Annotated in this window: 104 protein-coding genes, 1 tRNA gene and 8 pseudogenes; 52 read left to right on the top strand and 61 right to left on the bottom strand. The window is 70.5% G+C overall.

Going from position 1 to position 112,850, the window contains the following annotated elements; genetic code table 11:
* Positions 1-227: 227 nt before the first annotated feature.
* Entirely contained in the window at positions 228-2,264 is a 2,037-nt protein-coding gene (locus OG702_RS35215) for an ATP-binding protein (protein ID WP_327293033.1), read from the bottom strand.
* A 65-nt stretch (positions 2,265-2,329) separates the two neighbouring features.
* On the opposite strand from OG702_RS35215, the gene OG702_RS35210 reads away from it, so the two are divergent.
* Positions 2,330-2,833 (top strand): hypothetical protein, encoded by a 504-nt coding sequence (locus tag OG702_RS35210; protein WP_327286755.1) that lies wholly within the window; start codon positions 2,330-2,332, stop codon positions 2,831-2,833.
* Here the strand turns inward: OG702_RS35210 and OG702_RS35205 are convergent.
* Complete coding sequence (locus OG702_RS35205; RefSeq protein ID WP_327286756.1) at positions 2,790-3,581, bottom strand: IS5 family transposase; 792 nt, start codon at positions 3,579-3,581, stop codon at positions 2,790-2,792. The genes OG702_RS35210 and OG702_RS35205 overlap by 44 nt on opposite strands.
* A gap of 545 nt (positions 3,582-4,126) precedes the next feature.
* On the opposite strand from OG702_RS35205, the gene OG702_RS35200 reads away from it, so the two are divergent.
* Positions 4,127-5,014: a DUF3800 domain-containing protein gene (locus OG702_RS35200; protein ID WP_327286757.1), complete on the top strand. Its 888-nt coding sequence runs from the start codon at positions 4,127-4,129 to the stop codon at positions 5,012-5,014.
* Between the two features lie 173 nt (positions 5,015-5,187).
* On the opposite strand, the gene OG702_RS35195 is transcribed toward OG702_RS35200, so the two are convergent.
* Positions 5,188-5,352, bottom strand: coding sequence for a hypothetical protein (locus tag OG702_RS35195; RefSeq protein ID WP_327286758.1), 165 nt, complete (start codon positions 5,350-5,352; stop codon positions 5,188-5,190).
* Positions 5,353-6,384: 1,032 nt separating this feature from the next.
* Here OG702_RS35195 and OG702_RS35190 point away from each other — a divergent pair.
* From OG702_RS35190 to OG702_RS35175, 4 genes are all read left to right on the top strand, one after another.
* Positions 6,385-6,771, top strand: a complete 387-nt coding sequence (locus OG702_RS35190; protein ID WP_327286759.1) for a hypothetical protein — start codon at positions 6,385-6,387, stop codon at positions 6,769-6,771.
* A 158-nt stretch (positions 6,772-6,929) separates the two neighbouring features.
* A complete protein-coding gene (locus tag OG702_RS35185) occupies positions 6,930-7,238 on the top strand; it encodes a transposase (RefSeq protein WP_327286743.1) in 309 nt (102 codons plus the stop codon).
* Positions 7,239-7,243: 5 nt separating this feature from the next.
* Entirely contained in the window at positions 7,244-8,146 is a 903-nt protein-coding gene (locus tag OG702_RS35180) for an IS3 family transposase (RefSeq protein WP_327286760.1), read from the top strand.
* 42 nt (positions 8,147-8,188) lie between these two features.
* Positions 8,189-8,497 (top strand): hypothetical protein, encoded by a 309-nt coding sequence (locus OG702_RS35175; protein ID WP_327293027.1) that lies wholly within the window; start codon positions 8,189-8,191, stop codon positions 8,495-8,497.
* A 238-nt stretch (positions 8,498-8,735) separates the two neighbouring features.
* Here OG702_RS35175 and OG702_RS35170 read toward each other — a convergent pair whose 3' ends face one another.
* The 3 genes and pseudogenes from OG702_RS35170 to OG702_RS35160 form a co-directional block, all read right to left on the bottom strand.
* The gene (locus OG702_RS35170; RefSeq protein ID WP_327293026.1) at positions 8,736-9,590 is read right to left on the bottom strand and encodes an IS5 family transposase; all 855 of its coding nucleotides are present in this window, start codon (positions 9,588-9,590) and stop codon (positions 8,736-8,738) included.
* 60 nt (positions 9,591-9,650) lie between these two features.
* Positions 9,651-10,079 (bottom strand): RacP protein, encoded by a 429-nt coding sequence (locus tag OG702_RS35165; protein ID WP_327293024.1) that lies wholly within the window; start codon positions 10,077-10,079, stop codon positions 9,651-9,653.
* A gap of 3 nt (positions 10,080-10,082) precedes the next feature.
* Positions 10,083-10,418, bottom strand: a pseudogene (locus OG702_RS35160) (DUF6192 family protein); the annotation flags it as partial.
* Positions 10,419-10,515: 97 nt separating this feature from the next.
* Between OG702_RS35160 and OG702_RS35155 the strand changes: the two are divergent.
* Both OG702_RS35155 and OG702_RS35150 read left to right on the top strand, forming a co-directional pair.
* Positions 10,516-11,760 (top strand): tyrosine-type recombinase/integrase, encoded by a 1,245-nt coding sequence (locus OG702_RS35155; RefSeq protein WP_327293023.1) that lies wholly within the window; start codon positions 10,516-10,518, stop codon positions 11,758-11,760.
* A complete protein-coding gene (locus tag OG702_RS35150; RefSeq protein WP_327293022.1) occupies positions 11,757-14,204 on the top strand; it encodes a tyrosine-type recombinase/integrase in 2,448 nt (815 codons plus the stop codon). The genes OG702_RS35155 and OG702_RS35150 overlap by 4 nt, the downstream gene beginning before the upstream one ends.
* A gap of 27 nt (positions 14,205-14,231) precedes the next feature.
* On the opposite strand, the gene OG702_RS35145 is transcribed toward OG702_RS35150, so the two are convergent.
* The 11 genes from OG702_RS35145 to OG702_RS35095 all read right to left on the bottom strand — a co-directional run bounded on the left by OG702_RS35145 (position 14,232) and on the right by OG702_RS35095 (position 23,346).
* Complete coding sequence (locus OG702_RS35145; RefSeq protein WP_327293021.1) at positions 14,232-14,654, bottom strand: DUF6924 domain-containing protein; 423 nt, start codon at positions 14,652-14,654, stop codon at positions 14,232-14,234.
* A gap of 34 nt (positions 14,655-14,688) precedes the next feature.
* A complete protein-coding gene (locus tag OG702_RS35140) occupies positions 14,689-15,423 on the bottom strand; it encodes a DUF6193 family natural product biosynthesis protein (RefSeq protein WP_327293020.1) in 735 nt (244 codons plus the stop codon).
* Positions 15,424-15,583: 160 nt separating this feature from the next.
* Positions 15,584-16,399, bottom strand: coding sequence for a DUF6192 family protein (locus OG702_RS35135; RefSeq protein WP_327293019.1), 816 nt, complete (start codon positions 16,397-16,399; stop codon positions 15,584-15,586).
* Positions 16,400-17,070: 671 nt separating this feature from the next.
* Complete coding sequence (locus OG702_RS35130; protein WP_327293018.1) at positions 17,071-17,916, bottom strand: DUF6414 family protein; 846 nt, start codon at positions 17,914-17,916, stop codon at positions 17,071-17,073.
* Positions 17,917-18,461: 545 nt separating this feature from the next.
* Positions 18,462-19,247: a sulfite exporter TauE/SafE family protein gene (locus OG702_RS35125; RefSeq protein ID WP_442814680.1), complete on the bottom strand. Its 786-nt coding sequence runs from the start codon at positions 19,245-19,247 to the stop codon at positions 18,462-18,464.
* 583 nt (positions 19,248-19,830) lie between these two features.
* A complete protein-coding gene (locus OG702_RS35120) occupies positions 19,831-20,256 on the bottom strand; it encodes a restriction endonuclease (protein WP_327293017.1) in 426 nt (141 codons plus the stop codon).
* 11 nt (positions 20,257-20,267) lie between these two features.
* Positions 20,268-20,459 carry a hypothetical protein gene (locus tag OG702_RS35115; protein ID WP_327293016.1) on the bottom strand — a complete coding sequence of 64 codons (192 nt, stop codon included), beginning with the start codon at positions 20,457-20,459 and terminating at the stop codon, positions 20,268-20,270.
* 97 nt (positions 20,460-20,556) lie between these two features.
* Positions 20,557-21,405 carry a helix-turn-helix domain-containing protein gene (locus OG702_RS35110; protein ID WP_327293015.1) on the bottom strand — a complete coding sequence of 283 codons (849 nt, stop codon included), beginning with the start codon at positions 21,403-21,405 and terminating at the stop codon, positions 20,557-20,559.
* A 21-nt stretch (positions 21,406-21,426) separates the two neighbouring features.
* Positions 21,427-21,972, bottom strand: a complete 546-nt coding sequence (locus tag OG702_RS35105) for a DUF6879 family protein (protein ID WP_327293014.1) — start codon at positions 21,970-21,972, stop codon at positions 21,427-21,429.
* Positions 21,929-22,207 carry a hypothetical protein gene (locus tag OG702_RS35100; RefSeq protein WP_327293013.1) on the bottom strand — a complete coding sequence of 93 codons (279 nt, stop codon included), beginning with the start codon at positions 22,205-22,207 and terminating at the stop codon, positions 21,929-21,931. Before OG702_RS35100 ends, OG702_RS35105 begins: the two co-directional genes overlap by 44 nt.
* A gap of 239 nt (positions 22,208-22,446) precedes the next feature.
* Positions 22,447-23,346 (bottom strand): replication-relaxation family protein, encoded by a 900-nt coding sequence (locus OG702_RS35095; protein WP_327293012.1) that lies wholly within the window; start codon positions 23,344-23,346, stop codon positions 22,447-22,449.
* 715 nt (positions 23,347-24,061) lie between these two features.
* Between OG702_RS35095 and OG702_RS35090 the strand changes: the two genes are divergently transcribed.
* Together OG702_RS35090 and OG702_RS35085 are read left to right on the top strand one after the other, a co-directional pair.
* On the top strand, positions 24,062-24,562 hold the full coding sequence (locus OG702_RS35090) for a DUF6233 domain-containing protein (RefSeq protein ID WP_327293011.1): 501 nt from the start codon (positions 24,062-24,064) through the stop codon (positions 24,560-24,562).
* A gap of 246 nt (positions 24,563-24,808) precedes the next feature.
* Positions 24,809-26,575, top strand: coding sequence for an SIR2 family protein (locus tag OG702_RS35085; protein WP_327293010.1), 1,767 nt, complete (start codon positions 24,809-24,811; stop codon positions 26,573-26,575).
* Positions 26,576-26,760: 185 nt separating this feature from the next.
* On the opposite strand, the gene OG702_RS35080 is transcribed toward OG702_RS35085, so the two are convergent.
* Positions 26,761-27,951, bottom strand: coding sequence for a hypothetical protein (locus OG702_RS35080; protein ID WP_327293009.1), 1,191 nt, complete (start codon positions 27,949-27,951; stop codon positions 26,761-26,763).
* Between the two features lie 286 nt (positions 27,952-28,237).
* Between OG702_RS35080 and OG702_RS35075 the strand changes: the two genes are divergently transcribed.
* A complete protein-coding gene (locus tag OG702_RS35075) occupies positions 28,238-28,705 on the top strand; it encodes a hypothetical protein (RefSeq protein ID WP_327293008.1) in 468 nt (155 codons plus the stop codon).
* Between the two features lie 115 nt (positions 28,706-28,820).
* Here the strand turns inward: OG702_RS35075 and OG702_RS35070 are convergent.
* Positions 28,821-29,614 (bottom strand): IS5 family transposase gene (locus tag OG702_RS35070; protein WP_442814762.1). Its coding sequence is split into 2 segments (ribosomal slippage): positions 28,821-29,282 and positions 29,285-29,614, totalling 792 coding nucleotides; the frame shifts between segments, so codons are not numbered across the junction.
* Positions 29,615-29,917: 303 nt separating this feature from the next.
* Here OG702_RS35070 and OG702_RS35065 point away from each other — a divergent pair.
* On the top strand, positions 29,918-30,709 hold the full coding sequence (locus OG702_RS35065; protein WP_327293007.1) for an IS5 family transposase: 792 nt from the start codon (positions 29,918-29,920) through the stop codon (positions 30,707-30,709).
* Here OG702_RS35065 and OG702_RS35060 read toward each other — a convergent pair.
* Entirely contained in the window at positions 30,666-31,169 is a 504-nt protein-coding gene (locus OG702_RS35060; RefSeq protein ID WP_327293006.1) for a hypothetical protein, read from the bottom strand. The genes OG702_RS35065 and OG702_RS35060 overlap by 44 nt on opposite strands.
* Positions 31,170-31,346: 177 nt before the next feature.
* Here OG702_RS35060 and OG702_RS35055 point away from each other — a divergent pair, with 177 nt between their 5' ends.
* Positions 31,347-31,814 carry an HIT family protein gene (locus OG702_RS35055; RefSeq protein WP_327293005.1) on the top strand — a complete coding sequence of 156 codons (468 nt, stop codon included), beginning with the start codon at positions 31,347-31,349 and terminating at the stop codon, positions 31,812-31,814.
* A 47-nt stretch (positions 31,815-31,861) separates the two neighbouring features.
* Here the strand turns inward: OG702_RS35055 and OG702_RS35050 are convergent, their stop codons facing one another.
* Together OG702_RS35050 and OG702_RS35045 are read right to left on the bottom strand one after the other, a co-directional pair.
* Complete coding sequence (locus OG702_RS35050; protein WP_327293004.1) at positions 31,862-32,554, bottom strand: hypothetical protein; 693 nt, start codon at positions 32,552-32,554, stop codon at positions 31,862-31,864.
* A 156-nt stretch (positions 32,555-32,710) separates the two neighbouring features.
* Positions 32,711-33,568, bottom strand: coding sequence for a class I SAM-dependent methyltransferase (locus tag OG702_RS35045; protein ID WP_327293003.1), 858 nt, complete (start codon positions 33,566-33,568; stop codon positions 32,711-32,713).
* A gap of 630 nt (positions 33,569-34,198) precedes the next feature.
* On the opposite strand from OG702_RS35045, the gene OG702_RS35600 reads away from it, so the two are divergent.
* From OG702_RS35600 to OG702_RS35030, 3 genes are all read left to right on the top strand, one after another.
* Positions 34,199-34,543, top strand: coding sequence for a DUF6233 domain-containing protein (locus tag OG702_RS35600; RefSeq protein ID WP_442814679.1), 345 nt, complete (start codon positions 34,199-34,201; stop codon positions 34,541-34,543).
* A gap of 354 nt (positions 34,544-34,897) precedes the next feature.
* Positions 34,898-35,368, top strand: coding sequence for a hypothetical protein (locus OG702_RS35035; RefSeq protein ID WP_327293001.1), 471 nt, complete (start codon positions 34,898-34,900; stop codon positions 35,366-35,368).
* Positions 35,332-35,976, top strand: coding sequence for a class I SAM-dependent methyltransferase (locus OG702_RS35030; protein WP_327293000.1), 645 nt, complete (start codon positions 35,332-35,334; stop codon positions 35,974-35,976). Before OG702_RS35035 ends, OG702_RS35030 begins: the two co-directional genes overlap by 37 nt.
* Positions 35,977-36,012: 36 nt before the next feature.
* On the opposite strand, the pseudogene OG702_RS35025 reads toward OG702_RS35030, so the two are convergent.
* Positions 36,013-37,105 (bottom strand): annotated as a pseudogene (locus OG702_RS35025) (IS256 family transposase); the annotation flags it as partial.
* Between the two features lie 463 nt (positions 37,106-37,568).
* On the opposite strand from OG702_RS35025, the gene OG702_RS35020 reads away from it, so the two are divergent.
* From OG702_RS35020 to OG702_RS34995, 6 genes and pseudogenes are all read left to right on the top strand, one after another.
* Positions 37,569-38,384 (top strand): SDR family NAD(P)-dependent oxidoreductase, encoded by an 816-nt coding sequence (locus OG702_RS35020; protein WP_327292999.1) that lies wholly within the window; start codon positions 37,569-37,571, stop codon positions 38,382-38,384.
* A gap of 135 nt (positions 38,385-38,519) precedes the next feature.
* Positions 38,520-39,755: pseudogene (locus tag OG702_RS35015) on the top strand (ISL3 family transposase); the annotation flags it as partial.
* A 925-nt stretch (positions 39,756-40,680) separates the two neighbouring features.
* Entirely contained in the window at positions 40,681-42,864 is a 2,184-nt protein-coding gene (locus OG702_RS35010; protein WP_327292998.1) for a discoidin domain-containing protein, read from the top strand.
* Positions 42,865-44,173: 1,309 nt separating this feature from the next.
* Positions 44,174-45,289, top strand: coding sequence for an endo-1,4-beta-xylanase (locus OG702_RS35005; protein ID WP_327292997.1), 1,116 nt, complete (start codon positions 44,174-44,176; stop codon positions 45,287-45,289).
* Positions 45,290-45,427: 138 nt separating this feature from the next.
* Positions 45,428-45,931 carry a GNAT family N-acetyltransferase gene (locus OG702_RS35000; RefSeq protein WP_327292996.1) on the top strand — a complete coding sequence of 168 codons (504 nt, stop codon included), beginning with the start codon at positions 45,428-45,430 and terminating at the stop codon, positions 45,929-45,931.
* 86 nt (positions 45,932-46,017) lie between these two features.
* Positions 46,018-46,545, top strand: a complete 528-nt coding sequence (locus tag OG702_RS34995; protein WP_327292995.1) for a GNAT family N-acetyltransferase — start codon at positions 46,018-46,020, stop codon at positions 46,543-46,545.
* A gap of 29 nt (positions 46,546-46,574) precedes the next feature.
* Here OG702_RS34995 and OG702_RS34990 read toward each other — a convergent pair whose 3' ends face one another.
* Positions 46,575-47,504 (bottom strand): glycoside hydrolase family 5 protein, encoded by a 930-nt coding sequence (locus tag OG702_RS34990; RefSeq protein ID WP_327292993.1) that lies wholly within the window; start codon positions 47,502-47,504, stop codon positions 46,575-46,577.
* Positions 47,505-47,912: 408 nt separating this feature from the next.
* Here OG702_RS34990 and OG702_RS34985 point away from each other — a divergent pair, with 408 nt between their 5' ends.
* The 6 genes from OG702_RS34985 (at position 47,913) to OG702_RS34960 (ending at position 52,082) form a co-directional block, all read left to right on the top strand.
* A complete protein-coding gene (locus tag OG702_RS34985; RefSeq protein WP_327292992.1) occupies positions 47,913-48,698 on the top strand; it encodes an alpha/beta hydrolase in 786 nt (261 codons plus the stop codon).
* 96 nt (positions 48,699-48,794) lie between these two features.
* Complete coding sequence (locus OG702_RS34980; protein ID WP_327292991.1) at positions 48,795-49,277, top strand: MarR family winged helix-turn-helix transcriptional regulator; 483 nt, start codon at positions 48,795-48,797, stop codon at positions 49,275-49,277.
* 134 nt (positions 49,278-49,411) lie between these two features.
* Positions 49,412-49,954 carry a hypothetical protein gene (locus OG702_RS34975; protein ID WP_327292990.1) on the top strand — a complete coding sequence of 181 codons (543 nt, stop codon included), beginning with the start codon at positions 49,412-49,414 and terminating at the stop codon, positions 49,952-49,954.
* Between the two features lie 20 nt (positions 49,955-49,974).
* A complete protein-coding gene (locus OG702_RS34970) occupies positions 49,975-51,168 on the top strand; it encodes a sensor histidine kinase (RefSeq protein WP_327292989.1) in 1,194 nt (397 codons plus the stop codon).
* Positions 51,165-51,830 (top strand): response regulator transcription factor, encoded by a 666-nt coding sequence (locus tag OG702_RS34965; protein WP_327292988.1) that lies wholly within the window; start codon positions 51,165-51,167, stop codon positions 51,828-51,830. The genes OG702_RS34970 and OG702_RS34965 overlap by 4 nt, the downstream gene beginning before the upstream one ends.
* A 123-nt stretch (positions 51,831-51,953) precedes the next feature.
* Positions 51,954-52,082 (top strand): hypothetical protein, encoded by a 129-nt coding sequence (locus OG702_RS34960; protein WP_327292987.1) that lies wholly within the window; start codon positions 51,954-51,956, stop codon positions 52,080-52,082.
* A gap of 102 nt (positions 52,083-52,184) precedes the next feature.
* Here OG702_RS34960 and qcrB read toward each other — a convergent pair whose 3' ends face one another.
* A complete protein-coding gene (qcrB, locus tag OG702_RS34955; RefSeq protein WP_442814678.1) occupies positions 52,185-53,837 on the bottom strand; it encodes a cytochrome bc1 complex cytochrome b subunit in 1,653 nt (550 codons plus the stop codon).
* 384 nt (positions 53,838-54,221) lie between these two features.
* On the opposite strand from qcrB, the gene OG702_RS34950 reads away from it, so the two are divergent.
* The 3 genes and pseudogenes from OG702_RS34950 to OG702_RS34940 all read left to right on the top strand — a co-directional run.
* On the top strand, positions 54,222-54,566 hold the full coding sequence (locus OG702_RS34950) for a hypothetical protein (RefSeq protein WP_327292986.1): 345 nt from the start codon (positions 54,222-54,224) through the stop codon (positions 54,564-54,566).
* 362 nt (positions 54,567-54,928) lie between these two features.
* Positions 54,929-55,675: a DUF2071 domain-containing protein gene (locus OG702_RS34945; RefSeq protein ID WP_327292985.1), complete on the top strand. Its 747-nt coding sequence runs from the start codon at positions 54,929-54,931 to the stop codon at positions 55,673-55,675.
* Between the two features lie 148 nt (positions 55,676-55,823).
* Positions 55,824-56,447: pseudogene (locus tag OG702_RS34940) on the top strand (DUF2238 domain-containing protein); the annotation flags it as partial.
* Between the two features lie 427 nt (positions 56,448-56,874).
* Here the strand turns inward: OG702_RS34940 and OG702_RS34935 are convergent.
* The 4 genes and pseudogenes from OG702_RS34935 to OG702_RS34920 all read right to left on the bottom strand — a co-directional run bounded on the left by OG702_RS34935 (position 56,875) and on the right by OG702_RS34920 (position 58,812).
* Positions 56,875-57,072: a peptidase inhibitor family I36 protein gene (locus OG702_RS34935; protein ID WP_327292984.1), complete on the bottom strand. Its 198-nt coding sequence runs from the start codon at positions 57,070-57,072 to the stop codon at positions 56,875-56,877.
* 215 nt (positions 57,073-57,287) lie between these two features.
* Positions 57,288-58,058: a helix-turn-helix domain-containing protein gene (locus OG702_RS34930; protein ID WP_327292983.1), complete on the bottom strand. Its 771-nt coding sequence runs from the start codon at positions 58,056-58,058 to the stop codon at positions 57,288-57,290.
* Positions 58,059-58,149: 91 nt separating this feature from the next.
* Positions 58,150-58,374: pseudogene (locus OG702_RS34925) on the bottom strand (hypothetical protein); the annotation flags it as partial.
* A 213-nt stretch (positions 58,375-58,587) separates the two neighbouring features.
* Complete coding sequence (locus OG702_RS34920; RefSeq protein WP_327292982.1) at positions 58,588-58,812, bottom strand: hypothetical protein; 225 nt, start codon at positions 58,810-58,812, stop codon at positions 58,588-58,590.
* A gap of 193 nt (positions 58,813-59,005) precedes the next feature.
* Between OG702_RS34920 and OG702_RS34915 the strand changes: the two are divergent.
* From OG702_RS34915 to OG702_RS34900, 4 genes and pseudogenes are all read left to right on the top strand, one after another.
* Positions 59,006-59,191: pseudogene (locus tag OG702_RS34915) on the top strand (MerR family transcriptional regulator); the annotation flags it as partial.
* Positions 59,192-59,223: 32 nt separating this feature from the next.
* Complete coding sequence (locus OG702_RS34910) at positions 59,224-59,808, top strand: TetR/AcrR family transcriptional regulator (protein ID WP_327292981.1); 585 nt, start codon at positions 59,224-59,226, stop codon at positions 59,806-59,808.
* Positions 59,809-59,879: 71 nt separating this feature from the next.
* Entirely contained in the window at positions 59,880-61,280 is a 1,401-nt protein-coding gene (locus OG702_RS34905; RefSeq protein WP_327292980.1) for an MFS transporter, read from the top strand.
* Positions 61,281-61,308: 28 nt separating this feature from the next.
* Positions 61,309-62,073: an SDR family NAD(P)-dependent oxidoreductase gene (locus OG702_RS34900; protein WP_327292979.1), complete on the top strand. Its 765-nt coding sequence runs from the start codon at positions 61,309-61,311 to the stop codon at positions 62,071-62,073.
* Between the two features lie 102 nt (positions 62,074-62,175).
* Here the strand turns inward: OG702_RS34900 and OG702_RS34895 are convergent, their stop codons facing one another.
* Entirely contained in the window at positions 62,176-62,964 is a 789-nt protein-coding gene (locus OG702_RS34895; RefSeq protein WP_327292978.1) for an alpha/beta fold hydrolase, read from the bottom strand.
* A 179-nt stretch (positions 62,965-63,143) separates the two neighbouring features.
* A complete protein-coding gene (locus tag OG702_RS34890) occupies positions 63,144-63,347 on the bottom strand; it encodes a hypothetical protein (RefSeq protein WP_327292977.1) in 204 nt (67 codons plus the stop codon).
* 186 nt (positions 63,348-63,533) lie between these two features.
* Between OG702_RS34890 and OG702_RS34885 the strand changes: the two genes are divergently transcribed.
* Positions 63,534-64,022 carry a nuclear transport factor 2 family protein gene (locus OG702_RS34885; protein ID WP_327292976.1) on the top strand — a complete coding sequence of 163 codons (489 nt, stop codon included), beginning with the start codon at positions 63,534-63,536 and terminating at the stop codon, positions 64,020-64,022.
* 242 nt (positions 64,023-64,264) lie between these two features.
* On the opposite strand, the gene OG702_RS34880 is transcribed toward OG702_RS34885, so the two are convergent.
* On the bottom strand, positions 64,265-64,849 hold the full coding sequence (locus OG702_RS34880; protein WP_327292975.1) for a hypothetical protein: 585 nt from the start codon (positions 64,847-64,849) through the stop codon (positions 64,265-64,267).
* 239 nt (positions 64,850-65,088) lie between these two features.
* Here OG702_RS34880 and fdh point away from each other — a divergent pair, with 239 nt between their 5' ends.
* The 3 genes from fdh to nrfD are packed head-to-tail and all read left to right on the top strand — an operon-like array spanning position 65,089 to position 70,387.
* Entirely contained in the window at positions 65,089-68,379 is a 3,291-nt protein-coding gene (gene fdh, locus OG702_RS34875) for a formate dehydrogenase (RefSeq protein WP_327292973.1), read from the top strand.
* Entirely contained in the window at positions 68,376-69,395 is a 1,020-nt protein-coding gene (locus OG702_RS34870) for a 4Fe-4S dicluster domain-containing protein (RefSeq protein WP_327292972.1), read from the top strand. The genes fdh and OG702_RS34870 overlap by 4 nt, the downstream gene beginning before the upstream one ends.
* Positions 69,392-70,387 carry an NrfD/PsrC family molybdoenzyme membrane anchor subunit gene (gene nrfD, locus OG702_RS34865; RefSeq protein ID WP_327292971.1) on the top strand — a complete coding sequence of 332 codons (996 nt, stop codon included), beginning with the start codon at positions 69,392-69,394 and terminating at the stop codon, positions 70,385-70,387. The genes OG702_RS34870 and nrfD overlap by 4 nt, the downstream gene beginning before the upstream one ends.
* On the opposite strand, the gene OG702_RS34860 is transcribed toward nrfD, so the two are convergent.
* From OG702_RS34860 to selD, 4 genes are all read right to left on the bottom strand, one after another.
* Positions 70,380-71,594 (bottom strand): ferritin-like domain-containing protein, encoded by a 1,215-nt coding sequence (locus OG702_RS34860; RefSeq protein WP_327292970.1) that lies wholly within the window; start codon positions 71,592-71,594, stop codon positions 70,380-70,382. The two genes, nrfD and OG702_RS34860, sit on opposite strands and share 8 nt — an antisense overlap.
* Positions 71,591-72,442 (bottom strand): phosphate/phosphite/phosphonate ABC transporter substrate-binding protein, encoded by an 852-nt coding sequence (locus OG702_RS34855; RefSeq protein ID WP_327292969.1) that lies wholly within the window; start codon positions 72,440-72,442, stop codon positions 71,591-71,593. Before OG702_RS34855 ends, OG702_RS34860 begins: the two co-directional genes overlap by 4 nt.
* Entirely contained in the window at positions 72,439-73,620 is a 1,182-nt protein-coding gene (locus tag OG702_RS34850; RefSeq protein ID WP_327292968.1) for an acyl-CoA dehydrogenase family protein, read from the bottom strand. The genes OG702_RS34855 and OG702_RS34850 overlap by 4 nt, the downstream gene beginning before the upstream one ends.
* Before the next feature lie 165 nt (positions 73,621-73,785).
* Positions 73,786-74,811 (bottom strand): selenide, water dikinase SelD, encoded by a 1,026-nt coding sequence (gene selD, locus OG702_RS34845; protein ID WP_327292967.1) that lies wholly within the window; start codon positions 74,809-74,811, stop codon positions 73,786-73,788.
* 135 nt (positions 74,812-74,946) lie between these two features.
* On the opposite strand from selD, the gene OG702_RS34840 reads away from it, so the two are divergent.
* A tRNA-Sec gene (locus OG702_RS34840) sits at positions 74,947-75,039 on the top strand.
* Between the two features lie 66 nt (positions 75,040-75,105).
* Here OG702_RS34840 and OG702_RS34835 read toward each other — a convergent pair.
* The 5 genes from OG702_RS34835 to OG702_RS34815 form a co-directional block, all read right to left on the bottom strand.
* Positions 75,106-76,899: a SelB domain-containing protein gene (locus tag OG702_RS34835; RefSeq protein WP_327292966.1), complete on the bottom strand. Its 1,794-nt coding sequence runs from the start codon at positions 76,897-76,899 to the stop codon at positions 75,106-75,108.
* Positions 76,900-76,906: 7 nt separating this feature from the next.
* The gene (selA, locus tag OG702_RS34830; protein ID WP_327292965.1) at positions 76,907-78,358 is read right to left on the bottom strand and encodes an L-seryl-tRNA(Sec) selenium transferase; all 1,452 of its coding nucleotides are present in this window, start codon (positions 78,356-78,358) and stop codon (positions 76,907-76,909) included.
* Positions 78,359-78,631: 273 nt separating this feature from the next.
* Entirely contained in the window at positions 78,632-78,928 is a 297-nt protein-coding gene (locus tag OG702_RS34825; RefSeq protein ID WP_327292964.1) for a SpoIIE family protein phosphatase, read from the bottom strand.
* Positions 78,929-78,952: 24 nt separating this feature from the next.
* Positions 78,953-79,186, bottom strand: a complete 234-nt coding sequence (locus OG702_RS34820; protein ID WP_327292963.1) for a hypothetical protein — start codon at positions 79,184-79,186, stop codon at positions 78,953-78,955.
* Between the two features lie 27 nt (positions 79,187-79,213).
* Complete coding sequence (locus OG702_RS34815; RefSeq protein ID WP_327292962.1) at positions 79,214-80,353, bottom strand: inorganic phosphate transporter; 1,140 nt, start codon at positions 80,351-80,353, stop codon at positions 79,214-79,216.
* A gap of 326 nt (positions 80,354-80,679) precedes the next feature.
* On the opposite strand from OG702_RS34815, the gene OG702_RS34810 reads away from it, so the two are divergent.
* Positions 80,680-81,063: a VOC family protein gene (locus OG702_RS34810; protein WP_327292961.1), complete on the top strand. Its 384-nt coding sequence runs from the start codon at positions 80,680-80,682 to the stop codon at positions 81,061-81,063.
* 40 nt (positions 81,064-81,103) lie between these two features.
* On the opposite strand, the gene OG702_RS34805 is transcribed toward OG702_RS34810, so the two are convergent.
* Positions 81,104-81,484, bottom strand: coding sequence for a toxin Doc (locus OG702_RS34805; protein ID WP_327292960.1), 381 nt, complete (start codon positions 81,482-81,484; stop codon positions 81,104-81,106).
* Positions 81,484-81,720, bottom strand: a complete 237-nt coding sequence (locus OG702_RS34800; protein WP_327292959.1) for a hypothetical protein — start codon at positions 81,718-81,720, stop codon at positions 81,484-81,486. Before OG702_RS34800 ends, OG702_RS34805 begins: the two co-directional genes overlap by 1 nt.
* Before the next feature lie 149 nt (positions 81,721-81,869).
* On the opposite strand from OG702_RS34800, the gene OG702_RS34795 reads away from it, so the two are divergent.
* The gene (locus OG702_RS34795; RefSeq protein WP_327292958.1) at positions 81,870-83,576 is read left to right on the top strand and encodes a protein kinase domain-containing protein; all 1,707 of its coding nucleotides are present in this window, start codon (positions 81,870-81,872) and stop codon (positions 83,574-83,576) included.
* A gap of 290 nt (positions 83,577-83,866) precedes the next feature.
* Positions 83,867-84,475 (top strand): fasciclin domain-containing protein, encoded by a 609-nt coding sequence (locus tag OG702_RS34790; RefSeq protein WP_327292957.1) that lies wholly within the window; start codon positions 83,867-83,869, stop codon positions 84,473-84,475.
* Between the two features lie 94 nt (positions 84,476-84,569).
* Here OG702_RS34790 and OG702_RS34785 read toward each other — a convergent pair whose 3' ends face one another.
* On the bottom strand, positions 84,570-85,181 hold the full coding sequence (locus OG702_RS34785) for a TetR/AcrR family transcriptional regulator (RefSeq protein WP_327292956.1): 612 nt from the start codon (positions 85,179-85,181) through the stop codon (positions 84,570-84,572).
* 150 nt (positions 85,182-85,331) lie between these two features.
* Between OG702_RS34785 and OG702_RS34780 the strand changes: the two genes are divergently transcribed.
* The gene (locus tag OG702_RS34780; protein ID WP_327292955.1) at positions 85,332-86,129 is read left to right on the top strand and encodes an SDR family NAD(P)-dependent oxidoreductase; all 798 of its coding nucleotides are present in this window, start codon (positions 85,332-85,334) and stop codon (positions 86,127-86,129) included.
* A gap of 33 nt (positions 86,130-86,162) precedes the next feature.
* Here OG702_RS34780 and OG702_RS34775 read toward each other — a convergent pair whose 3' ends face one another.
* The gene (locus OG702_RS34775; protein ID WP_327292953.1) at positions 86,163-87,005 is read right to left on the bottom strand and encodes an SDR family NAD(P)-dependent oxidoreductase; all 843 of its coding nucleotides are present in this window, start codon (positions 87,003-87,005) and stop codon (positions 86,163-86,165) included.
* Positions 87,006-87,040: 35 nt separating this feature from the next.
* Positions 87,041-87,397: a nuclear transport factor 2 family protein gene (locus OG702_RS34770; protein ID WP_327292952.1), complete on the bottom strand. Its 357-nt coding sequence runs from the start codon at positions 87,395-87,397 to the stop codon at positions 87,041-87,043.
* Between the two features lie 161 nt (positions 87,398-87,558).
* On the opposite strand from OG702_RS34770, the gene OG702_RS34765 reads away from it, so the two are divergent.
* From OG702_RS34765 to OG702_RS34755, 3 genes are all read left to right on the top strand, one after another.
* Positions 87,559-88,086 (top strand): winged helix-turn-helix transcriptional regulator, encoded by a 528-nt coding sequence (locus tag OG702_RS34765; protein WP_327292951.1) that lies wholly within the window; start codon positions 87,559-87,561, stop codon positions 88,084-88,086.
* An 86-nt stretch (positions 88,087-88,172) separates the two neighbouring features.
* The gene (locus OG702_RS34760; protein WP_327292950.1) at positions 88,173-88,448 is read left to right on the top strand and encodes a hypothetical protein; all 276 of its coding nucleotides are present in this window, start codon (positions 88,173-88,175) and stop codon (positions 88,446-88,448) included.
* A gap of 172 nt (positions 88,449-88,620) precedes the next feature.
* Positions 88,621-89,532: a GNAT family N-acetyltransferase gene (locus tag OG702_RS34755; RefSeq protein ID WP_327292949.1), complete on the top strand. Its 912-nt coding sequence runs from the start codon at positions 88,621-88,623 to the stop codon at positions 89,530-89,532.
* A 34-nt stretch (positions 89,533-89,566) separates the two neighbouring features.
* Here OG702_RS34755 and OG702_RS34750 read toward each other — a convergent pair whose 3' ends face one another.
* Positions 89,567-89,779, bottom strand: a complete 213-nt coding sequence (locus OG702_RS34750; RefSeq protein WP_327292948.1) for a DUF6199 family natural product biosynthesis protein — start codon at positions 89,777-89,779, stop codon at positions 89,567-89,569.
* Between the two features lie 210 nt (positions 89,780-89,989).
* On the opposite strand from OG702_RS34750, the gene OG702_RS34745 reads away from it, so the two are divergent.
* Positions 89,990-90,595 (top strand): GNAT family N-acetyltransferase, encoded by a 606-nt coding sequence (locus OG702_RS34745; RefSeq protein ID WP_327292947.1) that lies wholly within the window; start codon positions 89,990-89,992, stop codon positions 90,593-90,595.
* Positions 90,596-90,623: 28 nt separating this feature from the next.
* Here the strand turns inward: OG702_RS34745 and OG702_RS34740 are convergent, their stop codons facing one another.
* A complete protein-coding gene (locus OG702_RS34740; protein ID WP_327292946.1) occupies positions 90,624-90,821 on the bottom strand; it encodes a hypothetical protein in 198 nt (65 codons plus the stop codon).
* Entirely contained in the window at positions 90,806-91,039 is a 234-nt protein-coding gene (locus OG702_RS34735) for a hypothetical protein (protein WP_327292945.1), read from the bottom strand. The genes OG702_RS34740 and OG702_RS34735 overlap by 16 nt, the downstream gene beginning before the upstream one ends.
* Positions 91,040-91,176: 137 nt before the next feature.
* On the opposite strand from OG702_RS34735, the gene OG702_RS34730 reads away from it, so the two are divergent.
* A complete protein-coding gene (locus OG702_RS34730; protein WP_327292944.1) occupies positions 91,177-91,344 on the top strand; it encodes a hypothetical protein in 168 nt (55 codons plus the stop codon).
* A gap of 117 nt (positions 91,345-91,461) precedes the next feature.
* Here the strand turns inward: OG702_RS34730 and OG702_RS34725 are convergent, their stop codons facing one another.
* The 3 genes from OG702_RS34725 to OG702_RS34715 form a co-directional block, all read right to left on the bottom strand.
* A complete protein-coding gene (locus tag OG702_RS34725) occupies positions 91,462-92,715 on the bottom strand; it encodes an MFS transporter (protein WP_327292943.1) in 1,254 nt (417 codons plus the stop codon).
* A gap of 90 nt (positions 92,716-92,805) precedes the next feature.
* Positions 92,806-93,033, bottom strand: coding sequence for a hypothetical protein (locus OG702_RS34720; protein ID WP_327292942.1), 228 nt, complete (start codon positions 93,031-93,033; stop codon positions 92,806-92,808).
* Between the two features lie 129 nt (positions 93,034-93,162).
* Positions 93,163-93,525, bottom strand: coding sequence for an STAS domain-containing protein (locus OG702_RS34715; protein WP_327292941.1), 363 nt, complete (start codon positions 93,523-93,525; stop codon positions 93,163-93,165).
* Between the two features lie 181 nt (positions 93,526-93,706).
* Between OG702_RS34715 and OG702_RS34710 the strand changes: the two genes are divergently transcribed.
* On the top strand, positions 93,707-94,312 hold the full coding sequence (locus OG702_RS34710; protein ID WP_327292940.1) for a hypothetical protein: 606 nt from the start codon (positions 93,707-93,709) through the stop codon (positions 94,310-94,312).
* 91 nt (positions 94,313-94,403) lie between these two features.
* On the opposite strand, the gene OG702_RS34705 is transcribed toward OG702_RS34710, so the two are convergent.
* From OG702_RS34705 to OG702_RS34680, 6 genes and pseudogenes are all read right to left on the bottom strand, one after another.
* On the bottom strand, positions 94,404-99,773 hold the full coding sequence (locus tag OG702_RS34705) for a GH92 family glycosyl hydrolase (protein ID WP_327292939.1): 5,370 nt from the start codon (positions 99,771-99,773) through the stop codon (positions 94,404-94,406).
* A 417-nt stretch (positions 99,774-100,190) separates the two neighbouring features.
* Positions 100,191-101,267 (bottom strand): annotated as a pseudogene (locus OG702_RS34700) (IS110 family transposase).
* A 236-nt stretch (positions 101,268-101,503) separates the two neighbouring features.
* Positions 101,504-104,944 carry a glycoside hydrolase family 3 C-terminal domain-containing protein gene (locus OG702_RS34695; protein ID WP_327292938.1) on the bottom strand — a complete coding sequence of 1,147 codons (3,441 nt, stop codon included), beginning with the start codon at positions 104,942-104,944 and terminating at the stop codon, positions 101,504-101,506.
* 272 nt (positions 104,945-105,216) lie between these two features.
* Positions 105,217-105,813: a redoxin domain-containing protein gene (locus OG702_RS34690; RefSeq protein ID WP_327292937.1), complete on the bottom strand. Its 597-nt coding sequence runs from the start codon at positions 105,811-105,813 to the stop codon at positions 105,217-105,219.
* Positions 105,814-105,872: 59 nt separating this feature from the next.
* Positions 105,873-106,115 carry a hypothetical protein gene (locus tag OG702_RS34685; RefSeq protein WP_327292936.1) on the bottom strand — a complete coding sequence of 81 codons (243 nt, stop codon included), beginning with the start codon at positions 106,113-106,115 and terminating at the stop codon, positions 105,873-105,875.
* 56 nt (positions 106,116-106,171) lie between these two features.
* On the bottom strand, positions 106,172-107,182 hold the full coding sequence (locus OG702_RS34680) for an alcohol dehydrogenase catalytic domain-containing protein (protein WP_327292935.1): 1,011 nt from the start codon (positions 107,180-107,182) through the stop codon (positions 106,172-106,174).
* A 561-nt stretch (positions 107,183-107,743) separates the two neighbouring features.
* On the opposite strand from OG702_RS34680, the gene OG702_RS34675 reads away from it, so the two are divergent.
* The gene (locus OG702_RS34675) at positions 107,744-109,069 is read left to right on the top strand and encodes a chloride channel protein (protein WP_327292934.1); all 1,326 of its coding nucleotides are present in this window, start codon (positions 107,744-107,746) and stop codon (positions 109,067-109,069) included.
* Here OG702_RS34675 and OG702_RS34670 read toward each other — a convergent pair.
* From OG702_RS34670 to OG702_RS34660, 3 genes and pseudogenes are all read right to left on the bottom strand, one after another.
* Positions 109,018-109,205 (bottom strand): annotated as a pseudogene (locus OG702_RS34670) (SDR family oxidoreductase); the annotation flags it as partial. The gene OG702_RS34675 and the pseudogene OG702_RS34670 sit on opposite strands and share 52 nt — an antisense overlap.
* Positions 109,206-109,207: 2 nt before the next feature.
* Positions 109,208-110,494, bottom strand: coding sequence for an NAD(P)/FAD-dependent oxidoreductase (locus OG702_RS34665; protein WP_327292933.1), 1,287 nt, complete (start codon positions 110,492-110,494; stop codon positions 109,208-109,210).
* A gap of 287 nt (positions 110,495-110,781) precedes the next feature.
* Positions 110,782-111,837 carry a sodium:calcium antiporter gene (locus OG702_RS34660; RefSeq protein WP_442814677.1) on the bottom strand — a complete coding sequence of 352 codons (1,056 nt, stop codon included), beginning with the start codon at positions 111,835-111,837 and terminating at the stop codon, positions 110,782-110,784.
* A gap of 166 nt (positions 111,838-112,003) precedes the next feature.
* On the opposite strand from OG702_RS34660, the gene OG702_RS34655 reads away from it, so the two are divergent.
* Positions 112,004-112,780 carry a DUF427 domain-containing protein gene (locus tag OG702_RS34655; RefSeq protein WP_327292932.1) on the top strand — a complete coding sequence of 259 codons (777 nt, stop codon included), beginning with the start codon at positions 112,004-112,006 and terminating at the stop codon, positions 112,778-112,780.
* The last annotated feature ends 70 nt before the right edge of the window (positions 112,781-112,850 follow it).

The following is a 112,850-nucleotide window of genomic DNA, read 5'->3' as shown; positions in this document are numbered from 1 at the left end:
GGAGCCCCGCTTCGGCGGGCTCTGGGGCGGGCCTGGACCTCACCAGCTGGTGGACCATCGGCTGCCAGTACGCCGCCCGGGACTAACAGATCGCGCCGGCAGCACCGCGGCGGAGCAGTGGCGCGGCCGGTAGCCCGGGCGCTGCGGCGGCACCGGGTTGGTGCCGCCGCATCTGCTTCGAGTTCGGCTTCGGGACGCTCTGCCACCACCCCCGCCGCGCACAGCATTCAGTCCTGCTGCTGGGAGACCGCCGGCTCGGACTCTTCGGCCTCGTCTGGCTGCGTCCAAGCGTCAGGAATGAAGTGCGAGTAGCTCTCGCGCAGGTGCTGGGTAACGCGGTCGTCGGTCGCCTCGTAGTTGAGCTGTTCCTGGAAGAACCGCAGCTTCTTTTCCCCGGCGTCAAGGATCTCGCCCCAGTTCTTGACCCAGACCTCGTAGTCCTCCTGGATGTCAGCGAGACCGGGCGGCCGGTCCTTCTGTCGGATGTCGCGAAGGATCTTGTCGGAGTATGCGTAGGTGATGAGGTAGAAGCGCCACTTGGCGCCCACCCCGCTGTACTGGGGGTCATCGATGATGGCTCGTGCGTAGCTCTTGATCTGGTCGAGTTCCTTCGGGCCGACCTTCACCGTGGGTCGCTTGAGTTCGATGACGAGCCGCTCGGTGGAGTTGTCATCCCGGCGACTGCGGAAGAGCAGAATGTCGACCCGGCCGCCGCGCCCGTCCGGCTGGGTCACAGTCTCGAGCTCGTGTTCCAGGACCACGTCTTCACCGAGGTGGTCTTCCAGGTGCGCACGCAGGACGTTGGTGAGCCCGAGCTCGCTCCTGGTCATGTTCCAGTCTTCGCCGAACAGCCAGAGGTTCTTGTTGACCATGGGATGGAGCTGGTCGACCTCTCGCAGGTCCTTCCGGCGGTGTTCGTCGGCGAGGATCCCGCGGAGTGCCCGGATGAAGTTCAGGCGGTTGGTGACCGTGGTGGCCGCGCCGATGACGTGCGTCAGGTCAGTGCTGTCCAGGAGATTCTTCAGGTGCCGGCGATCGTCGTCGCTGAGCGCCAGGACCTTTTCCAGGATGGTGTGGAGATCACCGGGGCTGCTCTCCAGGGCGGTGCGGATGAGGTTGACCGACAGGCTGCGGGCCGCGCCCTTGCTGGGCAGCGCGTGCCGGGCGGCGGTGACGACGACATCGAAGGTCTGGCGCTCCACGGCGAGAGCGCCGGTCGCCAGCTCGTCATCGTAGGGGTAGATACCTTCGGACTTGAGCTGCCGCACGACCTCTGCGGAGATCTGGGCCCCGCGAACGGCAAGGTGCTGCTGGACCGCCTTGACGGCTGCGTCCAAGAGGCCGGAGTGAGCCATGGTCAGGCCGTGCAGGTCGTCGACAGACAGGCCGTTGAAGAGGTTGGCGCGCAGGTAGGGGGTGAAGCTGATGATGCCGTCGGACCAGTCCTTGCCGTGCTCGCCCAGCGCGATGCCGGCAGCGTTGCACAGGAGCATGGCGCGGTCACCCATGCGTTTGTTCCACTCGACAAAGGTGACGACCGGGGGCGGATCCTCGCCTGCGTATTCCGGTGGCAGGTCCAGCTCCAGGTCGACGGGGTCGCCCACGATGATGTCGCTGGGGTCGAGCTGTTTGCCGTCGAACGTGACGCGCACGTGCGGGTACGCCAGGAGATAGAACGCCAGCTTCGCGGTGAGGTTCGCTGCGGCGTCGTCACGCTCCAGGCTGCTCAGCGGCTTGCCCTGCGGTACAGAGATGCGAACGACCGTGCCGGGCTTCTCCCGCGCTGGCCCTGTCTCCTCCACCTGCCAGATGGTGGCGTGGTCGGCGTTGCCGCGGATCCGGACCCCGACCAAGGAGTCGTCGGCCACGGCTGCAGACTCCCAGGTGAGCTGGTCTCCCAGGGCAAAAGCGAAGAGGCGGCCTTCGCCGTTACGGCCGTGCAGGATGCGTTCTCCGCCTTCGGTATGTGTCCTGCTCGTCTTCCAGGTGGTGCCGAACGCCTGGAAGGCGGTGCGCGCCCGCTCAGGTGTCATGCCGTGGCCGTTGTCGGTCACGACGACGTCGGTGATCGCCTTCCACCCGGAGCGCCGCAACTCGACGTCGACCTCGGTGGCATTGGCGTCCAGGGCGTTCCACACCAGTTCGGCGACCGCCGTGATCTGGGGCCTCTTCTTGAACTGGAGGATCTTGCGCTCGCCGACCGAGAGCTCGAACTCAGTCGCTGTTGTCGTTCCGAATTTGAGGGCGGCGTTTTCGCTGGTCAGGCATGGGTTGGGTGGTTCGGTGGGAGGTGTGGCCTGTCGGGTTGTCGCTCGCTGGGGAGGCCGGGATGCCGTCGGTTGTCGGACTGCTGGAACGGCACGAGGTTGCTGCTCGTCGTCGTGTCGACGGGCTGCGGGAGGAGGCCGACCGGATCCACGCCGAGTTGGCCGAGGCCGAGCAGGAATGGCGGGAGTGGTCGGTCGCCCGCAGGCGGGTCGACGCGGTGCTGGCTTCCGGCGGCGATGACCAGGCGGAAGCCTCCCAAAGCTCGCGGGATGCGGTGCAATCGAGGTCACAGGTGCCTGTGTGGCGCGAAGGGCTTGCCCGGTCGGTCCTGTCGGTGGACTACCAGCGGATCGTGCAGGCACTCGCCGACCGGTCCCGGCTTCGTCAAGGGCCCTTGACCTGCCAGGAGATGGCCGCGGTGTTCGGGATGGACGTGGTGCCGGCTCGGGTGGAGGCCTTGCGGGCGAAGGCGAAACGCCTGGTCGCGCGGGGATGGCTGACCGAGCCCTCACCAGGCCGGTTCACGCTGGCGAAGGGTGTTGCCGGGCCAGCCGGCGGGTCATGAGCAGGGTCATCGACCAGTAGACGATCGCCTCCGCGCTGGTGGTGCGGCGTTCGTAGTCGCGTGCCAGCCGGCGGGTGCGCATCAGCCAGGCGTTGGTGCGCTCAACGATCCACCGCTTGGGCAGGACCACGAAGCCGCGTCGGTCGTCGCTGCGTTTGACGATCTGCAGGACCAGCGCGAGGACGGCCAGGCAGTGCTTGACGAGGCTGCCGGTGTATCCGCCGTCTGCCCGGACCAGGACCAGACGGTGATGCGCCTCGGTCACCCGCTGGAGCAGGACCTTCGCGGCGGTGCGGTCTCCGACGTCCGCAGCGGTGACCATCACGCCCAGCAGCAGGCCGAGACTGTCGACGACGAGGTGCCTTTTGCGGCCGTTGATCAGCTTCCCGCCGTCGAAGCCGCGGCTGTCGGAGCCGACGACCGCGTCCGCCTTGACCGACTGGGAGTCGATCACGGCGGCCGTCGGCTCGATGTCCCGCCCGGCACGGGTGCGGACCCGGTCGCGCAGCCGGTCGTGGAACTCCCCGATCAGGCCGCGGTCGCGCCAGCGGCGGAAGAACGCGTAGACCCGGTCCCATGGCGGGAAATCGGCCGGCATCGCGCGCCACTTGATCCCGTTGTCGACCAGATACCGCACCGCGTCCAGTATGGCCCGGTGGCAATACGCCTCCGACTGCCCGCCCCGGCCCCGCATCCAGCCCGGCACCGGCAGCAACGGCCGGACCACCGCCCACTCCGCGTCCGTCATGTCCGACGGATACCGAGGCCGGCGCGTGCCGTGGTCGGCGGCGTTTCCGAACCGGTGTGCCAGGCAGTCACACCCCGGAGTGACCGAACTGGACGGCCCAGCCATCGACACGGAACACTCCAACACCGGGGCCTCCTGACGTTGTTCGTTGATTCGACACCATCGAACTGTTCAGAAGGCCCCACCCTTATGCACCGACCATGCCGTCACCACCCAAACGGGAACCCCGGTTCGAAGCCCACTCCCCAAGGCCGGAACGACAACAGCGACTCAGTCAGCGGCGGCTCGCTCTGCGCCGGCAGGTGGGCGCTGACCACGTCCACGCCAACTCCGTTGCGGGCAGCGCCTTCTGTGCTGTTCTCCCCAGACATGCGGTGACCGTACCGGTTTCACTCAGTGCGGTACACCTCGCCGTGCGTGAAGGGGGTCGGCGTGCCATGGGGAACCACTCTCAGGGCTGATGCAGCGGCCAGCGGCTTGGCAGGGCCCTAGGCCGGATGCTGCGCTGGCATCCTCCCAACCCGCTCGGGCTAGGCTTCCGCGCCATGTACTTCGCGTTCATGGACGACAGCGCACGCAAGGCAAAAGACGTCCCCCGGCAAGGCCTTGAGGATCTTCACGCCTACGGCGCGGTGATCTTTCCCCAGGACGCACTGCAGCCCTACCGCGAGCAGCTCGCCCAGCTTCGCAAGGAGCTGGGCATCCCGACCGGCACCGAATTCAAGTGGGCACCGGACGGCGGGCCTCTGCACAAGAAATGGAACGAGATCCACACAGCCCGCGTGCGGATGCTGGAAGGAGCAGCAGCGCTCGGAGTACGGGCGTGCGTCGTCGTCTGCGCGCCCCACTTGATGCCCGGCTGGTCCGAATCCGAGCTGAAGAGCGAGATGCTGGAGTACCTCTACGAGCGGGTCACCTACGCGTTCGGCGAGGAAAAGGGCGTGGTGATCGCCGACCAGCCAGGCGGCGGCCGGTCAGACGAGACCCGGTGGCTGGCTGACGCACTGGCTCTCGACACCGACGGCACCCAGTACGTGAAGCCCGCGGACAAGCAGATCCTGCTGCCCATCATCACCACACGCTCCGACCATGTGGACCACCTGCAGCTCGCGGACCTGGTGGCCGCCGCGACCACCGCGCTCATAGCCGGCGCGCCCACGGCCGACCGCTACAAAGACCTGGTCTACAAGCTGCTCATGAAGAACTACCGCGACTACGCCGGCGGGACAGGTCTGAAGTTCATCCCCAGCGCCTCGTACAACTCAAGGGCGCTGATGAACCTCGCCCACTGGGTGTTCGGCGAAGACGCCTACGTCATCCCTGACACCGGCAGCTCCATGGGCATGACGCTTCCCTACGGCGGGTGGATCTTTGCAGGCAACAACGGCATGGATGATCCGGCCGATATGGGAACACAGCAGTCAAGGAGCTAGCGGCGACGCCGATAGCCCGGCCGGTGCGAAGCGGCAGCAGCTCCGGGGTTCTTGTTCGACTTCGCCTTGGGGGCGTCCCCCGCGAGCTCACCGACCCGGCGCTGTAGCTCTTCCAGCCACGCCCGCCGCTCCGGGCTGATGACGAACTTCTGCTCCTGGTCGTCGTCCTGGCCCTAGTCCTGGACGTCGTCGGCGACGTCGAACGCCAGCTGCTGGTACAGCACGGTCGCGGTCTCCTGGTCCTGTGGTGAGGGCTTGCCGCGCCCCGCGGCCCGGCCCGGCCGGGCTGCCGGGGTGGGAGTCCTGGAGGCCCGCAGGATTGAACACTTGATGCTCAAGGCGCAGCCCGAGCGCGACGCTGGATCGGGCCAGACGTGCCGGCCCAACCGGCCGCTGCGTACGGCCGGCGGCCAAGGGCCACTGGTGAGGGTCCGGCTGCCGGACGGCCAAAAGTTTGCGGTTGACGGCGCATCGACGGCGCGGGCAGGCGACGGCCGGGTTGCTGCGCCGCCGCCGGAGCGGAACCGCTTCACCCGGAGGGGAGCGGGTCCGAGGCGTCGCGGGCCGGTCCGACCGCCGCTCGGACCGGCAACGACCTCGGCGAGCAGCCCGAGTACCACTTCTCGGGCGGCGGCCGCCGTCGCGGCTCGCGGCCCGGTGGCTCCGACAACTCCCGGCCGGGCGGGGCGACGACAGAACACGGGCTTTCCAGCCGCCGGGCAAGCTGCGGTCCGTCTCCCCCAGCGGCCAACATGGCTGCCAGCATGTGCAGTAGCGGGTCGCCTTCGAGCCGCGACCACGCGCCCGAGGCGTCGACCAGGCGCTCACCGGCCTCGCGGAACCGGTCGCGGTGCGCCTCACACCAGGCGTCAGCGTTCCGCTGACGTGCCTTCTCCAGGCGCTGAGCTGCGACATCCCGGCCGCCGACCTGTGCGGTGGCCCGCTCCAGGCGCAGCGCCCTGGTATCAGCCGACTGCCGGGTGGCCAACCCGACGGCGTCGGCGATCCGCTGCCACGAGGCGCGGCGCTGCCGGGCCGCCCGGATCAGATCCCGCTCCAGGGCGTCCAGGTCAGTGCCTGTGTCTGAACCTCGCCCCGGGGCAGCAGGCGAGGGTTGCCCCTGGGTGGGCGGCCTCGTGGAAGGTGGTGCCCGCCCAAGGCGTCTGCCCACGTCGCCCAACGGTACAGTTCTCGCGGTTTGAGGCAGGGCGCAAAGCCGCCGCCCAACCAGTCCTACCCAAGGAGCAACCGTGCGCGCTCGCACCGCAGCAGTCAGTCTCGTTCTCGCCGGGTCTCTGGCCGCTGCAGGGTGCGGTGGCGGAGAGAGTTCCGAGGCGGCACCGACGACCGCAGCAAGCACGGTGCCGTCGGTGGGTTCCAAGCACGGTTCCCCGGTCGACCCCGTGCCGACCGGCACTGCGACTCACGCGGCCACGGTTGGCCCTCCGCCGGTCGACACCCGCACTGTGGCGATTGCCGCGCGTGCCGCCGGAGTACCCGCCCCCAGCCCCGAAGCGGTCGCGGCCTTCCTCGCCGACCTGAACGCGATTGACCCTGCCATCGTGGCGGGGCGCCCCACCATGGGGTCCCTGCTGTCGAACAGCCTGGGCCGCTGCCGGGCCCTGGCGAAAAACCGGGACCCGCAAAAATTCCTGGTCGAGACGATGCTGAGCTTCGGCAACGAGCAGATTCAGCTCACCCGCGAACAGGGCACCCGCGTCATCGACGCGATCCGGCGCAACCTCTGCCAGGCGTAGAACGCCTTGAGTGCGGGCCTCTGAAACCGCTTTCAAGGTTGGCCCGACCCGGGTGGTGCCAGGGATCGTCTTCAATGACCGTTGCTCGTCTTGAAGTTCCCCCAGTGAGTTGGACAGCCTGATACTGGGACGGTTCGTCCCGGAGGAAGCAGTCCAAGTTGAGTGGCAAGAGCAACATGAGCAAGCGGTACACGGCCGAGTTCAAGCGGGACGCGGTCGCGCTCGTCCGGTCGTCGCCGCATCGGAACGTCACCGAGATCGCCCGGGAACTGGGAGTGAGCCCCGAGGGGTTGCGTGGCTGGGTCAAGCAGGCGAAAATCGACCAGGGCGAGGGGCCGGCGGGCGCCCTGACCAGCGAGGAACGTGAGGAGCTGCGGCGCCTGCGCCGCGAGCTGGCTGAGGCCAAGAAGGCGAACGACATCCTGGTAAAAGCCGCGGCCTTCTTCGCGAAGGAGATCGTGAAGTAGGCGCTGTGTGCCGCTTCATCGATGCGGAGAAGGCCACCGAGGAGAACCCCGATGGCTACAGCGTCGCCCGGCTGTGCCGAGTGCTGAGCTTCCACCGCTCCACCTACTACGCCTGGCTCGCTTCACGGCCCGCAGCCGCCGAACGGCAGTGCGCCGAAGACGGGTTGACCGACCGGATCCGTGAGATCCACGCCACCTCGCGAGGTGCCTACGGCGCCCCGCGCGTCCATGCGGAGCTGCGGCGGGGCGGCCTCGCGATCAACAGGAAAAGGGTCGAGCGGATCATGCGCGAGCGCGACATTCGCGGTGTCACCCGCCGCAGGCGCCGCTACCTGACGCAGCAGGACACCAAGGCAGCCCCTGCCCCGGACCTGGTCGGCCGCGACTTCACCGCATACGAGCCAGGCCGGAAGCTGGTGGGCGACATCACGTATCTCCCCACGGTCGAGGGCTGGTGGTACCTGGCCACGGTCATCGACCTGGCGACCCGTGAGGTGATCGGGTATGCGATGGCCGACCACCACCGCGCCGAACTGGTCACCGACGCCCTGCGCATGGCTGCCGGCCGCGGCGGCCTGCAGCCCGGCTGCATCATGCACACCGACCGCGGCAGCGAGTACACCAGTGGCGAATTTCGCACCGTGATAAGGGAGTTGAATCTGAGGCAGAGTATGGGACGAACCGGCATATGCTATGATAATGCTGCAGCCGAGAGTTTCTTCGGACTGCTCAAAGCGGAGATCGGCACCACCGTCTGGGAAAGCCGTGAGGCGGCCCGAGCCGACGTCTTCTGCTTCATCGAAGTCGAGTACAACCGCACCAGGCTCCGCAAGCACCCCGAGTTCGGGTACCTCACCCCACTCGAAACCCGAGCTAGATTGCGGCACGACCTCACCCCCGCAGCGTAAGCATCCGCTGTCCAAGATCAGGGGGGAACTTCACCGGCGGTCATGGTGTCATTCCTGGACAGTGATGTGGGGTTCGTTGAGGCCGTCACGCCGGGCGGGAGCAAATGGCGGGGTCTGCTCAATCGCGATATGGCGGAGAGCTATGAGGTACCGCTGGAGCAGTTCCCGGTGGAGGCCGGGGTGGCGGGCGCCCTGGCATGGTCAGCGGCTGCCGGACTGACGGGCGACGAGGGGTTGGTCCGGCGGGCGCTGACCGGGTCCGCCGTGTTCGCGGAGGAGCTTTCTGCACTGCTGTTCGTTGCCTTGGGCATACCGGGTGCCCGTTTGGTCGCATCCGGTGAGGAGGGGTAATCCGGGTGTGCGGGCAGGACGGGCGAGTTGAGGCGTGCTCGTGCTGACTGCCTGTGTCTGACGCTCCGGCGCGATTCTTCGCAGGTCAGGACTCGAACAGGCCAGTCTGAGGGTGGCTTGGCCGGCAGTATGAGGGGCCCGGTTCTCCGGCGGGGAGCTGGGCAGGCGTGAGAAAGTGGGCCAGGAGACGGCCTTCGGGAAATGATGGTGGCGACGCTGGTCAGCGTCGCCGTGAGGATCAGTCCCGGTGGGCTTCGCGAGAGGCCGGCTGTCCGCTTCTGCGGGAGCTCCGGCGGGTGATGCGCCTGGTCATGAGGGTGATCGCGGCCCAGGTGATCAGCGATTCCGAGTGCTGGATGAGGCGTTCGTAGTCGCGGGCGTGCCGGCGGGCGTGCATGACCCAGGCGTGGGAGCGTTCGACGACCCAGCGGCGGGGCAGGACGACGAAGCCGGGGGTGTTCTTCGGGCGGCTGACGGTCTTGATCGTCAGGTTCAGGTAATTTTTTGCCCAGGTCACGAGCTGTCCGGCGTAGGCGGAGTCGGCCCAGACGATGGTGATCTCGGGGTGCATGAGCCGCAGCCGGAAGAGGACTTCCTTGGCCGCGTTGCGGTCGGTCATGTCGGCCGGGGTGACCATGACGAACAGCGGCAGGCCCTTGGTGTCCACGACCAGGTGCCGTTTGCGTCCGTTGATTTTCTTGCCGGCGTCGTAGCCGCGGGAGTCCTTGCCGACGGTGTCGGCGGCCTTGATCGACTGGGAGTCGATGACGGTGGCGACCGCTCCGGGTGCCTTGCCCATCTCGCGGCGGATCCGTTTGCGGAGCTGGTCACGGATCTGCCCGATCACGCCGGCGGCGGCCCAGCGGGCCATGAAGCCGTAACACGTGCGCCAGGGCGGGAAGTCGGCGGGCAAGGCCCTCCACTTGCAGCCGGTATCGACCACGTAGCGGATCGCGTCGACGATCTCCCGGCGGGGATGCTTCTCCGGGCGCCCGCCGGCGGGGGTGTCGCAGGCCGGGACCGGCAGCAGGGGTTCGATCAGCGCCCACTCGTCGTCGAAGGTGTCGGAGGGGTAGCAGCGCCTGCGCGGCAAAGCGGTTCCCTCCTGTTCGGGACGGGGCGGGCCCGGCCGCTTCGCGGCCGGGCCCGCCGGTCATGCGTCGGTGAAGTCGGCGATCACGTCGAGCGTGGACTCGATCGAGTTGAGCTGGGTGTTGAGGTGCTTGATCCACCGGCCCTTGGGCTGCAGGGCGGCGTGCGGGGCGACGGTGCCGGTGATGAACCGTCGGATCTCGGTGAGCTTGCTGCGGATGACCGCGACCTCGTATGCCTGGAGCTGGTCGGGGTCGGCGCAGAACTGGTAGCCGTCCTTCAGGGTCCAGATCAGCGGCGGCCAGTTGCGTTCGGTGATGATGTCGCGCAGGCAGGCCAGGCCCGCCCGGGTCTGGTGGGGCGACAGCTCGGTGGATCTGACCAGCTGGGGGAAGGTCAGACCGGCCGGCCGGGCTTCGAACAGCACGAACCGGACGGTGTCGGCGTGCCGCTGGGAGGCCGCTGATCTGCGCTCGGAAACGCGTGGCACCGGCTATTCGCCTTGCAGGAGTCGGGCCAGTTCGCTGTCGACGTCGACCTTGCCGGTGTCGACGGCGGTCTCGATCCAGTCCAGGGTCGCGCGGACCCGGGCGACGTTCTCGTGGACGATGACGCGTTCGTCGTCGCCGAACTGGCGGTCCCGCATGCCGGCGACGACCCGGCCGGCCGCGGCGACGAACGCGTGGCAGGCGGTGACCAGGTCCAGGAACTCCGCCGACCGGTCGATGTTCTTCACCGCTGGCGCGACGGGGCTGGTGTCCTCGAAGCGCTCGCGGGCCTGCCGGCCCCGCTCGACCTGGGCCTGGTTGACCTGGTGGCGGGCGGTGTCTCTGTTGACCGGACTACCAGACGACACACCGAGGCATTGGAGGGGTCGGGTACGGGCTGACCGATAGATCTCAGGCAGCGAATAGAAGGAGAGCTGCGTGAGGTCGTTGGATGAGGTGGAACAGGATCTCGGTTCGATTCGGCTGCCGCGGTGGGGCAAAGTCGTGCCGTCGGACGGTGCGGTGCCCTGGCTCGTAGTTGATGCGGAGGGCATGCCGGTCGAGCCCGTTCGGCGGTACCTGCGGGACTTTGTCGCCCGGAATCGGCCCGGCTCCGTCCGCAGTTACGCGTACGCGTTGCTGAGGTGGTGGCGGTGGCTGCGCGTTGTTCAGGTCGAGTGGGACAGGGCCACCTCGGCGGAAGTGCAGGACCTGGTGCTCTGGTTGAAGCAAACGACCAAGCCCCGCAACTCGCCGCGGACAAAGTCAGCGTCCACCGCGGGGACGGTCAACCCGATCACCCGCAAGCGGAACCCCGGAGATCAGTACCAGCCCCGGACGATCCGGCACAGCAACGCGGTCGTCCGCAGCTTCTACGAGTTCTGGATCGAGACCGGGCACGGCCCGCTGGTCAACCCGGTGCCGCTCGATCGCAAGGGCAGCCGTCCGCACGCTCACCACAATCCGCTGGACCCCTTCGGGCCCGAGGGCCGGATCCGCTACAACCCCAAGATTCCCAAGGCCAGACCGCGCGAGATCCCCGACGAGCGATGGAACGACCTCTTCGGCGCCCTGCGCTCCAACCGGGACCGCGCGATCCTCTCCTTGGACATCAGCAACGCGGCCCGGGCCAGCGAGGTACTCGGCATCCGGGGCGTCGACCTGGACTGGGGCGACCAGCTGGTGCAGGTCAGTCGCAAGGGCAGCGACGATGCGCAATGGCTGCCGGCGAGCCCGGACTCCTTCGTCTGGCTCCGTCTCTACCTGGCGGAACTCGCCCCATTGGAGCCGAACGACCCGATCTGGTGGACGCTTCGACGCCGTGACCGCGGAGCTGGACTGCGGCTTCAGCCGATGAACTACGAGGCCCTGCGGGCCGTGTTCCGCCGGATCAACGCTGTCCTTGGCACCAACTACACGATGCACGATCTGCGACATACTGCCGCCCTGCGCATGAGCCGGGACAAGAACCTGACGCTGCTCGACGTGCAGACCATCCTCGGTCACGCACACCTGAGCACCACCGCGGACGTCTACCTCCTGGAAGACGAAGCAGTGGTGATCCGCCGCGTCGCCGTGCACCTGGCCGAGCGTGAACTCCGCGCCCAGCAGGCCCCACCACCGGTTGCCGTCGGTTACGAGGCCGACGATCTGGCCGTGCTGTTCGGAGGTCTTCCGCGATGACCGTGACCACCATCAGACAAGCGGATTCCACGCCCTCGCCCCGAGACGCCCTCGATCACCAGCGGATGCTCAGTGCCGACCGCGGTCCGTTCGACGGCCTCTCGGTCGAGGGCGTTCTGGAGCTGTTGCCGTCGCTGACGACCTGTCCGCCGACAACGAGCAGGCGCAGCAGGGGCAAGGGCGCGGATCGCTCGCGCGGGACCGCTCGAATCCTCCACTGGCTGCTGTCCTTCCCCGGGGACGGCTGGCAGGAACGGTGGCTCGTCTCCGGTGTTGACAGCGGCCTGGACTGGGACTGGATCGACCTCGTCACGGCCGAACACGGGTCCGCCGAGGCGCCCCGGCGGGCCATGACGACGGAGGGCCTGGGCTGTGTGCTCCTTGCCAGGGTGGTGCGGCCGAGCTACGAATTCCTGCAGGGCTACCGGACCTCGGGGCTCTACCGCCACGCCAAGCTGGAGTTCGGCGCCGAGCAGTTCGACAGGATCCGCCAGGCCGGCCTGGCCAAGGGAATGATCCCCAGCCAGCTGAGCACGGCAGAGAACAGCCTGGTGAAGGTCGCCTTCCGGACCGGCCGCGATCTCGACCGGCTCACTGCCGAGGACCTGATCGCTTACCACGAGTGGAGCAGGAAAACCTTTGCCAGGGCGCCCGCGGGGCTTCACGCCGCCTGGGATCTGATGCAGGACGCCGGTCTGCTGTCCGCCGTGTTGCCGTTGCGCCGGGCAGTGGCGCGGGGACAGCTTTCCACAGCGGCCATGGTGGACCGGTACAGCATCCAGTGCCGACCGGTGCGCGATGTGCTGGTCCGCTACCTGGAGGAACGCCGCCCGAGCCTCGACTACACCTCGCTTCAGCACCTGGCGAGCCGGCTGGTGGGCGCTTTCTGGGCCGACATCGAGAAACACCACCCGGGCATCGACACCCTGGACCTGCCCGCCGAGGTCGCCGAGGCATGGAAGGAACGGATCAGATTCATCACCCGGGACGGCAAGGAACCTATTCCCCGCCATACCCGGACCGCTGTGCTGACCGGAGTCCGGGCCTTCTACCTGGACATCCACCAGTGGGCACTGGAGGACCCGAGTTGGGCGGCCTGGGCGGTCCCCAGCCCTGTCCGCAAGGCCGACACCGGCGGGTTCACCAAGGTCAAGAAGAAGGTCCGGGCCAGGATGCACCAGCGGGTGCGCGAACGGCTGCCGCGGCTCCCCGAACTGGTGGACACCACCGAAACCCATCACAGCACCCAGATGAAACTGCTGGCCGTAGCGCAGGCCACCGCCGTCGGAGAGATCTTCGATCACGGAGGTCAGCGATATCGCCGCATCAGCCGCCGGGAGGACCGAACCAAGAGGCGACTTCAGTACCGGCCTGAGATGGTGCTGATCGAGGACATGGCCACGGCGGAGCAGTTCGACGTCACCCGCGACGAGGACGAGGCGTTCTGGGCCTGGGCCATCATCGAGACGCTTCGGCACACCGGCGTGCGCCTGGAGGAACTGCTGGAGATCACCCACCTCGCGCTGGTCTCCTATCAGCTCCCCGATACCGGTGAGATCGTGCCCCTGCTGCAGATCGTCCCGTCGAAGGGAAACGAGGAGCGGCTCCTGCTGGTCGGCCCCGAGCTCGCCAGCGTCCTTGCCACCGTGATCACCCGGCTCCGCGGGGACAACGCCGGCACGGTCCCTCTCGTCGCGCGCTACGACTACCACGAACTGGTCACCGGTCCGCCGCTGCCGCACGTCTTCCAGCGCCGGATCGGCTGGAAACGCGACGTCATCAGCACGAACACGCTCTACCAACTGCTCAACGACACCCTGGCCCGAGCCGCCCTCACCGACCAGACGGGCGAGCCCCTGCACTTCACACCTCACGACTTCCGCAGAATCTTCGCGACCGAGGCCGTCGCCGGCGGACTCCCCGTCCACATCGCCGCCCGCCTGCTCGGCCATACCAGCACGTCCACCACGGAGGCGTACCTCGCCGTCTTCCAGGAGGACCTGATCCGCTCCTACCGGGCTTTCCTCGACCAGCGGCGGGCAACACGGCCCGCAGAGGAATACCGCGAACCCACGACCGACGAATGGCGCGAGTTCCAGGAACACTTCCACACCCGCAAGCTGGAGCTCGGCGACTGCGCACGGCCCTACGGAACCCCGTGCCAGCATGAGCACTCGTGCCTGCGCTGCCCGATGCTGCGGGTTTCCCCCAGGCAGCGCACCCGGTTGATCGAGATCATCCGGAACCTTTCCGAGCGCATCGCGGAAGCGCGGACGAACGGCTGGCTGGGCGAAGTCCAAGGACTCCAGGTCAGCCTCACCAAGGCCAAGGAGAAGCTCGTTGCCCTCGACCGCACTCTGGAACGCAGCCGCAGCGCCAGCCAGGGCAGGCCCACCGACCTCGGCATGCCCGTCCTCACCAGGCCCCGGCCGGATCCTGCCTGAGGAGGGGGCGAAAATCGCCGTGCGTGCTTAGCCGTCCTCGAAGCCGTAGTACGTGTCCGATTCGTTGGTGGCGTCGGCGAACTCGGAGAAGTCCATGTTGGCGATGGTCAGGTTGTTTGAGACATCGGCGTACCAACGGGGCGGGACCCGGAATGTCCGGCCGGGTTCGTCATACAGGTCGACAGCCAGGAGTGGATGCTCCTCGCTGGTCATGGTGGTCGCGTCAGCGAGGAACACATAACACAGTTTGTCGTCGTCATCAGCGGCAGCATCCGCGTCGACCAACGTCTGAACACTGACATCGGTGAAGGAGGAGTCACTGACAAAAGTCGCGTTCCGGTAGTCGCCCGAGCCGTCGATCGCTGCTTGCACCGTCTCCCATGCCGCCTCGCTGCTGAAGTCGGTGCGAAGGACCAGCGAGGTCAGATCATCAGGTTGAGGCAAGTGCATGCACGTCATCCTTCCACCCGAGACCAAACGCTTCTCAGGCGGCTCCAGAAGTGACAGGGCCAAGGCCGGAGGGCAGATGGCGCAGGGCTGTCGACACGGCGTCTGCCACCGTGATCGTGTCGACAAGGACGTCACCCATGATGCTGGCACTGAGGGTGTAGCGGCTGTCCCGATGTGCGTCCAGGCAGAGCGGAATGACCGTGAGGCGAGGGCGGGTACTGGTGGAGAATCGCAGCGTCCAGTGGCTCGTGAACGGGTAGAGCCCCCGCAGTGCCGGTTCGGCGTATGCCGCCTTCACGAGCGCGCGATATTCGGGCCAGTCCACCTCGTCTGCCTCCGTGAGCAGGTGCTGCCACTCGGACTCGGCCAGTCGCACCGGATCGTGGTCGGCCACCTCGAAGCGGCCGGTGAGGTGCACGAACGACGCGGCTCGGGAGATGTCGGTCAGCGCTGCCCCGTCGTGCCAGGCTTGCGCCGCCCTGGCGACCTGGGCCAGGTCCTGCGTGGTTCCGTCGATCAGCGCCATGTCTTGGAATGACTCGCAGCCGCGGATTGACCACCGCCGTTCGGCTACCCACGCGGTGATCTCCAAGATCGTCCGTTGCGGAACGGTGCTCGCGACGGAGGCATGACGTAGCAGGTCGGATTCCGAGGCGGTGAACGGGACCGAGAAGCCGTCCTTGATTGCGGCGGCTCGCAGCGCCGCGGCGAGGCTCCCTTCCAAAGCAACGTCGGGATACAGAGCAGCGGGATCAGTTGACGTGGCCATGGATCTGATTCTGCCGCAGCGATCATCCCGTCGGTCTCGCGAACCAGGCACACACACCACTCTTGACCCGGGGCACGGCCCGGTACGGCGGTCATCACGAGTAGCCCGTCTGCAGAACGACCCATCCAGGCGTACCGCTGCGGACCTGGCCTCATCGAGATCAGGCAGCAGCCAACCCGTAGTCCGGATAATCGTCGGACATCGCCTTGAAGGCGACATCCGGCCTGCGTAGCAGGCCGGTGGTCACCTCCGCCGCGACGTGGTCGTCCCGAGTCAGCTCCGCGACCACCCGGACCCGGTCGGCCTGCTTGACCTGGGCGACGACTGCCGGGCGCCGCAGGAGGTCCCCGGTCACCGTCGCCGCGACGTCCTCATCCCGGGTGAGTTCCTCGACGGCCCGGACCTTGTCCTCCTGCCTGACCTGGGCAACCACGGTCGGCCTGCGCAGCAGGTCGCCGGTCACGGTGGCGGCGACCGCCTCGTCCTTGGCAAGGGTGTGGATCGCGGAGACCTTCTCCTGCGGGGTGACGGGCTTGACGACCTGGCGGCCGGCCCGCCGGTTGGCCTCGTCCGGGGTCCACCGGGTCCTGCCCTCGGGCGGGGTGAGGATCACTGCGAACCGCTCGTCCTCGTCCGCGATCCCGGCGAAGATGCGGTGGACAGTGAACGACACCCCGGTAACCCGTCGGTCCTCCGGCCACCTGGATGCGACCCAGCGGTTGTCGCTCACCGACTTGTAGGAGACGCCGATGTCCTCGGCGAGACGGAACAGCGAGTCCTTGACCGTGAACAGCCCATCGCTTCGTTCCTGGCCGCCGGACTCGCGCATCGGCTCGACTTCGAGGGCGTAGTCACCAATCGTGAACTGGATGCGGCTGGCGGTCTCCACCAGATTCCGCAGTTCAGCCACGATCTCCGCATAGCGGGCCGGACTGACGCTGCCGACCTTGTCGGCCGTCGTGATCTCTTCGGCCATGGCCTTCACCACCCACCCGCGGACCAGGGCGCGGCCCTCGGCCGCGGCAAGACCTGGCCCGCATCTGCAACCGAGAGTCGGACCGAAAATCCTAAGATCACAACGAACGACCACAACTGTCCGTTAAGTGAACGAAGCTGGGTTCCAGATGCGTTCGCGTTGCGGTCACCGTGACCGTTCAGCGAACGATTACTTCCGGGACCGCCAGGCCCTCGTCACGCACCGCCGCGAGCAGTAGACCGCGTTCGAACGGCGGTCCACCCCGGCGACCCACCTCGCCCCGCACTCCGGGCACTCGACCAGGCCGACCCCACTCAACTCCGCAGCCACACGCTTCCGAAACCGCTGGTCCTGCCGCCACTTCCTGCCACGACAAGCAGACGAACAGAACCTCGTCCAAGCAGGTGCCTCCGACGACAGCCGCCTCCCGCAGCCCTCACAGAACCGCTCAGCGACTTCCTTGACGCCATCTGGCATCCACTCAGCCTAGGACCCAAAGGTACCCAAATCCGAGGTTCAGACACAGGCACTAAGCATCCGCTGTCCAAGATCAGGGGGGAACTTCACCGCCAGCTTCCTCCGGCAGCGGCCACGCTTGCGCGCATATTGAGCGTCACAACCGGCGCCGCTTGAGAAGCGGCTCCGCCGAAGTTCGGAGGGTGTCCCGCGAATCAGTAGAGCCCGATCGCGTCTACGATGATGGCCGGACCGGCGATGTAGGCGTGGACATCCTCAGCAGGGAGGTCGAGATTGAAGTGACTGACCAGCTCTCGCACAAGATCGTCTACCCCGGTCATCAGGAAGCGCCGCATCATGTGCTCCCAGTCGTGGAGAAGCCACTGCTCAGCGCTGAGGTAACCGTCAGCTCCCTCCGGGATCAGCCTGCTGACACTGCCCAGGACGCGTAGTTCGCCCTCGATGCGGTTTGCTGACGCTTCGCCAAGGAAGTGGTCCGGCGGCACGTTGATGTAGACCTTCTGCGGCAGGTTCGATCCGTTCAGCTCCAACAGGATCGGGATGGGGAGAAGCTCGTTCCGGAGGTACACCTGCTGAAGCTGCTCGGCGAACGGCAGGTCGTTGACGTCGAGGTTGCGGAGGCTGTCCAGATCGGCGTCTACGGTGTCCATCAGCCGTCGAAGGATAAAGAACATCTTCCCGGCCAAACTGGCCGCAGTGATCCGCGTCGTCCCCTCGATCTGAACCAGGTCGTCCCTGATGAGGGGTGTCTCGCCGTCCGGGTCGACCTTGACTGCATCGGCATCGTTGATCAGCGCGTCGATAACTTTGCTGAAGGTGGCCTTCTGCTTCGGGGCGAGACTGTAAGTCGACTGGGACTCAACGTCGGTTCCCTTGGACCCCTCCAGCGCGAACCCGCCCATGCCGGCTTTGCCACCACCAGTCTGCCTTCGAACGGTCTTCTCGGTGATCTCCGCTTGTCGAGGGACGTCGATGTCGTAGTACTCCGCCTGAGACAGAAGAGTTTCGGCGTCGAGGTAGATCGGTGACCGCAGTGCCATGCCCAGGAGTGTCTCAGCAACCTCTGACATCCCAGCTCGCTACGGTGCACCTTCGACATGGCGTACAGCAGCTGCGCCGGGGTGCCCGGGGATTGCGGCCGCGCCGCTTGCCGCACAGCCCTCTCGCGGCGGCCGGCACAACCGGACGCCGGGACATCAGCCCGCCCACGCCCCCACCCCGAAATCCCGCTCCACACGCGCCCGCCTCCATTTCCTGGCGGGCGCGAAGGGGTGAGATAGAGGGGAAGTCGGCATGCCGCTTTGGCACACCCGACATCAAAGCCCCAGGTCAGGACCTGTTTCCAGGATGGCCCCGGCGAATCGGTGCGCATGGTCTCTCGCACGCTGTCTTGCATGGCCACTTGAACGGCCTCTTGCACGCTCTCTTGCCGCCGGTCTCCTGGCTATCGGCTGCGGCCGGCCCATGGCGTAACGCGGGGTGTAACACTCGCCCCGTCCACGCTCAGAGGGGCACCTTCGCAGATCAGTGGTGAAACGCTGATGCTGCGTTGCACCCCCCGCCTTGCACTCGTTGATCGAGCAGGTCAGCGCAGTGCGTTGATCGCGTAGACGGTGCCGAGTGCGGTGGCGAGGATGCCAAGCAGGAGGCGGAGGAAGGTCTCGGACAGGCGCGGCTGAAGGCGGGCGCCGAAGTAGCCACCGACGAGACCACCCAGGCCGCAGGCCAGGCCGAGGAACCAGTCGGGGGCGACGCTGCCGCTGTGGGCCAGGGACAGCAGGGCGTAGGTGGAGGCGCCGACCAGCGATGTGGCGAAGGTGGAGGCCAGTGCGGCCGGAGCGACCTTGGCGAGGGGAACGCCGCGGCCGACGAGGACGGGGCCGAGGATCGAGCCGCCGCCGATGCCGTAGATGCCGCCCACAACCCCGACCGCGAGCGCCAGGGCGGTGATCGTCCGGGGGGCAGGCTCGGGACGTCGGATCTCCGCGGGCATGGGGCACAGGGTCCGGGTGATGAGCCAGATACCGAGCGGCAGCATCAGCGTGGCGACCAGGAGGCGGAAGACTCGCGGGCCGGGAAGGGCGAACACGCGGATGACCGCTCCGAGGACCACGCCCGGCAGTGTGCCCAACATGAGTCGGCGTACGAGTGGTCCGGTCAGGGCGCCGTTGCGCCGGTAGCGCAGCAGGGCGCCGGGCCCCGCTATCACGTTGTAGAGCAGGTTGGTGGGCGTGACGGCCGGGCTGGGCACGGCGAAGACGCTGAGCTGCACCGGGAGGAGGAACACCGCCCCGGATACTCCAACCGGCGCGGTTACGACAGCTATCAGCATCCCGACCACGAGGCCGGCCACCCCCAGCTCCCACCCCACCCGATGCCCCCGCCGCCGCAGCCCCGATCGCACTCCTGGGACAGCGTAAATCGGCTTGCCGCGCCATCTTTAGGACGCTCCCCGGCCCGCGTGATCAAAGTTCGATGGCACACGCCCAATCTTCGGTGTGGCCAGACGGTAGCCGGTGGGTCTCTGGCGTATTCGAGACACCGGACGCGACCTCCCGGCGCTTGCGGCGTACGGTCCACGGCGGCGGCTGCGGGGCAGGCCGCCGAGACGCGAACCGATGCCGCTTCCCCGAGGTGCCCTGTCCGCAGTCCTGATCCCACCCTCCATCACCAAGGGCTGAGGACAAGGAGAGGGGCACAGAGGGGATGTCAGCGCCCGGAAGCGGAACCGGAGACATCACTACCCCAGGTCAGAGGCCCATTTCGAAGCAGCTCTGACAGAACGGCGTGCGCAGGCCGTTGCCTAGTCCGCTGCGTACCCCGTTGCGCAGTCCGTTGCCTACTCCGTTGCCGAACGGCACCGGGCAGGGGTCGGGAAACTCCGACGGCACCGGGCCGCCAGCTGCTGGCCGGTCTGCGCGGCGGGCGTCGGCCCACTGCGGCGCCCGGCCGGCTCAGGTGACCCTGTCGGCGGGCGCGGCCTCCAGGCGGTCCAGACGTTCGTAGAGGGCGCGGACCAGGCGGGCGCGGTGCTGGACACAGCGCACGGTGCCCTCCAGCGTCGCGGACAGCCTGGCTTCGGCGTCGCGCAGGACGACGTCGGCGAGCGCCCGGCGGCCGCTGTCGGCCGGCAGCTGGTCGGCGCGGCGCCGTACGTCGGCGGCGGCCGCGCGGGCGCAGGCGGTCAGCTGGAGGGCGATCTGCTCGTAGTCGCGCTCCTGCAGCGTGTCCGGGCCGGTCCACGCCAGGACGGCCTTGACGAGGCACTCGTACGGCGCGCGGTCGATCGGGAGCTGCGCTTCGATCAGGCCCTCGGGGTCGTACAGGATCGTGGCCGTGCTGTGCGGGGCGGCCGGGCTGGCGGGGGCGGTCTCACTCACGTGGCCGGCGGTCACCCCTGCCCGCCGCCGTCCTGGTCGTCCTGGTCTTCCTGGTCGTCGACGTGCTCGAGGAAGCGGGCGAAGCCGCGGTCGGCGCGGGCGAGCAGGTCCGGCGAGGGAACTCCGTAGGCCGGCGGCCGGGGACCGCGGCCCTCCGCGTCCTGGGTGGTGGTGCAGGTGTCCGTGTCCGCGGGTGTGCGCATGCGACCCCGCCCTTCCCGGCCGGTGGTCCGTCAGTGACATTGACGCTACGCAGAGTCCGGGACGGTTCTCAACGAAGTTGCGGGAAATTGCGGAGGTTCACCCGAGGGTGTCGATCGCGGCCTGGATGAGCGCGCGGGCCGGCTCCCCGTACACCGCCATCTCCGCCAGGCCGGCGAACGCCTTGGCGTAGTCGGCCAGTTCCCGCGGCTGTGTCACCTTGATCTCGGCGGTCAGCGTCTCCACCACCGCCACGTCGTCGTCGTGGAGGTAGAACGCCTCCAGCGGCCACACCGTGCGTTGCGCGGTGAACGGGATGATCCCCAGCGAGACGGACGCCAGCGGCATCACGGCCAGGAGGTGGCGCAGTTGCCCGCGCATGGCGTCGGGGTCGGCGGTGCGGAAGCGCAGGACGGACTCCTCCATGACCACGACGTAGCGGTGTCCGCCCTCGTAGAGGAACCGGGAGCGGGCCACCCGGGCGGCGACCGCTTCGGCGACGTCGTTCGGGGTGCCCTGGAACGCGGTGATCTGGTTCATGAGGGCGGTGGCGAAGCCGGGGGTCTGGAAGAAGCCTGGCGGCACGTTGGAGACGTAGACGCGGCAGACCCGGGTGCGCTCGTGCAGGGTGTTCCAGCCCTCTTGGACCTTGCGCATGCCGTTGCCGTGCAGGCGGCGCCACTCCAGGTACATCGAGTCGACCGCGCGGGCGGTGGCGATCAGATCGTCCGCCTGGTCGTCAGCATTGCAGGCCGCGCACCAGGTGCGGATGTCCGCGTCGGTGGGCGCGGTCTCCCCTTTCTGCAGGCGGGTGGTCTTGGCCGGGTGCCAGCCGCACCGGGCGGACAGCTCCCGCCCGGTCAGGCCGGCGTCCTTGCGCAGGTGCTGCAAGCGAACCGCGAGCGCCACGCGGGCACCCTGGGCGCTGGAAGAGGGAGAGGCGGTCATGTTCGCGTGCGGCCGGCGGGGTCAGACGGCGAACTTCTCGTGGGGAACACCGCGTTCCCACACCGCTTCGAACGCGGCCGCGCACAGCGCGACGGCGCCCGGGGCGTCGGTGCGCTCCTTGCCGTCCGGTGCCCAGTCGCCGGTGCCGGTGAAGTGGTGGAACTGCACGAGCTCGCCGTCCAGGAGCCAGAAGTCGTTGCCGGGCAGCGGAATGTCGGACGCGCGGCGGCGGGGCAGCCAGCGCACGTCCTCGCCGGCCTGGAGGTTGAGCACGGTGATGGCGTGCTCGTAGCGGATGTAGTCGGTGACCGGCTCGGATACGATCCGCGCGCGGCGCATCACCACGCCGCGGGCGACCGCGCCCTGAACGAGCGGCATCCACTGCGGCCAGAACGAGCGGCCCGGGTCGAGGTTCGGGACGCCGGTCCGCAGGAACGCGGCGTAGTCGTCGGCCTCGTCACCGACGGCGTAGACGTCGCGCATCTCCAGATGGACCGCCGTGCGATGGGTGCCGGCGAGCAGCTCAGCGAACGTCGCGGTGTCCAGCTGCTGCGCGTTCCGCAGCATCGCACGCCTCCCTCAGAATCGCCACCATGCGGACCGGGATCCGGATCACCCGCTCGTGCGCGGGGATTCCTGTCTCGTGGCCGGCCACCCATTCGGTGGAGCCGACCAGGGACTGGAGGAAGCTGTCGGCTTCCTCGCCCTGTAGGACCAGGTCCGCGCTCTCCTGCTCCACCCACACCGTCGGCGACCCCTCGCCGCCGGTGTTCGGGTCGATCCCGACGAAACGTAACCTCATGGCGCTCTCCTGTGTCGAGTTGGCTGCGCATAGTTGCGCCACCGACCGTCCCGCGACACGGCGCCGGCGGTCAAGGGCTACCGGCCAGCCGGACCGGGACGGGCGACGCCGGGCCGATCGTCACACCGGACCGCCCCACCCGGCGGCCAGGCCGGGCAGACGTGGACCTCCCGGACGGTGTCGGTCAGCTCAGGGAAGCGGCCCTCGCGCCTCACCGGCCTGCCCGGCTGGGCCGGCGGTCATCCGTTGTGCTCCCGCCGGTTGATGAGCGCGGCCAGGCGCAGCGGGGTGGCGCTGGTGGCGCCGCGCCAGACCGGGCGCAGGGGACCATGCTCCTGGAGCTCGGGGAGCGTGGTGACGCCGACAGCGAACTCGCGCCGGCGGATGCCGCGCAGGGCCGCGATGCCCGCGAGGACGTCGGCGGCCCGGTTGTCCAGCGTCTCCTTCTTCTTGTCGGCCAGGACGATCAGCAGCGGCGGGAACTTGTGCTCCGCCCCGGCCCGGGGATAGCGGGCGAACCAGTCCGGTAGCCCGGCAGGTCCCGCCCCGGCAGGGCGGGGGGTGCGCGGGCCGGCGGGCCGGTGGGTGAAGTAGCGGTAGCGGTCGTAGGCGGCGACCTTGTTGATCAGCCTGCCGATCGACATCGTGGCGCGGTCCAGTTCGACGAAGAGGTGCGGCAGGTCCTGGTAGGGCAGGTGCAGCACGGCGTCCGGGATCAGCAGCCCGCCGGAGCCGAGCGGGTGGGCGACTTCCACCTCCCAGTCGCCGACCTCGCCCACCGCCGCACCGGTCCCGGTGTTCGGCTGGGGGTCGCGGGAGAACGCGATGGCGGTGTCGGTGACGGCCAGGGCGTGCGCGTAGGCCGGGGAGGCGGCCACGTGCTCGCCGGTCACCGCCGTGGTGCGGTGCTCGGCAAGCCCCGCGCGGCGCGCCTCACTCAGGCCGGCACCGGTCAGGAACCACACGTGCGGCCGCCGCTCGGTGTTCGCGGCCGCCAGGCCATCCCTGGCCAGGGCGCGCAGGTGCTTGCGGACGGTGCTGGTGTCAGCGGCCGTCGGGGTCAGCCAGGCGTGGAGCTGGTGGGGCGTGGCGACCCGGGTGCAGGCGAGCAGCTGCAGGATCCGCAGACCGTGCTCCACCCCGTATTCGGTGGAAGCAGGGACACAAGAGGAGTCGCCGCCCCGTGCGAAGCGGGGACCCCCCTTGCGAGCAGGCACAACGCCCTGCGGATCGGCGTCGGCTGTGGGTCCGGCCGAGTGCCCGTGAGCGGGCCCGTGGGTGTGCCCCTGTTCGGGTACCGCACGCGGGGTCGCGGAGAGGCGGGCTGCGCCGGTACGGGCCGGCTCGGGCGGCTCGGGGATCGGGTGGGCGTGGGTCGTCACGGTGGTCTTCTCCTGCCGGTCGGCTCCGCGCCCCCCGGATGGAGGGCGCGGCCCGGTGCGCACGGCAGAAAGCGATGCCGCGTGCGCCTGGGCAGGCGCCATCGTGGAAAACCACCCCTTGTCCGCGGCCTGATCGACGGCCGCAGCAGGAGCGGTCCAGGGGAAACGCCACGTCCGGCGGGCCAGGGCCAGGGGGCGGCCACCGAACCGGGGGCGCGCGGTATCCGCCGTTCCCCACCCTCCCCCACCGTTCCATTGGTGTTCATGACTATTAGCGGTGTTATCCCTGTTCCCCACCGATTCCGGTATCCGCCCCGGGCAGCCGCCCGTCCGGTCCACCGCTTTCCAGCGCTCCGAGCCCGCGACCTGCACCAGCGGCCTCCGTGGAACACCCCCGGCAGCGGATGCGCGCCCGCGTTCCACAGTTCCTCCGCCGCGCGTTCCACCAGGGAATCGAACTAGCATTCGTTCCATGGGTGAGGACCAGCAGCAGGACCAGGAGGCGGCGCTGCCGCAGGCTGACGGGCCGCTGGTGAAGGTGGAGCTCCCGGACCACCAGGTGCTGTTCGCCGTGGTGAAGGGCCGCCGCCAGGAGGCCGATACGTCGTGGTGGTTCGACCTGCAGATCCACCTGCCCAGCCAGGGCAGCGAGCGGGGCCGGCTCCTGGCGGTCCCGGCCGCGGTCGACTTCCGCGCGCCAGCCGGCGCCTGCCAGCCCATCGAGGGGCAGTCCTACGACGGCGTGCCCACCGAGCGGTACGGCGTCCCGGCGCGGTGGCGGATCGAGGAACCCGTCTACTTCGGGACCACCGTCGGCCCGGCCCGGATCGTGCACCGCGGCGACTGCCGCGCCGTGCGCGACGTCTCCCGGCCCGCCGGCACCGAGCAGGCCCGCACCGTCCTGACGCGCCCGGACGCCGCACCCTGCGCCGTCTGCCGCCCGGACCGGCCGCTGGGCATCGCAGCGGCGTAGCCGTCAATCATGACGCGGCGCCGTCTCACCGGGCCGGGCAAACCGGTCATCCGTTGCGGATTCGCATCACGTACAAGTTAATGTCATGATGACGATAATGATGCTAGGGTGAATCTCCAGGTCGGCTCGGGCCGGCCAAACGGTAGGTTCAGGGGGGACTCAAGCATGACCACCGCCACTTCCGCATCAGGGTTCACAGCGAGCCCCAGGGCCGGAACGGGCCTGTCATTCGACCCGATGGTCACCATGGCCACTGCCGTGCACGCCAGCCCCGGCGTCTACGCGCTGCTGCTCGGCTCCGGCATCTCCACCGGAGCGGGCGTCAAGACCGGCTGGGGCATCGTCACCGACCTCGTCCGCCGCGCCGCCACCGCGCAGGACCCTGGCTCCCCCACCGCCGGCGAGGACGCCGCCTCCGATCCCGAGGCATGGTGGGCGCAGCACGGCGACGGCGATCTCGGCTACTCCTCCCTTCTGGGCGCGCTCGCTCCCGCCCCAAGTGCCCGGCAGGCCCAGCTCGCCCGGTACTTCGAGGCGGACGACGACGACCGCGAGCAGGGGCTGAAGGTGCCCGGGGCCGCGCACAAGGCCATCGCGCAGCTGGTGGCCCGGGGCAGTGTGCGGGTCATCGTCACCACGAACTTCGACAACCTCACCGAGCGGGCACTGACCGATATCGGGATCTCCCCGCAGTTCATCCACCAGCCCGGCGGGTACGAAGGCGCGACCCCGCTCGCTCACAGCCGCGCCACCGTCATCAAGCTGCACGGTGACTACCTCGACCTGGACTCCCGCAACACCGTGGATGAGCTGTCCGCCTATCCCGACGCCCAGCAGCAGTTCCTCGACCGGGTGCTGGACGAGTACGGGCTGATCGTGTGCGGCTGGTCCGCCGACTGGGACCACGCACTGGTGAAGTCCGTCGAGGGCACCCGCTCGCGCCGCTACCCGATGTTCTGGTCCCACTACGGCGCCATGGGCGACGCCGCCCGCCGACTCACCGCCCAGCACCAGGCCACCCTCATCCCCGGCCTGACCGCCGACGAACTCTTCCCCGGCCTCGTCGCCCGGCTGGACGCCCTGGACTCCGCATCCGACGCCCCCGTCACCCGTGACATCGCCGTCGCCCGCCTCAAGCGCGCCCTGCCCGACCCCGTCCGCCGCATCGAGGTCCACGACCTGATCGACGGCACCACCAGCGACACCGTGCGCCGCATCGCCTCAGACCGCTACCCCGTCACCACCGCCAGTCCCGCCGAATTCCCCGCCCAGTTCGCCGCGAATGCGGTCAGCTATCGCGCCGACACCGACACCCTGCTGCACCTGCTGGCGATCGGCGTCTTCCACGACGACGGATTCCACGACGACAGGTGGCTCAACTCCGTCCAGCGACTGCTGCTCGTCCGCGAGGGCATCATCAACGGACCGTACTTCGAGGGTCTGGACAAACTGCGGCACTACCCAGCGCTCCTGGCGACCTGGGCCATCGGCGTGTCCGCCGTCCTCGCCCATCGTGAGCAACTTCTGCACCGGCTGCTGACCGAGCCGGTCTTCACCTCCTCCTCGAACGCGAACCGGCCGCTCAACTCCGCCTACTGCCTCCACCCCTGGCGGGTTCTCGACGAGCCCGGCATCCACGAGATCTCCCGCCCCAACCCCGGCGGAAAATGGCTCTACCCGCAATCCGAGTTGCTCCGCCGAGAAATACGCGAACCGCTGCGTGCCATCGCCCCGGACGACCGCCCCTTCCAAGCCGCCTGCAGCCGCTTTGAACTGCTCACCTCGCTCATCGCCCTCGACCAGCCCCTCGGTGACGCCTGGAACGGCAAGTTCGCCAGCGACGGCGAGTGGGGCTGGGACAACGACGGCCCCAGCACAGCCGTCCGCGCGGAGATCGCCCCCGCCTGGCCCCTCATCGCCGCAGGTGCCTTCAGCGGCGACCCGGACCGCGCCACCGCCGCCTTCGACAAGCTCGCCACGTGGAGGACCCAGACCAGACACCTACACGGATGACCCCTGACCCGTCGCCCGGCAACCGGAAGGTCGATTAGCCGGGGCGCATTTCACACATCGGCCCGGTCCCCATCGTGCAACGCGGCGACTGCCACGCTGGCCGCGACTTCACCCGGCCCGACCGGCCGCTGGGAACCGCGCCCGCCGTAGACCGCGGCATTGCCTGAGCCGTACGACCAGCTCGATCAGACTTCGACCTGCTCTTCGGCTGCTGTGCGCAGCACGGTGACGACACCGCGCAGCAGCGCGTCGAGAAAAATACGAGCAGGCACCTCGTGCATGGTGATGCGCGGCAGTTGCTCGCCGATGTGTCGGTGCAGGACGTCGTCGCCCAGCAGTCGGTTGTCGCTCAGCGCCTTTACGTACGCCTTGTCCGTCCGGATGCCCGGGAACTGGGAGGCGACCTGCGAAAACAGGTGGTGTCCGAAGAGCGGCGGGATATGGTCCATGATCGCTCGGATCTGCATGAGGCAGGAAAGGGGCCGCTCCTGGGCGTAGCAGGCGTTCAAGTCGTTGGCGAGCGCCGACAGCCTGCTAACGTCCCACTTCGCCGCGGCCGCGGCCTGCTCCCAATCCTTGATGTGGCGGATGTCGACGTACGGCTCGGGCTCCTCGGCCTGCTCAACAGCCGTCTGCTCCTCTACTGCCGGCGTCAGTGCGAACTGCTGCCCGTAGGCGCCTGAGAGGTCCGCGCCGGGATAGGCGCGCTGGGCGTTGACGACCTGCTGGACGGTGAGTTCACCGACCTTCGCCACGTACGCGGTCAGGTTCAGGGCGTCGGCGTAGCGCAGGACCTCGCGCGTGATCTCCTTGCGCCAGGACGGGTCACCGGGGTTCGGACCGCTGGAGCTGCCGCCCCGGGTCGCCGGCTCGATGCCCAAGATTTCGGGCAGTACGGCCACGAAGCGCGGGTCCATGCCGGGGATCGCGCGGAGCAGATCCTTCGATTCCAGCCAGGTCTGGGTGACCTCGGTGGGAGACGGCACGGCCTCGCGCTGCAGCTTGATCATGTGGCCAAGGGTGCGCAGGAACGGGTTGGCGAGCATGCCGCGCAGGCCTTCCAGCGGCAGTGCGGCGGCGACGGTCAGCGCGACCTTGTCGTTGTCGCGGATCATCCGCCAGTCGTGCCCGGCGGTGAATCCGTACGACGGCCCCAGCGTTCCGGAGGAACCCACCCGCGGAAGGGACGCGATCACCTCCTGGGCGTCCAGGCCGCGCTTGTCCATCTGCCCGACGACGTAGTGCCAGACCGGCCAGGCACCGCCTTGCGCGTATGGTGTGGCGATCTCCAGGAGCAACGCCATCTGGGCTTCGTCCAGTTGATCTTGCAGGTTGCTGGGCAACGACGGCAGAACCCGGAACATCTCGCTGGGCAACGGTCCTCATTCATGGGCTGGTTGGCGGGTGATTCGGGATGAAACTACCCGGTCACCGACAGGCTCGCCGCCCAAATCCTGGACTCGGGTCGGCCCTCATGTCAGCGGGATTGCTGTCGGCCGCGCCTCATGGAGCTGACGCCCGCCCCACGCCGCCAGGCCGCTCAGTCGCAAGACGGAGATCTCTTCCCCGGTGCACGCACTCTGTCCACAGGGCCGCAGTTCGAGCATCGCTGGTGAGGCCGCGCTCGATCAGCGGGGCGGCCCGTACGTGAGGAGCTTGTCCATGTCCCAGCCCAGTGTTGCGCCGCTCGCCCCGATGACCCCGCACGCGGCCATCAGCGCCTTCGCCTACCTGCGGGCGGTCCAGGCCGGCGACACCGAAGCCGCCGCTGAGTTCGCCGCGGCCGAACCGCGGCTGGCCGCGCTGCTCGTGGACGCCGCGACGCAGATCGTCGTCCCGGTCACCGCGCTGCCCGGACCGGACACCGGCGAGGCGTGCGAGGACACCTTCGCGCTGGAGGCCCTGGGACGGGTCTTCCTCACCACCCTGCACACCTGGGAGCAGACCGGGCCCGACGCGGCGCAGGGCATCGCCCGCTCGGTCATCGCCTTCACCGAGCAGATCCTCACCGAGGACCACGAGGACGTCGCCGACATCCTCCGCCAGCTGGAAGCGGCCGGCGTCGGCCAGGCCCTCGATGCGCACCCCGCACCGGCCGGTGCGCACCCGGTGCGCTTCACCATCGCGTAGGCGCACCGCCGCCGGACGATGAACCGCACCGACCGCACCGCAGTGCGCACCAGCGCGCCGACGGCACCGCACCGCAGGCGCGCCGCCTCTACCACACACCCCCTAAAAAGTCGTCTCATTTGGTGAGTCTGCGGTAGCAGATGAGAGTGCAGGCGATGCTGGCGAAGGCGAGGAAGTGCTCGGCTTTGCGTTCGTACCGGCGGTGCAGACGGCGGCATCCGGCCAGCCAGGCCATGGTGCGTTCGACGGTCCAGCGATGACGACCGAGGCGTTGGGAGGACTCGATGCCTTTGCGGGCAATGCGGTGCGTGATCCCGCGTAAGGCGAGCCATCTGCGCAGGTGGTTGTAGTCGTAGCCCTTGTCCGCGTGCAGTTTGGCGGGATGCCGGCGACGCGGACCGCGCTGGGAGCGGATCGGCGGAATGCCGCAGACCAGTGGGATGAGGGCCTGGCTGTCGTGCAGGTTCGCCCCCGAGATCCCGACGGATATGGGCAGACCGGTCCGCTCGGTGATCAAGTGGATCTTCGAGCCGTACTTGCCCCGATCGACAGGATTCGGACCTGTCAGGTCCCCCTTTTCAGAGCCCGCATGTTCACCGAGTCGATCGCGCAGTGACTCCAGTCCAGCCCGCCGCGTGCGCCGAGTTCGTCCAGGACCAGGCGGTGAAGCTTGGCCCACACCCGGGCCTTGCTCCATTCGGTGAACCGGCGGTGGGCCGTGGGTCCCGATGGTCCGAAGGAAGGCGGCAACTGCCTCCAGGTACAGCCGGAGGTGGCGACGAACACGATGGCCGCCAGCACCTCGCGGTCTCCGTACCGACGCCGGCCGCCACCCTGCGGCCGCGACGGCGCAGGCGGCACGACCCTCTGGAAAAACTCCCACAGTTCATCTGGCACCAGGCGCTCCACGATCCCCACGACCGCAGATTACCGAACTTCCAAATGAGACGACTTCTAAGTCGCTGTTGTCGTTCCGGCCTTGGGGAGTGGGCTTCGAACCGGGGTTCCCGTTTGGGTGGTGACGGCATGGTCGGTGCATAAGGGTGGGGCCTTCTGAACAGTTCGATGGTGTCGAATCAACGAACAACGTCAGGAGGCCCCGGTGTTGGAGTGTTCCGTGTCGATGGCTGGGCCGTCCAGTTCGGTCACTCCGGGGTGTGACTGCCTGGCACACCGGTTCGGGAACGCCGCCGGCCTCGGTATCCGTCGGACATGACGGACGCGGAGTGGAAAGTGGTCCGGCCGTTGCTGCCGGTGCCGGGCTGGATGCGTGGCCGCGGCGGTCAGCCGGAGGCGTATTGCCACCGGGCCATACTGGACACGGTGCGGTATCTGATCGACAACGGAATCAAGTGGCGCGCGATGCCGGCCGATTTCCCGCCATGGGACCGGGTCTACGCGTTCTTCCGCCGCTGGCGCGACCGCGGCCTGATCGGGGAGTTCCACGACCGGCTGCGCGACCGGGTCCGCACCCGTGCCGGGCGGGACATCGAGCCGACGGCCGCCGTGATCGACTCCCAGTCGGTCAAGGCGGACGCGGTCGTCGGCTCCGACAGCCGCGGCTTCGACGGCGGGAAACTGATCAACGGCCGCAAAAGGCACCTCGTCGTCGACAGTCTCGGCCTGCTGCTGGGCGTGATGGTCACCGCTGCGGACGTCGGAGACCGCACCGCCGCGAAGGTCCTGCTCCAGCGGGTGACCGAGGCGCATCATCGTCTGGTCCTGGTCCGGGCAGACGGCGGATACACCGGCAGCCTCGTCGAGCACTGCCTGGCCGTCCTCGCGCTGGTCCTGCAGATCGTCAAACGCAGCGACGACCGACGCGGCTTCGTGGTCCTGCCCAAGCGGTGGATCGTTGAGCGCACCAACGCCTGGCTGATGCGCACCCGCCGGCTGGCACGCGACTACGAACGCCGCACCACCAGCGCGGAGGCGATCGTCTACTGGTCGATGACCCTGCTCATGACCCGCCGGCTGGCCCGGCAACACCCTTCGCCAGCGTGAACTGGCCTGGTGAGGGCTCGGTCAGCCATCCCCGCGCGACCAGGCGTTTCGCCTTCGCCCGCAAGGCCTCCACCCGAGCCGGCACCACGTCCATCCCGAACACCGCGGCCATCTCCTGGCAGGTCAAGGGCCCTTGATGAAGCCGGGACCGGTCGGCGAGTGCCTGCACGATCCGCTGGTAGTCCACCGACAGGACCGACCGGGCAAGCCCTTCGCGCCACACAGGCACCTGTGACCTCGATTGCACCGCATCCCGCGAGCTTTGGGAGGCTTCCGCCTGGTCATCGCCGCCGGAAGCCAGCACCGCGTCGACTCGCCTGCGGGCGACCGACCACTCCCGCCATTCCTGCTCGGCCTCGGCCAACTCGGCGTGGATCCGGTCGGCCTCCTCCCGCAGCCCGTCGACCCGACGACGAGCAGCAACCTCGTGCCGTTCCAGCAGTCCGACAACCGACGCCATCCCGGCCTCCCCCAGCGAGCGACAACCCGACAGGCCACACCTCCCACCGAACTACCCAACCCATGCCTGACCAGCGAAAACGCCGCCCTCAAATTCGGAACGACAACAGCGACTTAGCGTGACTAGTGGCTGAGGCCAACAGGAGTTTCGCAGAGCACAGTTCTACGATCTCTGTTCATGATGACTCCCGACTGCTACGCATGCAGCAAGGAAGCAGAGTTCGACGACCTGCCACCACGCGAGTGCGTGGTTCACGACCAGCGCTGGCGGGTGGCCCACGCCATCAACACCGCAGTGCCGGGCTGGCTGGTGCTGCTGCCTCGGCGCCACGTTGCCGCGGTTCACGATCTCACCAACGCTGAGGCATCTGCCCTAGGGATGTGGCAGGTCAAGCTCTCACGCGCCCTACGGAGCATGACTGGCTGCGCCAAGACCTACGTCGTGCAGTTCGCCGAAGCCGAAGGCTTCCCGCATGTGCACTTCCACATCGTGCCGCGCATGGCAGATCTGCAACCAGAGCATCGTGGGCCCGGCATCTTCGATCTGCTTCGGCGACCTGAACAGGAGCGAGTAACCGCAGACGAGGCAGACCAAATAGCCCACTCTCTTCGAGCTCAACTTCATGGGCACCTGAACACTCAGTAACCAGATCACGGAATGTGTGCCAGAACCACTTCACGTGAACGAAGCCATCAACCCGAGATTCGGATGTGGCGGGTTTCAGGTGGCGTTGCCGGGGGCTGGGGCATGGCGACGAGGTAGATCCGGTTGCGGAGTTCCGTCTCGGCCCAGTCCAGATCAACTCGTAGGTCGAGCCAAACCTGGTCCTTGCGATTGCCGGGCTGGTCGAGTCTGACGGCGACCCAGGAGAATGCACCCTGGAGGATCTCCCGTCTGCGTCCGGGGCTGGTCACAGAGAGCGCGAAGGAGAGGGCGATGCCGGGCCGGGTGACGATCACGTGGCTCTCATCGTCCCGTCGGGGGCGGCCTCCGGTGAGGTAGCGCGGAACGTCGAGGACCTTGACCCACTCCACAACCGCTCCAGGGACCTGTTCGTCCAAGATCCGCGCGATGGAGTCGCGCACTGCAACGGCGGGCTGTTCATCGAGCCAGTCCAGCCAGTGCCCGGAATCTGTAAGCTTGGCGAAATCATCCTTGGGCGGGCCGTAGTTCGGATTCTCCACGAATTCGCCGGTCAGCTTCCCATCCTCGCCGACCCGCCAGATACCCTGGACGGCCTCCCCAGGGACGTAGCCGTTGGGGTCGCCGATGAGGTCAGGGTCGATCTCCGCAACCGACCCGCCCGGGTTTGCAGCCGCCTCCGCGACGAGCTCCGGCGGAGGCGACTGCACGATGCGACACCGCTCCTCCGAAATATCCTCCATATGAGCACCCCTTCGCCTGGTTCGTCCGAGGAGCTCAGCACCGCCCCGTCTGGGGCATATTTCCACGGCCGCTGTCGGCGCCACGACGCAGCGTCGAGCGCGCCCCGCTTCTCCGGCAGCCAATGCCCCACTGCGGGCCCACTCATGAGACCCTCCTCAGCGACGATCGTGCCCGCTCGCCATGGCCGCAGACAGACTCCCCTTCAGCGGCGGCTCGAGTACCACGGGGCCAGCCGCAGCAGGACCACCAGGGTGCGGCGCGCCGCCTGGCGCTGCTGCTGCGCACCCGCGAAAGCGGAGCCCAGCGCCAGCGCGGCCACCACCGCCGTGAGCACCGCGATCACTGCTACGGCCACGGCGAGCCCGGCCGCGCACGCCGGCACGGCGGCATGGCCCGGCACGGTCCACGTCGCCAGCACCGGCCCTCCTACGGCGGCCATAGTCACTGCCACGGCGCGCCGCACCCCGCGCTTTCGCGGCCGGCTGCTGCCCATTGCCTTCTCCCTCGCTCTCGTCCTGCGCCCGGTACCCGGCGAACTCCGTCACGCTGTGTGAGTCTTCGCGGGTCCACTCCTCCCAGGCGCGCCGGGCGGGGCTGCGGGTCTCGAAGACGAGATGCCCGCCGGGCCGCAGTGCATCGTGGGCTGTCCGCAGCGTCTTCTGCCATGTCCGCGGATCGACGATTTCCTGGGCGACGTTCGCTGTCATGGTTGCGAGGTCGACCTGCAGTGGCGGGAGGTCTGTGGCATCGCCGCAGATCCAGCGCACTCGCTCCCTGCCGGCCTTGGCCCGGGCCGCGTCGATGGATGCCCCAGCGGGATCGATGCCGGTGACTTCGATCTCGCGATCGACCAGCAGGAGCGCGAAGGCTCCCGTGCCGCAGCCGATGTCCAGCACGCTATGCGCCTGAAGCTCTTGTGTTATTTCGAGGTATGCGTCGAGGTCGCTGCGGTCTGGGTCGAGCGGATCGTAGATCGCGGCGAGCCGTGGATGTGCGAAGCTCTCGTCAGCCATGCGGCCGACCGTAGGCAGAGGGAGGCCCGGCAGCTACTGGGTTTCGCCGCTGGGGTCGGTCTCTAGTGTGGCGAGGCGACGTAGCGGACGATCGGTGCGAGGTTGGTCACGGTTATGCCGTGGTCGTCGTAGAGGCGGTCCCAGATCTGTTTTGGGAGGAGACCTTCGTCGGCCATGGGGTCGATCAGCGCCTTGATCGGCTCGATGGCCGGCTGCCGTCGTCGGATGATGTGTGCTCTTGCTGGTTCAGGCGTGCGGAGCGCTCGACGGACTGTTCCGCGGGTGACGTTGAAGTGTGCTGCGACGGTTCGAAGGCGCAGTCCTCTTCCTTCAGCAAAGCGCCGGATCTGCAGGAAGAGCTGTGCCCGGCGATCTTCGGGTTTGTCCCGGTCCGAGTATTTGATTTGGACGAGCAGTGCGGCTGGTGCACCAGAGGCCTGGCTAGGTGTTCTTCGGGGAGTCCGGAAAGGACGGCAAGCCGGTCTGGTCGAGGCTTTCGGCCCTGCCAGAAGGGTGGACCGATGAGGAAGCCGTGCACGTAGCTGGGGCGCAGGTGGTTGGCGATGGCCAGGCGGCGGACGTAGGAGTGGACTGCTTCTCCCGTGCGAGGCCGGACGCGCACCGGGAGCGTTGTCAGCCGCTCGGGGATGCCCGGTCGCGTCACCGGGCCGGCTGCCGGATGGCGGATGCCGATTGCTGTACGCTGTATTCGAGTGGGACAGCGGCGAGGTCCTTCTCGGTGATCTTCTCCGTGCCGCCGAGGATTGCGTCGACAGCGGCTCCGCGGATCCGGTTGGACAGCGCGCCGATCACCGCGGCGACTGCCACGCGGCCCGCGACCTCACCCGGCCCGCCACCACCGAGCAGGCCCGCGCCGTCCTGACAGGCGAGGACGCCGCCCCCTGCCCGCTGTGCCGCCCCGACCGGCCGCTGCGCACCGTCGCGTATCCCCGTCCCGAGGTTGCTTCGGCGTGACTGCGCTCCGTCGGGTTCGTTGATCAGGCCGGTGCCGCTCGAAGCACTGCGACGGTGCCCCGGCTGAAACACACTCGCATTCGTGAGGCGGGAAGTAGGCCCCAGCTGCTCCGCGGCATCGCAGCACGCCGTTGTGGCCTGCCTGGCCACAGCCGCCGATCACGGCGGCGGCACCAGAGCGGGAAGGTTCTCCATGTCCTCTCACGCACGCCACAACGACGCCCGCCGCTATCAGGAAGTCTTCGGGGGCTCCCATGCGCAAGCGCTGCGCCAGGTCCGTGAGCAGCGCCCGCCCGCCCGCGGGGCCTTCCGCGCCCTGACCAGCTCGACAGGTGATGGCAAGGTGGTGCGCCGGTGCTCCTGGTCGCTCAAGTCGACCTGGCCCGCTGGGCCATCAAGCACCTCAACAAGCTGATCGCGCTCGGGCAGCGACTCCCCCACAACCTGTGCGAGTGGGCCCGCCTGTCCTCCTACGCCATGACCGACGCCCACGCCTACACCCAGATGATGGCGGGCACCAACGGCGCCTTCTTCCAGATGCTGGGCTGGGACGACGACGTGATCCGCCGCCACCTCCAGGACTGCGACGCTGACCGCTACGTCACCCGGGACGCGGTTGCCCACGCGGCCGGCCTGTTCGGTCACCCCCTCCCGCCGGGCACCGACCTCAGCAGCTGGTGGACCATCGGCGGCCAGTACGCGAGTAATTGTCAAGATCTGTGGATGACCGCCTTGCGGTCATCGAAATTCGATCGTCTGCGGCTCGTGGTCAGCCGTAGGGTGCGGCGATGGACTGGAACATCTGGCACGAGAAGTACGACGTAGCCGACTCCTGGATGGCACGAAGGCTGCGGTGTGTTCAGTCCCAGATTCGAACTGCTCTGGATGGTGCCCCAACCGGGCCGTTGAAGGTGATCAGCCTGTGCGCCGGGGACGGTCGCGACCTCCTTTACGTCCTCTCCGATCACCCGCGCCGCCATGAGGTGCGGGCGAGGCTTGTCGAGTTGGACGCCCGCAACACCGCCGCGGCTTCGGAGACGGCCTGCCAGGCAGGCCTGGACCAGATCGAGGTGGTGACGGGTGACGCCTCCCTCATCGATCAGTACCAGGACATGACCCCCGCGGACCTCGTACTGGTCTGCGGCGTCTTCGGGAACATCACCGACAGCGACATCGAGCACACTATTGGCGCCTGCAACCAGCTGTGCAAGACCGGCGGCACCGTCATCTGGACCCGCAACCGCGCCACCCCCGACCGAGTGCCCATGATCTGCGATTGGTTCGGCGGGCAGGATTTCGAACTGCAGTGGCTGTCGGAACCGGGCGTCGGTTATGGGGTCGGCGTGCACCGGTTCACCGGCACGCATCAACCCCTGCGCACCGGCACCCGACTGTTCGAGTTCGTAGGCTACGACGTCCTCCGTCAGGAGTAATTGTCAAGAACGCTGGATCAGTTGAGGTGGATCGGCGCCGCGGGTAACCTTGGTCCGAAGCTTCACGGTGGAGAAGGTCGACTCGATCGGGTTCGTCGTCCTCAGATGCACCCAGTACTCGGCGGGGAAGTCGTAGAACGCCAGCAGCTCGGAGACCTCGCCGGTGATCTTCTTGACGGCCTTGGGGAACTTGGCCCGTACGCCTTTTCGAACGCGGTGACCGCCTTATCGGCGTGCACGCGGTCCTCGGCGTTGTAGATCTCCTGCAGAGCCTTCTTCGCGTCGGGCTGCGCAGACTTCGGTAGCACGTTCGAGAGACGTTCCTTGTTTTTGTGAACCCAACACCTCTGGTGCCTCCTGGCCTGTGAAAACACCTCCGCCAGTGCCCTCCAAGGCCCGTCGCGCCGTCGCCGACCACGAGCATCGGGTCGCGCATCGCGCGCCGCCGGCAGTCGCGCAGCAGGTCGGCCCAGGACTCGGTGGACTCGCGCAGACCCTCGGTGATCGCGATGAGTTCCTTCGTGCCGTCGACGCGGACGCCCATCAGGACCAGGAGGCAGGAGTGCGTCTGGGACAGGCGGATCTTGGGATGGACGCCGTCGGCCCAGACGTAGACGTAGTCGGATTCGGCCAGGCCACGGCGCTGGAACTCGGCGTGGTCGGCGGTCCACTGCTGCGTCAGCCGGGTCACCGTGGCCGGCGACAGCCCGGCCGGGGAGCCCAGGAACTGTTCCGTCGCGGGCACGAAGCCACCCGACGACACGCCGTGGAGATAGAGCAACGGCAGCACCTCGCTGATCTTCGGGGACTTCCGGCACCACGGCGCCAGGATCTTCGGGGGGAACCGCTGACGTTCACCCGTCGTCTCGTCGACCCGCTTGTCGTTCACGCGCGGGGCGGCCACCTCGACCGGCCCCGCCGCCGTGGTCACGGTCCGCGGCCGGTGCCGGCCGTTGCGGACCACCAGCCGGCGACCTGCCTCCTCACGCTGCCCGGCGAGTTCGGCTATGTACTGGTCCACCTCCGCCTCCAGGGCGGCGGCCAGCATCCGCCGAGCACCCTCGCGGACGATCTCGTCGATCAGGGAACCGGCCTCGGTGGTGCCGTCTTCGTTGACTACGCTGAGCACGGGCGTGCCTTCCCGACCCGCGTTCGCAGCGCGGGGCCACTCGGTGACTTGACGATCACTCACTCGGGAAAGTCGCCCTTCGGGCCGCCCGAGCTGTCCGGCCCTGGCCGGAACCGCGCTCGTCCAGGGGGATGCACCGGGACAGCGGCCCGGACGACATCACGGCGCGCGCCACCACGATCGAGGCCGACCGGCCCGCAGACCATGTGGAGTTGCCCCGGTGTACGGGTCACATCGACTGTCGGAAGGGGCGGGGCCGACCGGCCCCGCGCCTTATGCGCGGCTCCACTCGATCTTCCGCGCGCGCCCGGCCCCCCCCCCCCGGCGGCCGCGGCGCGGGTGGACGGGTCCAGCGGGTTCGGGCCGATCACGGTCGGTGACGCACTGTCAGCGGCAGCCACCAGGCGAGGACGAGCGACCGATACGGCTCCGTGGACGGACCCGCGGCGGTACGGTGCACGGCATGACGCAGCACACGCAGACCGGTGGGCCCCGGGTGGCCTGGGTGACGGGAGCGAGCCGCGGAATCGGCCGGGGCATCGCGCTCGCGCTGGGCCGCGCGGGCTGGACCGTTTACGTGACGGCCCGCTCGTCGGGGGGCGCCGCCACGTCGCACCTGCCGGGGACGGTCGACGCGACCGCCCGGGAGGTATCGGCGTCAGGCGGTCGTGGAATCCCGGTCGGGTGCGACCACGGCGACGACGACGCGGTCGCCGCGGTCGCCAACCGCGTCACGGCCGAACAGGGGCGCCTCGACCTGCTGGTGAACAACGTGTGGGCGGGTTACGAGCGGCTTAACGCGGGCGCCTGGCAGGAGTGGAACGCGCCACTGTGGGAGCAGCCGCTGGAACTGTTCGACGCCATGTTCACCCACGGGGTGCGCGCGCACTACGTCACCACGGCGCTGTGCGCGCCGTTGCTGATCGATACCCCTGGCAGCCTGGTGGTGACGGTCTCGTTCGCCGTCGCCGAGCAAGAGCAGCACACCTTCGCCGCCTACGGGATGGCCAAGGTCGCCGATGACCGTCTCGCGCTCGCCGCCGCCGTGCAGCTGCGCCCGCACGGCGTCACCTCCGTGGCACTCCACCCCGGACTGGTACGCACCGAAGGCGTACTGCAGTTCGCCGAGCACCTCGACCTGACGGCCTCCCAATCGCCCGAAGGAGTCGGACGCGCCGTCGTCGCCCTCGCGGACGACCCCCAGCGCGCGACCCTCGCCGGCCAGGCCCTCGACGTGGCCGGACTCGCGACCCGTTACCGCGTCGATGTGACCACCTGACAGACGGCCCGGACCAGGAAGTCCGCCCTCACGGGAACGACCGCGCCGCCGCCTGTAGCAAAGCTGCGGCGCGCGTGGACTCCGTGTCTGTCAAACGATCGGCTCTGGCCCGTAATCGGTGGTAACGAAGGGTAACGGTGGTCGGCGCGGACCGGGGACGATCCGGTGCCGTGCCCTGCGTGCGGGACGCTAACAGCGCGGGTGCACGGGTTTCATGGGCGGGTGCTCGCAGATGTGCCGGTGGACGGACGGCGGATCGTCGTCTCGGTGCGGGTCCGCCGCCTGGCGTGCCCGGTTCTCGACTGCTCGCGGCAGACGTTCCGCGAGCAGGTTCCCGGCGTCGTGGAACGCTACCAGCGCCGCACCAACCGCCTGACCGACCAACTGAACTCCGTGGTCAAGGAGTTAGCGAGCCGGGCGGGCGCCCGCCTCTGCCGCGTTCTGGCCTGCACGATCTCCAGCTCGACCGCCCTGCGCATGCTCATGCGCCAGGTGGTGACACCGCTGCGCGTCCCGCGCGTACTCGGCGTCGACGACTTCGCACTCAAACGCCGGCACCGCTACGCCACCGTGATCATCGACGCCGAGACCGGCGAGCGGATCGACGTCCTGCCCGACCGCACCGCCCAGACCCTGGCTACGTGGCTGAGCGAGCACCCCGGGGCACAGGACGTCTGCCGCGACGGCTCCGCCACCTACGCCGAAGCGAACCGCCAGGCCCTCCCCGAAGCGGTACAGGTCAGCGACAGATGGCACCTCTGGTCCAACCTGTGCGACAAGGTCCTGGCCGAAGTCCGCTCCCACGCCGCCTGCTGGGCCACCGCTGTGAACCCCACCCGACCTGGGGGCGTGCGCGAGCAGACCACCCGCGAACGCTGGCAGCGAGTCCACCATCTGCTCGACCAGGGCGTCGGTCTCCTCGAATGCGCCCGCCGCCTCGATGTCGCCCTGAACACCGTTCAAGCGGTACGCCCGCATGAAGGAGCCCACCGGCGACCGCCGCGCACCCCGCTACAAGCCCACACTCGTCGACCCCTACCGCGAGCACCTGCGCCGACGCCGAAGGCCTGTCCCGAGATGACCGAACTCGCCCGCCTCACCAGTGACTTCGCTCAGCTACTGACCCCAGCGGAGGGCAACGACGCCAAACTCACCGACTGGATCACCACGGTTCGCGCCGTCGACCTGCCCCACCTGCACTCATTCGCGAACGGCCTCGAACTCGACCGCGCCGCCGTCGACACCGGCCTCACCCGCCCGTACCACAACGGCCGCACCGAGGGCGTCAACACCCGAACCAAACGGATCATGAGACAGATGCACGGCCGAGCCGGGTTCCCCCTGCTCCGCCACCGCATCCTCCTCCAGTGATCACTACACGGCGCTACCACCGATTACGGGCCAGAGCCGATCGTTTTACAGACCCGATCCGGACGACGAGGGCGGGAACGGGGCGCCCCACACCCTGGTGCGAGGGCCGTGCACTCCACGGCCCTCGCACCTACTGTCGCTGCGGCGAATCTTGGGTCCTGGGGTCATTGCCGGCGTGGGCGGCATCGTGGCGACAGCAACCAGCGCGCGTACGGCTCGGGATGGCCGAGCCGATTGGTCCGACCGCGCACGGGTTCTGTACGGCATCGAACGTAAGCCTGGCCTCTGTGCGTCGTGCCCGGCTCCCGACAACGGCGACAAGGCGGTCCAGCTTCTCGCCGTGGGGCTGGATGAGCTGACTGCTGAGGAATTCGATCCTCTGACGATGAGGCAGTCGGGCATCGAAACGCAGCTGACGCAGCTCGACCGAGCTGGCTCAGCGCAGGCCTTACCAGGAAGCGGGCAGCCGCAAGGCAGTGGTCCAGGAACGAGCTTCCGACCCGATAGGCGTGACCGGGCCATCGCCGGCCACGGCTAATGAGGCACGAGCTCGTCAGGCAAGCGACTCTCCACAGCTCGAACGATCATCGTTCCGAGGTCATCGGCGCCCTGCGAAGGCCCCGCATCACCCTTCAGGTCCGAGAAGCCCGATGGTCACGTATGCCGGCTCTGACCAGGGCGGATGAGGTGGGCGACAAGGACGACGTCGGTGGGGCCCGATTCCGTCGTCCCCTGACGCGGACCCTTGACAGGTTCGCGCCCGCGCCATAGACATCCATGCTGTAGAGAGCGCTCTCAGAAAACGCCCCCCACCCAACCGGCCGGTTGCGAAGTCGTTGTGCAGCACTGACGTACTGCCTGAGGCACGCCTGTCACATCCGGGTCCGGTCCAGAGCAAGCGCTTGCGCGCTGAGAGGACAGCATCATGCACGTCATACCGGGTAACGGCCGGAATTCCGGTCGCCGGACGGGTCCCCACGACCCGGTCGGGCAGTCCGCGGGCAGCGAAGTGGCCGCGCCGGCTGAGGTGTCCGGCGGCATTGCCGCCTTACCGCGCACGGCGGGTATCGCCGTGCGGGCACGGCGCCGGTGGTCCGGCAGGAAGGGCCACTCGCTCCTGGTCACGATGGCGATGATCGCCGGCACCCTGGCCGGCAGCGCCCTGACCACTGCCCTGGCGGTCGCACCTTCGGCACACGCTGCCGCTCCGGAGGCCCACGCCTCCCCGGCCGCCCTACCCGCGCCGCCCTCCGGCTGGAACCAGGTCTTCGCCGACGATTTCAACGGGACGGCAGGGACGGCGCCGACGGACCAGAACTGGTTCTACGACGTCGGCACCGGCTTCGGAACCGGCGAGATCGAGCACACCACCAACTCCACCGACAACGTTTACGTGGATGGCAACGGCCACCTGGTGCTGAAGGCCATCAACTCCGGCGGCACATGGACGTCCGGGCGGATCGAGAGCACACGCTCGGACTTCCAGGCCCCGCCCGGCGGCAAGATGGAGATGATCGCGTCCCTCCAGCAGCCCAACCCCGCCAACGGCATCGGCTACTGGCCCGCGTTCTGGGCGCTGGGGTCAACTATGCGCACTGGCGGCGGCTGGCCGCAGTCCGGTGAGATCGACATGATGGAGGACGTCAACGCCCTGAACCAGGCGTCCCAGACGCTGCACGACGGCGCGGGCAGCAGCGGGCACGGCCTCATCGCCTGCCCTGCGGCCGGTTCCAGCTGCCAGACCGGCTACCACACGTACGCGGTGATCGTGGACCGGACCAACACCAGTGCGGAGACACTGCAGTTCCTGATGGACGGCGTCGTCGAGAGCACCGTCACGGAGGCGTCGGTCGGCGTCGCGGCCTGGCAACAGGCCATCGACCACGGCTTCTTCATCATCTGGGACCTGGCGATGGGCGGCAACTACCCCGACGGGATCTCCGGCACCAAGACCCCGACCGCGGCGACCACCTCCGGCGGCACCCTGAGTGCCGACTGGGTCGCGGTGTACGAGCAGGGCGGGAACTCCACACCCACCGGGACCGCCACTGCCATCGGCCGGGTCAACGGCCTGAACGGCCTGTGCCTGAGCAACCAGAACGGGCTGAACGTCGCGAGCAACCCGATCCAGGTCGCAGGCTGCAACGGCGGCGCCGGCCAGTCGTGGTCGCCGTTCACCGACGGCACGCTGCGTGTCCAGGGTGGCTGCCTGGACGTGGTGTCGGCTGGAAAGACCAGCGGCACCAACGTCGACTGGTACCCCTGCAACGCCACCGCCGCGCAGGGCTGGACCAAGCAGGCCAACGGCACGGTGGCCAATCCCAACTCCGGCCTGTGCCTGACCGTTCCCGGCAGCAACACCGGCGCGCGGCTGGACATTGAGACGTGCACGGGCGCGGCGAACCAGGTGTGGACGCTACCCGCCGGCGGCACCAACCCCGGCAACACGGTGACGGTCTCCGGCCCGGGCAACCAGACGTCCACGGTCGGTACGGCGGCCAGCCTCCAGATCCACGCCGCCGACTCCGCCTCCGGCCAGACGTTCACCTACAGCGCCACGGGCCTGCCGGCCGGCCTGTCGGTCAATGCCGCCTCCGGGCTGATCTCCGGAACACCGACGGCGGCAGGCACCTCGAATGTCACCGTGACCGCCACGGACGGGACCGGGGCCGCCGGTTCGGCCTCGTTCACCTGGACCGTGAACGGTGCCGGCGGCTGTGGTACGACCAACCTTGCACTGAACAGGACTGCGACAGCCTCGTCTCAGGAGAACGGCAGCTTCGGGCCGCAGAACGCCGTCGACGGCAACTTGGGCACTCGGTGGTCGAGCGGCTTCGCCGACCCGCAGTGGCTGTCCGTCGATCTCGGCGCCACGCACTCGATCTGCCGCGTCGTCCTGAACTGGGAGACGGCGTACGGCAAGTCCTTCCAGCTCCAGACGTCCAGCGACGGGACCAACTGGACCCCGATCTATACGACCACCACCGGCACAGGAGGTATCCAAACGCTCGACGTCTCAGGCAGCGGCCGGTATCTGCGCCTGTACGGGACGGCTCGCTCCACGCAGTACGGCTACTCGCTGTGGGAGCTGCAGGCCTTCGGGTCGTGAGGAGTTGACAGGTGTCGACCGGCGGAACCAGCCGACCGGGCGAACCTGGGCGGCAGTTGAGCCAAGGGTCTACTGAACTGCTCGACCGTCCGACCGCAAGGGCCGCGGGGGCCGCGCACACGATGTGCGGCCCCATGGCCGGAAGCGCGTGGGCTGAGGGCGAAGCCGAACGTCGGTAATCCGAAGGCTGTGGTGGGGCGGTGAATTCCGCCCCACCACAGGGCTCGCCTGCCGTGTGGGAGGTCACATCGGAGGCGCGGGCCACGCCCGGGCGCCGGGCTCTTTGGCTGAGTCCGCGGTCTCCTGGCCAGCAGCGCCGGTCGACCGGCGGGTGGGATGACGCGCAGGGCGCACCCGAGCATCCAAACGCACTGCGCCCGATCTTTCGCAGGGCTGGGCGTTTGGGCGAAGGTTGTCAGAGCTGGTAGGTGCGCTGCTGGTAGGTGCGCTCAGTCCTCGCTCCCAACCCCGCCGCGACGGTCTCGCCGCGCCTGCGATCCGCTGAACCACTTCCTCTGGCGGGCTTCGATCCTGATGACGGCTGCCAGGCTGGCCGTAGCGGCGGTCATGGAGCCGAAGAAGACCGCGTCGAAGAGCAAGCTGTTGGCGCCCTCTACCGTGCCGTCCTCATGTGTGCAGCACTTCTCGAACGGGAAGCTCGCGATGTGTAGTGCTTCACCGGGGTGGTCTCGGCCGGGGTGGCGGGTGGTGGTCTGGTCGGGCTGTCGGAGGTGGTGGGCGGCGTATGTGACCTGGCCGGAGTCGCCCAGACTGTTTCCCGGGCCGGTAGAGGACGGGGTGCGCGTCGGGCCGGCAGAGGAACTCGGCGTGGCCGGTGCCTTTCCCGGTGAGCCGGTTCAGGTGGTGAGCCGAGGTGAACCCGCCTGACCATGAGGGTCTACGTCGACAGGCGGGCGGGCGCCTGGCACATCCTGGATCTGCTGGTCGAAATCCGGTGTGCCAGGGCCTTCGGCGCGTCCTGGACGGCGGCTGCGTACGGCGGTGGGTCCGGGAGTTGGAGCGTGTGGCGGGTGCGGCGGTGCGGGGGGTCTGGACGCTTCCGGAAAGTGATCGGAAGAGCTGTCTGCCGCCGCTGGTCGACCCGCCCGGGAGTCCCGCGCGCTTTCGGCGAGCCCGCGGCCTGGGCTGACGGTGGGTCGGGACAAACCGGCAGCATCGGATGTGTCCGAGGTGTTGACCGCCCGGTAGGCATGCCCTAGGTTTCCCCGCACGTTGCGTAAACGAGTCCGAAACATTCGGAACTCGCTCCGCCGGAACGACGCCGTTCCGCCTCCGCGAAGGACCCTGCATGATCAAGATGACCCGCGTTGCCACCGTGGGCACTGCCGCCGCCGGGCTGCTGGCCCTCCTGGTGCCGAACGTGATGGCCAGCGCCCCGGGCCACCACCACCCCGCCCCGCCGGCCCCCGGCGGCGGCGCGCACTCCACGCCGGCGCCGCCCGCGCAGACCCTGCGGGCGCTGGCACAGCGGGCCGGTATCCGCATCGGCACCGCCGTCAACGCCGACGCGCTGGCCAGTGAGGCTCCGTACGCCGACAAGGTCGGCACCGAGTTCAGCTCGGTCACGCCGGAGAACGCCATGAAGTGGGACGCGGTCGAGGCCACCCGCGGCACGTACACCTACACGCAGGCCGACCAGTTGGTGGCGTACGCCAAGGCGCACGGCCAGCTGGTCCGCGGCCACACCCTGGTCTGGCACAACCAGCTGCCGGCCTGGCTGACCTCCGGCGACTTCAGCGCCGCGGAGTTGCGCGACATCCTGCACCAGCACATCACCGCCGAGGTCTCGCACTTCAAGGGCAAGGTCTGGCAGTGGGACGTCGTCAACGAGGCCTTCAACGAGGACGGCACCCTGCGCGACACCATCTGGCTGCAGAAGCTCGGCCCCGGCTACATCGCCGACGCCTTCCGCTGGGCGCACCAGGCCGACCCCAAGGCCATCCTCTTCTACAACGACTACAACATCGACGGCATCAACGCGAAGAGCAACGCGGTCTACGACCTGGTCGCCAAGCTCCGCAAGCAGGGCGTTCCGGTCCAGGGCGTCGGCGACCAGGGCCACTTGGACGTGCAGTACCCCGCGCCGCACGACATCGCCGACAACCTCGGCCGCTTCGACAAGCTCGGCGTCCAGACCGCCATCACCGAGGCCGACGTCCGCATCCCGCTGCCCGCGGACAACACCGAGGCCGAGGCGCAGAACGAGGCGTACCAGACGCTGCTCGAAGGCTGCCTCCTGACCAGGCACTGCACCGACTTCACGGTGTGGGGCTTCACTGACAAGTACTCCTGGGTCCCCGGCACCTTCAGCGGCGAGGGCCAGGCCAACATCTACGACGAGAACTACCAGCCGAAGACCGCCTACACCGCGCTCAGCCAGGACCTCCGGCTGGCCGGGCGCTGACCGACTCCCCCGTCGGCACCGAACACCCGGTGCCGGCGGGGGCCTACCCCGGGCACCTCCGGCAGGACAGCAAGGGCCGGCGGTGGAGGGGGGAAATCCAGGGGAGCCGGCGGCTGCGCGCTGCTACGGTCGGGCGCCATGAGCTGGCTTCCCGATGACTTCGTCCACCCCGTCCTCGTACCGCTGCCGGGCGGTGGCCATCATCTGCGGCCGATCCGGGAAGCGGACGCGCCGCTGGACTATCCGGCTGTGATGGGTTCGCGCGAGCGTCTGTGGGGCATCTTCGGGCGGGCCTGGGGCTGGCCGGCGGCCACCATGACTTACGAGGCCGACCGGGCCGACCTGTTGCGGCACGAGAACGAGATCGCCGCGCACCAGTCCTTCAACTACGCGCTGTTCGACGCGGCGGAGACGGCGCTGCTCGGCTGCGTCTACATCGACCCACCGGAGCGGGCCGGCGCGGACGCCGAGATCTCCTGGTGGGTGGTGGACGACCTGGCGGGCAGCGCGGTCGAGCAGGCCCTCAACACGCTGGTACCGCAGTGGATCGCCGCCGAATGGCCGTTCGAGCAGCCACGCTTCCTAGGAGTCGAGATCTCCTGGTCGGACTGGCTCGCCCTCCCGGGGCATCTCGAATCCTGAGGTTGCTCCCCCCTACCGCCTGATCAACCCGGCGAACGCTCGTAGGCCGCCCGTGTCATCCGGCGCACCACGCTGAGGAGCAGCCCATGCCAGGCAGCACCAGAATCCGCCTCATAGCACCCTCGGACGCCACCGCGATCGCCGGGCACAGGGCGCGGGACGCCGAGGCCCTCCGGCCGTGGGAGCCGGACCGGCCGGCCGCCTACTTCACCCCGGAGGGCCAGGCCGAGCGGATCGACAAGCTGCTGGCCGGATACCAGGCCGGTTCGGCCTGGCCGGGCGTGGTGCTCGCCGAGGACCAGGTGATCGGGCAGGTCACCGTTTCAGGCATCCGTGCGGAGCCGCACATGCGCCGCGGCTCCGTCGGTTACTGGATCGCCGGCGTCGCCCAGAACCAAGGGCACGCCGGGCGCGCCGTCGGGCTTGTGCTGCGGGTGATGTCGAACGAACTCGGTTTGCGCCGCGCCGAGGCGTCCACCCGCCTGGAGAACCTGGCGTCGCATCGGGTGCTGCGCCGCAACGCGTTCAGTCCGTACGGCATCGCGCACTCCTCGATCTTCCTCGACGGGAGCTGGCGGGACGATCTGCTGTGGGAGCGGATCCTCGGCGATTAGGTCGGGGTTTCCTGCTTCGCGTACGGGTCTCAGGCAGTGCGTTCCGGGTCGCCGAGAAGCGCGCGTCGCAACGGCTCGCGCCAGCTTCCGCGTTCCGGGTCGAAGGCGCCGAAGTCGGTGCCGAACTCCCAGTAGGCCCAACTCATTCCGAGCCGTTCGGCCTCGGACCGCACGAACGTCGTCCACCGGGCACGCGAGTCCATGCCGGCACGCTCGTGGGCGCCGAACTCGCCGATGAACAGCGGCAGTCCGTGCTGCCTTCCCCAGGCGGCGGCTCCGGCGAGATCGTCGCGCACGGCGTTCTCGTCACCGGCGTCTTCCCAGCCGCGGCCCAGCCAGGCGTCTGCCCCGGCGACCCAACTCGCGCCCTGGTGCGTGAAGTCGAGCGGCGCGTAGTAGTGGACGGTCGCCAGCAGGTGGCCGTCGTCGGGGACGGCGAGCGCCGGCAGGGCTGCGACGTCGTTGCGGTCGGCGGGTCCGACGATCACCGTGCGGTCGGGGTTCGAGGCGCGGACGACGGCGAGGGCCTGCGCGAGCAGGGGGTTCCAGCGGCTCGCGGTGAGGGCACCGTGGGGTTCGTTGAGCAGTTCGAAGCCCAACCGCGCCTCGTAGCCGGCGTAATGGGCCGCGATCTGCCCCCAGAGCGCGAGGAAGCGCGGCGCGTGCGCGGCAGGGGCGGCGCACAGCTCGTCGTAGTGGTGGACGTTCACCACGACGTTCAGGCCGCGGGACAGTGCCGCGTGGACGCCGGCGTCGACCCGGGCGAGGAAGGCAGGGTCGATCGTGTACGGGGCGGTGGCCGCCGCGTGCGCCGACCAGCGCACCGGCAGCCGGACGGTGTCGAAACCCGCGCCGGCGACCTCGTCGAAGTAGCGCTCGTGCAGCGGGAGTTCTGGGCCGCCGTCGAGCGCGTCCAGCGCGTTGCCGATGTTGATGCCACGGCCGAGCCCTCGGTCCATCACGACCTCCCCGCGGCAATCTACCGGCCGCGCCGCCCGGATGTGCCCAGGGAGGAACGAGCCTCCCTCCGATCGGCGGCCTCGCGGGCGGCGTCAACCCGCCTCGCTCCATTACGCGTTGGGGAGAGGCCCTGCACATTTGGCGCCGGAGCAGGTACGGGGCCCGAACCGGCCTCTCCCGGGCCGCGCGGGGCGGCAGTTGGGGGTCCGCGGTGGGGCGGCACTTGGTGGTCGGTGGCGAGCAGATGCGCGCGCCGAAGATTTAAGTTGCGGGCAATTGAGTTGCACACTATCTTTCTCTTACCGGTCGCCACCGTCCCCCGAATCCGGCGGCGACCGCATCACCCGTCCGGTGAGCGCGTGACCGGACGGACCATACGAAGCACCACTCACCACCAGGGATACGCCATGACCGAGAACACCTCGACTGCCGCCGCCACCCCGCGCCCGGAGGGTGCCGCCAACGGCCACGCCGTCGGCAGCAAGCCGACCGTCGTCCTGGTGCACGGCGCCTTCGCCGAGTCCGGGAGCTGGGACGGAGTCATCACCCTGCTGCAGGACCGGGGCTACCCGGTGGTGGCCGCCGGCAACCCGCTGCGCAGCCCGGCCTCCGACGCCGCCGCGGTACGCAGCCTCGTGGACCACGTGGCCAGGCCCGTGGTGCTTGTCGGTCACTCATACGGCGGTTCGGTGATCAGCCAGGCCGCGGTCGGTGCGGAACACGTCAAGGCGCTGGTCTACGTCGGCGCCTTCCTGCCCGAGGTGGGCGAGAGCGCGCTGGAGCTGACCGGCCGCTTCCCCGGCTCCACGCTGCCCGGCGCCCTCGACCCGGTGCACTCCACCGGCACGGACGGCAGTACCGGCACCGACCTCTACATCCGTGCCGACGCCTACCACCACCAGTTCGCCGCCGATGTCCCCGCCGACGTCGCGGCACGCATGGCCGCCACCCAGCGCCCGATAGCGCAGGCCGCCCTGGAGGAGGCCGCCACCGCCGCCGCCTGGAAGACGGTGCCGTCATGGGACGTCGTCACCACCGAGGACCTCAACATCCCCGTCGCCGCCCAGCGCTTCATGGCCGAGCGGGCCGGCGCGCACGTCACCGAGGTCGCCGCCTCGCACGCCGTCGCGGCCTCCCGACCGGACGTCGTCGCCGACGTCATCGAGCAGGCCGCCCGCCACATCGCCGGCTGACGCCGTCTTCGCGGGCGGCGGAGCCCCGGCCGGGCCCACGGGCCGGCCGGCCTCGCCGCCCGCCCGCCGTACACCACCGAACAGTAGGCTCGACGCATGTCCGATCACGCTGCCGACCGCCCCGACGCCCCTGCGGAGGACCCGCTGCAGTTGGCGCTGCACATCTGCTTCGCCCTGCAGAACACCTCGCGGGCCTTCAACGCCGTCTACCGCAACGTCCTGCGGGAGACCGGACTGACCTACCCGCAGTACCTGGTCATGCTCGCGCTGTGGGAGCACGGCGAGCTGACGGTCAAGGGCCTCGGAGCGCTGCTGCGCCTCGACTCCGGCACACTCTCCCCGCTGCTCAAGCGGCTGGAGGCGGCAGGCCTGATCACCCGGTCCCGCAGCCGCACCGACGAGCGCTCGGTCGTCATCGCCCTCACCGGCTCGGGCGAGGGCCTGCGCGAGCCCGCCCGCAGGATCCCGGCCGAGATCCAGGCGGCGGCCGGTCTCGACACCGCCGACTTCCACACGCTCGACCGTATCCTCCGGCAGCTCACCGACTCCCTCGACAGCGCCGCCAACGCCGCCGACTGAGCCGGCGGCGTATCCGGTCCACCTGCCGCCCACCGCCCGTCGGCCGGGGGTGGAGGGGCGCGGTGGCCGATCTCCACCTGTCGTTCCACCCGTGGGTCCAGGTGTGGAACGCGCCGGACCAGCAGTCTTGAGGCATGACAACGACCGACTGGATCACCGACATCGCCCTCGTCCTCGTCGTCTTCCGGCAGCTGCGGGAAGGCCGACTCGACCTGAAGACGTTCCTCATCCCGCTCGGGATCGTTGCCTTCGTCGCACACACCTACCTCGACAGCGTCCCCACGGGCGGCAACGACCTGGTGCTGATCGGCGCGCTGATGGCAGCCGGCGCGGCGCTCGGTGTCGCGGGTGGCGTCTACACCCGCATCCGGGTCGCCGGTGAGCACCTGCTGATCAAGGCGGGCGCGGTCTCGGCGGTCCTGTGGATCGCCGGCATGGGCGCCCGGATGGGCTTCCAGGTGTGGGTCCAGAACGGCGGCGCCGCCGATGTCGCCCGGTTCAGCGTGACGCATCACATCACCAGTGACCAGGCGTGGGTCGCGGCCTTCGTCCTGATGGCGCTCACCGAGGTCGTCACGCGACTCGCCACGATCTTCCTCCGCAGCCGGACGGCGGCCCGCCGGCAGTCCCCCGCCGCGGCGATGCGTCCCGAGCCTGCCCTCGACCGGGCTGCGTGACCGTGGGCTATGGTCGCGCCGTGCCCGATGTCCAGAGCGTCCCCGATCTCGGACCGGCCCCGCGGGTGGAGGCCGGCGTCCGGCCCGTTCCCGGTCGGGACCCCAGGGTCCAGCAGGCCCTGACCGTCTTCGTCATCGTCGCGGCGTTCTGGACGGTCCGGCCGCTTGGTCTGAGCGACCGGGGGCTGGTGGTGGCCATCCTGCTCCTGGTCAACTCCGCCGTCCTTGCCGCACGGCATCTGCCGGAGGACCGGATCCCGCCGCGCCTCGCCGTGGTCTGGCTGACCCTGGGCATCGTGGCGGCGGCCGCCCTGATCGGTGTCAGCGGCACCGGGTCCGGCTACCTCTTCGCGTACTTCCTCGTCGGTCACATCGGGATCCGTCTCGCACCCCGGCAGTCGCTCACGCTGGCGGCCCTGTGCAGCCTGCTGTGCGGCGGTGTCCTGTATTTCCGGCTCGGCCCGGGCCACAACGTGTTGCCGTGGACGCTGGGCCTGACCACCGGTGGTCCCGTCCTGGTCGGCATCCTCAACCGCAGCCGCCAGCGGGCCGTCGTGGCGGCCATCTCGGCGGCCGAGTCCGCGGAGCGCGCCGCGAGGGCCGAGGCGAGGACCGCCGTCCTGACCGAACGGAGCCGGATCGCCCGTGACGTCCACGACGTCCTGGCCCACTCCCTGGCGGGCATCAACATGCAGCTGGAGCTGGCGGACGCGCTGATCGACACCGGCGACCTGGAACGAGTCCGCGAGGCGAACCGGAAGGCGCACGACATGGTCAGGGAGAGCCTGAAGCAGGCGCAGTGGACCGTGCACACGCTGCGTGAAGACGCGCTGCCGCTTGTCGAGACCCTCACAGCGATGCTGGACACCTCCGGGCACCCCGACGCGCTCAGCGTTGTCGGGGCCGTCCGCGAAGCCCCATCCGGCGTGACCCAGAACCTGCTGCGGATCGCCCAGGAGTCACTGACCAACGCGGCCCGGCACGCGCCCGGCGGCGAGGTGCGTGTGGAGCTGACGTTCGGCGCCGCGTCGACGACACTGAGCATCGTCAACGGTCCGGCGACCCGTACGGTGAGCAAGGGCGTCGGCAGCGGCATGGGGCTGATCGGCATGCGCGAGCGGGTCGCCCTGCTGGAGGGGACGATCACCGCGGGCCCGGTCACCGAAGGACCGGACGCGGGCGGATGGCAGGTGGAGGCAGTGATCCCGGGATGAGCGAATCCACACAGGCCGTCAGGCGGCTGAAAGTGGTCGTGGCCGACGACCAGGCGGCGGTACGCGAGCCGCTGGCGGCTGTCCTCGGGATGTCCGAGGACATCGAGGTCGTCGCGGCGGTGGCCGACGGGACCGAGGTGCTCGCGGCCGTGGCGGCGGGACCCGTGGACGTGGTCCTGATGGATCTGCGCATGCCCGTGATGGACGGCACCGAGGCGACGCGGCGGCTGACGGAGGATCATCCGGAGGTGGCCGTGGTCGTGCTCACCACCTTCGCCGACGACGACTCGATCCTGGCCGCGCTGAGCGCCGGGGCACGGGGCTACCTGACCAAGAACGCGGGGCGCCAGGACATCGCCCGCGCGATACGTGCCGCGGCCGCGGGACAGTCCGTCCTCGACCGGGAGGTGCAGGACCGGCTCCTCGCCACCGTCCGTACGAAGACCCCTGTCCCCGCGCAGCCGCTGCCCCGGGACATCACGCCCCGCGAGCGCGAGGTGCTCACCCTGATCGGCCAGGGCCTGCCGAACCGGGCGATCGCCGAGAAGCTGTTCGTCAGCGAGGCGACGGTCAAGACGCACATCAACAACCTGTTCGCCAAAGCGGACATCAAGGATCGTGCCGACGCCGTCCGCCGGGCCATCGCAGCGGGCCTTGCCTGAGCCCTGCTTGGTCGAGTTCGACCCCCGGCGGGCGGCCTGAACTGCGCTTGCTGACGTCGCGACCATCGCTCCGGAGCTGTGTCCTTCAGACCGGGGCGCTACAGTTCGGGACAGGGGTGTCCGATGGCAAACGGCAGCAGCCGGTTGGCCGTTGCCAGCCAGTTCGCGGCGGCCGCGGCGGCCGCCGCGGCGGTGTGGTTCCTGGCCGGGTGGGCCACTCCGTATCTGCTGCGGTGGATGCTCGGCGGCTAGTGCCGCAGTGGCGGTTCTCCATATGTCCTGGTCAGTGTCCTGGTGTTGAGTCTGTTGGGCCGACTGACCGGCAGCAAACCCCAGGTGGTCGGAGGCCGCTCCCTAACGTCGATCGGCTTCCTCGTCCAGTAGCTCGGGGTGATGGGCCCAGAACTCCTCCGCGGTCGGTTTCGGGATCTGGTTCTGCCCGCCGTACATCGCGCGGGACAACCGCAGCCGCAGACGTGCGAGCAGCAGCGTGAACCGCGAGGCCCCCGGAGGTGGCGGCGGGAGGGCGGCCAGCGGTGGCGGCTGGTCGTGCGCGGTCAGGATGTGCAGATCCCGCTGGGACGGCAGCTCGTGCACTTCGACGAACTCACCGGTGAGCAGACGCTTGAGGGTCCCGGTCTCTCTGCCGTGCAGGACGAGGTTGCGATCCTGCCGCTGGAGTCCGAGAGCGGCCCTCTTGGCGACGAGGAAGACCAGCGGTGGCAGCACGAAGAATCCGACCCTGACCACCCACGTCACCGCGTTGACCGAGACGTCGAAGTGCGTGGCGATCACGTCGTTGCCAGCTCCGGCGAAGAGCAGGATGTAGAGACTCATCCACGCCGCCCCGAAGCCGGTCCGCACCGGCCGGTTGCGCGCCCTGTCGAGCAGGTGGTGGTCGGAGTCGTCGCCGGTGACCCAGGACTCGTAGAGCGGGTAGAAACCGATCATGGCGAGGATGAGCCCGAAGACCACCAGGGGGATCAGGACGTCGAGGACCAGGGTGTGTCCCCAGAGCCGGATCTCCCAGCCGGGCATGATGCGCTCCAGCCCGTCCGCGAAGGCCATGTACCAGTCGGGCTGCGACCCGGCCGACACCTGGTCGGGCCGGTAGGGGCCGTACGCCCAGACGGGGTTGATCTGGGCGACGGCTGAGACCAGCGCGACGAGAGCGCAGACGAGGAAGAAGTACCCCCCGGATTTTGCGGCACGCACCCATAGCAACGGAAAGCCGACGACATTCCTGTTGGTGCGCCCGGGACCGGGGTACTGGGCGTGCCGGTGGTGGGAGATCAGCATCAGATGCACGGCGACCAGGGCCGCCATGGCGCCCGGAATCAGAAGGACGTGGATCGCGTTGAAGCGCGGCACGTAGGAAGTACCCGGAAACTCGCCTCCGAAGAGGAACGACGAGAGATACGTGCCGACGACCGGGACGGACAGAACTCCGCCCTGCACAACCCGGGTGCCGGTTCCTGACAACAGGTCGTCCGGGAGGTCGTAACCCGTCAACCCCTCGAACATGGCCAGGGGAAGAAGCGAGAATCCGACGAACCAGGTGAGTTCACGGGGCTTGCGGAAACCTCCGGAGAAGAAGTTCCGCATCATGTGGGCAAGGATGCCCGCGACGAGGACGAGCGCGGCCCAGTGGTGCATCTGGCGCACCAGCAGACCACCGCGGATGTCGAGACTGATGTGCAGCGTCGACTCGTACGCTTCGGACATGCGGATGCCTTGCAGTGGGGCGTAGCTTCCGTGGTAGATCACCGTGTGCATCGACGGCTGGAAGAAGAGCGTGAGGTACACACCGGTCACGACGAGAATGACCAGGCTGTACAGGCAGATCTCGCCGAGCATGAATGACCAGTGGTCGGGGAAGATCCTGCGCATGTTCGACTTCGACCACGTGTAGAGCCCGGAGCGCGCGTTGAACCAGTCGGCGACCTGAGATCCTCCGGCCGGATCCGGAGATTTCGCCGGAGGAGGCGCGGATTCTGATTCAGGCACTTACTGCTCCCGTTGGGGCCGTGACTGGCGGACGCCTCCACCATGGGGCTGATGCGGCAGGATTGAGGCCTGGCGACTACGAGTAATTCTCGTCTGGCTGGAGTGCGGGCAGGAACCGCCACGCCGAAAGAGCAGGGAGCGGTGCTCCCAAAGATGCACGCCTGCGACGGCATTCCGGGTCCCGGGCAGCCGCCCCGCACCCGTCGCGTGAGCGGACCCGGAGGAGAGCGCCGCTCATGGCGAGGGAACGCGTGACCGTCCGGTCCCCCGGACCGAGGACGACCCGCGCCTGCTCAGGGAACCGCTGGACCCACGGGACGAGGTGCGCGCCACGCCGGCGGAGTTGTGCGACGGCGGCCCCGCACGCTGCTGGACTTCGGGGCCATGCGCGCCGCGGTGGACAGCGGCCCCGTCACCTTCGTCGGCCCTGAGGCTGCGCAGGCCCGCGACAGAGCCGGCGGCGAGCTCGTCGTTTTCGTGATCGAACCATGCCTCGCCAAAGCCCACGGCCCGTCGTTCCAGTACTGCCGCGATGGACGTCTGATCAAGGCCTTCAGCTTCGAGACTCCGTACTACCGGGGAGGCGAGGAGCCCGACCTGCTGCGGCCCGCCCTCACGGTGGCGAACCTGATCGGGCCTCAGGCGGATCTTGACAGAGATGACAACGAAGGGCGGATTGTGGAGGCAACCACCGGTTTCTTCTCTTTGCCCGAACTCGAAATGCCCTGACCCAGGGCACCTCGCCGATGTGGGGCTGCAGTTCGGGCTCAGGGCGGGGCGGGGAGGATCTGCCCATACAGAAGATGCTTCGTGTGGAGTTGACGTCTGACCAGGAGTGGGAGGTGGAGGTGGATGGTGGCGGGTCTCGTCGTAGCGGCTGATCCGCAGCTCCGAGGCGCGGACGACCCTCGCCCCCTGCGCCGCAACCACACCTTCGCCGAACTCGCAGTCGGATTCCGCGTGCCGGATTCTCTACGCGGCGGCCGGGACTGCCTGGGCGCCTCTGTCGGGCGGTTTCTGAACGCCGTCTGTTCCGAGCTGTTCGTGCTTCGCCATGCCAAATGGCGGCCTGGGGCGCAGAATGGGGGATCATGAGGCAGGCGCGACTTTCCAGCGTTGTTGAACGACGGCTACTGGTGAACTACCGAGTCGCACCGGATGCCGCGGCGCGCCTGCTTCCCAGGCCACTACGCCCGCAGCTGGTCAACGGCCACGCTGTCGCGGGCATCTGTCTGCTGCGCCTGGGAGACGTCCGGCCGGCCTGGGCGCCCAAGTCGTTCGGACTGCGGAGCGAGAACGCGGCGCATCGGATCGCCGTCGAGTGGGACGGGCCGGACGGCGTCCAGACCGGTGTTTACATTCCACGGCGCGACACTTCCTCGCCGCTCAACGTCTGGGCCGGGGGCCGCATCTTCCCCGGCGAACACGGCCGAGCCGACTTCGAGGTGCATGAGACACCCCGTCAGGTGCGCGTCGCACTGGCGGCACGGGAGGGCGACACCCGAGTGGATGTCACGGTCGAGCCGTCCGACGAGCTGCGAGGCAGCGAGCTCTTCGCCGATCTTGCCGAGGCGTCCCGCTTCTTCCGGGAGGGGACAAAGGGCTTCTCGGCCACCAGCACCGGCCGTCACCTTGACGGCATGGAACTGCGGACCGACGCATGGCACGTGGAAGCCGGCCGGGTTCGCTCCGCTGCGTCATCCTTCTTCGACGACACGGACCGCTTCCCGCCGGGGAGCGCAACCCTGGACTGCGCTCTGGTCATGCGCGAGGTCCCCGTGAGTTGGTGGCCGCTCCCGGTCATGGCCTCCGAGCAGAGTGCTCAACTGACGCGCTGACGTGCCCAGGTGTGGCTACCTGCTCCGGGGCTTCGAAGACCGCCGTAGCAGCCGCAAGGCGGAACGGTGAGTAGCCGTACTCATGACCCGAGCTCGGCGCGCTGACAGGCTTCGGGGTGAGGAAGAGTCGAGCGACGAAGGTGGCGTTATGCAGGCGGGGATGCGTACGGCAGTGCGGCGGCGGGGACCGGTGCTGGCGCTCGGAGCGGTGCTGGTGATCATGGCGGTGTCCGGGTGGCAGCCGGTCGACCGGGTGACGTGGGTGATGGAGACGGTCTGGGTGATCGTCGGTGTGCCGCTGGTCCTGGCGGGCTGGCGGCGGTTCCCGCTGACCGATCTGCTGTGCTGGCTGCTCGTGCTGCACGCCCTCGTACTCGCGGTCGGCGGACACTGGACGTACGCCGAGGTCCCGGCCGGGAACTGGGTGCGGGACACGCTGGGGCTCTCCCGTAACCCGTACGACCGGCTCGGCCACCTGGTGCAGGGAGTCGTCCCGGCCGTCCTGGTACGGGAGCTCCTGGTCAGGACGTCGCCGCTGAGCCGCAGCCGGTGGCTCGCGCCGCTCACCGTATGCGCCTGCCTGGCCTTCAGCGCCTTCTTCGAACTACTGGAGTGGTGGTCGTCGTTGATCGGCGGCCACTCGGCGGACGCGTTCCTGGCCACCCAGGGCGACGTCTGGGACACCCAGTGGGACATGTTCTGCTGCCTGATCGGGGCAGTGCTCTCCGTTCTGCTGCTCAGCCGCGTCCACGACCGTGCCCTGGCCGCGCTCGCCTCGGGCAGGGCAGGCGGTGCCGCCGGGTTGGCCGCTGCGCCGGTGGCCGACGGTCGCTCGCCGCAGCCCCGTCGTTCAGGGGTGGGCGGCCCGGAGTCACGTGCTGAACAGGCGCCCACTCGCGATGGTGGTGAAACATCCCCACTCCGCCCCGATGCGGCCGAGGTGCACGGGTGATTCCCGGCTTCACGTCCGTTTCGTTGCGGCGGCTTCCTCGTCCGTTTCGAGCCGTTCTGGGCTCGGCGCGGAGGTCGCGGCTGACAAGACGCGTCCACGGCGACAAACAGGGCCTTGAGCGACGTCCAGGCGCCAGGGTGCCAGCGCCCCCCTCCGCCGCTGGCACCCGTCCAGGCACTTCACGTGCCCACTCACGACCGCGCCAGCGGCGCGAATCCGGTACGTCGCAACGCGGCCGGCGCTGTGGCTACGTCAAGCAGACCGACGCGTTGTGGTCCCAGGTCGCGGCCAGGCTGCGGGCCGCTCCGGGGGCGAGGCCATCGCTGCTGCCGGTGCACTGCTTGCCCGTGTAGACCGTGGCCTGGTACGGGGTGTGGTTGACGGCGGATTGGGCGTTGTATGCGCCGGCGACGAGCGCGGCGGCCAGGACTGCGATCTTCCGCATCGTGTGGACCTCTCTGCCCGCGCGGACCATCCGGCGGACTGCAGGACGCCGGTGGTCCGGCATGCAGATCCTGACAGCGGCGGCAGCCCGCATCATTGACACTCAGAGGCAGGCGACTTGACGATCCGTCTCACCCCCGACGGACACCCGCGCCCGGAAGCGGGCAGCCGTATCCCTGGCGGTCCGCTACAGCCGGTGGGTTGAGGTCGGCGGAGTTACGTCCGGGGAGCCGCGCCCGGGTCGCTGTGGCGGTAGTCCCGGGGTGACATGCCGTAGGCGGCGGTGAAGCTGCGGGTGAAGCTGGAGTGGTCCTTGAAGCCCCAGCGCGACGCGATCGTGTGGATGGGCACATCGTGCTGCACCGCGTCGCGGAGATCGCGTCGGGTGCGTTCGAGGCGCAGACGGCGGATCCAGGTGCTGAGGCTGGTGTCGCGTGCGCTGAACAGGCGGTGCAGGTGACTCACCGAGACATGGTGTGCGGCGGCGACGGCGCGCGGCGACAGCTCCGGGTCGTGCAGGTGCTGCTGGACGAACGCCTCGACGCGCAGCAGAAGCGCCCGCGTGCGGGACTCCTCCGGGAGTCCGCCTTCCGCGTCGAGATGGTGGGCCACGAACGCGGTCAGCAGGTCCTGGGCGATCCGGGCCAGGCGGGGGATGTCGTCGACTCGATAGGCCGCGGGACCGGCCGCCAGGCCGCTGAGGAAGTTCACCAGGAGTCCGGCGAATCCGCTCTGCCCGGAGACGGGGCGGGCAAGCACGGGCTCCATCCCGCCGGCGGGCAGCCCCAGCAGCGCCCTGGGAACGTGCGCGCGCACAATTGTCGCGGGCTCCCCCACGCCGAGCTTGATGGCGAAGGGACGCGAACCGTCATAGAGCGCGACGCGCTCCCCCTGCAGAACCGCCTCCCGTCCTGACTGGCTCAACACGAGCTCGCCCGTCCCCGCCATCGCGACGCAGACCAGTTCGGGATCCTCCCGCCGCACCATCCCGCCGTACGCACGATATGGGATGGCGAGACCGCCAACTCGACCACGTTCACCGCGGCGAGGTCCACCATCCGCATCGACGCGCGGAATTCAGCGCCCCGGCCTCGGCAGGATCGGACCAGAGCGCGTGCGGTGACTTCATGTCACAGCCCGGTTTGACGACGATCTTTCCGGCTTCGGTCTCCTGCAGATCGGCCTCGTTCATCTCGGCCGTGAAGCGGGTGGAGCCGCAGACCCCGACGATATGCGGGAGGCTCAACAGCTTCCTCGCGTCGGCGAGCTTCTCCTCGGGGGTGAGCAGTTGCGGGTATGACACGGGTTCCTCCTGGTGGCGCGGTCCGCGGGGTGCCCTGGGGAGACGAGAACGAGGGCGTCCACGTTCGTTTTGCGACGAACGACCTGGACACCCTCGGGACACCACTCTATGAGACGACCGGCGACATGCCGAAGGAGCATCCCGACCAGGCTCGAGAGGCTCCGACAGCACCAACGGCCCAACCGACCGGCTCGTACCTGAGCCCGGCGGCCTTCATCCCCTCCTCCGGCGCAGCCGGAGCAGCAGTACGGTCACCCGCGTCATCGCCACCGCCAGCAGCGGTCGGGGCGTCCCGGCCGCCCGCCCGGTGTGCGCTGCGGCACCGACGCTGCCCGCCCGCACGGGGAAGGTGACGCCGGAAGTCCCGCGGTCCGCCGCTGCCACGTCCTGCGAGACCCCGGCCTCCGGCCGGTCCGCCAGCACGCCGTCACTGCTCATCAACGCCATCCTCACCCTCGGCCAGCCGCGTCTGGATCTCCGCCTGCCCCGAAAACACCGCCGCATCGGCGCAGTTGGGCCCACCGATGGCGACGGGGGGCTGCACCGGGACACCGCCCACCACGGGTTGGGGCAACTTGACCCTCACGTGGCGTCAGGCTGCACAGTCCATGCCGTGGCGGATCACTGGACTGTGGGACGGGTGGCTGAGCTCGCCGGCGTGAGCGTTCGCACGCTGCATCACTATGACAAGATCGGGCTCGTACGGCCGTCGGCGCGGACCGCGGCCGGGTTCCGGGGCTATTCCGCGGCCGACGTGGAGCGGCTGCGGGAGGTGCTGGCCTATCGGTCGGGGACCAAGCTCCGGCGGATAGTTGACCGATCGTTTCAGTATCGCCTAGGGTTCAGACCGTGGCCAGGACCAAGGAATTCGACCCGGACGCCGTGTTGCAGTCAGCCCTGGAGCTGTTCTGGCAGCGGGGCTACGAGGCAACATCGATGGCGGACCTCGTCGAGCACCTCGGCATCGGGCGGGCCAGCATCTACGCCACCTTCGGGAACAAGCACGAGCTCTACCTGAAGGCCCTGGACCGCTACAGCGAGGCCCACGACCCCCTGCTGCTCTGCGAGTTGTCGCAGCCGGGTCCCGCACTGCCCGGCGTTCGCACCGTCGTGCTGCGCTTCGCGGCCGAGGCCGCCTCCCGTGACGGGCGCCAGAAGGGGTGCTTCGTGACCAACACGGCGGCCGAACTCGGCCCGCACGACGCGGCGGCGGCCCGCCGGGTCGAGTCGAGCTGGGATCACATCGAGACGCTGCTGCACTCGGCACTCGTGCGGGCCCGCGCGCAGGGCGAACTGCCCGCCGACCGCGACCCGCGGACGCTGGCGCGGATGCTGCTGGTGCTGATGCAGGGGATGCGGGTGGTCGGCAAGGTGTCGGACGACCCCGGCCGGGTCCGGGACGCGGCCGAGCAGGCGTTGACGCTGCTGGCCTGAGCGGGACTCCACAGAGGGGGCGTCTTCGCATGCCCACATTATGGAACGTTCGGTCAAATATCGGGGGGGACATGGCCGCCACGGGCAGCCGCCACAGCAGCACAGCCGTACGCGCGACGAGCACGTCCGCGCCCGCCGCGGACGGATCCACGACCGCAGCTGCGACGAGACCCGCCTTCGTGCTGCTCGGCGCCGTGCAGATATCGCTGATCTTCACTCTCACCTCGCTCGTCGTGCCCCTGCCCCGGATCGGGCGTGAGTTCTCCCTCGGCCGGGACGACCTGATCCTCCTCAGCGCCGCCTACGGACTCGCCTTCGCGGGGCTGCTGCTCTTCGGGGGGCGCGTCGCCGACCGCTTCGGCGGGCGTCGCGCCCTCACCGCCGGGCTGCTGGTGTTCACGGCGGCGTCCCTGGCCGCGGCCGTCGCCCCGGGGCCGCACACCCTGCTCACCGCACGCTTCGGCCAGGGGGTCGGTGCCGCGGTCACCGCGCCCGCCGCGATGGCCGTCCTGCGAGCGGTCTTCCCGGAACCTCTCGCGTACGGCAAGGCCATGGCGACCTGGGGCGGGCTCTCGGTCCTGGGCGCGACCGCGGGCAACCTGCTCTCCGGAGTCATCTCCGCGCTCGCCACCTGGCGCCTGTCCTTCGCCGTCCCCGTCGCCGTCGCAGCCGGCGCACTCGTCCTCGCGCCGCGTCTGCTACCCGCCACCCCGCCGGGCCAGGGCCGGTCCCTCGACCTGCCGGGCGCGCTGCTGGCCGCCACCGGGACCACGCTGGCCAGCTACGGCCTCGTCCTCACCGACGCCCACCGCTGGTCGTCGGCGGCCGCCCTGGTCCCGCTGTTCCTCGGCGTCGGGCTCGTGGCCGGCTTCCTGCTCGCCGAGCGCCACGCCCGCGATCCGCTGCTCCCGCTGGGATTCCTCCGTGACCGCCGCCGCGCCGTCGCGCTCACCGCGATCGCGCTGACCGCTGCCGGGACCGCCACGACGTTCATTCTCCTGTCGCTGCACCTCCAGCAAGGCCGCGGCTGGTCGGCGCTGCAGACCTCCGCCGCCTTCGTACCCTTCGCTGTCGCCCTGCTCATCTCCGGCCGCGCCGCGGGCCCCCTCATCGCCCGCTACGGTCCGCGGGCCGTCACCGCCTGCGGGCTCGCCCTCGCCGCGACCGGTCTCGCCCTGCTCGCGCTCACCGGCCTCGCAGCGCACACCCCGTACGCCTACGGGCTGCTCCCCGGCCTCCTTCTGCTGCCGGCCGGCGCCGCCGCGAGCTTCGCGGCAGCTGCGGTCCTTGCCACCGACGGCGTGGCGCCGCACCGGACCGGACTGGCTGCCGGCGCCATGAACACGGCGATGGAACTGGGTCCGACCGTCGTCCTCGCCGCACTGCTCACCGCCGGCTCCGACGCCGCCTCGCTGGCCGTGACCGCGGCCGCCTTCGCCGCCGCGGCGCTCCTCACCATCCGCACCGCGTAATCCGCCGACCACCAAAGGACCCGTCACCATGACCGCACGCTTCACCGGCAAGACCGCCCTCGTCACCGGCGCCGGCTCCGGCATCGGCCGCGCCGTCGCACTCGCCTTCGCCTCCGAAGGAGCGGCGGTCGCCGCCGCCGGGCGTACCGCGTCGTCCCTCGACGAGACGGTCGCCCTGATCGAGAAGGCCGGCGGCACGGGACTCGCGATGGCCGCCGACGTCACCAGTTCCGCCGACGTCAAAGCCCTCGTGCAGCGCACCGCGGAACACTTCGGCAGCCTCGACATCGCCGTCAACAACGCGGGGGTCGTCCGCGGTGGCGCGCCCGTCGCCGACCTCCCCGAGGAGGACTGGCACACCCTGCTCCAGACGAACCTCACCGGCGTTCTCCTCTGCCTCCAGGCCGAGGTCGCCCGGATGCGCGGCCAGTCCACCGGCGGCGCGATCGTCAACGTGGCCTCCAACCTCGGTGCCCACATGCGCGTTCCGGGCCTCGCCGGCTACATCACCACCAAGGCGGCCGTCTCGGCCCTCAGCCGGGCCGCGGCCCTCGACCACATCGGCGACGGCATCCGCATCAACGCCGTCAGCCCGGGCCCCACCGACACCCCCATGTCCCTGCGCCCCGGCGAGACCGACGCCGACCGCGCCGACCGGATGAAGGGCGCCGTACCTCTCGGCCGGGTCTCCAGCACCGCGGAGATCGCGGCGGCCGTCCTCTATCTCGCCTCGCCCGACGCCGCCAGCGTCGTCGGCGCCGACCTCGTCGTCGACAGCGGCGCCACGGCCTGACCCGCGTACCTGCCGCAGGTCAACAGGGCCTGCCGTGTTCGGGACCGGGGCGCCGGCCGGTCTTGAACACGGCGCCGACCGTCGTGATGCTCTGCGCCGGGCTCAGGAGCCCGGCGCGTGCGCACGCCGGACGGGAAGCATCGTCGGAGCCGGATCGCTCCCGAGGAAGTCCAGCACCAACTGGTTGACCAGCGCGGGCTTCTCCAGCGGAACGAGGTGCGAGGCACCGGGCACGACGGCCAGTTGCGACGCCGGCAGCGCCTCGTACAGGTCGACCGTGTGCGCCGGCGTCAGCATGTCGTCGTCCCCGACCATCACCAGGGCCGGCGCGGCGATGCGGCCCAGGTCGCCGGTGGAGAGCGTCGGCTCCGTACGCCACAGGTCGAGGATCTTGCCCGCCACCACAGGCCAGTCGCCGCCCTCCGGCGCGACCGCCTCGTACATCTCGCGGAAGAACGCGAGATCGGTACTGTCCGGCGCCATTGCGTCCAGCATGGCCGGCTCGGCCCACGACTCCGGGGCGGGACGGAAGTTCGCCCCGATCACGACGATCTTCCGGACCAGGTCCGGGCGGTCGGCGGCCACGAGCAGCGCGACGATGCCCCCGTCGCTCCACCCGACAAGATGCGCGGGAGCGCCGACGACCGACTCGAGGAAGGCCACGGTGTCGTCAGCCATGTCCTGGTAGTGGAGCGGCCCCGCGACGTCGGGAGTGTGCCCGTGGCCGCGGCGCTCGGGCAGGAACAGGCGGTAGCTCTCTGCCAGGTCGGGCCGCTGGGCTCCCCACGTCTCGTTCGTACAGAACCCGCCGTGCAGCAGAACCAGCGGGTCGCCCGCGCCCTCGGTGTCGTACCAGGTCGTGGCGCCAGGAAGTTCCACGTACTCGCCCATCGTTCCAGGCCCTTCCCACTACCCGCCCCCCGTCAGTTTCCGCCGCACCAGAAGAGCCCGCAACGCCAGGCCGCCCGCGCCGGCGGCCGCCCGCCCGGCAGGGTGCGTGCCGCACCGGACGGCGGTCTGCCGCATCCTGCGGCCGGACCGTTCCGCACTCTCCTGGTCGGAGCGCCGGCTCAGCGACGTTCGCTGTAGCGGTGCACGAGCTGCTTGCCGCCCCAGCCCCCGGCGACAGCCGCTCCGGCGGCAGCCGCCCACGTGATCGTGGTCGGCGCGCCCAGGACGGACAGGACCAGTCCCACCACGCCGAGCGCCGCCATCCCCCCAGCACAACACACCGAGATTCTGAACCGCTCGGCGAAATAAGGCTCCTGTGTCACCGATCCACCCCTCCCGCCGCCGGGCACACGCATGCCGCGGGCGCCCTGTAGGGGCTCGCCTACCCCGATCGGGCGGCCGCGCTCGCTGCCCCGCGCGGTGTCACAGGGAGCGCCTCAAGGTCCTTCCCGGCTCGCGTGACGGCGGACCCCTCCCGGACTGCTCCGGCGCTGGGTACCGTGCCCGGCATGACAACGCTGGAAGCCCTCGCCGCCCGCCTCGACCGCGTCGAAGCAGAGCTTGCACTGCACCGTTTAGCCCACGACTACTGCGCGGGCGCCGACCACCACGACCGGCTCCGCTGGGAGGGGGTATGGGCACTGGACGCCATCTGGGAGACCAGCCCCCACCGCGTCTTCATAGGCCTGGAAGCGATCTGCGCCGCGGTCGAGCAGCAGTGGCGCACCTTCCCCGTCATGCAGCACGCCACCGCGAACCACACCGTGACCATCAGCGGGGACGCGGCCACGGGGCGCTCCGACGTCGTGGTCCTGGCCCAACTGCCCGACCGTCACTGGGTCGTCGGAGGAGGCAGTTACGAAGACGAGTACCGCCGCCGGGAGGGGGTCTGGCGGATGACACGGCGCAGGGTGATGCAGCCCTTCGACCTGATGCTGATGCTCGGTGACGGACCGGCACCCTTCGGCGGCGCCGTCCGCGTCCACGCCGACCGGTAGCCGCGGCGCGGGATGCCCGTCGACCGATCGTGTCCGCCGAACCCGGTCGCCACTGTCACGAACCTCCCGGGATCGGTGGCTACTCGAGGACCGCCCCCAGCGTGGTCCGCAGCGCGCGGATCTCGTCCTCGCTCGCCCGCTCGGCCGCCTTGCCCGCCGGCGCCGACTCCGGCGTCTCGCGCGCCTCCAGGATGTCGGCCGGCTCCGGCTCGGGGGCAGGGCGAGGACCCGCGGGGTCGGGCTCAGGTGCGCCAGTGCCAGCCGAGGGCGAAGTCGACGGCGACCGCGTAGGAGATGTACAGCAGCCAGCAGCCGGTGGCCAGGCGGAAGAGGCCCAGTGCGCGTTCGGCCAGGACGACGCCGATCGAGACGAAGAAGTCGCTGAAATAGACGGCGAACAGGCCGAGGAACACCAGGCCGACCGGCCAGTCGCCGACCCGGAAGAACACGGTGGCGCCCATCGAGGAGATGAGCATGAAGGCCACCGACATGCCGGCGTTCGGCCGTGGGTCGTTCTGGCGGTAGCGGTTCCAGCCGATGCTGAACCAGTGGATTCCGTAGGCCGAGAAGGCGAAGGCGGCCATGTAGAGGGTCGGGTCCCGGAAGACCCGGAACCAGGTCAGGCCGACGAACAAGATGAAGCCGACGACGAACTGGCAGAAGCCCGGCAGCCAGATTCCCCAGACGCCGAGGGATCGGTCCACCCGCTCGTCGCGTCTGGGCCAGCCGATCAGCTCGTGGGGGGCCCAGATCAGGTACCCCGTACCGAGGCCGAAGAAAGCGAGTGCCAGCGGCGGGAAGTCGGAGGGAGCGAAGGTTACCGGCACGTCGTCATGTCTCCTCTGGTCTCTGTCGTGGCCGCCCGTGGTCTCTCCCCGGACCCATCACGCCATCTGAGATGCGTATCCGATATGTATCTTATGTTCCATATACGTGCACGCTGGCGGCCGTACGGCGGGGGCCGCGCTGACACCGCGCGTCCCTGACTTGCGGACGTACCTCCTGCCGGTACCTTCGACATGAAGTGACCGACCGCGCGGTGGACCAGGCCGGAAGGAGCAGGCCGATGGGCGTGAAACGGTGGATCGGGAAGTGGCCGGTGTACCGCCAGCTCACCGGGGACGACCCGTTGGGCCGGGGCAAGGCGGCCCAGTCCCCGCGCTCGGCCGCACTCGCGCCCCGCACCGAAAGCGCCGACCGGGTGATCGACTCGGTCTGTCCTTACTGCGCCGTGGGCTGCGCGCAGCGGGTCTTCGTCAAGGACGAGCAGGTCATCCAGATCGAGGGCAACCCGGACAGCCCCATCTCGCGCGGCCGGCTGTGCCCGAAGGGCTCGGCCAGCAGGCAGCTCGTCACCGGACCCCAGCGCGTGCAGAAGGTGCGCTACCGCCCGCCTTACGGCACCGAGTGGCAGGACCTGGACCTGGACACCGCCATGGACATGGTGGTCGACCGGGTGCTGGACGCCCGGCGGAAGGGCTGGCAGGACGTCGACGGGTCGGGGAACAAGCTCCGCCGGACGATGGGCATCGCCAGCCTCGGCGGCGCCACGCTGGACAACGAGGAAAACTACCTGATCAAGAAGCTGTTCACCGCCCTGGGCGCGCTACAGGTGGAGAACCAGGCGCGTATTTGACACTCCGCCACGGTTCCCGGTCTGGGAACCTCGTTCGGGCGCGGTGGTGCGACCGATTACCAGCAGGACCTGGCCAACGCCGACTGCATCATCATCATGGGCTCGAACATGGCCGAGGCCCACCCCGTCGGTTTCCAGTGGGTGATGGAGGCCAAGGGGCGCGGAGCCCGGGTCATCCACATCGACCCGCGGTTCACCCGTACCAGCGCGCTGGCGGACCAGCACGTCACGGTGCGGGCGGGTACCGACATCGCCTTCCTCGGCGGCGTGATCCACTACATCCTGTCCCACGACCTGTACTTCAAGGAGTACGTGCAGGCGTACACCAACGCCTCGTTCCTGCTGAACGAGGGGTACCAGGACACCGAGGACCTGGACGGGCTGTTCGGCGGGTACGACGCGCGGACCGCCTCGTACGACTCGTCGGTCTGGGCGTACGAGAGCACCGTGGCCGAGCAGAAGTCGGGGCGGCGGGCGAAGGAGCAGTCCCACTCGTACCAGCACGGCGCGAGCGGTCCGGTCGTGGAGGGGTCCGCGCAGGAGATCGCGGCCGACCCGACGCTGGAGCATCCGCGGTCCGTCTTCCAGGTGCTCAAGCGGCACTTCTCCCGCTACACCCCGGAGATGGTGGAGCGGATCTGCGGAGTGCCCCAGGACCTCTTCCTCGAGGTCTGCCGTGCCTGGACCGCCAACTCCGGTCGCGAGCGCACCTCCGGGCTGGTGTACAGCGTGGGCTGGACCCAGCACACCGTCGGCGCCCAGTACATCCGGGCCGGGTCGATCATCCAGCTCCTGCTGGGCAACATCGGCCGTCCCGGTGGCGGGATCTACGCGCTGCGCGGTCACGCCAGCATCCAGGGCTCCACCGACATCCCGACGCTGTTCAACCTGCTCCCCGGCTACCTGCCGATGCCCGACACCACCCACGAGGACCTGGGCAGCTACCTGGACGCCATCAGCGGCCACAACCAGAAGGGGTTCTGGGGGAACGCCGACGCCTACACGATCTCGCTGCTCAAGGAGTACTGGGGAGACGCGGCGACGGCGGAGAACGACTTCTGCTTCGACTACCTGCCCCGCATCAACGGCGACCACGGCACCTATCGCACGGTGATGGACATGGTCGACGGCAAGGTCTCGGGTTACTTCCTGCTCGGTCAGAACCCCGCGGTCGGCTCGGCCCACGGCCGCATGCAGCGCCTGGGCATGGCCAACCTCGACTGGCTGGTCGTCCGCGACCTCGCCATGATCGAGAGTGCCACCTTCTGGAAGGACGCCCCGGAGATCGAGACCGGGGAGATCACCCCGGAGAGCTGCCGCACGGAGGTGTTCTTCTTCCCCGCGGCCTCGCACGTGGAGAAGTCCGGCACCTTCACCCAGACGCAGCGGATGCTGCAATGGCGCGACCAGGCCGTAGAACCTGCCGGTGACCAGCGCTCCGAGCTGTGGTTCTTCCACAACCTGTGCCTGCGGCTCAAGGCGCGGCTGGCCGGCTCGACCGACGAGCGGGACCGTCCCCTGCTGGACCTGGCATGGGACTACGCGGCCGAGGGCGACGAGCCGTCAGCGGCCGACGTGCTGCGGCACATCAACGGCATCGATCTGGGCACCGGCCGTACGGTCAGCGGCTACGCCGATCTGAAGGCGGACGGCAGCACGTCCTGTGGCTGCTGGATCTACAGCGGTGTCTACGCCGACGAGGTCAACCAGGCCCGGCGCCGCACCCCGCGCTTCAAGTGCGGTCCCTACGACCCCGAGTGGGGCTGGACCTGGCCGATGAACCGGCGGGTGCTGTACAACCGTGCGTCCGCCGACCTGCAGGGGCGTCCCTGGAGCGAGCGCAAGGCGCTGGTGTGGTGGGACGCGGAGCGCGGCGAGTGGACCGGGCACGACACACCGGACTTCCAGACCACCAAGCCGCCGGACTTCCGGCCGGCCGAGGGCGCCTCCGGGCCCGACGCGCTCCGCGGTGACGACGCGTTCATCATGATGTCGGACGGGAAGGCCTGGCTGTTCGCCCCGACCGGGCTGGCCGACGGCCCCATGCCCACCCATTACGAGCCCGCCGAGTCGCCGACGCGCAACCTGCTGTACGGCCAGCAGGCCAACCCGGTGCGCAAGGTCTACGGGCGTGAGGACAACCCGAGCAACCCCGCCGGGCCAGACCCCCACAGCGACGTCTTCCCGTTCGTCTTCAGCACCTCCCGCCTCACCGAGCACCACACCGCCGGCGCCATGAGCCGCCAGCTCCCCTACCTGGCGGAACTCCAGCCGGAGCTGTTCGTGGAGGTGTCGCCGGAGCTTGCGGCCGAGCGGGGCCTGCGCCATCTCGACTGGGGTCATGTGGTCACCGCCCGGACCGCGGTGGAGGCCCGGGTGGTCGTCACCGACCGGATGGCGCCGCTGCGGATCGACGGCCGGGTGATCCACCAGGTCTGGATGCCATACCACTGGGGCGGGACCGGCCTGACGACCGGGGACGTGGTGAACGACCTGATCGGCGTGGTGGTCGACCCGAACGTGTTCATCCAGGAGAGCAAGGTCCTGACCTGCGACGTCCGGCCAGGGCGCCGCCCGAGAGGTCCGGCGCTGCTGGAGTACGTCGAGGACTACCGGCGGCGCGCCGGGGTCACGGCGGAGACCGGCACCTGCGTCGTGACGTCCGGAGAGGGCGACAGGCCCAGTCACCCAGAGTCAGACGGCCCGGAGGAAACACCATGACGCACGAGCACAGTTTCTACGGGCCGCTCGCCGACCCCGCCGGGGACGCCGGGCACCGCGACCACCCACCGAGGATGGGCTTCTTCACCGACACCTCGGTGTGCATCGGCTGCAAGGCGTGCGAGGTGGCCTGCAAGGAGTGGAACGAGGTGCCCGAGGACGGGCTCGACCTGCTCGGCATGTCCTTCGACAACACCGGCATGCTGGGCGCCAGTTCCTGGCGGCACGTCGCCTTCATCGAGCAGGAGGCCACGCTGGGCCGGCAGGACGCGGGCCTGTCGACCCTTCCCACCGGTCCCTCGGGCACCGTCGTGGCGGACGGGACGGTGTCCCAGGCGCTGCCGGAGGCCGCCCGGGGCGGGGCCGATCTCGGCACCGCGCCGGTGCATCTGGGGTTTCCGTCCTTCGACCTGCCCGGCGCCGGCAGCGGCGCGGAGAGCCGTACCTCCTTCCGCTGGCTGATGTCCTCCGACGTGTGCAAGCACTGCACCCACGCCGGGTGCCTCGACGTGTGTCCCACCGGGGCGCTGTTCCGCACCGAGTTCGGCTCCGTGGTCGTCCAGCAGGACATCTGCAACGGCTGCGGCTACTGCGTGTCCGGCTGCCCCTACGGGGTGATCGACCGGCGGCCGGACGACGGCCGGGCGTTCAAGTGCACGCTGTGCTACGACCGGTTGCGCGGCGACATGGAACCGGCGTGCGCGCAGGCGTGCCCCACCAAGTCCATCCAGTTCGGCCCGCTCGACGAGCTCCGCGACCGGGCGGCGCTGCGCCTGGAGCAGCTGCACGAGGCGGGGGTGGGCGAGGCCCGGCTGTACGGCCATGATCCCGACGACGGGGTGGGCGGCGACGGCGCGTTCTTCCTGCTGCTGGACGACCCGGAGGTCTACGGGCTGCCGCCGGACCCGGTGGTGCCCACCCGTCACCTCCCGGAGATGTGGGGCTACGCCGGAGTCGCCGCCTCGGCGCTGCTGGCCGCGGCGACCGCCGTCTTCGTGGGCGGGGGCCGGCGATGACCGGGGCCGAGGGCGCCGTGCCGGCGGGCGAGTACCGCTCCTACTACGGCCGGCCGGTGCTCAAACCGCCGGTGTGGGGCTGGCCGATCCCCGCGTACTTCTTCACCGGCGGGCTGTCGGCCGGGGGCGCGCTGCTCGCGGCCGGCGCCGACCTGACCGGGCGTCCGGCGTTGCGCAGGGCAGGGCGCCTGGGCGGCTTCGTGGCGCTGGGTGTCAGCAGCTACCTGCTGATCGACGACCTGGGGCGGCCGGAACGCTTCCACCACATGCTGCGGGTCGCCAAGCCGACCTCCCCGATGTCGGTCGGCACCTGGATCCTGGCGGCCTACGGGCCCGGCAGCGCGCTGGCCGCCGCGGCGGAACTACTGCCGGCCGCCGTCCGCGCCACCCTTCCGGGCCGGCTGATGACGGCGGCCGCCCGGCCCGCCGGGCTGTCCGCGGCCCTTCTCGCGCCGGCGCTCGCGTCCTACACGGCGGTGCTCATCTCCCAGACGGCCGTCCCTGCCTGGCACGAGGCCCGCAAGGAACTGCCGTTCGTCTTCACCGGATCGGCGGCGGCCAGCGGCGGCGGGCTGGGGATGCTGCTGGTGCCGGTGGCCGAGGCGGGCCCCGCCCGCCGGCTCGGCGCGGCCGGTGCGGTGGCGGAACTCGTCGCGTCGCGGATGATCGAGCGGCGGCCCGGGCTGGTGCCCACGGCGTACACCACCGGCCGGGCCCACCGGCTGCGCCGGGCGGCGGAGGTCCTCACGCTGGGCGGTGCGGTCGCCGCGGTGACGGTGGCCCGCCGCAGCCGCCCGGCCGCCGCGGCTGCCGGGCTGGCCCTGCTCGCCGGCAGCGTCCTGCAGCGCTTCGGCGTGTTCGAGGCGGGTGTGGCGTCCACCAAGGACCCGGCCTACGTCGTGGTGCCGCAGCGGGAGCGGCTGAACTCCACCGGCGGGGTGGCCCGTGAGGCCGGGCCCGCCGCCGACCGGGCCCCCGGGCCGGTCACATGAAGTTGCGGGTGTGCAGGGCCGAGAGCTCCGCGGCCTCGTCGGCGGGGAACCCAAGACGGATCAGCCGGCGTTGCCGTCCTTCGTCCATCGCGGTCAGCAGCTCCCCGACCTGGCGGTGACCGCGAGCGACGGCGGCCGGCTGCCAACTGCCGGCGGCCAGCACGACGAGCGCGTCGAGCACGTCCTGGTTGAGCCCGGCGGTGTCGCGCAGCACGTCGTGGCGGTGTTCGACCGCGCCGCGCAGCCGGCCGCGCAGGCCGGGGTCCACGGACGTCTGGTGCTGCAGGTGGGCGACGCCGAAGGCCACATGGCGGGCCTCGTCCTGGTGGGCGAGGCGGACCACGGCACGGGTGACCGGGTCGGGTGCGTGACGGTCCAGGAACGACAGGAGGTTGAGAAAGCCGCCTTCGCCCAGCACGGAGAGCAGGAACGAGGCCAGCGCGAAGTCCGGTTCGGCGAGCAGGGTGGCGAGCGAGGCCCGGCCGCCGGCCGAGGAGGTGCCCATCCGCCCGGTCTTCAGCAGGGCCCGGCGGGTGAAGACCTCGACGTGGCGGGCCTCGTCCGCGGCCTGGACGGCGAGCAGCTGGACGACCTCGCGGAAGTGCGGGTGGATGCGCGCCAGCAGCCGGGCGGGCAGCACCAGGGCCGCCTGCTCGTTCTCCACCAGGTAGGTCATCACCTGCACCACCGCCTCCTCGACGGCGGGTGCCAGTTCGAAGGGGGTGTCCCAGGGGACCGCGGTGGCCGGGTCCCACTGGGCGGCGGCCGCGTGCGCGTACAGGCTGGGGGCGACGTCGGCCCACACCAGGTCGCGTTCTGCCAGGTCGAACCCGGGGGCGGGGGCGCCGTCCTCGATGAGCGCTCCGCGGGCGGCCAGCCCCCATCCGGGGTCCGGGTGCCGGACGATCTCCAGCGGCGACGGACCGCCGGCCCGCAAGGCGGTGGCCCAGCGGTCGAGTTCGGCGGGGCCGCGGACGATGACCGCCCGCACCGGGGAGCCCTGTTCGGCCCCGGGGTGCACGCGGTGGCCGGTGGTACGGCACCAGGCTCTCAGGTGGGCCAGCAGCGCCGGATCGTGGCCGGCCACTGCCAGCCGCTCCCCTGGCTGCAGGCCAGCCAGCGCCCGCCGGACCAGCAGGTGGGCGCCCTGATCGAAGGGGAGGCCCGCCAGGTCGACGACGGCCGGGGCGCCGGCCGGGGCGCTCACGGCCGGTAGCCCTCGGCGGTCACCCGGCCGGCCGCGTCGTAGAAACCGACCTCGCCGACCGCGGCCTCCAGCGCCGGGAAACCCTCGGTCCGGGCGGGGAGCCAGACGTTGAGGCCCTCCAGGTCGAACAGCCGCCGCACCTCGGGGTCGGTGGGCGACATGCCGAGCAGCAGCTCGCCGAAGCGCTCGGTGAGGGCCGCGGGTGCGGCCTCGTTGACCGCCATGACGCAGTGGTCGTACGGGGCGGTCTCGGCGAGGATGCGGGTGCTGCCGGGGGGCAGCGTGCCTTCCTGGCCGAACAGCAGATGGTTCGCGTCGAGGAGGCAGGCTGCCGCGGCCTGCCCGGACAGCAGCGCCCGGGCGGCGTCGCGTTCGCCGCCGATGTGGTCGCCGTGCAGGCCGACGCCCGTCTCGTGGCCGCGCACCTGGACGTCCTCCCCCGGTCGCAGTCCCTCGGCGCGCAGCAACGACAGCGGGATGAGGGTGGCCTGCGGGGAGTCCATGGCTCCGACGGCCACCGTCTGTCCCTTGAGGTCGCGCAGCCGGGCGTAGGGCGCGTCGGCCCGCACCACCACCAGGGAGCGCAGGTCGCGGTCGGTGTCCCGCGCCACGACCGGCCGCAGGCGCGCGCCGCCGGCCGCGGCCAGCCGCTCGGCGCGGATCCAGGCGAGCGGGGAGTTCCACGCCGCGTGGATCCGGCCCTCGACGAGGTCCTCGACCTGGCGCTCGTAATGGGAGTACAGCACGAAGTCGAACGGCAGCCCGCGTGCGGTCAGCCAGGCGCGGAAGCCGGTCCAGATCGCGACCACCTTGGGGTCGTAGGCGACGGCCCCCATCAGCAGGGTCACGACGCCCCCTCGAACAGCGGCATGCCCAGGCTGGCCCGGCCGGTGAAGTCGTACAGCGCCTCGGTGGTGGGGGCCATCACCCGGGCCGCCAGCGCGTCCCGGAAGCGGCGCTCGACGCCCAGTCCGCGGCGGAAGGCGGCGCCGCCGCACAGCCGCATGACCCCGTCCGCGACGTCCGCGGCCGCCTCTCCGGCGACCGCCTTGACCTGCAGGACGCGCAGCATGGCGTCCTCGCGGCCGCTGTCCAGCGCGGTGAGGGTGTCAGCGAGGAAAGCCCGGGCGGTGTCGGCGCGGGTGCGCAGCCTGGCGTAGGCGTCACGTACCGACGGCAGGTCCACCAGGCTCTGCTCCTGGTGCTCAAGGCGTGCCCGGGTCAGGTGGCCGCCGGCCTGTTCGAGAAGCGCCTCGCACAGACCCACGCAGAACGCCGCGTTCAGCACGAGGAATCGGGGCAGCGCCGTGGCCAGGGCGATGTCCAGGCCCTGGCCGTCCGTGCCGAGCATCGCCGAGCCCGGTACCTGCACGGCCGCGGCGGTGACGGGGCTGGAGGCGTTGCCGCGCAGCCCGAAGCCGTCGAAGGCCCCCTTGACCGCGAGCCCGGGCGTGTCACTCGGCACGTGCCACAGGGTCATGGGGCCGGCGGCGGCCAGCGGGCGGCTGGACCACACGTAACTGTCCGCGTGGCCGGCCGAGGTGACCCAGCTCTTCTCGGCGTCCAGGCGCACCCGGCCGGCGCCGTCCTGCGCGGCGGTTCCCATCGGAGCCCAGAAGTGGCTGCGGGACCCGGCCTCGGAGAAGGCCAGCGTGGTCAGGTGCTCGCCCCGGGCGATCGCCCGGCGCACGTCCTGGTCGCCGTGCGCCTCGACCACCGCCACCGCCGAGAAGTGCATGAGCACCACCATGGCGGTCGACGAGCAGGCCCCGGCCAGCCGCTCGATCACCTGCACCGCGGCGGCCAGTGAGGCCTGGGCGCCACCGGCGTCCGCGGCGCTCAGCAGGCCAAGGACGCCGGCGCGGCCCAGGGCCGCGATCCCGTCGGCGGGAAAGGCACCCTGCCGGTCGATCTCCGCCGACCGGGGGGCGATCGTGTCCTCGATCACCCGCTTCAGCGCGTCTGCGATGTCGCTCGCCGGGACGGCGGGTGTCGGAGCGGTGCGGGTGGTGGACGCAGCGGTCATGAATACGCTTCCTCAGGGGCCGTACACGGTCGGGGAGTTGCTGCCAGCGACGCTAGAGGCGGGCCGGAAGCGGCAGGAAATCCTCGGACCGGCCTTCACCCGAAGGGGTGCCACCGGTTACGCCGACCGAGTACCTGCCGCCCCCGCCGGCGCCAGCCCCGCCGGTCAGCGGACGACGATGTGGTGTTCCTGCCGCGCGACCAGCTGCCCGATCACCGGGGCGCCGGGCACCTCGCATGCCACCAGGAGTCCGCCGGAGGTCTGGGCGTCGGCCAGCAGCAGCCGGGTCAGCTCCGGTACCGATCCGAAATCGGTGGAGGGGGTGACCCACGCGAGGTTGCGCCGGGTGCCGCCGCTGACGAAGCCGGCCCGCGCGGACTCCGGCGCCCCGTCGAGCCAGGGGACCGACGAGGCATCGATCACCGCGGTCACCCCGGAGGCGCGCGCGAGCTTGTACAGGTGGCCCAGCAGCCCGAACCCGGTGATGTCGGTCGCGCACACCGCGCCCGCCGCCAGGGCCGCCGCCGATGCGTCCCGGTTCAGCGCGACCATCGAGGCGACGGCATGCGGGAACTCCTCGCCGGTCGTCTTGTGCCGGTTGTTGAGTACGCCCACGCCCAGCGGCTTGGTCAGCGACAGCGGCATCCCGGGTCGTCCGGTGTCGTTGCGCAGCAGCCGGTCGGGGTCGGCCATCCCGGTGACCGCCATACCGTACTTGGGTTCCGGGTCGTCCACGCTGTGCCCGCCGGCCACATGGCAGTCCGCCTCCGTCGCCACGTCCAGCCCGCCGCGCAGCACCTCCCGGGCCAGCTCGAAGGGCAGTACCTCGCGCGGCCAGCCGAGCAGGTTGACGGCCATCAGCGGGACACCGCCCATGGCGTAGACGTCCGACAGCGCGTTCGCGGCGGCGATCCGCCCCCAGTCGTAGGGGTCGTCCACCACCGGGGTGAAGAAGTCGGCGGTGGCGATGAGGGCCGGTGAGCCGGCGGCGCCCGGCAGCCGCACCACGGCCGCGTCGTCGCCGCTGTCGAGGCCGACGAGGAGTTCGGCGGCCCCGCCGCCCGCGGGTCCGCGGCCGGCCAGCGCCGCCACGACCTCCTCCAGCTCGCCCGGCGGGATCTTGCAGGCGCAGCCGCCGCCGTGGGCGTACTGCGTCAGCCGGACGCCTCCTTGCCGTACTGCGGTCGCCATCGCGTGTCCTTTCTGTGGTGGGTCCCGTCATGCCTGCGGGTACGGGGTGCGGGCTCGCAGCGCGGCGCGTTGACACCTGGCGGGCCCGGGGATTCGATGGCCACTGACGGTGCCGCCGGTCCGGCGGCCCGGCAGGGAGACGAACGGGTGCCTGGTGGCCCTCCCGGTCTTCAAAACCGAGGTGTCCGAGTAACTCGGACAGGCGGGTTCGATTCCCGTCCGTCTCCGCTCGGCTGCCGTCCGCACGGCGTACGGCAGCGGACAGCCGCCGCAGGGACGGTGGCAGCCCGTGCGTCAGCCCGCACCGACCGGGCTCTTCACGTGAGGTGCGGGCGTGCAGCGGCGCAGCGAAGCGTCGACGCGCGCGGTGTAGCCCTGCCGGTCGAGGTGCTCGAGCAGCGGCACCGCGACACGGCGGGTGGTCGCCAGGGCCCGGCGTGCCTCACTGGTGGTGAACGGCTGCTCCAGCCGGGAAAGCACCGCGGCGGCCTGCGCGTCCGCCTCCGGCAGCAGGACGACGCCGTCCGTGATCCGCAGCAGCGCCCCCGCCGCCTCGGCGGCGGCCAGCAGGCGCGGTGTCAGCCCGAGTTGCTCCAGCCGGCCGGCTTCTGGGGCCAGAAAGGGGCTCCGGGCCAGATCGGCGCGGATCGCCCGGACTGCGGCCTCGACCGGGGCGGGGAGCGCGGGCCGGGCGTGGCCGCCGTAGAGGCGCCCGTCGCGCCGGTTCAGGCCGCAGTCCGCGGCGAGCGCCTCGACCAGGCAGCGGTCCGGCAGGGCGAGCATCTGGCGGGCGGTCTCCGGGGGCAGGCCCGGTTCCAGCGGATGGCGGACGGCGTGCCCGTCCACGGCGTGGCGGAGCCGGTCGCGCAGGGAGCTCCAATGGCCGGGGTCGGCGAGCCAGTCCCCGGCCACCGGGTCGGACGGCGGGCGCACGCCCATGGCCAGCAGCTCCGTGCGGCGTACCAGGCCGCGCCGACGCAGTTCCGCGGCTCCGTCCGGTGGCAGCGCGACGGCCCGCAGCTCCAGGCCCCGAGCGGCGGCCGACCCGCGCCGGGTGAGCCGTGGTGGACGGACGTCAAGCACGGTGACCCCGGCCGCGACCCGCCGCAGACCGGGGTCGCGCAGCAGCGCCCGGTCGGCGATCCGCAACGGCAGCGCCTCGGCCAGCCGCAGCCTGGCGGTGTCCTCGCCCAGCGGGCGGATCGTGGCCGGGACGGCCGCGGAACCGATGTGCAGGGTCAGCTGCCGGGGCAGGTCGCCCGCCGCGCCGCCGGTCAGCCGGACGTCCACCGTGCCGGCGGTGAGCCAGCGGTCCGGGGTGAGCAGCGCGTCCCCGCGGCGCAGGCTCCCGTCCCCGGAGCCGTGCAGGTTGACCGCCACCCTGGCGACCGCGCTCACCGAAGGCCGGGCCTCCTTCAGCCGCTGCAGGCCACGCACCCGGAACGCCGCCCCGCCGCCGGCGAGTTCGAGCCGGTCGCCCTCCCGGATCGTGCCCGCGCCGAGCGTGCCGGTGACGACCGTGCCCCTGCCGCGTACGGTGAAGACCCGGTCCACCCACAGCCGGACGTCGGCGGCCGGGTCCGCGGCGGGCAGCGCTCCGGTCAGCCGGGTCAGCGCCGTACGAAGCTCGTCAAGTCCCGCGCCGGTGACGGCGCTCACGGCCACCGACGCCACGGCCCCCAGCGACGAGCGCGCGATCCGGGCCAGCGCGTCGGCCCGGACCGCCTCGGGGTCCGCCAGGTCGCTGCGGGAGACCGCCAGCACGCCGTGCGTCACGCCGAGCGCGTCCAGGATCGCCAGGTGCTCCTCGGACTGCGGTTGCCAGCCCTGGTCGGCGGCCACCACGAACACCACGGCGGGCACCGGGCCCACCCCGGCGAGCATGTTGCCCACCAGCCGCTCGTGCCCGGGCACGTCGACGAAGGCGAGGTCCCCGGCGCCGGGCAGCCGGGTCCACACGAACCCCAGATCCAGGGTCATGCCGCGCCGTTGCTCCTCCGCCCAGCGGTCCGGCTCCATCCCGGTCAGTGCCCGCAGCAAGGTGGACTTTCCGTGGTCCACATGTCCGGCGGTGGAGACGACGTGCACGGGCCGGTCACCTCCCCCGCATGGCGTGGCCCGCGGGTGACGCGGGCCGGCCGCGGCGGGCGGGTGCCGGCGGGTCGGGAGTGAGACCGCCCGCCGGAGGTGCCGGGGTCACGGGCGCAGGCGCGGCCGGGCCGGTCGGCGGGGCGAACGCCTGCCGGACGGCGGCCGACAGGTCGGCGTCCGTGTCCTCCGGGACGGCCCGCAGGTCCAGCAGGCAGCGCCCGCCCTCCACCCGGCCCATCACCGCGGGACGTGCCCGCCGCAACCGGTCGGCGCAGGACGCGGGCAGCGAGACCGCGGCGCTCGGCAGCGTGACGCCCGGAGCGCCGCCGCCGCCGATCACCGCCGTGCTGCCGACCGCGCGGCCGTCGACTCCCAGGTCGCGCAGGTGTGCCGCGATGCGTTCGGCGCGTTCCCGGAGCCGCCGGGCGTCGGCGTGCAGCGCGGTGCGGACGGGCGTGGCGGGGCCGAGCAGGGTCGCCTCCAGCGCGGCGAGGGTCAGTTTGTCCACGCGCAGGGCCCGGGCGACCGGGTGGCGGGAGAGCTGCCGCACGAGGTCGGCGCGGCCCAGCAGGATGCCGCACTGCGGACCGCCCAGCAGCTTGTCGCCGCTGGCGGTCACCAGGTCCGCGCCGGCCCGCAGCCAGGTGGTCGCATCGGGCTCGTCGGGCAGTGCCGGCTCGCGGGTCAGCAGCCCGGAGCCGATGTCGGCGACCACCGGCACGTTGAGCCGGGTCAGTTCGCTGACCCCGACGTCGCCGGTGAAGCCGGTGACGCGGAAGTTGGAGGGGTGGACCTTCAGGACGAACCCGGTGTCAGGTCCCACGGCCGAGGCGTAGTCCGCCAGGACGGTGCGGTTGGTCGTGCCGACCTCCCGCAGCCGGGCCCCGGTGGACGCCAGCAGGTCCGGCAGCCGGAAACCGTCGCCGATCTCGACCAGTTCACCCCGGCTGACCACGATCTCGCGGCCCTGCGCCAGCGCGGTGGCCGCCAGCAGGAGCGCCGCCGCCCCGTTGTTGACGACGTGTGCGGCCCGCGCCGCCGGCACCCGCAGGAGCAGTGCCTCGATCACGGACCGGCCGCGGCGGGCGCGGGCGCCGGTGGCCAGATCGAGCTCCACGTCCGTGGTGCCGCTGGCCGCGAGCAGGGCCTCGCGCGCGGCCGCGGAGAGCGGGGCCCGGCCCAGGTTGGTGTGCAGCAGCACTCCGGTGGCGTTGATCACCGGCCGCAGCGCCGACGCCGTCGCGGGCAGCGCCGCCAGCGTCCGCTCGATGACGTCGCCGGGCGGCAGTTCACCGGTGCGGGCGCGTTCCTGGACGCCGGCCAGTACGGACTTCACCAGCCCTCGGCCCAGCCGGTCCACGGCCGCGGCCAGCCGGGCGTCGGCGAGAGCCACGTCGGTACGCGGCACGGCGCGGCGGGCGTCGATCGCCAGGGCGGGAAGGTCTTCGGCGTCCATCTCCTGCGCATTCGGTGAGGGCGGCGGGGGCGGGAGACGGCCGAGCGACCTGGCATCTCCGGGACCTGGCCGACGGGCTCGGACGTACCTGAGGCGGTCACCGTACTGCCGGCACGCAACCAACCGGCGCCACCACACCGGCCGACGGGGCGGTGCCGCTCGAACGAGTCGATGCCGTGTCAGGCTCCGGAGTTCCCCACCGGTCGGGACGCCTCGCGGCATCTCGCCGCCGACGGGGTCGGCGAGGTGAAAGCGGCGTGTCCGCGCCCGGCTTCAAGCGCCGGAGGTGCTCGCGCCGTGCGGCGCCGGGAGCGTTCTGGCCAGGAGCAGGGCGGCGGCGTCGCGGCTCGGCCCCTTGGGCACCATGGCGTCGATGACCGACGCGCAGAGGTCGTCCAGGGCCGTGAAGGGACGGGAGAGCGCGACGCGCAGGCGTTCCAGGCCCTCGTCGATGTCGCTGTTGCGGGTCTCGACCAGGCCGTCGCTGTAGAGCGTCACCGCTTCCGAAGACGCCCGCAGGACCGTCCGTGGCCTTTCGTTCAGCTGCGTCAGGCCGAACGGAGCCGGCAACCGCGTCGGGACATGCGGGGCGGGTCAGTCGGGGATGATCACGTCGATTCCGTAGGCCGCGATCCCCAGGCAGGCGGCGAAGCACAGCGCCGCCGCCCCCGCCGCCACCCGTTCCCGCGTGCCGACCGGTCCCCCGCCGCGCAGCGCCCCCATCCGGGTCCAGGCCACGACCCCGAGGGAGAACATCACGACCACCACCACGGTGACGGCCAGGCTGACCACCGCCACCTCCCCGAGGCTGGACCATTTGATATCCATCCCGTGCTCCTTCGACGGCTGAGGGGGTCACACGACCGACTTGTCGGCGGGTTCCTCCTCGCGGGCGGGCAGTTCGTTGACGTTCTGCCGGTTGACAGGCGTGCGCCGGGACAGGGCGTAGAAACCGGCCGCCGCGGCCAGCGCGACCAGCCCGACCAGGGCCACCCCGAGGTTTCCCCGGTCGGCGACCCAGACCGCGACGCCGCCGACCGCCGCCGCGGCGGGCAGCGTCAAGGCCCAGGACACCGCGATGCGCCCGGCGACCCCCCACCGCACCCGCGCCAGCTTGCGACCCAGCCCCGCGCCGAGGATGCCGCCGGTGCAGACCTGCGTGGTGGACAGCGCGAACCCCATGTGCGACGAGGAGAGGATCACCGCCGTCGCCGTGGTCTCGGCGGTGAAGCCCTGCGGGGCCTCGATATCGGTCAGGCCCTTGCCCATGGTGCGGATGATCCGCCAGCCGCCGACGTAGGTGCCCAGCGAGATCGCCATGCCGGCCGACAGCACGACCCACCACGGCGGTCGCGCACCGTGGTGGAGGACACCGGTGGAGATGAGGGCAAGAGTGATGACCCCCATGGTCTTCTGCGCGTCGTTCGTGCCGTGCGCCAGCGCCACCAGGGACGCCGACCCGATCTGCCCCCTGCGGAACCCCTTCCGCGTCTTGCTCCCGGACGTCCGCCGGGTGATGACATACGCCAGATAGGTCGCTACCAGGGCGACGCCACATGCCACGATCGGCGAGGCGATCGCCGGAACCACGATCTTCTCCACCACCACGTCGAAATGCACCGCGAAACCGCCTGCCCCGACCCAGACCGCACCGATGAGTCCCCCGAACAGCGCGTGCGAGGAACTCGATGGGAGACCGAAAAGCCACGTAGCCAGATTCCACAGGATCGCACCCACCAATCCCGCGAAGATCATCACCAGGGAGACCTTCTGGTCGTCGACGATTCCGTTGGAAATAGTCGACGCCACTTCGGTCGAGAGAAAAGCTCCGGCGAGATTGAGGACGCCGGCCACCGCGACGGCCACCCGCGGGGACAGCGCCCCCGTGGCGATGGATGTCGCCATCGAGTTGGCGGTGTCGTGGAAACCGTTGGTGAAATCGAAGGCCAGTGCAGTCAGGATGACGGCTATCAGGAGAAATGAAACACTGCCCACGGCGAGCCTCCCGCACCAGGGTTGTGCTGGATCATGCGGGACGCACCAGTCTCCTCTTCTGTGGTGGGAGTGCGCGAATCGGCGCCGCCAGGCCCTGGACCACGAGCCTGAGATTGTCGTCCGGGCCGGTTGCGATCTGGCGCGAAAACCAATGTGCGATCTCGTCTCGTCCATGATGACCTGGCCACCGTCTGCCGACAACTTGGGCGTTGGACCCCGTCCGGTGGCCGCCGCCGGGGACTGCCCGGCGTGAGCGCGGAGAGCGCCTCCGCCCGGCGGACCCGATCGGGCTTTGCCACCCGGGTCGTCTCCCTACACTGGCGGCCATGGCATGCCGTATCAGTGAGCTGGTCATCGACGCCGCCGACCCCGAGCGGCTCGCCGTGTTCTGGAGCGACGTCCTCGGCTACGTCGAACTCGGGCGGGAGGACGACGGGAGCATCGAGATCGGGCCGCCCGGCACCGGTTTCGGCGGCCCGCAGCCCACCCTCGTCCTCAGCCCCAGCAGCGACCCGCGCCCCGCCAAGCTCCGGCTGCACATCGACGTCAACGCCACCGACCGGGACCAGGACGCCGAGCTGGACCGGCTGCTCGCGCTCGGCGCCCAGCCGGCGGACGTCGGCCAGACCGGCGCGGAGAGCTGGCACGTACTGGCGGATCCGGAGGGCAACGTATTCTGCCTGCTGCGGACCCGGCTCCAGCCGCTCTGAGCCTTCCGCGCGTCGCCCGTACCGCGTGCGGGCACGGGGCTCACAGCTGCCAGGCGCGGATGCGGTCGGCGGCGTCGAAGAGGCCGGCCTTGCGGGACTGGATGTCGCGTACCAGTTCCACCAGCGCGCCGTAGGGCGGGTCGATGCCGTGGCCGGACGCGTGCATGTAGGCCGCCGCGACCTGGCAGGCGAAGAGGCTGTTGCGGAACGGCAGGGGCTCCAGGCACACCAGGGTGTGCAGCAGGGCGGCCGCCCGCCAGGCGGGGTCCGGGGTGGGGGTGTCGTGCCGGGGGATCTTCGTCTTGTGCCGGGCGACGGCCGCGACGAGGGCCGAGTAGTCGGACACCGAGACGTCCTCGGGCAGGGCCTGCTCCTGGACGTCCAGCAGCCAGGCCACATCGATGTAGAGGACCGGTGGCATCAGGCGGCCTCTGCCCCCCGCGCGGCGGCCGGCGGCACCTCGTCGGGGAACGCCTCGTCGAACTCGCCCCGGCGCTGCTCGCCGAAGGCGGCGGCGTAGCGGACGAAATCCGCCCGCTGCCGTTCACGCAGCGGCAGGTCGTGCACGTACTGCTTCAGGCTCTTGCCCTCGGCGGCCGCGGCGGCCCGTACCGCTTCGAGCTCGTCGTCGGTGAAGGTGATGTTCAACGCTGGCATGCCCGTAGGGTACCAGAATGGTACCGCCGAGGGGTCGTGCCGCTCGTTCGAGGCCGGAGGGCGGGGAGCGATTGACGGGGGCCGCAGGGCGGGGGGACGTCTTTCCAGCAGGTGGGGACAGCCGCGGAGGGGCGTCGTAGGCTTCGCGCATGGAGAGTCTGGGGGGGACCGATCCGGTCTCGGTCGGGGGATATCCGCTGTTCGCGCGGCTGGGCGCCGGAGGCATGGGGCAGGTGTATCTCGCCAGGACCCGGGCCGGTCGGCCGCTCGCGCTGAAGACCGTGCGGTCCGAGTTCGGGCTCGATCCGGCCTTCGGGGAGCGCTTCGCCCGGGAGATCCGGCACGCCGACCGGGTGCGCTCGCCGTGGACCGTCACCGTGATCGACTTCTCCCCCGCGGACGCCCGCCCGCAGTGGCTGGCCACCGAATACGTCGCCGCGCCCTCGCTGGCCGACTGGGTGGGCGGCCACGGGCCGCTGCCGGAGGCGAGCCTGACCGCGCTGGCCGCCGAACTGTGCGAGGCGCTGCACGCGGTGCACCAGACGGGCCTGGCCCACCGGGACGTCAAGCCGTCCAACGTGCTGCTGGCCGGGCAGCGCCCGCTGCTCATCGACTTCGGCATCGCGCGCGCCGCGGAGGACTCCCGGCACACCCGGACCGGCGCGATGATCGGCTCGCCGGGCTACATGCCGCCCGAGCAGGCCACCGAGGGGGTGTCGGCGGAGCCCGGCGACGTCTTCGCGCTGGGTGCCGTGCTGGTCCACGCGGCCACCGGGCGCGGTCCGTTCCACCGGCCCGGCGAGAATCCGCCCGCGTCGGCGCTGCTGTATCGCGTGGTCCACGAGGAGCCCGACCTGGCAGGGGTGCCCGAGGGACTGCTGCCGCTGGTACGGGCCTGCCTGGCCAAGCAGCCGGGGGATCGGCCCACCGCCCGCGCGGCCGCCGGGCTGCTGGCGGAGCCGGACCGGCCGGCCGGGCTGTGGGCGCGGCGGCTGCCTGCGGGGCTCCCGGCGGAACTGGCGTCCCGGGAGGCCACCATGCGCGCGGCGCTGGGCGAACCGGCCGTCGAGCCGCCGACCCGTCCCGCCACGGTCGTCGACCGCACCCCTCCGCCGTCGGGCTCCGCCGGGCCCGCCGTCGCCGTCCCGCCCGGTCCGTCCCCGGACTCCGTCACGCGGACCGCGCACGACCGGCCGCCCGGCCGGAACGGGCCCGTTCCCGCACCGGTGCAGGGGCCGGCGGAAGAGGACGACGAGGGCGAGCACGGCCGTGGCGCGGCGCCGCGGCCGTCGCGGACGACCGGGCACCGGGCGTGGCTGGTCGTCGCGGCGGGCGTCGTGGCCGTTGCGGCGGTGGCCGGGGTGCTGGTGTACAGCCTGGGCGACTCCGGCTCCGACGACGACGGCAAGACCGGCGGCAGTGCCGGGTCGACCACCGCGGGGGCCGGCGGGCAGAGCGCGGATCCGCACGCACTGCCCGCTGCCTGGGTGGGCACCTGGGCCGCTACCGGCCCGGGCAATCCCGGCAACTACTCGATGGCCCTGCAGACGGACAGCTACAAGATCACCCTCACCCTGCGCGCGGGCCGCCTCGGCGAGCTGGTCGGACAGCAGGTGAGCGACATCCACGACCTGGACACCGGCAAGAACGACGGCTGCACCGAGACGTTGGAGTTGCGGTCGATGAACGCCGGCGTCGTCCACTTCGTCGCCAGGACGGCGCGCAGGACGGACCCGGCCGGGACGGTGTCCTGCCCGGTCGGCAACTCCTACGACCTGAGCATGACCGACGGGACGCTGGAGCTCGCCCCCGCCTCGCCGAGGTTCGGGGCGCCCACGGAGCTCACCCGGCAGTGACCGGGGCGGACGCCGCTCGGCGTGCGCCCCGGTGTCGCGGACCGCCCGGTCCGGCAGGTGTACGTGCCACCGACCGGCCGCGGGAGCCGCCAGCGGCTGCCTGCGGGCGGCAGAAGGTGCGCGTTCAGGCGGGCGCTGCCACTCTCGAAGGGATGGCCTGAGCCGCACCGTCCGGAGCGTGCGGACATCCCCCTCCGGTTCCCGGGCCAGAGCCCCTGGCCAGTCCCCGACAGCCGTCCCTCGAGACCGCCCGCGTGGCTTCATTCCTGCAGCGGAAAAGAGGTATCGACATGACGCAGCTCCGCATCCGTATCCGCACCGTCGTGGCACTGACCGCGATCGCCGTGGCACTGCCCCTCTCCCTGGGCGGCTTCGCCCCCCTCGCCGCAGCACAGGACGCGTCCTCCGGTTCGTCGGCGTCGCCGAGCCCCTCGCCCTCGGGCGGCACGTTCGGCAGCGGCTGTTCCGGCAGTGCGGCCGTCATGGCCAAGTCGGACGTCGCCACCGCCGCGGCCACGAATCCGCAACTGGCCACCCTGGTAGCGGCGCTCAAACGGGCCGGTCTGGTCGACACCCTCAACTCGGAGAAGAACGCGACGGTCTTCGCGCCGACCAACGCGGCGTTCAAGAAGCTCTCGGCCGGCAAGCTGGCGTCGCTGCTGACGGACAAGGCCGAGCTGAAGAAGGTCCTGACCTACCACGTGGTGGGCGACAAGCGGATCACGCCGGCCCAGCTGCCCAAGGGCTCGTTCAAGACGCTGGAGGGCGCCAACCTCACCACGTCGGGCTCCGGCACCACCTTCAAGGTGAACAACTCCGCGAACATCGTGTGCGGCAACGTCGCCACCCGCAACGCCACGGTCTACCTGATCGACAACGTGCTGACGCCGCCGTCCTGAGACTCCGGGCACCCCACCGCGGCAGCCTCGGGCGGCCAGGGACGACCTGGCGGGCCCGGGGATCCGCCGCCCTCCCGGGGCGCCCCACCGGCCGTCACGCCGCCGGCCGGCCCGGGCCCGCGTCCTGAAGCTGCGTGATCGCCACGTCGAGGGCGGCCTTCAGGTGCGTCGTCTCGCCGGTGGCCAGCAGGATCGCCACCCCGCCCTGCACCCCCGCAAGCAGCGCGGCGGCTGAGGCGTCCACGTCGAACGTGTCCGGCAGCAGGCCGTCGCGCCGCAGGGCCCTCATGCCGCCGGCGAGGTGTGCCTGCCATTCGCCCAGCAGGCGGCTGACGATGGCCCGGGCGCCGGGGGACGTACGGCCGACCTGCTGGATCAGCGACCCGAGCGGGCAGGTGTCGCCCTGCTCCTCGTACCGCTCGACGACCACGTCCCGCCACCGGAGCCAGGCGTCCCAGCTGTCCAGGGCGGACAGATACGGCTGCTGGTCGTGCAGCACCCGGTCCGCCTCGTGCTGGGCGACAGCCAGCAGCAACTGGTCCTTGCCCTCGGGGAAGTAGTGGAAGAGCTGGCTCTTGCTGGTGCGGGTGCGTTCCCTGATCTCGTCGAGGGTCGCCGTGAGCCCTCTCTGCCGCAGCACCTCCGCTGCCCCGGCGACGATCCGGGCGCGGGTGAGCTGCCCCTTCGCTGTCAGTGCGACTGCCATGCGGACACCTTCCCGTGCTGGACCACTGAGTCCATTCTACGTCGGCGGCCCGGCCTGCCCGGCCCCGGAACTCTGGACTTGCTAGTCCATTTTTTTCGTCGCACGGTGGAGGGCGCACACCGGAAGACCGCACGGGAAGAGAGCAGCGGAATGCACCTGGAACTCGAAGGAAAGCGCGCGATCGTCACCGGATCGAGTACCGGACTCGGCGAGGAGATCGCCAGGCGGCTGGCGGCGGAAGGAGCGTCCGTCGTCGTCCACGGACGGGACGAGGCACGGGCCGAAGCCGTCGCCAAGACGATCCGGGAGGCCGGCGGGCACGCCGACGTGACCCTCGGCGACCTCGGCACGGACGAGGGCGCCGAGGCGGCCGTCGCCGGAGCGCTGGCCGGCGGTCCGATCGACATCCTCGTCAACAACGCGGGCGTCTACGACATGGCTGCCACGTGGGCGACCACCTCGCCGACGGCCTGGGCCGACATCTACAACACCAACGTCATCTCCAGCGTGCGCATGATCCAGCGCCTCGTACCGGCCATGCGCGAGCGCGGCTGGGGACGGGTGATCCAGATCAGCAGCGTCACCGGCCGCCTGCCGCAGGCGAGCCAGCCCCATTACGCCGCCACCAACGCGGCCCGCAGCAACCTGGCGGCATCCCTGGCCCGCGACCTGCGCGAGACGGGGGTCACCTCGAACGCGATCGCGGCGGGCGGCATCCTGGTGCCGTCGGTGGAGACGTCGCTGGTCGCACTGGGCAGGCAGAACGGCTGGGGCGAGACCTGGGACGAGATCGAGCCGAACCTGATCAGGGCGCTCGCACCCAACGACGCGGGACGCATCGGCAGGCCGGGCGACTACGCCGGCCTGGTGACCTACCTCGCCAGCCCGGCGGGAAGCTACGTCAACGGGGCCAACCTGCAGGTCGACGGAGGCTGGCGGGACGCCTGACGGGCCGGAAGATCCCGCGCCGGCCGGAGTTCCCTACTCCGCCGGCGGGAAGTCCGCGCCGGCCGAGGCCGCTTCCTGGGCCCGCAGCTCCACGAGCATGCCCCCCAGCTGGTCCGCGACGGCTCGGTGGCCGCCGGCGCCCAGGACGATCCGGTGGGGAGGCGGGTCCTGTTCCATGGCGGCGAGGACGGCCCGCACTCCGCGGTAGGGGTCGCCGGCCTGGCGCCCGTTCTGCTCGATCATGGAGGAGCGGACGGACTCGACGAACGGCAGATAGGCGTCGACGGTCTCCGTGACCGGCTCGCCCTCGAAGCCGGCGTATGCGCCGGTGCGGAAGGCGCCGGGCTCGACGGCGAGCACCTTGACGCCGAAGGGCGCCACTTCCTGGCGCAGCGCCTCGGTCAGGCCCTCGACCGCGTACTTCGCCGCGCTGTAGTAGCCGAACCCGGGCGTGGCCCTCAGCCCTGCGACGGAGGACATGGTGACCACCCATCCGCCGCTCCGTGCGCGCATACCGGGCAGGACCGCGCGAAGGACCTCGACCACGCTGAAGAAGTTGAGCTCGAAGGACCGCCGGACGTCGGCCTCCGGGGCGCCCTCCACGGAGCCGTACCAGCCGCGGCCGGCGTTGTTCACCAGCACGTCGATGCCGCCGAAGCGCCCTTCGGCGGCGGCGACCGCGTCCCGGATCTGCCCGGTGTCGGTGACGTCGAGCGGCAGGACGAGCACGCGGTCGCCGTGGCGGTCGGCCCATTCGCCGAGCAGCTGTGGCCGGCGGGCGGTGAGGACGACGTTGTCGCCGATCTCCAGCGCGGTGTTGGCGTAGGCCATGCCGAAGCCGCCGGGGGATCCTCCGGTGATGAACCAGGTCTTCATGGTTTCCTCAAGAATCTGGGGGTTGTCTGGGGCTGTCAGGGGGCGATGACGAGGTCGCCGATCAGTCCCTGGTCGAGGGTGAAGCGGAACCGCAGGTCGACCCTCCCGCCGGGGAAGTCGCCTTCCAGCCGCTGGATCGCGGTGTACCGGTCGGGGCCGGCCTGCTCGGCACCGAGCAGGGTGGTGGTGTAGGTGTACTCGGACGTCGCGCGGTTGAGCCACGCCTCGATCTCGGGAGCCCCCCGGTAGGTCCGGCCCTCGTCGGTGACCGTCGCCTGCGGGGTCATGGCGCGGGTGGCCCCGGAGGCGTCGCGTGCCGTGTGGGCTTCGAGATAGCGCTTGATGACGTCGGGCAGGTCGTCGGTGTCGATGGGGCGCGATGTGCCGGTCATGATTGCCTCGGATCGGGATCGGGCCGCGGCGGTCCCGGTGTGCCCGCGCGCGGGGCGGGAGGTACCCGCTTCCGGGCGCGCGCAAAGGACACCGCCGTGCGACTGCTAAAATAGAAGCTACTGACTGCTAATCTAGCAGTAACTGGGACCGGAGGTGCCACATGGCCAGCCGCGCGCGGCTCGAGGATCGCGAATGTCCGCTGTCGACGACGGTGCAGCACGTCGGCGAGTGGTGGACGCTGCTGATCCTCCACGACGCCTTCGACGGCTACACGCGGTTCGACCAGTTCCAGCAGAGCCTCGACATATCCACCAGCATGCTCACCGCCCGGCTGAAGACCCTGGTGGCCGACGGCCTGCTGGAGCGCCGCCCGTACCAGACGAGTCCGGTGCGCCACGAGTATCTGCTCACCGAGCGCGGACGCTCACTGCGGCCGGTGATCGTCGCCCTGGCGGCCTGGGGCAACCAGCACCTCGCCCCCGAGGAGCGCTCCATGATCCTCGTCGACGCCGAGACCGGCGAGGAAGCCGAACCGGTCGTCGTCGACGCGCACACCGGGCGCAGCCTCGCCGACAGCGATGCCTACGTCTTCGCCGCCGGGCCGGCCGGCAGCACCGGGATGCGGGCGCGCTACGCCGAGCTCGAACGGCAGCGGCGCACGCGGTCCGCCGAGGTGCCCGCGTCCTGAGCGCGGGCGCGGAACCGGGTGTGCTCGCGGCATGTCCTTCATGACGTCAACTCCGAGACGGCCGCATCGGTCGAGGCGAGGATGAAATGAACAGACGTGTGACGGTGTGCCTGGCCGCGGTCCTGTCCGCCGGCATCGCCGTGTCGGCACTGTCCGGGTGTTCCAGCGACAGGCGCGGGATGGGGGATTCGCCCGTCGCCAACCACCGGGGGGACGACAGTCCCGCGGACATCACCAACTTCCCCGACGGCTTCGCGAACATCGCGACCAAGTGCGTGGCGGGCGCGCCGGGTTACCGGGCGTTCATCACCACCCGCGATGCCGCACCCGTCATACTCGCCGACCCGGCGTGCAAGGGCTGACCGGCCGCTGGTGTGCGGGGCATCGTCCGGCCCCGGGCCGACCACAGCAGCGGGTGGCCGGACCGTGGCCCGCGGCAGCGCCGGAAAAGCACTCGACTTGCTCCGCGGGAGCCTGACACAGTGACCCGCTATGGCGAACCTGGAGCTCGTGACCGCCGCGGACGTTCAGCTCATGCAGACTCTCGCACAGCAGGTCACCGCGGCTCGCCCTGAACTGGTGAACGCCGAGACGACGTTCGGTGAGCTGGCCTGGAACTGGGGCAAGGGGCACGCCGTCGAGGGCGCAGGCTGGCGGCGCAGCCTGTGGTTCTCCGGCGGGGACCTGGTGGCGTGGGGCTGGGCCCGGCTGCCGTACCAAGTACCGCGGAGCGACGGGTCGGTGAAGGACGTCAGCGGCGCCTCGCTGAGCTATCAGGTCCATCCGGACCACGCCGGGCTGGTCGACGAGGTGATCGACTGGTACGACGGGACAGCGTCGGGTACGGAGCACGGGGTGACGCCGAGCGCCGCCGACGAGTTCGCCCTGCGGCGGTGGGCCGCACACGGCTACGTGTCCGACCCGACCGCGCTCGGCGACACCGGGTCCTGGACGCAGCTCAACCAGCGTGACCTCGTCGACGTGGAAACGCCGCTGCTGCCGGACGGATTCCGGTTCCGCACCGCCGAGGAAGCCGGGCCGGCGGCCGTGGTCCAGGCGCATCAGGACGCCTGGGCTCCCTCGACGTACACGGCGCTGAGCTACCAGGGCGTCCGGCAGACGGCCGGCTACCGAGGGGATCTGCACGTCCTGGTGGAGGCGCCGGACGGGACCATGGCGTCCTCGGCGATCATGTGGCTCGACGAGGCGAACAGCACGGTCGAGTTCGAGCCGGTGGGGACGCATCCGGCTTACCGGCGCCTGGGGTTGGCGCGCGCGATGATGCTGCACGGGTTGCATCGGGCGCGGGCCGCCGGGGCCACTCATGCGACGGTCGCCTGCCTGGGCGCGCCCGGGCATCCCCGGGCGCGCGGGCTGTACTACGGCCTGGGATTCCGGGAGATCTCGCGGGACGCGCCGCTCGTCAAGTCCGCCGCTGAGGGCTGAGCACCTGCCGTTCGCGGCACTCGCGGGTCGGGCGTCACAGGTTGGTCACCAGGATCCACACGGCGACGACCAGGAACACGAGTCCGAAGGCGCGCTGGAACGCGTAACCCCGCCTGGTGGGCTCGGTGGCGTCGGGGTCCTTCACCCAACCCCGCTGCAGGTGGCGGTTCATCCCCCAGAGCAGCTGCGGGCGTACCACCTGAACGAGCCCCACGGCGAGGAAAAGGCACATGACGGCGATGAACATCGCACCCCCTGCGGCCGGTTCGGGCAGGTCGGCGCTGCCCGACCACGATTCATGCTGACCGGCTGCCCCCGCGGCCCTGGCCGAAACGAGCCGCCGGCCCTGCGGACGTGACCCCGGGGGCCGTCTGCCAGGCGTCCGCCCGAGCTCGACATATTGCACTAGTGCAGATGACGTTTACTGCTAGTGCGATGGGGCGATATCCTCGGGGCCATGCCTGCTCGCATTCCGCTGCCCACCACACTCACCGGCCGCCACGTACGCCTGGAGCCGCTGGCCATGACGCATCGTGGCGACCTTTTCGCAGCCGGGGGCGGTGACGAGGAGCTGTGGCGGTGGCAGGGCGGGCCCGCGCCGCGGACGCAGGAGGAGCTTGACGGCAAGCTCTCCATGCTGCTGGACGCGGCCGGGCGGGGGGAATACGTCCCCTTCGCCGTCATCCACCGCGCGAGCGGGCGGGCCATCGGCTGGACCACCTACCTGGACATCGAAGTGGCCGACGAGCGGCTGGAGATCGGCTGGACGTGGTACGGCCGGGCGTACTGGCGCACCGCCGTCAACACCGAGTCGAAGCTGCTCCTGCTGGGCCATGCTTTCCACGACCTGGGCATGGGGCGCGTGCAGTTGAAGACCGACCATCTCAATCTCCGCTCGCAGGCGGCCATCGCGCGCATCGGGGCGCAACGCGAGGGCGTCCTGCGCCGCCACCGTCGCCGCCCGGACGGCACGTGGCGGGACTCGGTCTACTTCTCCCTTCTCGTCCAGGAGTGGCCTGCGGCCAAGGAGCGCCTGACCGCCCGCATGGGAGAGTTCGGCTAGGTACTGTCCGGCACCGGCGCGACACGGGTCAGTTGGTCGAGGCGGCCGGCGTCGGGTCGTGGCCCTGGTGAACCGAGGTCTTCGGGGGCTTTCCTGCCGACCGGTTGGCCGTGACGCGCTCCACGACCCAGATCGCGACGGTCCCGGAGGAGAAGGCGGCGCCCAGGACGCATACGCCGGTCCAGCCGCTGTGCACCCAGACCACCGACGTCAGAGCGGAGCCCACCGCGCCGCCGAGGAAAAGGCGGTCGAGAAGGCGGAGTTGATCCGGTTCCGGGCCTCGGGCCGGAGCGCGAAGTTCTGATTGCTGTTGAGCACCGCCTTGTGCGCCAGGTCGAGCACGATCACGCCGACGAGCAGCCAGACCGGCGAGCGTGCCCCGGCGGCGATGGCCGCCCATGACGCGAGCAGCAGCACCGTCCCGGCCCCCGTCACGATCTGCACGTGGCCGCGGTCGGCCAACCGCCCCGCCACCGAGGCCGTCAGCGCCCCCGCGGCGCCGACCAGGCCGAACAGGCCGAACAGGCCGACGGTGACCAGTGGTACGGCGACTGCACCAGCAGGAAGGTCAGGGGATCGGGATGCTGCCCGCCGCCTTCGTGCCCGAGCTTCCCGACCTGCCCGTCGTCCGGCTCAGCGGTGCTCCGGCCGGGGTGGAGCACCTCATCTGGAGTCGCTTCCAGCCCTCCCCCGCCGCCGCGGCCTTCCTGTCCGCGCTGGGCGTCTCGGCGCCTTCGGCCGGCGAGTGACGCGGACCCGCGGGGCGCCCGGCGGGCTGTTCGACCCTGATCACTGCCCCGCATCCTGAACGGGTGAGGCCTGCCGGTCTCGGCGCGGAAGGCGACCTGCCACCGCCCCTGGCCAGCTCAAGGCACCGGAGCGGGTGCGGAGTTGCCGGGGAGCAGGCTGCCGAGCGCGCGGATCCTGCCCAGCGGGGAGAGGATCAGGAACAGGCTGGTGCTGAGCAGCCCGAGGGTGCCGACGAGCAGGGCCGTCCTCGGTCCTGCCTGGGCGCCGATCCAGCCGCCGGCCAGCGAGCCGAGCGGTTTGACACCCTGGGCCACGAACAGATAGGCCGCGTTGGCGCGACCGAGCAGCCGGTCCGGAGTGACGGCCTGCCGCACGGTCATGGTGTGGACGTTGCAGGCGGTGATACCGAACCCCTGGACGAAGAACGCGGCGGCGAACATCGGCGCGGCCCAGACGCCGCGATGGGCGGCCGGCAGCAGGAGCGGCGCGAGATCGCCGATGACCGCGGCGGCGAGCAGCGTGCGGCCCAGGCCGATACGGACCGCGAGCCGGCCGGTGACCACCGCGCCGAGCAGCGCTCCCACCGCCCCGATCGAGATCATCAACCCCAGGGTCCCGGGGCGCATGCCCAACTCGCGGACGGCGAAGAGCACCAGGACGGTCTGCACCAGCTGCCAGCAGATGTTGTAACTGGCCGCTTCGCCGAGGAAGGCACGCAAGTACGGGTCGGCGAAGGTGAATCGGAAGCCCTCGGCGATCCGCGAACGCAGCGGCGTCCGGTCCGCCTCGGCCTGCTTCTCCCGGCGGCCTACCGCGGCCACGCCCGCCGCCGACGCCAGGTAGGACACGGCGTCGACGATGAGGGTGAAGGGCGCCCCGACGATCTGCACCAGGAGACCGCCCAGACCGGGGCCGCCGATCTGCGCACCCGACTCGCTGGCGGTCAGCCGCGAGTTCGCCCCGGTGAGGTGTTCGGCCGGGACGATCGCCGGCAGGTAGGAACGGTAGGCGATGGTGAAGAAGACGCGGGCCGTGCCTGCGGCGCAGGCCAGCGTCAGGAGCCAGGCGAAGGTCAGCCGGTCCAGTGCGGCGAGCAGCGGGACGGCGCCGATCGCGACGGCCTGGCAGAGGTTGGAGACGATCAGCACGCCGCGCCGCCGCAGGCGGTCGACCAGCAGGCCGGCCGGCAGCCCGAGAACCAGATACGGCACGTAGGTGACCGCGCCGAGCAGGCCGAGCTGTCCGGGGGTGGCGTGCAACGTCAGCACCGCGGTCAGCGGCACCGCGAGCTGGTTCACCTCCGTGCCGATCAGTGAGCCGGTCTCGCCCGCCCACAGGAAACGGAAATCTTTGCGCCAGCCCTCTGTCACGGTGCTTCCCAGCTGCTCGGTGCGACACGATCGTTCACGTGTCTCCCGCGCGTACCCCGTTCGGATCCCACGGAGCTTCCCTGGACGGCGCTACACCTTGTTGCGCCGCCGGGCCAGCGGCACCATGACGGCCCAGAACGCCAGGCCCACCGCGCCGATCACGGTGATGGCGACTCCGCCCTTGTGGGACATGGCGATCAGCGCGATGCCGAGGACCATCAGGACGAGCGCCGCCCCCACACCCACGGCGGCCAGCAACCCCATGCCCCGCCGCGAGCCCCAGGGCGCCCATCCGCTCTTGTTGCCATAAGTTGCCACGCTGTCCTCCCAGGAACGACGACCAAAGCTCTCGTGCCCGCGATCCAGGTGCGCACACGGTGCGAGCCCGGGGCGTCACCGAGCGGCCGGGGCGTCCCGTCGCAGCCCCGCTTGCGGGATCGCCTTTGCTCAGGGGTGCTTGAGCTGCCCGGCGCTGATCACCGGGAACAGGCCGAGCGCTCCGGTCAGGCTCAGCAGGCGGTGGACGCTGGCGCTCGGTGCCAGCAGGCGGACGCTGCCGCCCTTGCTCGCGGCGGTCTGCCGGGTCTGCAGCAGGACGGTGAGGAAGGTGGAGTCGGCGAACGTCACTCCGGCCAGGTCGAACACCAGATGGGGGTGGTGATCGAGCGCACGGTCCACCGCTCCCAGCAGCAGGCCGGTGCCGTCCAGGTCGGCCTCCCCGCTCACCGTGACCACGCTCGGGGACCCCGGCACGCAGGAGACCGACAGCGGTGGTCCGCCCGGTGGAGCGGGATCAGCAGAAGGGTCCATGAGGGCTCCAGAGTCGAACTGTTGTCGGTCAAGCCTGGCACAGCCGCCACGGTCGACGCGATGCCGAGCACAAAGATCCGCCCCCTTCGCGGGCAGCGCCGGCCGGGCCTGCTGCTTTCCGCGGGCGCGCCGGGGTAGACGCCGGCGTGGACGAGAGCGTCCGCGGAAAGAGGGGGAGACGATGGATGAGGAGCAGCAGGGCGGCCCCGAGCGGGCCGGTGGGGACAGCGACATCGACTGGCAGGCGGAGCGCCGCTGGAGTGACCGCCCATGGGTCCCGTTCGGGGTGCTGGTGGTCGGCGGCGCTCTCATGACCGTGGCGACAGGCCGCCAGTGGGGCGTCGCGGCCGGAGCCGGCGTGGTGGCCGGCTGGTGCGCGGTCATGCTGCTGGCGGTGTGGCAGTTCGCTCGGTTGCGGCGTGACCTCGCCCGCGAGGCGAGAGTGCAGACCCGGCAGATACCTGTGCTCCAGCGGCGCCTGCAGAAGGAACGGCTGCCCTCCGACCCGCCGATGCGCAGGGCGATGGCCGTACTGGTACGCCGGCAGCGTCGGCAGATACGCCGGAGCCGCTGGATCTGGCCGGCCTACGCCGGCCTCTGCCCCGTGTTCGGCGTCGTCTTCCTGGTCGCCGGTGAGACCCGGCTCGGCGTCTTCTGGCTGATCCTGGCCGTGCCGACCGCCCTGTCGGCGTTCGGGTTCCGTCGTACCCGTCACCGTCTCGACCGGCTTGAGGCCCGGCTCGCCCCCGACCTCGCCGCTGTGCGGAGTCCGGTCAGCGGTTCCTGAGCGGTGGGGCGCGCCCGGTCGCCGGTCTGCCGGGTGGGCTTCCCCGATGGGTGGTGCCCGGCTCGCTCAGCGCGAGCCGGGCACCTGAGCGTCAGGCTGTCCCACCTCCCGGCTTCGGGGAGCCGGCGGAGACCACCGGGGTGCGGTACGGCGGCGCTGCCGGGTGGTCGCCCAGCTGCACCGTGGCGGTCGCGGGTGTCCGCGAGGACGCACCGGTGGCGGTGACGGAGTACCGCCCCGGCCGCGTGCGGCGCGGCAGGTCGGCCGTCGCGTGGACCGCTCCCCCGGACGACGCCGTCACCGTGACGACGACGGCAGGGTCGGTGCCGACCTTGACGGTCACCCGCTCCCCCGGGGTGAATCCGGTGCCGCTGACGCGGACCGAACTCCCGTCCTTGCCACCGGAGTCCACTGTGGCGGTGATGGACGGATGTGCCGCCTGCCGCGCCACCGTCACGGTGAACGTCCCGGTGGTGCTCGACAGCGTGTCCCAGGCGGTGACGTGCACGGTGTACGTGCCCGGCTGCTGGTACGTGTGCTGCGCGGTCATCGCGCCGGAAGCGCCGATCGTGACGTCCTGGGGGGCGGTGCCGTCGCCCCACTGGACCTGCGCGTGGTAACCGGTCGCGTCGGTGACACCGCCGGTGACCGAACCGAGCTCCGCCGTCAGACCGGTGCCCGCGGTGGCCGTCCGATCCTGCGTGGTGGTGGTCGTCAGTGCGGGGGCCGGCGTGCCGTCGTCGGCGATGGCGAACACGTGGATCCTGCCCACCGAGCTCGGGTCGCCGGTCTGGGTCGGCAGGGTGACCGAGACGAGTTTCCTGCCCTCCGGGATCTGATAGGGGGTCGTGGCGAAGAGGAACGGCTGGGCGCTGTCCTTGCTTGCTCCGTGCAGCCGGTACGCCGACTTGGCGACGACGATGTTGCCGAAGGCCGGCGTGCCGGCGGCATTGCCGCCCAACGTCCAGTCGCTCAGCTGGATCGGGATGTCGGCGGTGCTGCCGTCGCTGAACTTCGCGGTGCCGGTCGTGCTCTGGTTGCCCTCCGTTCCGGTGCCGATGAAGGAGATGCTCTTCGCGTCGTCCGGCAGGTCGAGCGCGATCGTGCTGCCGTTGCCGGTGGCGTCGTCCGGCGCGCCCGCGCCCGCCGCCGGGATCGTGAAGTGCAGTGCTGTGCCGGGGACGTCGTGGGACGTGCCCGGTGTCACCCCGGCGTCCGCCAGGGCGCTGCGCGAGAACCCGTATCCCACCGAGTCGCAGTCCGCCGCCAGCACGCCGTCGTCGCCGACGCAGACGGTGTCGAACGCGGCGGCGAGGCCGGAAGCCGGCGCGAAGGACACCTGGACGCCGACCGTCGTGGACCCCTGGCTCGTGCCGTCGGTCGCCTGGACGCTCGCCTGGTAGTAGCCGGGCTTGGCGTAGGTGTGCGACCCGGAGACGCGGGAGACACCCCGCGAGCTCGCGGAGACGACCCCTGCCTGGGCCGGTGAGCCGTCGCCCCAGTCGATCGTGGCCCGGTAGGCGCTCGCCGTACCACCGGTGACCGTCGCCAGCGGCGCCGACATCGCGACACCTCCGGTCGCGGGCACCGGGTTCTGCGCGGCGCTGACGGTGACGGTCTTGCCACCGAGCTGGACGTCGCCGCCGGCGAGCAGCTCGACCTCGGCGAGGTTCGTCTGCGCGCCTCCCGCGGTCTTCGTCACGACCAGGCGGAACTGCGCGAACCGGCCGGGCCTGGCGATGGTGAACGGCCGGGTCTGGTCGCGCCAGGGGAACACCTCGCCGCTGCGGGTGTCCACCGTGGTCCAGGTGATCCCGTCGTCGGAGCCCTGGAGCTTCCAGTCAGCCGGGTCGCCGGTGGCGGCCCCGGAGGTGAGGGTGTAGGTCGTCGGCGTCTGCTTGCCGCCGCGGTACGCCCAGGTGATCTTCGGCGTGCCGGTGGCGAAGGTCACCTGCGTCGTCGAGGTGTCGTCGAAGAGCTTCGAGGCGTCCTGCCCGGCGTCCGCGGTGGCGGTGCCGAGCCCGGGCCCTGTGGTGTCCTGCAGCGGCTTCGGCGCCGCGGAGCCCTTGGTCAGGGACGGCGGGGCGTCGTTGGCTCCGGTCCCCCACGACGACGGCTTCGAGCCCATCCGGAAGTCGATCGTCCCGCCGTGCGCGAGCACGGACGAGTCGATGGACACCGAGCGCTGCGCCTTGCCGTTGACCGTCACGCCCTGGACGTAGACGTTCTTGGTGGTGTTGTCCGGGGCGTTCACGACGATGTCGCCGGTGCTCCGGTGGACGGTCATCCTGGTGAACTGCGGCGACCCGATGGCCCAGTTGGAGGAGCCGACCTGCAACGGGTAGATGCCGAGCGAGCTGAGGACGTACCAGGACGACGATTCGCCGTTGTCCTCGTCTCCGGGGTAGCCCTGGCCGATCTCGTCGCCGACGTAGAGCCGCTGCATGATCTCCCGGACGAGCGCCTGGGTCCTGGCGGGCGCGCCGGCGTAGTCGTACATGTAAGGGATGTGGTGCGAGGGCTGGTTGCTCATGCCGAGCTGGCCCAGCCGTACCGCCTGCGCCTCGACCATCTCGTGGATGGTGCCGCCGTAGCCGCCGGGGTGGTCGGCGTTCTCCGGGGTGGCGAAGAACTGGTCGAGCTTCTTCTCCAGTCCCTTCTTGCCGCCGTAGAGGTTGGCCAGGCCCTGGCCGTCCTGCTGGGCGGTGAAGGCGTAGTTCCAGCCGTCGGTCTCGGTGTAGACCCCGCCCCAGTCGAGCGGATCACCGGCGAGGAAGTCGCCTGCGGCGCTGCGTCCTTCGAAGAACTCGGTCTTGGTGTCGAAGAGGTTGACGTAGTCGCGGGCGCGCTCCAGGAAGTAGGCGGACTCCTCCTTGAGGCGGGCGCGCTCGGACTTCGGCGTCTTGGGGTCCTTCGCCAGGGCCGCGCCCATGTTGCCGATGCCGTAGTCGCTGATGAAGCCTTCGAGCGCCCAGGACACCGACTCCCCCGTGGAGGTGGGGGTGTAGCCGAGGAAGAGCGAGGACTCGATCCCCTTGCGGCCGACCTCGCTGCGCCCGGAGGCGACCGTCGCGTCCTTGACCACGGCGTCGTAGGCGGCGAGCGGGTCGGGCAGCTTCACCCCGTTGAGGTAGGCCTCCGCCAGTGCGTTGTCCGCGCTGGTGCCGGTCATCAGGTCGGCGTATCCCGGAGACGACCAGCGGGCGATCCAGCCGCCGTCGCGGTACTGCTGCACGAAGCCGTCCGCGATCTTGGCCGCGACGTCGGGGTAGAGCAGCGAGTACGCGGGCCAGACGGTGCGGTAGGTGTCCCAGAAGCCGTTGTTCACATAGAGCTGTCCGTCGACGAGCTTCGCGCCGGTGGTGCCGGTGGTCGTCGTGCCGGTCGGCGGTGAGACCGGGCTCGCGTACTGCCAGTGCGGCGCGGACGCGGTGCCGGTGTTCTCCGACTGCGAGTTGGGGTAGAGGTTCAGCCGGTACAGGTTGGAGTACAGCGTCACCTGCTGGGTCTGGGTGGCGCCGGCCACCGAGATCCGGCCGAGACGGTCGTTCCAGGCCGCGGTGGCGGCGGTGTGGATCTGGTCGAAGCTGCGTCCGGTGACCTCCAGGTCGAGGTTCTTGCGCGCCTGGTCGGTCGAGATGAACGACGTCGCTATGCGCAGCGTGACCTGCGGGTCGGACGAGGTGTCGAAGGTCGCGGAGGTGCCGGTGGAGGTGGTCGGGGCCCGGTCGAAGGTCCCGGCGACGAACATCCGGGTGTGGCCGGCCGACAGCCCGCTGCCGTTGTCGACCCAGCCGGTGTACGTACCGTCCGTGCCGATGCTGAAGGTGCCGTTGAAGAAGACGAGGCTTCCGGTGGCCTGCCCCGCGGGGAAGGTGAACTGCATGACGCCGCCGTGGTCGGTCGGCGACATCCGTGCCACCAGGCCGTCCTTCAGAGTGACCTGGTAGAGGTCGGGCCGGGCGATCTCGTCGTCGTGGCTGAAGGCGAGAGCCCGGCTGCTCGGCGACCCGGTGAGCGATCCGCCGGCGGGCACGGGCATGACCGACATCTGGTCGCGGTCACCCATCCACGGGCTCGGCTCGTGCGAGATCGCGAGTCCCTGGAGCGTGGGCAGGTTCGCGGCGTTGTTGGACTGCTGGTAGGCGTACTCCCACGAGTCGGACGAGGCGTCGGTGACCGGCGTGAAGAAGTTGAAGCCGTTCGGCACCGCCGAGATGGGCAGGTTGTTGCCGCGCGAGAACGAGCCCGAAGCGTTGGTCCCGCGACGGGTGTCGACGAAGTCGGTCAGGCTGGAGGCGTCGATCGGCGCCGGGGTGCCCGTGACGGTGACGTCGTCGAGCCAGCCCTGGAAGCGCGTCGCGGCCTTGGCCTGCGGGTCGTCGTAGGCGAGCAGGATGCGGTCGATCGTCTTGCCCGCGGCGACATTGCCGATGTCCGAGGCGACCGCGTTCCACTGGTCGGCGTAGAGCACCTTCGACGCGCCCTGGCCGGCTGCCGTGAGCGGGTAGCCGTGCTGGTCGACGGGCGAGCGCCGGCTCAGGTAGGTCCCGTCGGTGAAGTGCAGGTCCACGGCGGCGTACGTCGACGGGTACTGGGCGTCGTGGCCGGTGAACTCCGGGAAGATCTTGTACGACAGCCGGCTCTTGGGTCCGACCGGGATGTTGACGTCGAAGAGCTGGTTGGTGGCCGACGATTCGCCGTCGGTCTGGGCACCGCCGGAGTACCGCAGCGAGGCCACTCCGGTGAAGCCGGCGTTCGCCTTCATGTTGTAGCCGCTGACCGGGCCGGAGCCGGGGCTGGTGACCATCGGGGTGGCGGGCGGCTGGACGGTGGAGCCGTCGCTGATGTCCCAGTCCGCCAACTGGATGATCGGGTCACCGGAGTTGGCGGTGACGTCGAGCCGGTAGAACTGGTAGGCCGTCGTGTTGGCGACGGTGTAGGTGTTGGTGGCGAAGCGGCCGCTGAAGGTCACCCCTGTCCGCTTGTCCAGGTCCACCCAGCCGCTGCCGTCGTCGGACCCCTGGAGGATGAAGTCCTTCGGGTCGCGTGTGGGCGAGTCGTTCGCGGACGTCAGCGCGTACTTCACCACCGTGGCGGGCTTGTTCAGCTGGTAGGCCGCCCAGGCGGTCGAGCTGAAGGTGAGCCACTTGGTGGACGGATTGCCGTCCTTGAGGTTCACCGCGACCTCGCCCGGGGCGTTCTCGGCGCTCGCGGTCACCGTGCCGACCTGCCCGAGCAGGCTGCCGGGCAGGCCGGAGGGGCTCGATCCGCTGAGGTTCTTCTGCACCGGGTCGCCGTGCGCGTCGGTCTCGACGGCGTTCGCGGCGGGTTGCGGGTCGGACGTCTCGAACGAGGAGCTGAAGCTGCCGGCCGGAGCGGTGCCGTTCGCCGCCGCGTGCGCGGCCGGGGAGACCGCGAGCGCCAGCACCGGCAACAGCAGTGCTGTTGCCGCGCTCACCCACCGTCTCAAGGACAGGAGGTGGGCGTGAGGGGGATGTGACACAACAGAGCCTTTCGGTGGGAGTGTTGTCGCGGCCGTCGCCTGCCGCGAGGGGAGATCCCGGTTGCCGTCTTCCGTCCGTCACGGGTGGGATCCACGGCCTGCCGTCCCTCGGCCGGCGTCATAAGCAGGGGCAGAGCTCTCGGGCCATACGACGACTCCACGCACGGTGAAGGGCTCGCGCTGCGGCGCACCCGGATGGAAAACGTCGCTAGCGTCGCTCTCACCGACAACGTTGTCAATATCTGCGAACGGAGAAAGTGTCCTGGGGCGGGGTTCGTTGCGGCGCCGAGGTGGCACCGACGGCGACGCGCAGGCGGCCCGGCCGGTGTCCGGGCGGGCCGCCTGCTGTGAGCGGGGATGCTCCTATAGATGTCAAGCGGCAGGAGCAAGGTCGGTTTGTGTGGCTTGTTCGGTCGGTGTGCTGGTCAGGGCGCGGTAGACCTCGCGGGCGACGAATCGTTTGAGGCAGCGCATGATGTCCTTTTTGGACAGGCCTTCCTTGGTGCGGCGTTCGACGTAGGTGCGGGTGCGCTCGTCGTAGCGCATGCGGACGAGCACGATGGTGTGCAGGGCGTTGTTCGCGGCCCGGTCGCCGCCTCGGTTGAGGCGGTGGCGGTGGGTGCGGCCGGAGGATGCCGGGATCGGTGCGACCCCGGCCAGGTGCGCGAAGGCGGCCTCCGAACGCATACGTTCGGGGTTGTCCCCGGCCGAGACCAGCAGTTGGCCGGCGGTTTCGGGGCCGACGCCGAACAGTTCCAGCAGTGCGGGAGCGGCCTGCCGGGTCAGCGGACCGAGTTCCGCGTCCAGCTCGGCGATCTCGGCGTCCATCGCCTGGTGGCGGCGGGCCAGGCGGCGCAGGGCTGCCCGGGTGGCGGTCAGCGGGCGGGACAGGTCGTCGCCGGGCCGCAGCCGGGCGAGCGTGCGTATCAGCGTGGCCCGGTCCACTCCCGCGACCTGCTCGCGCAGCATCGCAGGCGCCGAGACCAGCAGGCCCCGGATCTGGTTCATCGCCTGGGTGCGGGCCTTGACCGCGCTGCGGCGAGCGGTCCGCAGCACGCGCACGGCCTCGACCACGCCGTCCCGGCTCTTGGGGGTGCCGGTGGCCCGCCCGGACAGTACGGCTGTCGCGGCGGCGTAGGCGTCGATCGGGTCGGACTTGCCCTTCATCCGCCGGGTTTTGCGGTCCGGACGGTCGACATCGATGACTGTGACTCCTGCGGCGGTGAGCACCCGGGCGAGTTCGGCCCCCTAGGCGCCGGTGCCCTCCACACCCACCGCGGCCAGCTCGCCGAGTGAACGCATCCAGGCCAGCAGATCCCGGTAGCCGCGGATCGTGGCCGGGAACTCCTGGTCAGCCAGGTGCCGGCCGATGGTGTCGATCACCGCCGCGTGGTGGGTCAGGCCGTGGGTGTCGACTCCGCCGGTGATCTGCGGGCCGTCGTGCGTCATGCTGGTCATGTCCGTCCTTGTGGCGTGTCCGTTCCGAGGGCGGCACGCGCCGGTCGGGCGGGTGGACAAGACAGTGACGGGGCTTCTGGACCAAGCTCCTATGAAGTCACAAGCGCCCGTCCGGCCGCGTGCGTGGTGACGCCCGGCGGGCCGACAAATCCCAAACAGGACAGTCGAGACGTCAGTCAGTTGGCGAGTCAGGCCCACCCGTAGCGTCACCACGAACATCATCACTGTCAGTTGTAGAGGTCGGCCTCCGCGATCGACCACCAGCTGGTCGAGGTGCCGGTCTGCACGACCTTGACGTAACGGGCCGTTTTCGCCGGGAACGTCGCCGTCACCAGGGCGCCGGTGCCGGTGCCGGTGGCCACGGCGCTGCCGAAGGTGCTGCCGTCGGTGGAGGTGAAGACCTGGTAGCCGCGGGCGTAGTCGGCCGTGCTGCCGGCTGAGTCCATGGTGAGTTTGGAGAAGGTCTTCGCCGAGCCGAGGTCGAGGGTGAACGACTCGCCCCCGGCCATCGGCACACCGGAACTCCAGCGGGTGGCCGTGCTGCCGTCGAGCAGGTTCGCCGGCACGTCACCGCCGCCGGTGGACGACGCGGTCGCGCTCCAGCCGGTTCGGGGCAGGACCGCGCCGGTGCCGCCGCTTCCCGTGCTGCCGTCGGTGAAGACGTTGAGCTCGGCGATCGACCACCAGCTGGTCGAGGTGCCGGTCTGCACGACCTTGACGTAACGGGCCGATCTGACCGCGAACGTCGCCGTCACCTGGGCCCCGGTGCCGGTGCCGGTGGCCGCGGCACTGCCGAAGTTGGTGCCGTCGGTGGAGGTGAAGACCTGGTAGCCGCGGGCGTAGTCGGCCGCGCTGCCGGCCGAGTCCATGACCACCTGGTCGATGCTCTTGGCCGCGCCCATGTCGAGCGTGAACGACTGGCCGTTCGCCATCGGGATGCCGGTGGTCCACCGTGTGCCGGTGCTGCCGTCGAGCATGTTCGCCGGCACGTCACCGCCGCCGGTGGAGGACGCGGTCACCGTCCAGCCGGTGCGGGGCAGGGCCGTCTGGGTGCCGCCCCCGCCGCCGCCTGAGCTGCCGGCGACCGTGGTGGTGCCGGTGAGCTTGATGTCCCGCGACGACGAGCCGACGTAGACGGTGTTGGTGCCGGCCGCGTTGGTCCAGCCGTTGTTCCAGAACTGGAAGCTGCGCGCGTCCAGGCTGATCGCCACATGCTGGGTCTGGCCCGGGTTGAGGTTGATCCGGCTGAACCCGCGCAGGTTCTTGGGGGGTTCGCCGACCGAGCCGGGTTGCCCGACGTACACCTGGGGAACCTCGGCGCCGGCCCGCGAGCCGCTGTTGGTGACGTCGAATCCGACGGCGACGCTGCCGTTCGCGTCGGGCTGGCCGACCGTCAGGTTCGCGTAGGAGAAGGTGGTGTAGGACAGGCCGAACCCGAACGGGAAGAGCGGCGTGAGGTTCTGGCTGTCGTACCAGCGGTAGCCGACCTTGAGCCCCTCGGAATACTGCACCTGGCCGTTCTGGCCGGGCCATTGGGCGGTGGAGTTGGTCGGCCCCTGCGACAGCGCGGTCGGGAAGGTCACCGGGAGCTTCCCGCTGAAGTTCGTGTCGCCGAACAGCAGCGACGCGATCGCGTTGCCGTCCTCCTGACCCGGATACCAGGCCTCGACCACGCCCTTGACGGCGTTGACCCACGGCATGGTCACCGCGGAGCCGCTGTCGACGACGACGACCGTGTTGGGGTTCGCCGCGGCGACGTCGGCGACGAGCGTGTTCTGCTCGGCCGACAGGGTGATGCCGCTCAGGTCGCCGCCCTCGGACTCGAAGTTCGAGACGAACACCACGGCCAGCTTGGCCGCCTTCGCGGCCGCGACCGCCTGGTCGTGCACGGACTGGCCGGGGATGCTCCAGCCGAACGTCGCGTTGCTGGCGCCGCCGCCGTTGTAGTAGTCGACCTCGACGCTGACCGGCTGGCCCGCGGTCAGTGACACGCTGCCGGTGCGGGTGGTGCTGCCCTGGTTGAACCAGTTGTTGATGATCTGCTGCCCGTTGACGTACACCCGCGAGCCGTCGTCACTGGTCAGCGACAGCTGGTAGGCGCCGGTGGTCGGCGGGTGCAGGGTGCCGGTCCACTTGGCCGACCAGTTGGTGGCGTTGACGCCCGGAGCCGGCGAGGCGCCGCCCCATACGTCGTCCACGGTGGACTCGTTGCGGGTCACCACCGGCGTGCCGGTCAGTGCGGTGTTGTTGTAGTAGGACGCGGTGAGGCCGGCGCCGCTGCCCGAACTCGGGGTCAGGTAGGCGCTGCCGACCGGCGGGAGCGCGCCGCTGGAGGGCGTGTCGCCTTGGGAGTAGGTGACGTTGACGCCGCTGCCGGCCCGGTTCTTGATGCCCTGGTAAGGGGTGATGAGATACGGGGCGTTGACACCCGCGCTGCCGCCGCCCTGCGCCATCGCGTTGGTGCCCGCGTCGTCGCCGATGACGGCGATCGAGTCGGTGCCGGTGCCGACCGGCAGGACGGAGCCGGTGTTCTTCAGCAGCACCGACCCTTCCTGCGCGACCTGCTTGGCGGTGGCGCTGTGGGCGCTGCTGGTCACGACCGAGCCGGTGTTGCCGGTCTGCGCGTGGTCGAAGAGCCCCGCCTTGAACATCGAGGTCAGGATCCGGCGGACGTGGTCGTCGATCGTCGCCTGGGAGACCTGGCCGTTGCCGACCGCGGTGGTCAGCGCAGAGCCGTAGTAGTCGCTGCCGGGCATCTCCATGTCGAGGCCGTTGTTCGCCGAGGCGACGGTGGAGTGGGTGGCGCCCCAGTCGGAGGTGACGAAGCCGGTGAAGCCCATGTCGCCCTTGAGCACGGTGTTCTGCAACTGCCCGTTCTCGCAGGCGAAGGCGCCGTTGATGGCCGAGTAGGAGCACATCGCCGAGTCGGCGCCGCCCTGCTTGACCGAGGTCTCGAACGCGGGCAGGTAGATCTCCCGCTCGGTGCGGTCGGAGACGATCGCGTTGTCGGTGATGTTGTTCCGGTTGGTCTCCTGGTTGTAGACCGCGTAGTGCTTGACCTGGGCCATCGGACCCTGGCTCTGGATGCCCTGGATGTCGGCGGCGCCCATCTGCCCGGCGAGGTACGGGTCCTCGCCCAGGGACTCGAAGGCCCGTCCCCAGCGCGGGTCGCGCACGATGTTGATCGTCGGGGCCAGCACCACGTTGGTGCCCTTGCCCCACTGCTCGGAGCCGAGCACCTGGCCGTACTGGTTCATCAGCGAGGTGTCCCAGCTCGCCGCGCCCGCGACCGGGGCCGGCAGCTGGGTGACGTTGGTGAAGCCGTCCCCCGCGCCGACCGGGCCGTCCTGCAGGTGCAGCGCCGGGATGCCGAGCCGGGTGTTGGCGTCGACGCAGCCGACGTAGCCGCACCCCTGGCCGCCGTGCATCATGGTCAGCTTCTCGGCCTGCGTCATCGCGGCCAGCAGCTCGTTGGCGCGGTCCAGCGGCGCCTGTGCGGTGTTCATCCAGGGCTGATCGGCCGCGGCGGCGTGCCGGGCGCCGACGGCGACGCCGCTTCCCAGGACGAGGGCCAGCGCTGCCAGCATCACACCCAGCGTGCGGCTGCGGGCGTGCGGGCGCCGGCGGTGCGGACGGAACCGCTGCTCGGGGCGGGGCGGTGCGTTCATGCGTGCGCGCTCCGTTTCTGGCGACCAGGCGTCCACCGGGTCACCGGGAGCCCGGGCCGGGACGGCGGAGCCGTCCGTGCGCGGGCTTGAGTGGGGGGTGCCCGGCCGGGGAGCACGCCGGTCCTACCGTTCCGGACGTAGCTCCGCACGACGGGGGCAAAACTACGGGAGAGCGCTCTCCAGCGGAGACGAGACTCCCCGAAACGCGGTGTCCCTGTCAAGGATTCCGACAGCTTCTTTCACGCCGTGAACGCGGCTGCCCCGCAGGCCGCTCAGGTCTCCTGCGCGGGCTCGGCGGGATCCGCGTCGAAGCCGTGGAAGAGCGAGCGGTCGCCGCCGTCCCAGGCCTCGCGCAGACCGGGCGTGCTCAGGTCCCAGTCGGGCCGGATGTCGCGCGAGACGTCGCGGAGATCGCGCCACAGGTCGCCGATCGAGGGCCGCCCCCAGAACCAGTAGCCGTTGTAGACGCTGTGCACGACCAGACCCGGTTGCAGCACCAGCGTGTGCGGGATCATCGGATCGTGCTCGGGGTCGGTGTACTCCTGGATGTCCAGGTCCTGCTGGACGGTCCTGCCGGGATCGGACAGGAAGGGCCACTGGGCGCCCACCGACAGGCGGAACTCCTGGAGGGTGTGGTGGTCGTCGGTGGAGATCGTCGCCAGCTGCGTGTAGGCCACCGCGACCTTCGGCTGGAGCACCGCCGCCATCTCCTGGAGCTGCTGGTGCTCCTTCGGGCAGTAGTGCCCGCGCGCCAGGGTGAGGACCAGCGGGTCGTCGCCCTGCAACTCGCTGAGCGTGCGCACCGTTCCGGTGTGATCGGGCAGTGCGAAGTCCGGGAAGACGCCGCCGGGAATGATGTCGGGACGCATGGTCGGCCACCTCTCGTTGTCGGCGACGGGCGCCAGGAAGAAGGCGCCAGGCTCACGGTTCAGGCACGGATGGTCAGAGGGTCGGTGAGGCGGATGCGCGGGTAGAAGTCGGCGCGGATGCGGTCGGCCAGGGTGCTGACCTCCTCGGAACCGTCGTCGGCCGGGTCGATCGTGATGCGGAAGGGCCGCTCGCCCCTCGGGGTCATTCCGGCGTGGACGACGTGGCCGGCGTCCGCGAGCGCACAGGCGGTCATGGCGCCGAAGCCGCTGGACGCGCCGCTGATGAGAATGGTCTTGGCCATGACGTCCTCCTGGGGGCCCGGGAGGACTGCGCCTCCCGCGGCGGGATGAGAGGCGGTCAGTCGAAGGTGATGACGCTGCGGCCGTGCGCGGTGCCGGCGTTCATGGCGTCGAGCACGGACGGTGCCTCGTCGAGATCGACGGTCCTGATCTCGGGGAGGATGTTGTGCCGTGCGGAGAAGTCCAGGGTGTCCCGCAGGTCGTGCGGCGAGCCGGAGGGGTTCGCCATCGCGTGCAGCCGGTTGAGGATCATCAACTGCGCCGGGAGGGCGAAGGGTTCGCTGTTGTACCCGCACAGCACGAGGGTGCCGTCCGGGGCCAGTCCGCTCATGGCCGCGGCGGCGGCCGCGTTGGAGGGGGCCGCGTTCAGCACGACGTCCGCGCCGCCGTCCCACGCCCGCAGCGCCTCGCCGGGATCCGTGTCGCCGGTCGCCACGAACAGCTCCGCCCCCAGCGACTTGGCGTGGTCCTCGCCACGCCGCGAGCGGGCGATCACCGCGACGCGCGCGCCCATCGCCACCGCGTAGCGGATCGCGAGGGCGCCGATACCGCCCGCGCCGATCACGGCGATCCGCGAGTTCGGCTTCGCCCCTGCCTGGCGCAACCCGTTGTAGGCGGTCAGGCCCGCGCACATCAAAGGCCCGGCGGCGACCGGGTCCAGCCCGCTGGGGATCGGCGTCGCGAAGCCGTCCTTCAGGAGCGTGTACTCGGCGTATCCGCCGTCGACCACCACACCGGTGATCCGCTTGCGGGGGCACAGGATCTGCTCGCCGCGCGCGCAGTAGTCGCAGTGACCGTCCGAGTCGTGGAGGAACTGGCCGCCCACCGCGGTTCCCACCTCGGGCCAGGTCACCCCTTCGCCGAGCGCTTCGACCACCCCGCTGATCTCGTGTCCCGGAATGACGGGGAAGTCGGCGAAGGCGTACTCGCCGTTGAGCAGGTTCAGGTCGGAGTAGCAGATGCCACACGAGGTGACCTTCACCAGGAGTTCGCCGGGACCGGGCTCGGGCACCTCACGGGTGGTGACGGAGAGCGGTTCGTGAACTCCGGTGGCGACAGCGGCACGCATCAGGTCCTCCAGAGGTCGGGGCTGATGCACTCGGACCCGTTCCTCTCGCGTCCTGCAGCCGGCCCGCAAGCCGCTCACGGCTCACGGCGGGGCACGAAGCCGGGCGTCCCGGAGCACTCGTGAAGTACCCCGCGGGTGCCGCCCCCGCTGTCCTTCGCGGTCCCTGCACGGGATCCGGCGACGACCCGAGTGCCATATGCCTGGCGCCGGCGTTCCACGAGCCCGGTGCCCCAGCGGTTCGAGCACAACTCCTTCCAGTGTGGACCGGGCAAACCGGGCATGCAACCGTCCCGGCCGCCGCCGCACCGGGGCCGCAGCGGTGCCGGGGCGGGGCGGGCTCCGGCCGGTCGCCGCCGTGGCGTTCGGCCAGTCAGCGGGTTTCCAGGCGGCGGGGCGTGGCTCGGGGACCGCGCGGCGGGCCCGGTGGGTAATCTCGCGCTGCCGCGGGCGGTCCTCCGCCCGGGCGCCGACCGATGGAGTTGACCTATCGCCGAGCCGAAGGCCCCTGCGGCCGGGGTCTCCCAGGGAACCCAGCCGCCCGAGGCGGACCAGTTGCGGACGATGCTGCGCAACCCCGCGTACCGGCGGGCGCTGGTCTTCTGCGGCCTGATCGGCATTCCGGTCTCGGCGCTGGCGTTCTGGTTCCTCGCGGCACTGCACGAGCTGGAGCGGCTGGTCTGGACGGACTGGCCGAAGGACCTCGGGTGGGCGGATCCGCCCTGGTGGTGGTCGTTCCCCTCGCTCGCGCTGGCCGGTACGGCCGTCGCGGTGGTGGCGGGGCGGTTTCCCGGCGGGGGCGGGCACATCCCGGCGGCCGGGATGCACTCGGGAGGGGCGACGAAGGCGGCGCTGCCAGGAGTGATCCTCGCCGCTGTCTTCAGCCTGCCGCTGGGAGCGGTGCTGGGGCCGGAGGCGCCGCTGATCGCGCTCGGCGGCGGCCTGGCCCTGCTGTTCCGCGATCTGGTGCGCGCCGCCGCGACCCCGCAGAGCAACGCGCTGCTCGGCGCGGCCGGCGCCGCGGCGGCGATCTCGGCGATCTTCGGCAATCCGCTGGTGGCCGCCGTGCTGCTGATGGAGGTGGTCGGCGTCGGCGGGCCGCAGCTCTTCGCGGTGATGCTTCCTGCCCTGCTGGCCAGCGGCATCGGGTCGGCGGTCTTCAGCGGCTTCGGCCAGTGGACCGGATTCGCGACCGGGAGCCTGTCGGTCGGCCTGCCCGCCCCTCCCCTGCTCGACATCGGTGACGTGCTGTGGTCGCTGCTCATCGGGCTGGCCGTCGGTGCGGGCGTCCATGCGCTCGTGGTGAGCGGCCGGCGCACGGCGGTCTTCGTGTCCGGCGGGCTGCTGCCCCGTACGGTGCTGTGCGCGCTCGGGGCGGCCGGCTGCATCGCGCTGTACGCGGTCAGCACCGGCCGCTCGCCGTCCGAGGCCGCGCTGTCCGGGCAGGCCACCTTGGCGCAGCTGGCCAAGGACCCGCACGCCTGGTCGGTGGGCGCGCTGGTGGCGGTGCTCGCGTTCAAGGGCGCCGCCTACACCCTGTGCCTGGGCAGCCTGCGCGGCGGGCCGGTCTTCCCCGCGCTCTTTCTGGGCGGGGCGACCGGCGCCCTGCTCGCGCCGCTGCCGGGTCTCGGTCTGGTCCCCGCGATGGCGGCCGGGATGGCTGCCGCCGTCACCTCGGCGCTCCGCCTGCCGGTCAGCAGCGTGGTGCTGGTCGTCGTCATCCTCGGCCACTCCGGCTCAGTGCCGGTGGTCGTCCTCGCGTCGGTGGTGTCCTTCATGGTCACCGAACTGCTGCCGCAGGGACCCGCCGTGCCCGCCCCGGGCAGCCGGGGCGCGGCTCAGCCGCCGGTGGCGAAGCCGGGGAAGAGCGTCATGCCGCCGTCGACGTAGGTCGTGGATCCCACGACGTGGTCGAGCAGGTCGGAGACGAGCACCGTGACGGCGTTCGCGACGTCCTCGAGGTCGCCGACCCGTCCGTAGGGCACTGCCGCGGCAGGTCGGCCTCGGCCTGCGGGGTGTCCCGCGCGACTAGCTGCCCGCGCTGAAGACGCGTTCGCGCCGGGATCCGGAGATGAGCAGCACCGCCCACGTCATCATCGCCCCGACCCGGCTGCGGAAGCCGGTGAGGAAGGCGATGTGGATGAACAGCCAGATCAGCCCGCCGAGCAGGCCGGACGCGTGCAGGCGCCCCACTTTGACGACGGCCCGTCCGCGGGAGATGTACGCCGCGCTGCCCAGGTCCCGGTAGCGGAACGGGCGTGGTTCCCCGGTCCTGCCCTCGATCTCGTAGCGGATGTGGCGGCCGGCGTAGGCGCCGGTCTGCATGGCGACCTCCGCCATGCCCGGCAGCTTGTCCAGGCTCATCAGGTCGCCTACTACCCGGATCTCCGGGTGGCCGGGGATCGTGAGGTCGGGCGCGACCTTGATCCGCCCGGCCCGGTCCTGCTCGGCGCCGGTCGAACGGGCCAGCGCGGTCGCGAACTCCGGTGCCTCGACCCCGGCGGTCCACAGCACCGTTTTCGCGTCGTACCGTTCGGTGCCGCCGTCCTGCCGGCGTACCGTCAGGCCCCCGCCGTCCACCTGGGTGACGGCCGTGCCCAGGTGGACCTCGACGCCGATGCCGTCCAGGGCGCGGGCGGCGTTCCTTGACAGGACCGGGCCGAAGGAGCCGAGCACGGCCTCCGAGCGGTTGAAGAGCAGCACCCTGGCCTGGCTCGGGTCGACGCCGGAATACTCCCGTTCGAGCGTGCGGGTGGCGATCTCCCGGATCTGCCCGGCGAGTTCCACTCCGGTCGGGCCTGCCCCCACCAGGGCGAAGGTGAGCCATCGCGCGCGCTCCGCCGGGTCGGTGCTCGCCTCGGCCGCCTCGAAGGCCCGGTAGATCTTGCGGCGCACCACCATCGCGTCGTCGAGCGTCTTGATGCCGGGCGCGTGCTCGGCGAACTCGTCGTGCCCGAAGTACGACTGCCGCATTCCGGCGGCCACGATCAGGTGGTCGTAGGGAATGGCCTGCGTGCTGCCGTCCGCGGCCTCCGCGAGCACCACCCGGCCCGCGGCGTCCACGTCGGTGGCCGCGGCGAGCAGGCACCGTACGTTCTCGTGACGGCGCAGGACGACGCGCAGCGGCTGTGCGATCTGCCCGCTGGAGAGGATCCCCGCCGCGCACTGGTAGAGCAGCGGTTGGAAGAGGTGGTGGGTGTTGAGGTCGATCAGCGTGACGTCGACGGGAGCCCTGTGGAGGGCCCGCACGGCGAACAGCCCGGCGAAGCCGCCACCGATGATCACGACCTTGCGGCGGCTGATGTGGTCGTCCACCTGGGTTCATCCTCTGGTCACGGAGCCGGGAAGCATGACGTGCGGCGGTCCGGGGCGGCTTCGCCGTCCGAACGGCCCTGCCCGTCGCGCCGGTACGGTCGCGGTGCTCGTGCGCGGGACGCCTCCCCGGTTCCGTGACTCAATCACGCCCGGGCACGGCTGTTGCCCGGCGACTCGCAGGAGCGGGCCGCCGGCGGACCCGACTCCGCCCAACGGCCCAACGGCCCCGCCGGCCCACCGCACCACGCCTGGTCCTCGCTGAGGCGGCGGTGGGGCGGTGCGGCGGGTCAGCTGAGGATCGGCACGAGCCCGGCGGCGAAGATCGCGTAGAAGCCGGCTGCCACCGTCAGGCGGCCCGGGGTGAGCCTGTGCGCCCGCATGGTGAGCAGCAGGTAGACGATCGCAGCGATGGTGATCACGCCGGCCCAGATCAGGGCGTGGTCGAACTTCCACGTGGTGAAGAGCAGCCCCAGTCCGCTGGGCACGGTCGCCTGGATCATCATCGACCCGGAGATGTTCGCCAGCGCCAGCTTGGTCTTGCCCTGCCGCACCCAGATCACCGCGTTCATCACCTCGGGGAGTTCGGTCGCGATCGGCGAGAGCAGCAGCGCGGCCACCTCGCTCGACAGGCCCAGCATCGGCCCGATCGCGTCGAGTTGCGTCACGAACAGCTGGGAGGCGAGGAAGATCAGCGCGAGGGTGGCCAGGGTCTGCGTGACCACAGCCAAGGTGGCCGGCGAAGCGACCCGGCGCTGGAGCTTGAGCGGTTCCAGCTCCTCGTGCGGTTCGTCGTCGTGGTCCTCGGCGCTGATCTCGCGCCAGAAATACACGGCGTAGGCGGCGAAGAAGGCGAGCCCCAGCGTGGACTTGTGCGCGAAGGCCACCAGTCCCAGCGTGACCTTCACCACGAAGATCGGCAGGAACCACTTCTGGTCCTTGGCCAGCCGCCGCGTCTCCCTCTCGTCCCCCAGTACCTGCCCGCCCGGCTGCTCGGGCGTCACACCCGTCTGGTCACCCACCTTCGCCACCTGGCGGCGGCGCCTGAGCAGCAGGACGAAGCCGGTGACGCCGTAGGCGATGGTCGAGAGCGCCAGCGGGCCGCCCATCGCCGCGCCGACGCCGATGTCCTTGGCCCTCGGCGTGCTGCCGGTGGTCACCGCGACCAGCGTCACCACCGACTCAGGCAGCGCGGTGCCGAAGGCGGCCAGGATCGTGCCGACCGCCATCTTCCCCACGTTCAGGCGCAGGCCCAGCCACTCCACGGCGTTGACGAACCACTCACACGAGAGGTAAATCACCACCGCACACAGCACGAGCAGTACGTAATGGATCACAGGCACCATCCAGCCCTCCCCGCCGCGGAAGGCCGGGGACGACACGCTGGAGCGCGACATCCCACCGATTCACTAGTATTTGCGACGAAAAGGCGCCTCCCAGGGCCGGTAAGCCGATCCCCTGCGGCCGATTCCGGGGCGGCGCGCGGAAAGCGACAGGACCGAGGTCTCACCGATGGCGGACGAGAGCGTGCAGCACCCGAGCCTGATCGTCCCGATCGGGCACGTCGAGCCGGTGCCCCGGCGCCTCCGCGGCACGATCGGCGGCCGGGTCGTCTTCGACACCCGGCGCGCCCTGTACGTATGGGAGTGGCGGGCGTATCCCCAGTTCTGCATCCCGGTCGAGGACATGGTCGACGGTGTGCTGACCGACGACGGGCACAGCGAGAAGCGAAGCCCCGGGCCGGCCCGGCGGCACACCCTGCGGGTCGGGGCCGAGGTCCGGGAAGGCGCCGCCTGGGTCTGGGAGGAGGGCGCGCCGGAGCGCCTGCACGGCACCGTCCGCTTCGAGTGGGAGGCGCTGGACTCCTGGTTCGAGGAGGACGAGCCGGTCTACGTCCACCCCAGGAGCCCGTACACCCGGGTGGACGCGCTGCGCTCCTCCAGCAGCGTCCGGGTGGAACTGGACGGGACCGTGCTGGCGGACGCGCCGCACTGCGTCAAGCTGTTCGAGACCGGCCTGCCGACCCGCTACTACCTCGACCGCATGCACGTCGACCTGACCCGGCTGCGCCCCTCCGACACGGTGACCAGCTGCCCGTACAAGGGGACGACGAGCCACTACTGGTCCTTCGACAGCGACACCGGGACCCACGAGGGCATCGCCTGGGCGTACGACTTCCCCACCGTCCACGCCAACCGCATCGCCGGCATGGTCGCGTTCTACAACGAGCACGTCGACCTCCACGTCGACGGGAGGCTGCTGCCGCGGCCGTCGCTGCGACGGGGCTGAGCCCGCCTCCTCGGCCACCTGCTCCCGCCGGTCGCGGTGCTCCTCCCCACCACGCCGCGGCGCCGGGCCG

This window comes from Streptomyces sp. NBC_01198, from assembly GCF_036010485.1.
In the GTDB taxonomy this organism is placed as follows: Bacteria; Actinomycetota; Actinomycetes; order Streptomycetales; family Streptomycetaceae; genus Actinacidiphila.
This window is presented reverse-complemented; position numbering and strand designations above follow the sequence as displayed.

Coding starts and splice junctions, on each gene's coding strand:
- OG702_RS35210 (WP_327286755.1), top strand. CDS start 2,330: ATGCCGTCGGTTGTCGGACTGCTGGAACGGCACGAGGTTGCTGCTCGT.
- OG702_RS35205 (WP_327286756.1), bottom strand. CDS start 3,581: ATGACGGACGCGGAGTGGGCGGTGGTCCGGCCGTTGCTGCCGGTGCCG.
- OG702_RS35200 (WP_327286757.1), top strand. CDS start 4,127: ATGTACTTCGCGTTCATGGACGACAGCGCACGCAAGGCAAAAGACGTC.
- OG702_RS35175 (WP_327293027.1), top strand. CDS start 8,189: ATGGTGTCATTCCTGGACAGTGATGTGGGGTTCGTTGAGGCCGTCACG.
- OG702_RS35150 (WP_327293022.1), top strand. CDS start 11,757: ATGACCGTGACCACCATCAGACAAGCGGATTCCACGCCCTCGCCCCGA.
- OG702_RS35145 (WP_327293021.1), bottom strand. CDS start 14,654: ATGCACTTGCCTCAACCTGATGATCTGACCTCGCTGGTCCTTCGCACC.
- OG702_RS35140 (WP_327293020.1), bottom strand. CDS start 15,423: ATGGCCACGTCAACTGATCCCGCTGCTCTGTATCCCGACGTTGCTTTG.
- OG702_RS35135 (WP_327293019.1), bottom strand. CDS start 16,399: ATGGCCGAAGAGATCACGACGGCCGACAAGGTCGGCAGCGTCAGTCCG.
- OG702_RS35130 (WP_327293018.1), bottom strand. CDS start 17,916: ATGGCACTGCGGTCACCGATCTACCTCGACGCCGAAACTCTTCTGTCT.
- OG702_RS35115 (WP_327293016.1), bottom strand. CDS start 20,459: ATGCGCACACCCGCGGACACGGACACCTGCACCACCACCCAGGACGCG.
- OG702_RS35110 (WP_327293015.1), bottom strand. CDS start 21,405: ATGACCGCCTCTCCCTCTTCCAGCGCCCAGGGTGCCCGCGTGGCGCTC.
- OG702_RS35105 (WP_327293014.1), bottom strand. CDS start 21,972: ATGCTGCGGAACGCGCAGCAGCTGGACACCGCGACGTTCGCTGAGCTG.
- OG702_RS35100 (WP_327293013.1), bottom strand. CDS start 22,207: ATGAGGTTACGTTTCGTCGGGATCGACCCGAACACCGGCGGCGAGGGG.
- OG702_RS35090 (WP_327293011.1), top strand. CDS start 24,062: ATGGGTGAGGACCAGCAGCAGGACCAGGAGGCGGCGCTGCCGCAGGCT.
- OG702_RS35085 (WP_327293010.1), top strand. CDS start 24,809: ATGGCCACTGCCGTGCACGCCAGCCCCGGCGTCTACGCGCTGCTGCTC.
- OG702_RS35075 (WP_327293008.1), top strand. CDS start 28,238: ATGTCCCAGCCCAGTGTTGCGCCGCTCGCCCCGATGACCCCGCACGCG.
- OG702_RS35065 (WP_327293007.1), top strand. CDS start 29,918: ATGACGGACGCGGAGTGGAAAGTGGTCCGGCCGTTGCTGCCGGTGCCG.
- OG702_RS35060 (WP_327293006.1), bottom strand. CDS start 31,169: ATGGCGTCGGTTGTCGGACTGCTGGAACGGCACGAGGTTGCTGCTCGT.
- OG702_RS35055 (WP_327293005.1), top strand. CDS start 31,347: ATGATGACTCCCGACTGCTACGCATGCAGCAAGGAAGCAGAGTTCGAC.
- OG702_RS35050 (WP_327293004.1), bottom strand. CDS start 32,554: ATGGAGGATATTTCGGAGGAGCGGTGTCGCATCGTGCAGTCGCCTCCG.
- OG702_RS35045 (WP_327293003.1), bottom strand. CDS start 33,568: ATGGCTGACGAGAGCTTCGCACATCCACGGCTCGCCGCGATCTACGAT.
- OG702_RS35030 (WP_327293000.1), top strand. CDS start 35,332: ATGGACTGGAACATCTGGCACGAGAAGTACGACGTAGCCGACTCCTGG.
- OG702_RS35020 (WP_327292999.1), top strand. CDS start 37,569: ATGACGCAGCACACGCAGACCGGTGGGCCCCGGGTGGCCTGGGTGACG.
- OG702_RS35010 (WP_327292998.1), top strand. CDS start 40,681: ATGCACGTCATACCGGGTAACGGCCGGAATTCCGGTCGCCGGACGGGT.
- OG702_RS35005 (WP_327292997.1), top strand. CDS start 44,174: ATGATCAAGATGACCCGCGTTGCCACCGTGGGCACTGCCGCCGCCGGG.
- OG702_RS35000 (WP_327292996.1), top strand. CDS start 45,428: ATGAGCTGGCTTCCCGATGACTTCGTCCACCCCGTCCTCGTACCGCTG.
- OG702_RS34995 (WP_327292995.1), top strand. CDS start 46,018: ATGCCAGGCAGCACCAGAATCCGCCTCATAGCACCCTCGGACGCCACC.
- OG702_RS34990 (WP_327292993.1), bottom strand. CDS start 47,504: ATGGACCGAGGGCTCGGCCGTGGCATCAACATCGGCAACGCGCTGGAC.
- OG702_RS34985 (WP_327292992.1), top strand. CDS start 47,913: ATGACCGAGAACACCTCGACTGCCGCCGCCACCCCGCGCCCGGAGGGT.
- OG702_RS34980 (WP_327292991.1), top strand. CDS start 48,795: ATGTCCGATCACGCTGCCGACCGCCCCGACGCCCCTGCGGAGGACCCG.
- OG702_RS34975 (WP_327292990.1), top strand. CDS start 49,412: ATGACAACGACCGACTGGATCACCGACATCGCCCTCGTCCTCGTCGTC.
- OG702_RS34965 (WP_327292988.1), top strand. CDS start 51,165: ATGAGCGAATCCACACAGGCCGTCAGGCGGCTGAAAGTGGTCGTGGCC.
- OG702_RS34960 (WP_327292987.1), top strand. CDS start 51,954: ATGGCAAACGGCAGCAGCCGGTTGGCCGTTGCCAGCCAGTTCGCGGCG.
- OG702_RS34950 (WP_327292986.1), top strand. CDS start 54,222: ATGCGCGCCGCGGTGGACAGCGGCCCCGTCACCTTCGTCGGCCCTGAG.
- OG702_RS34945 (WP_327292985.1), top strand. CDS start 54,929: ATGAGGCAGGCGCGACTTTCCAGCGTTGTTGAACGACGGCTACTGGTG.
- OG702_RS34935 (WP_327292984.1), bottom strand. CDS start 57,072: ATGCGGAAGATCGCAGTCCTGGCCGCCGCGCTCGTCGCCGGCGCATAC.
- OG702_RS34930 (WP_327292983.1), bottom strand. CDS start 58,058: ATGGTGCGGCGGGAGGATCCCGAACTGGTCTGCGTCGCGATGGCGGGG.
- OG702_RS34920 (WP_327292982.1), bottom strand. CDS start 58,812: ATGAGCAGTGACGGCGTGCTGGCGGACCGGCCGGAGGCCGGGGTCTCG.
- OG702_RS34905 (WP_327292980.1), top strand. CDS start 59,880: ATGGCCGCCACGGGCAGCCGCCACAGCAGCACAGCCGTACGCGCGACG.
- OG702_RS34900 (WP_327292979.1), top strand. CDS start 61,309: ATGACCGCACGCTTCACCGGCAAGACCGCCCTCGTCACCGGCGCCGGC.
- OG702_RS34895 (WP_327292978.1), bottom strand. CDS start 62,964: ATGGGCGAGTACGTGGAACTTCCTGGCGCCACGACCTGGTACGACACC.
- OG702_RS34885 (WP_327292976.1), top strand. CDS start 63,534: ATGACAACGCTGGAAGCCCTCGCCGCCCGCCTCGACCGCGTCGAAGCA.
- OG702_RS34870 (WP_327292972.1), top strand. CDS start 68,376: ATGACGCACGAGCACAGTTTCTACGGGCCGCTCGCCGACCCCGCCGGG.
- nrfD (WP_327292971.1), top strand. CDS start 69,392: ATGACCGGGGCCGAGGGCGCCGTGCCGGCGGGCGAGTACCGCTCCTAC.
- OG702_RS34850 (WP_327292968.1), bottom strand. CDS start 73,620: ATGACCGCTGCGTCCACCACCCGCACCGCTCCGACACCCGCCGTCCCG.
- selD (WP_327292967.1), bottom strand. CDS start 74,811: ATGGCGACCGCAGTACGGCAAGGAGGCGTCCGGCTGACGCAGTACGCC.
- selA (WP_327292965.1), bottom strand. CDS start 78,358: ATGGACGCCGAAGACCTTCCCGCCCTGGCGATCGACGCCCGCCGCGCC.
- OG702_RS34820 (WP_327292963.1), bottom strand. CDS start 79,186: ATGGATATCAAATGGTCCAGCCTCGGGGAGGTGGCGGTGGTCAGCCTG.
- OG702_RS34810 (WP_327292961.1), top strand. CDS start 80,680: ATGGCATGCCGTATCAGTGAGCTGGTCATCGACGCCGCCGACCCCGAG.
- OG702_RS34805 (WP_327292960.1), bottom strand. CDS start 81,484: ATGCCACCGGTCCTCTACATCGATGTGGCCTGGCTGCTGGACGTCCAG.
- OG702_RS34800 (WP_327292959.1), bottom strand. CDS start 81,720: ATGCCAGCGTTGAACATCACCTTCACCGACGACGAGCTCGAAGCGGTA.
- OG702_RS34795 (WP_327292958.1), top strand. CDS start 81,870: ATGGAGAGTCTGGGGGGGACCGATCCGGTCTCGGTCGGGGGATATCCG.
- OG702_RS34790 (WP_327292957.1), top strand. CDS start 83,867: ATGACGCAGCTCCGCATCCGTATCCGCACCGTCGTGGCACTGACCGCG.
- OG702_RS34785 (WP_327292956.1), bottom strand. CDS start 85,181: ATGGCAGTCGCACTGACAGCGAAGGGGCAGCTCACCCGCGCCCGGATC.
- OG702_RS34780 (WP_327292955.1), top strand. CDS start 85,332: ATGCACCTGGAACTCGAAGGAAAGCGCGCGATCGTCACCGGATCGAGT.
- OG702_RS34775 (WP_327292953.1), bottom strand. CDS start 87,005: ATGAAGACCTGGTTCATCACCGGAGGATCCCCCGGCGGCTTCGGCATG.
- OG702_RS34770 (WP_327292952.1), bottom strand. CDS start 87,397: ATGACCGGCACATCGCGCCCCATCGACACCGACGACCTGCCCGACGTC.
- OG702_RS34765 (WP_327292951.1), top strand. CDS start 87,559: ATGGCCAGCCGCGCGCGGCTCGAGGATCGCGAATGTCCGCTGTCGACG.
- OG702_RS34760 (WP_327292950.1), top strand. CDS start 88,173: ATGAACAGACGTGTGACGGTGTGCCTGGCCGCGGTCCTGTCCGCCGGC.
- OG702_RS34755 (WP_327292949.1), top strand. CDS start 88,621: ATGCAGACTCTCGCACAGCAGGTCACCGCGGCTCGCCCTGAACTGGTG.
- OG702_RS34750 (WP_327292948.1), bottom strand. CDS start 89,779: ATGTTCATCGCCGTCATGTGCCTTTTCCTCGCCGTGGGGCTCGTTCAG.
- OG702_RS34745 (WP_327292947.1), top strand. CDS start 89,990: ATGCCTGCTCGCATTCCGCTGCCCACCACACTCACCGGCCGCCACGTA.
- OG702_RS34730 (WP_327292944.1), top strand. CDS start 91,177: ATGCTGCCCGCCGCCTTCGTGCCCGAGCTTCCCGACCTGCCCGTCGTC.
- OG702_RS34715 (WP_327292941.1), bottom strand. CDS start 93,525: ATGGACCCTTCTGCTGATCCCGCTCCACCGGGCGGACCACCGCTGTCG.
- OG702_RS34710 (WP_327292940.1), top strand. CDS start 93,707: ATGGATGAGGAGCAGCAGGGCGGCCCCGAGCGGGCCGGTGGGGACAGC.
- OG702_RS34695 (WP_327292938.1), bottom strand. CDS start 104,944: ATGAACGCACCGCCCCGCCCCGAGCAGCGGTTCCGTCCGCACCGCCGG.
- OG702_RS34690 (WP_327292937.1), bottom strand. CDS start 105,813: ATGCGTCCCGACATCATTCCCGGCGGCGTCTTCCCGGACTTCGCACTG.
- OG702_RS34685 (WP_327292936.1), bottom strand. CDS start 106,115: ATGGCCAAGACCATTCTCATCAGCGGCGCGTCCAGCGGCTTCGGCGCC.
- OG702_RS34680 (WP_327292935.1), bottom strand. CDS start 107,182: ATGCGTGCCGCTGTCGCCACCGGAGTTCACGAACCGCTCTCCGTCACC.
- OG702_RS34675 (WP_327292934.1), top strand. CDS start 107,744: ATGCTGCGCAACCCCGCGTACCGGCGGGCGCTGGTCTTCTGCGGCCTG.
- OG702_RS34660 (WP_442814677.1), bottom strand. CDS start 111,837: ATGGTGCCTGTGATCCATTACGTACTGCTCGTGCTGTGTGCGGTGGTG.
- OG702_RS34655 (WP_327292932.1), top strand. CDS start 112,004: ATGGCGGACGAGAGCGTGCAGCACCCGAGCCTGATCGTCCCGATCGGG.